Source organism: Leisingera sp. UBA4491 (assembly GCF_002388965.1).
Lineage (GTDB): Bacteria > Pseudomonadota > Alphaproteobacteria > Rhodobacterales > Rhodobacteraceae > Leisingera > Leisingera aquaemixtae.
The window spans coordinates 55,999-167,814 of sequence record NZ_DGNN01000017.1; the positions used below are offsets into that span (position 1 = coordinate 55,999).

The window sequence follows — 111,816 nt, forward strand, 5'->3', positions numbered from 1 at the left end:
GCGATGGCACAGGCGATGGCCAGCGCGGTCAGCGTCACCCGCAGGGAGCGCAGGGTGATTTCCACCAGATCCGCGTCCAGCGTCACCAGCAGCCAAAAGGCCTGGCACAGTCCTGCCCACAGATCCGTCATTCCGCTCGCTCAACTCCGCATCAGCCTGGTCAGACCGGGTCTAACACCCTCTGGCAGATTTCAAAATCACAGGAGGAGGCATCGGAACAGCCAAAAACGTCAGACCTCTGGAAAAAGGCAAGTTTTACCACCATATCACTCCGGACAGTCAAAGGCTTAGCACTGGATCCCGGCTGCAGCGGGTTTATCCGGCACGGGCGCCCCGGCCCATGCCGCCTGTTAGCGCCAAATCACCGCATTTGGCCGCAAATCCCTTCACGCGCGCTTGCGTGCGCGTTTTGAACGTGAAACAACCCCCGCCCAAAGTGTCACCCTGGACGCAACCTTGAGGAAACGCCATGTTCGACCTGCAATCCATGCGGGATCAGCTCGCCGCCCACTATGATCTGGCCCCTAACCCGGCCCTGGCCGAACAGATGGCAGACATCTACGCCCGTATGAACCGCGTGGTGAACCCCATCGAATGGGCCGCCCATGCGCCTTATGTGGCGGCGATTCTGGAGCTGAAGAAGCAGCGCAACGCGGTGATTCTGGCGCATAACTACATGACGCCGGAAATCTATCATGGCATCTCGGACTTTGTCGGCGACAGCCTGCAGCTGGCGATTGAGGCCACCCGGGTCGAGGCTGACGTGATCGTTCAATGCGGCGTTCATTTCATGGCCGAAACCTCCAAGATCCTGAGCCCGGAGAAAACCGTGCTGATCCCCGACATGGAGGCCGGCTGCTCGCTGGCCGAAAGCATCACCGCCGAAGGCGTCGCCGAAATGCGCCGCCGCTACCCGGGCGCGCCGGTGGTCACCTATGTGAACACCACCGCTGAGGTGAAAGCCGCGTCGGACATCTGCTGCACCTCCTCCAACGCCGCGCAGATCGTTGCGGCAATGGAAGAAGACACCATCATCATGACGCCGGACCAGTATCTGGCGCAGAACATTGCCCAGCAGGTTCCGCAAAAGAACATCGTCTGGTGGGAGGGCTCCTGCATCGTGCATGAGCAGTACACCGCCAAGGACCTGCGCGACTTCCGCGAGTGGAACCCGGGCACCCGTCTGATCGCCCATCCGGAATGTCCGCCCGATGTGGTGGCCGAGGCCGACTTCTCCGGCTCGACCAGCGGCATCGTCAAATACGTGACGGAGGAGAAGCCGGAAAAGGCTCTGCTGATCACCGAATGCTCGATGGCCTCGAACATCGCCGACCAGCTGCCCGAGGTGGAGTTCGTCGGCCCCTGCAACATGTGCCCCTACATGAAGAAAATTACGCTGGAGAAAGTCCTGTGGTCGCTGCACACCATGACCGAGCCGGTCGAGGTGGACCCCGAGGTGGCAGCAAAGGCCCGTGTCGCAGTGCAGCGGATGATCGACCTTTCGCAGAAACTGGGCATCTGATCCGTGGTCGAAACCGGCCGCATTGTCATTGCCGGCGCAGGCCTTGGCGCGCTGTACGCTGCGTTGGAACTGGCCCCCAGGCCGGTTCTGGTCATCTCCCCCGAACCCCTGGGTGAAGGCGCAAGCTCGGCCTGGGCGCAGGGCGGCGTCGCGGCGGCCATGGCCAGCCATGACACGCCAGAGGCGCACGCCGCAGATACCCTGCAGGCCGGCGCAGGCACCGTCGACCCGGAGGTCGCCGCCATGGTCACCCGCGTGGCCCGCGAGCATATCGTCGACCTGACCGAGCTTGGCACGCCCTTCGACCGCGACGCGGACGGCAATTACGTGATGAGCCGCGAAGCCGCCCATTCCGCCGCCCGCGTGGTGCGGGTCAAGGGGGATCAGGCCGGCGATCAGATCATGCGGACGCTGATTGCCGCAGTCCGCGCTGCGCCCTCCGTGCAGGTTCTGGAAGACACCCAGGCCGTGCGGCTGGAAACCGAGGGCAGCAGCGTTACCGGCATCTGGATCACCCGCGCCGACGTGCCCTCCGCCCCGGTGCTGATCAAGGCACCCGGCGTGCTGCTGGCGGGCGGCGGCTCCGGCGGGCTTTATGCCCACACCACCAACCCGCCCCGCATCCGCGGCCAGGTGATCGGCTTTGCCGCGCGCGCCGGCGCCCGCATCGCCGATCCGGAATTCGTGCAATTCCATCCCACCGCCTTTGACATCGGCGAGGACCCGGCGCCGCTCGCCACCGAGGCCCTGCGCGGCGAAGGCGCGGTGCTGATCAATGCGAATGGCGAGCGCTTCATGCTGGCCGCGCACCCGGATGCAGAGCTTGCACCGCGCGACATCGTTGCCCGCGCCATCTTTGCCGAAACCCAGGCTGGCCGCCGGCCGATGCTCGACACCCGCGCCGCGCTGGGGCCCGAGGTGCTGACCCGCTTCCCCACCGTGGCGGAAACCTGCGCCCGTGCGGGCATCGACCCGGTGCAGGAGCCGATCCCCGTTGCCGTCGCCGCCCACTACCACATGGGCGGAGTCGAGGCGGACATGAAGGGCCGGACCAGCCTGAAACGCCTCTGGGTCTGCGGCGAGGCCTCCTCCACCGGCCTGCATGGCGCCAACCGGCTCGCCTCCAACGGTTTGCTGGAGGCGCTGGTCTATGCCCGCAACGCGGCCCAGGACATGGCCTCTTTGGACAGCCCGCCAGACGCAGAAGACGTCCGCCTCAGTTTCCCGGAAGGCGGACAGGAAATGGATCAGGCTGCGCTGGAAACCCTGCGGCAGACCATGACCGCCCACGCCGGGGTGCGCCGTACTGGCGCCGGCCTGAAAAAGGCGCTGGCCGCCATTGCCCGGCTTGAGGCCGAACAGGCGGCAGACGAAAACTTCCTCAACATGTGCGCCACCGCCACGCTGATCGCTGCCGCCGCGCTGAGGCGCGAAGAGAGCCGCGGCGGCCATTTCCGCGACGACTTCCCCAAGGCAGACCCCGCGCAGGCCCACCGCACCCGCATCACCCTGGATGAGGCCCTGGCCATCCGCGCCGAGGCCGTGAAGGAACTGACATGAGCACCCACTTCGCCACCCTGCCCGACCTGATCCTGGAACCGATGGTGCGCGCCGCCCTGATGGAAGACCTGGGCCAGAACGGCGACATTACCACCCGCGCGGTGATCCCGGCGTCCGCGACCTACTCCGCCCGGCTGAATGCCCGCGAGGACGGCGTGGTGTCGGGAATGCAAATCGCCCGCATCGCCTTTCATCTGGTCGATGCCGGGCTGAAGGTGGACACCCTCCTGCCCGACGGCAGCCCTTGCAAGAAGGGCGACACCTTGATGACCATCGAAGGCTCCGCCGCCTCGATCCTGTCTGGGGAGCGGGTGGCACTGAACTTTGCCGGCCGGCTGACCGGAATCGCCACCCAGACCGCGGCCTTTGCCGCGCAAACCAAGGGCACCGCCACCCGCATCACCTGCACCCGTAAGACCACCCCGGGCCTGCGCATTGCCGAGAAACAGGCGGTGTTGCACGGCGGCGGCTACAACCACCGCTTCGGCCTGTCGGACGCGATCCTGATCAAGGACAACCACATCGCCGCTGCGGGCGGGATCAAGGCCGTGCTCGACGCTGCCAAGGCCGGCGTCAGCCATATGATGAAGGTGGAGATTGAGGTCGATACCCTGGACCAGCTGGCCGAGGTCATCGCCACCGGCGGCGCCGATGTGGTTCTGCTCGACAACATGGACACCCCCACGCTGGCCAAAGCAGTCGAGATGGCCAGCGGCCATGCGGTGACCGAGGCCTCCGGCAACATGCGGCTGGAGCGCATTGCCGAAGTCGCGGCAACCGGGGTCGACTACATCTCCTCCGGTGCGCTTACCCATTCCGCGCGCACCCTCGATCTGGGCCTCGACTTCTGATTTCCCGGGGCAGGCAAGCTGCGGCTGGCAGGCCCTCACCTGCCTGCCCGATCTGTTTCGCTAATCCGCCTGACGCAGCTGACGGGCCGCTTCAAGCTTGTCCTGCCGCAGCGCCTCGGGCGACAGCATCAGCACTGAACCGCCGTCAATCTGGCGCACCTCGAACCCTGTCCGGCCCTGTAAACCGGCGCGCAGTTCCTCCGGCAGCTGCGCGCAATCCTCGGGACGGCTTTCGCACATCACGATCTCGCGCCCGGTCAGATGGTGCAGGCGGAACGCCACCGAATGGTCCTTTTGCAGATCCGATTTGCGGGCCGCCTCCAGCGACAGATAGGTGCCGGTGACATACACCGGACCCTGCCCTTCAGCCAGCTCCGCTGCCATTGCCCGGCTTACCCTGTGCCATTCAGTCAGAACCCGGTAGGTCAGCCCGCCAAAGATCACATGGACCGCGGTCACGGCAAACAGCAGGTTCCGGCTCAGCCGCGGCCGCCCGCTGTCGCGCAGCGTCAAGACGAACAGCCCGATGAACACAGCCCCGAAAATCCAGAGGAACCCGCCGGAGCGCACTGGCATGTCGATACCGCTGCGGATCACCTGCAGGCAAATCAGCGCCAGCCCCAGAACTGCCCCGGACAGCAGGTAGATCGCCCGCCATTTGTCCTGCCGCAGCACAGCCCAGACCGCGCAGGCCAGCAAGCCCCACTGCAACAGCACCAGAACCGTGTTGTTATAGGCCCCCTTCTGCGCCAGGCTGACCAGGAACTGCCAGGCCAGTTTGGAGTTTTCCAGCGCCGACGCCAGATCCCGGGCCGGACTGGGGTTTCGCCATTCCGCCATCGGCACGCCGAACACCCCATGCACCGCATAGTTCAGCGAGTAGATTGCCAGCATGCCCAGCGCGAAACTGGCAATGAACAGCGCCAGCAGCCCCGCCAGATCCCTGGCAGAGCGCGCGACGCCCGCGCGGGTCAGGCTCAGCCCCAGGATCAGGAACGGATAGGTGGTGTAGGCCATCAGCGAAACCGGCACAAACACCAGCATCAGCCAGCGGCAGGCCCGCTCGCTCAGCCGTGTGGCCAGCCAGGCATAAAGCGCGACAATGGCCAGCCCGGGGATCAGCGTGTTGAACCACAATGAGATCAGCACCCAAGGCAGGCCGAGACCCGCAATCAGCGCCACCATCACCCGCTGCCAGATCTCTGCTTCCCGGCCAAAGGCATTGTGCACCAGGCAGCCAAGGTAGACGGCCCACAGGAATTGATAGGCCAGGAAATTCAGCCAGGCCGGCGTCACAAAACCGCGCAGGTGCCACAGGTAGTTGACCCAGCGCCCCTCCGTCAGGGTCTTTGAGTAGAACAGCGACGGATCTGCCAGCAGCGCAGGGTAGTCATCATGCCGGATCATCGGATCCGGCAGCTGGAACAGCGCGGTCAGCAGCAGCATCGCAAAGACCGCTGCCACCGTGACCGGCAGCTGCGGCAGGGCGCGCCGCGGCGCGACGCCGCTGCCGGCTGAGGCCAGTGTCATCCCGCGGCCTCCTGCAGGCGGCGGGCGCGGCGGGCCAGCACAGCGGCGCGGCCCTGAGCGATTCTGGTTACCATCGGCTGCGGCATCAGCGAGACAATGCCGCGCCGCATCCGCCAGCCCAGACTGCCCGCCAGCGGCACCTTCTGCCCGGCCGGGATTTCCGTTGCCAGCACCTCTTGCGGCAGCCCTTCCCGGCCCGCGGCATTGGTATAAAGCACGGTGTTGTAGCGGTACCACGGCTCGACGCCCTGCATGTGCTTCAACCTGGGGCGGGCGAAGTCAAAGGCGGTGAACCCGCGCGCCGCAAACATCTCCTGCCAGAAGGACAGCGGCTTTTCGTTGATGTGAAATTCGCCGCCCTGCCCCGGCACCGCGGCCGAGAACAGCACCCTGTCGGCATGGCGGGTCAGGCTCTCGACCAGCTTCTCCGAGGCCGCCTCGGGCAGGTGCTCCCCCACCTCCAGGCTCTGCGCCAGGTCGAACTTGCGGCCCAGGTCAAAAGGTTTGGTCAGGTCAGCGGCATGAAACTGCTGGCGCGGGATCGCCAGCCGGTCGCGGTCGACATAATCGCCGTCAACGCCAGCCACATCTGTCACACCGGCCTTGATCCACTCGCTCAGCCACACGCCGCGGCCGCTGCCCAGGTCCAGCACGCTGCCCGCCTGCAGATGCGGCTGCACCACCGAAATCATCGCCTGCGCCGAGGAGCGCGCGCCCTGGTCGATATAGTCGTAAAACTCGTTGGAATAGATATGGGACATGATTGCTCCGAACTTTACTCAGCCAGCCGCGGCATACACCCAGAGGCGGAAGATGATGAAATTCTGAACCGGCAGGATCACCGTGACGGCGGCGGCGGACAGCCAGTCCGCCCAGCCCAGCGCCGGGCCGATGAAACCGGTGATCAGCGCCGAGACAGCAAAACCGGCAGCAATGGTGCAGGCAAACCGCGCCATCTGATCCGGCAGGCCCAGCGGGCGGCGGAAGGTCCACCAGGTTTGCAGCACGTATTGCACCGCAACCGCCCCAGCAAAGGCCAGGGCATTGGCTGCAGCCTGCTCCATCCCCGCGGCCAGCAGCGCGGTATAGGCCAGCACATACAGCCCCGCGACCGTCGCGCCGACGATGGAGAAGCGCAGGATCTGCCCGGTGTCCGCCATGCTCACGACGCTTCCTTGCGCAGCGGTGCGGGTTCGATCTTCACCGGCTCAGCGGGGGCGCCTTCGCCGGTTTCCTCCGACAGGAAGTACATAGGGCGCTGCTTGCTCTCCATATAAAGCCGTCCGATATACTCCCCCATAATCCCCAGCGTCAGCAGCTGGATCCCCGAGAAGAAGGACAGCGCCAGCAGCATCGACGCCCAGCCGGGCGCGGTGTTGTAAAGGATAAGCGACAGGAACACGTAAACCGCCATCAGGAAGGTCACGTAAAGGCTCAGGAACGCCAGCCGTGTCGCCATCTTCAGCGGTTTGGTGGAAAAGCCGGTCAGCGCGTCGGTGGCAAAGCGCAGCATCGCCCGGAACGGATATTTCGTTTCGCCCGCAACCCGTGCATCGCGCACATACTCCAGCCCGATCTGTTTGAACCCCGCCCAGGCAAACATGCCGCGGATGAACCGCGCCCGCTCCGGCATCGCCAGCACCGCATCCAGCGCGCGGCGGCTGACCAGACGGAAATCGCCGGTATCTTTGGGGATGTCCACATCCGACAGCGTGTTCAGGAATCGGTAGAACAAAAAGGCGGTAGCCTTCTTGAACAGGGTTTCCCCCTGCCGTTCGGCCCGGCGCCCATAGACCACGTCATAACCGCGGTCCATCATCATCATCATGTCGGGCAGGATCTCCGGCGGATCCTGCAGGTCGGCGTCCAGCATAAAGATCCGCGCGCCGCGCGCAGACTCCAGCCCCGCGGTCAGCGCTACCTGGTGCCCGCGGTTGGCCGACAGCCGTATGCCCCGCACCACCGGGTGCCTGGCATGGGCCGCCTCGATCGCCGCCCAGGTGCCGTCGCTGGAGCCGTCATCCGCCAGGATGATCTCGGCGTCCTGCGCCCATGGTTCTATTGCCTGCACCAGCCGTTCCACCAGCAGGGGAACCGACTCTTCTTCATTGTAGCAGGGCACAACAACGGAAAGCTGCACCTTTTCGCCCTCAAATCTGTTTGTTAACCGCTCGTTAACCGCGATACTGGCCGATCCGGCGCAGGCAGGGCAACGGCGGGACGCTAAGAGCTGAATTTGCAATTAAATGGTTAAGGGCCTGTGTGCTTTCGGTAACGCACTGTGGCAAAACCGGGGCAAATGCGGACGAATTGCCGAAAATCCGCCCGCATCCCGCCCCGGTTTACAGCACGCCGCGGGGAATCGTTTCCTGCCACTCCTTGGTCACCACCACATCCCGGCCTGCGCCCTCGTAAGCGGTCACCTCGCGCCGGAGATAGAAATTCTCCCGGTCGCAGGTCGCTTTGTTCCTGGTCTCAATCGCGACCTGCCAGCCGCCGCGTTCAAACTCAAAAGTCCAGTCACTGGTAAAACCCGCCGTAGCCGGATCATCCGGATGCACCTCATAATGCATGGCCACATGGCTGCCCGCGCAGATGCCGTGATAGGGGTCCACCGCCTTGCCGTAATCGTCAAATGTATCCAGCACCAGCGCGCCGTCCTCCCGCGTCCAGGTTTTCGAGCTGCCGCCAGGCGCGCGCAGCTGCTCCGCCTGCAGCACCGGATACTCCCGCGGCGCGCCGGGATTTTGCGGCTCGATCTCCTGTTCCGCCTTGCGTTCCGGCAGGATCAGGGCGCACTCCTCCAAATGCAGAGTCACCTCCGCCGCCTCCGGCGCGGGCCAGACAACCGGCCAGTAGGACGCCGACAGCGCCAGCCGCAGCACATGCCCCGGTTTCAGGCGGTGCGCACATTCATTCAGCTCGATCTCCGCCTCATAGCGCTGCCCCGGCACCAGCTTTTGCGGCACCTCGAATCCGTTGCGGCAGGTGAGGTTCAAGGGGCGGTAGGTGATCCGCTGCGACACGCCTTCCGGCGACACATCGCACAGCCGCGCCACCAGCTGCGCCACCGGCTTGTCGGCGCTGAACGCCACCTTGACCCGCGGCCTGCCCAGCAGTTCCAGCGGCTCTGCCAGCGGGGCAGCGTCGAAACAGGCCGACAGCGCATCGTCAACCGCCTGATCGCCCGCCAGTTCATTGTCAAACCGCATCCCCGGGCAGAAATAGCCGGACGCCTGCCCGACCGTCGCGGGATTGCTGACCACGGTGACACCACTGCCCGGCTGATCCGCCAGCACGCCCTGCCCCAGATGCATCACCCGGTCCCGCACATTCGGCGAGGGCCATTCAGCCTCCGCCACCCAGCGGCCCTGGCGCGGCTTGTTCTGCATGGTTGGGTTGAAGTGCTCCTGCATAAAAACGCGGTAGTCCGGCAGGTCTTCGGCGCCTGTCTCCTCGCCCTTCAGCCACCTGCCGAACCAGCGCAGCACCTCGCCGTGAAAATCCGCCGGGTCCAGCTTGGCGATATGGGCATAGCGGTGCTCCCACGGGCCGATCATGGCTTTGGCGGGCACGGTCAGATTGGCTGCCAGCGCCGGCGGCGCATTCACGTAGGCATCGGCCCAGCCGGTGATCGCCAGGACCGGCGCCTGGATCGCCGTCCAGTCCTCGCAAACCGACCCGTGCTTCCAGAAATCCCCCCGTGTCTGGTGCCGCAGCCACTCCGCAGCCATGAACGGCATCCCCTCGATCCGCTTGATCCAGTCTTCGCGCCAGTCCGCCCGAAGCTCAGGATCCGCGGGCCGCGACTGGTAGGCAAACATCTGGCTGCCCCAATTGGCGTTATCGCTCAGCAGGCAACCGCCCATATAATGGATGTCGTCGGCGTAGCGGTCCACGGTCGAGGCCACCGACACCACTGCCTTCAATGCCTCCGGACGGCGGAAGGCCAGCTGCAGACCGTTGAAGCCGCCCCAGCTGATGCCGATCATGCCGATATTGCCGCCGCACCAGTCCTGCGCCGCGATCCAGGCCAGCACCGCCTCGCCGTCGCTCAGCTCCTGTTCGGAATATTCATCGTCAAACACCCCTTCGCTGTCACCGGTGCCTGCAATATCCACCCGGATGCAGGCATATCCTTCGGCGGCAAAAACCGTGTGCGTGGTCTCGTCCCGGGGCGCGGTGCCGTCGCGCTTGCGGTAGGGCAGATACTCCAGAATCGCCGGAAACGGCCCCGCGCCCTCTGGCATCCAGATCCGCGCCGACAGCCTGCGGCCATCCGGCAGAGGGATCCAAGTGTTCTCAATGATGCGGTAAGCGCCGGGCATGGGGATATTCCTGTCGTTGGTTTGGCATCTGCCACTTAAGCAAACTCTCCAGATCAGCCGCCGAAGGAAAGGGAGCATTTGTAAGCGGATGTAAGCGAACTGACGCGGTTTAGACCCGAATCGAGACGGCCAGCCTGGGAACGCCGCTGATTTTTTGCGTTTTCCTGCCCGATCCGGCCGCACCCGAACGGAACAGCCGGGCGGAGCCGGTTTATCCCGGCAAACGGCACCGGCACGGTTACTCCGGCAGTTTCGGCGCCGATTTATCCAGGGCCAGTTCCGCGTCCGAGAATTTCCACGGACCGCGCACCCCCGGCACCCCTTCCGGTGCGATCTGCATCCCCCGGTGCTTGATCTGCGGATCCTCGAACGCCTGGCCAATGGTGTTGATCGGTCCTGCAGGCACCGTCGCCGCCTCCAGCGCCGCCAGCAGATCCGCTTGCGTCCACTTAGCCAGCACCTCCTCCAGAATCGCCGTCAGCGCCTTGCGGTTGGCGACCCGCAGCTGATTGGTCTGGAAACGCGCATCCGCCTTGGCCTCCGCCAGACGCAGCACGCCGCAAAGCCGCTGGAACTGCCCGTCATTGCCCACTGCCAGGATCACATGGCCATCCTGCACCGCCATCACCTGATAAGGCGCGATGTTCGGGTGATCGTTGCCCAGCCGGGTGGGGCTTTCGCCGGTCGCCAGATAATTCATCGCCTGGTTCGCCAGCAGGGCCGTGGCGCAATCCAGCAGCGACATGTCCAGATGCTGGCCGCGCCCTGTCCGGTGGCGCTGCTCCACCGCCGCCAGAATGCCGATCGTGCCATAAAGCCCGGTGACGATATCGGTGATTGCCACACCGACCTTTTGCGGCTGGCCGTCCTGCGCGCCGGTGATCGACATCAGTCCCGACATGCCCTGCAGAAGAAAGTCATACCCCGCCCGCTTGGCATAAGGACCGTCCTGGCCAAAGCCGGTCACGGAGCAATAGATCAGCCGGGGATTGATTTTGCTGAGGCTGTTATAATCCAGCCCGTATTTCTTCAGCCCGCCGACCTTGAAGTTCTCAATCAGGATGTCGGCATCCTGGATCAGTCCAAGAACCGCCTGCTTGCCTTCTTCAGTGCGAAAGTCGGCCGTCACACAATCCTTGCCGCGGTTGGCGGCATAGTAATAAGCAGCTGACGTGTCGCCGTCGCGTTCAATGAAGGGCGGGCCCCATTTGCGGGTATCGTCGCCGTCCGGGCTCTCCACCTTGACCACTTCGGCGCCGAGATCCGCCAGCGCCTGGCCGATCCAGGGCCCGGCCAGAATACGCGCCAGTTCAACCACCTTAAGGCCTGCAAGCGGGGTCATGGGCACTCCTCCCTGTTGGTGCCGTGCTCTTTGCCGCCATGCTTAGCCGCTGCGCCGCCCTGCTGCAAGATTTGATCAAATCCCGGGCCAGCGAGACACCCTGCAGGCCGAAAGCCGGAAATCACGTGTTTTCCGCGCCCCAAGGCTCATAACACATGCAGCAATTCACCCGGCGATACACCTGGGCAAAATTCCCGATGGCCCCGGCCACAACATTATGTTAGCGATAACTCAACTTTAACCGGCCACATGCCAGCTGAGGCGATTGAATTGCCCCGCCTCAGGCGGCACAATGACCCGGCCCCGGGTTCAATTCTTGGCCTCAATGGAACAGCGATGTAAAATCAATGGTTTCCCGCGTCATTCCCGTCCAGCCCTTTGACCTCGTGCTGTTTGGCGCGACCGGGGACCTGGCCCGCCGCAAGATCCTGCCGGCCCTGTTTCACCGCTTTCAGATCGGCCAGTTCGATAGCAACTGCCGGATCATCGGCAGCTCGCGCAGCGACCTCACCGCAGAAGCGTTCCGCAGCCAGACCGCCGATGCGATCCGCGAGTTCGGCCAGGACGTGGAAACCACAGCCGAGGAAATCGCCGGCTTCACCGCGCTTCTGGACTATGTCGCGGTGGATGCCCGCGGCGAGACCGGCTGGGATGCGATTCACGGGAAACTGCGCGAGGATGCGATCCGCGCCTTCTACCTGTCGGTGGGGCCGGCCCTGTTTCCCGATATCGCCCGCCGCCTCAGCGAGACCGGCATCGCCACGCCCGAAAGCCGCATCGTGCTGGAAAAACCGTTCGGCCATGACCTCGCCTCGGCCCGGGGGCTGAACGCGGCGCTGCGGGAGCACTTCGAGGAACAGCAGATCTACCGGATCGACCACTATCTGGGCAAGGAAACAGTGCAGAACCTGATGGCGCTGCGCTTTGCCAATTCGCTGTTCGAACCCCTCTGGAACTCCTCTCATATCGACCACGTGCAGATCACCGTGGCCGAGAGCATCGGCATCGAAGGGCGCGAGGAATATTACGACAAGTCCGGCGCCATGCGGGACATGGTGCAGAACCACCTGATGCAGCTTCTGTGCCTGACCGCGATGGAGCCGCCCGCCCATTTTGCCCCCAACGCGGTGCGCGACGAGAAGGTCAAGGTGATCGAAGCGCTGCGCCCGGTGGCGCAGGCCAGCATCGCCCGCGGCCAGTACCGCGGCAAAAACGGGGACGGCTACCGCGATCACGCGGGCAACCCCGCCAGCCGCACCGAAAGCTATATTGCGCTGAAGGTCGAGGTGGCGAACTGGCGGTGGGCCGGCACCCCCTTCTACCTGCGCACCGGCAAGCGCCTGCGCGAGCGGGTGAGCGAGATTGCGGTCTATTTCCGCGACCCGCCGCACAACATCTTCGAAGGCTCCGGCCCGATCCACGGCAACGTGCTGGTGATCCGGCTGCAGCCGGATGAGGGCATCACGCTGAAGACCACCATAAAGGACCCCGGCCCCGGCGGCATGCGGCTGACCGGCGCCAACCTGGACATGACCTTCGCGGATGAGCTGCCGGAGTCGGGCCGCCCGCAAGACGCCTATGAGCGGCTGATCATGGATGTGATCCGCGGCAACCAGACCCTGTTCATGCGCGGCGACGAGGTCGAAGCCGCCTGGGCCTGGGCCGATCCGATCATCGCCGGGTGGCAAGACACCGGCGAAGCCCCGCAGCCCTATGACAGCGGCAGCGCCGGACCCGATGACTCGCTTTTGCTGATCCACCGCGACGGCCGCCGCTGGCGCAGTATCGGAACCTGAGACAGCCGCCCTCCCCTTTGCCCCCGCAGTTTGCTACAAAGGCCCCACATGAGCTTGAACCCCACACTGGCCGCCGTCACCGACCGCATTATCGCCCGCAGCGAAACCACCCGCGCAGCCTATCTGGAGCGGATGCGCGCGGCCCGTGGCAAGGGGCCCGCGCGGGCACATCTGTCCTGCTCCGGCCAGGCCCATGCCTATGCCGCCACCGGACCGGACCAGCAGACACTGGCAGAGGCCTCCAAGGGGCATCTGGGAATTATCACGGCCTACAACGACATGCTGTCGGCGCATCAGCCGTTTGAGACCTACCCAGCCTTGATCCGCGATACGGTGCGCCAGGCCGGCGGCACCGCGCAGGTGGCGGGCGGGGTGCCCGCGATGTGCGACGGTGTCACCCAGGGCGAGGCCGGGATGGAGCTCAGCCTGTTTTCCCGCGACACCATCGCCATGGCCACCGGCGTCGCGCTCAGCCACAACGTCTTTGACGCCGCGGTGTTTCTCGGCGTCTGCGACAAGATCGTGCCGGGGCTGGTGATCGGCGCCCAGGCGTTCGGCCATGTCCCGGCGGTGTTCCTGCCCGCGGGTCCCATGACCAGCGGCCTGGCCAATGACGAAAAGGCGCATATCCGCCAGAAATTCGCCGCTGGCGAGATCGGCCGCGAGGAGCTGCTGAAGGCCGAGATGGCCGCCTACCACGGCCCCGGCACCTGCACCTTCTACGGCACCGCCAACACCAACCAGATGCTGATGGAGTTCATGGGGCTGCATCTGCCCGGATCGTCCTTCGTGAACCCCGGCACGCCGCTGCGCGAGGCGCTGACGGTGGCAGGCGCCAAGCGCGCCCTGTCGCTCAGCGCCCTTGGCAACACTTACACCCCGGTCTGCGATGTGCTGGACGAGAAAGCCTATGCCAACGGCATTGTCGGGCTGATGGCCACCGGCGGCTCGACCAATCTGCTGATCCACCTGATTGCCATGGCGCGGGCGGGCGGCATCCTGCTCGACTGGCAGGACTTTGCAGAGCTTTCGGACGCGGTGCCTCTCCTGGCCCGGGTCTATCCCAACGGGCTGGCCGACGTGAACCATTTCCACGCGGCCGGCGGGCTTGGCTACATGATCGGCGAGCTGCTGAAAACAGGCCTTCTGCACCCGGACACCAGAACGGTCGCGGGCGACGGGCTGGAACATTACACGCAGGAACCCTTCCTGACGGAGGACGGCCTCACGTTCCGCCCAGGCCCGGGGCAGAGCCTGAACGACGCGGTTCTGCGCCCGGCGGATGCGCCGTTCCAGAAATCCGGCGGGCTGAAGCGGCTGGCCGGCAACCTGGGCACCGCGGTCATCAAGGTCTCGGCGGTGGCAAAGGAGCACCACGTGGTCCAAGCCCCCGCGCGCGTCTTCCACGACCAGGAGGAGGCCAAGGCCGCCTTCAAGGCGGGCGAGCTGACTGGCGACGTGATCGTGGTGGTGCGGTTCCAGGGCCCCAAGGCAAACGGCATGCCGGAACTGCACAGCCTCACCCCCTTCCTCGGCATCATGCAGGGCCGCGGCCAGAAGGTGGCGCTGGTCACGGATGGCCGGATGTCGGGCGCTTCCGGCAAGGTGCCGGCAGCGATCCACGTGGTGCCTGAGGCCCTGGACGGCGGGCCGATTTCCCGGATCCAGGACGGCGACCTGCTGCGGCTGGATGCAGCCAAGGGCACATTGGAAGTCCTCACCGAAGGCGCGCTGGAGCGCGAGCCCGCCACCGCCGACCTCAGCGCCCATCAGAACGGCACCGGGCGTGAGCTGTTTTCCCTGTTCCGCCGCTCGGTCGCTTCGGCCGACGAAGGCGCCAGCGTGTTTGGAGTGTAAACCATGCGGATAACCCCACAGGACGCCAGCCTGCGCACCTGCGAGATTTGCGCCCTGGCGCCGGTGATGCCGGTGCTGGTGGTGGAGGATGCGGCCTGTGCCCGCCCGTTGGCCCAGGCCCTGGTTGCGGGCGGCCTGCCCGCCCTGGAAGTCACCTTGCGCACCGGCGCCGCGCTGGACGCGATCCGGGAGATGGCGCAGGTGAAGGGCGGCGTGGTCGGGGCCGGCACGCTGATCACCCCCAAGGATGCCGAAGCCGCCAAGGCGGCCGGCGCCCAGTTCGGCGTCTCCCCTGGCGCGACCGACGCCCTGCTCGACGCCTGCGAAGCGATCGGCCTGCCGCTCCTGCCCGGCGCGGCCACCGCAACCGAGGCGATGCGGCTCTTGGCCCGCGGCTACGGGATGCTCAAGTTCTTCCCGGCTGAGGCCTCGGGTGGTGCCCCGGCGCTGAAAGCCATCGGCGCGCCGCTGCCGCAGATCTCCTTCTGCCCCACCGGCGGCATTAGCCCGGCCAATGCCGAAAGCTACCTGAGCCTGCCCAATGTGGTCTGCGCCGGCGGCAGCTGGGTGGCCCCCGCCGATCTGGTCAAGGCCGGCGACTGGGGCGCCATCGAGGCTCTGGCACGCGACGCCAGCAGGCTGGGCAAAAGTTAAGCCAGCGCAAAATCACTCTGGCACTTCCGCGCGCCACGGCGGGTTTGCACCGGCGCGCGAAACCGACACAGCCGCCGCCCTCACGGCAAACCGCAAGCAGGCCTTCAAATCCGGTTCGGCAATTTCCCCGGAGGCCGCCGCCTTCAGCACCCCTCGCTCCTGCGCCATCGCCAGGAAGCCCGCGTTGAAGGTGTCGCCCGCCCCGACCGTGTCGGCAACAGTGACAGGCACCGCCGCGGCGGTCACAACCTGCCCGTCCGGCAGATAGGCCTCTGCCCCTTCCCGGCCGCGGGTCAGCAGTATCAGTTTCGGCCCGGCTGCGAACAGGCCGCTCAGTTTGGTGCGCGTGTCCCCGCGGGGACAAAGCCAGGAAAGGTCCTCCTCAGACACCTTCACGATATCCGCCAGAGCCACCATTTTCTCCAGCCGCGCGCGGTAGGCGGCCTCATCCCGTGAAAACCCGGCCCGCACGTTCGGATCCAGCATCACAGGCCGGCGGCCAGCCTCGCGCTGCGCCAGCGCCAGATAGGCATCCGCCGCCGGCGGGTTGCACAGGCTGATGCCGCCAAGCAGCAGTGCGCTCACGCTGTCCGGTAAATCCGGCAGCGCCTGCGGGGTCAGCGACGAGCCGGCGGAACCGGTGTCAAAAAAACTGTAACTGGCGTCCCCATCCGTCAGGTGGACAAAGGCCAGGGTGCAAGGCCTGGGGCTGGTGACCGCCAGCGAGGTATCCACACCAGCCGCCGCCAGCGCCTGCGCCAGCTGCTGCCCGAACACATCCGTGGACAGCCCGGTGAACAGCCCTGCCCGCACGCCGAGGCGGCCAAGCGCCAGCGCGGTATTGAACGAAGCGCCGCCGCCATGCGGGACATATGCCGCCTGCCCCGTTGCGGTCTCGCCGGGGATCATGTCGATCAGCGCTTCGCCGCAGCAGAGGATCATGGCGCGCCTGCGCCGCTGCCGAAGCCGAGCGCGGTCTGATAGGCAAACAGCGCGGGCAGCCCGCCGGTGTGCAGCAGCAGCACTTTCTGCCCCTTGCGGATGATGCCCTGTTCCAGCAGCCCCAGCAGCCCGGCAAAGGTCTTGGCGGAATAAACCGGGTCCAGCAGGATCCCCTCAGCCGCGGCCATGCGCTGGAGCGCGGCGCGCGCCGTGCCGCCTGCGCGGCCGTAACCGGGTGCCAAGGCGCCGTCCCAGGTGAGGATCCCGCCGCCGGAAAACGGCCGCGGAATGTTCATCAGCCTGGCCAGCTCTGCAGTCACCTGCTCCAACCGCGCCTTTTGCTGCCGGGCATCGCGGCGCACGCAGATACCATAGACCGGCGCGGTAATGCCGGCCAGGCGCACTCCGGTCAGGAACCCGCCATGGGTGGCCCCGCTCCCCGAGGGCACCACCGCGGCATCAAAACCGCCAATTTGCGCCGCCAGCTCTGCCCCGCCCCGAACATAGCCCAGCGCGCCCAGCGGCGGATGGCCAAGCCCCAGCGGGATGATGTAAGGAGTGCGGCCTGCCGCGCGCAGCTGCTCTGCCCGCGCTTCCAATGCGGCATCCGCGCCGGCTTCGTCCTCACCTTCCGGATAACTCATGATATCCGCGCCCAGTATATCCGCCAGGAAGACATTGCCCGAACGGTGGTAGAGCGGGTCCATTCCGGGCACCCGCTCCTCCCGCTGCAGCACCGCCTGCATCCCGTATTTCGCGGCCGCCGCGGCGGCGGTGCGGGTAAAGTTCGACTGCACCGCGCCGGTGATCAGGATGGTGTCTGCCCGGGCCGCCCGCGCAGCGCCGATATAGAACTCCAGCTGCCGGGTCTTGTTGCCGCCAAAGCTGAGGCCCGTGAGGTCATCGCGCTTGATCCAGAGGTCGAGGCCCAGCTCCTGCGACAGGCGGTTCAGCCGCTCCAGCGGGGTCGGCTGTGACAGCAGGCTGGCCCGGGGGAAGGGGGAAAGCAGCGTGTCTATGCGGGACATTGCGGTCTCTTTCTTACGGGTCAAGCTGCGGAAGCGGCGCCGCCCGAAGGCAGGCCGCCACCGGGAGTTTTGACCGCATCCTGTCCGGACCGCATCACGTTGGCGCAGATTGCGCAGCCGGGCAAGGCCCCGGGGGCAGCTGTTGCTTTCCAGGCGCTGCGCCCCCATGTCCCTGCGAAGCACTGGAAATCCAAGGACACGCGCCATGACAGAGACCGCCCACAGCCCCGCCCTGCGGGTCGATATCATTTCCGACGTGGTCTGCCCGTGGTGTGCGGTCGGCTACAACCAGCTGGCGTTTGCCGCCCGCCGCGCCGGGGTGGCATTGGACATCCACTGGCAGCCGTTTGAACTGAACCCGGATATGGCCCCCGAAGGCGAGGACCTGCGCGAGCATCTGGCAGCGAAATACGGCAGCACGGCAGAGCAGTCCGCCCAGGTGCGGGCGCAGCTGGCGGAACTGGGCGAGGCCCTGGGCTTCACCTTCCGCTTCTTTGACGGGATGCGGATCTACAACACCTTTCAGGCGCATCAGCTGATCGAATGGGCCGAACAGCGCGGCCAGGGCCACGCCATGAAACAGGCGCTGCTGCAGGCCTATTTCACCGATGGCAAAAATGTCGCCGACCCTGAGGTGCTGGTGGAGACCGCCGCAAGCCTCGGCCTGGACGGCGCCGATGCACGTGCTGCCCTGGACAGCGGCACGCACGCGGACAACGTGCGCCAGCGCGAGGCGTTCTGGGTGCAGCAAGGCATCCGCGGCGTGCCTGCCATGGTGTTCAACGGCCGCCACCTGGTGACCGGCGCGCAAGGGGTTGAGAACTACGCCAGCATTCTGGAGCAACTGGGACAGGCAGAAAAGACGTTTTGACGGCCCCGGATTTCGGGAGACCGCCTAGGCGCAGTTCGGTGCGCTGAGCGTTCGCCCGGGCGGGTGCGGAACGCGCCCGCCGTGGGCCGGACGGACGCGTGCCTGCCGCTGGCGCGGCAGGCGAAAGGACACTGAACCTGTCAGGTTCACCCCTGCGGCAGGCACTGGGCGATCGCGGTTTCCAGCTTGTCCACCACCTCGGTGATCTGCTCCTCGGTGATGATGAAGGGCGGCGCCAGCAGGATGTGGTCGCCGTTCCGGCCGTCGCGGGTGCCCGCCATCGGGTAGCAGATCAGCCCGGCCTGAAAGGCTGCCTTCTTGATCCGCCCGGCCAGTCCTAGCGCGGGATCAAACGGCTGCTTGGTGGCGCGGTCGGCCACCAACTCCACCCCGCGGAACAGGCCGCGGCCGCGGATGTCGCCGACGTTGGGATGCTGGCCGAAACGCTCCTCCAGCGCCGCCTGCAGCTTCTCTCCCATCTCAGCGCAGCGCTGCACTAGGCCGCGCTCCAGCATCGCCTTGACCACGGCGAGGCCCGCAGCGGTCGCTACGGGATGGCCGATATAGGTGTGGCCGTGCTGGAAGAAACCGGAGCCATGCTCGATCGCCTCATAAATCTGCCGGGTGCAGAGCATCGCGCCGATCGGCTGGTAGCCTGCCCCCAGTCCCTTGGCGATACACAGGATATCGGGCGCCACGCCATCCGCCTCGCAGGCGAACAGATGCCCGGTGCGGCCCATGCCGCACATCACCTCATCCAGGATCAGCAGCACGCCGTACTGGTCGCAGATCTCGCGGATGCGCTTGAAATAGCCCTCAACCGCCGGCACCGCACCGGAGGTGGCGCCGACAACCGGCTCCGCCATGAAGGCCATCACCGAATCCGGGCCAAGGCGCAGGATTTCCGCCTCCAGCTCATTTGCCACCCGCTGGCCGTAGTCATAGCTGCTCTCGCCCTCTCCCCGGCCGGTGTATTCGTAACAGGGTGAGATGTGGGAGATGCCGATCAGCAGCGGTGCGAACTGGGTGCGGCGCCATTCATTACCGCCAGCGGCCAGCGCTCCAAGGGTGTTGCCGTGGTAGCTCTGCTTGCGGGCGATGATGTGCCGGCGCTGCGGTTCGCCGCGCTCCAGGTGGTACTGGCGGGCCAGTTTGATGGCCGCCTCGGTCGCCTCCGACCCGCCGGAGACGAAATAGACCCGGTCGATGTCCCCCGGCGCGTTGGCGACCAGCAGGTCCGCCAGTTCCTCCGCCGGTTCCGAAGTGAGGAAGCCGGTATGAGCAAAGGCCAGCTTGCCGACCTGCTCCTGCACCGCCTTGATCACATCGGCGTCGGAATGGCCCAGGCAGGAGACCGCAGCGCCGCCGGAGCCATCGAAATAGCGCTTGCCATCCGCGTCGATCAGATAGCAGCCGTCACCGGCAACGGCGGTGGGCAGGCTGGCTTTGGTGTGGCGGGGAAAGACATGACTCATGATCGGCACTCCTTGAGGGTATGGCCCTGGGCCTTTGCGGCCTGAACGAAGGCGGCAACAGAGGCCGCATTGTCTGCCAGCAGCCCGCCATCCGGTGTTTCGATGTTATTCTCAAATCCGATTCGCGCATCCCCTCCAGCGGCAATCGCCGCCAGCAGGCAGGCGTGCTCATAGCGGCCAAAGGCGCAGGCAGCCCAGCGGAGGCGCAGATCCGCCGCAGCGTCCTGAAAGACAGCAAGCCCCTCGGGCCGGGCCAGAACCGGCGGAGTGTATTTGCCCAAGACAAAGATCGCATCGCGCATGGCAGCCGGGACAATGCCGTCCTGATACCAGACGCGCAGCCGGGCGATGCAGTCCGGACCGTATAGAATATGCTGCACCTGCGTGCCTGCCTCCGCACATAAGGCGTAGGCGCGCGCGGCCAGGTCCGGATCCCGCGCCATTTCCCGCACCGAGACAGAGGCCGCTGCCGGGCGCAGCGCCTCCAGACAGGCGAACTGGGCGGCCACATCATAGATGCCGGCGCTTTCCGTGGTGATTTGCACCGCCATTTCCGGCGCGCTTTCCCGCACCGCATCAAGGGCTTCGCGGTAGCGCCCAGCATCCAGCGAGTGCCGCCCGTCACCATCGCGCACATGCAGATGCAGCGCATGGGCACCTGCAGCGAAGCAGGCCGCTGCGGTTTCCGCCGTCTGCTGCGGCGTCACCGGCAGCTGCGGGTGATCCCCGCGCCCCCGCCGGGCCCCGTTGGGCGCCACCATCAAACTGTATTCCACCGCTCTCCTCCGTTGCCGCCTGACCCGGTGCGACTCGCATCCCGGCTGCCCGCAGCTTGGCCCGTCGGCACATCCGGTCTCAAGGATACAGCGTCAGAACATTTGTTTTATCTGCCCGCACCTGCGGTCCGCCGCCGCCTCGCGCCCGGGTGCCGCCTCTGGACCTAAGCAAGCAAATGCTCTGGCCCTAACGAATTCCGCAAAACTGACGTTTCTGGTACACAATACGCCTGAAAGCCCGTGTAGGGTGCCGGGCAGCCCGATTCACTTCCAACGCCGAAAGGACATGTCATGGACGGCACGTTCAACGAAAACGATCTCTCCCGCGTGGTGGAGGCCGACAAGGCCCACATGTGGCACCACCTGTTCCAGCACAAGGCGCTGGAAAGCGCGGATCCGCGCATCATTGTCGAAGGCAAGGGCATGCGTGTCTGGGATCAGAACGGCAAGGAATTCCTGGACGCGGTCTCCGGCGGGGTCTGGACCGTCAACGTCGGCTATGGCCGCGAAAGCGTCTGCAAGGCCGTTTACGACCAGCTGATGAAGGTCTGCTATTTCGCCAACTCGGCCGGCTCAATCCCTGGCGCGCTGTTTGCTGAAAAGCTGATCTCCAAGATGCCGGGAATGACCCGCGTCTACTACACCAACTCCGGGTCCGAGGCCAACGAGAAGGCCTTCAAGATGATCCGCCAGATCGCCCACAAGAAATACGGCGGCAAGAAGACTAAAATCCTGTACCGCGACCGCGACTATCACGGCTCCACCCTGGCCACCATGTCGGCGGGCGGCCAGGACGAGCGCAACGCGCAGTACGGCCCCTTTGCGCCGGACTTTGTCCGCGTGCCGCACTGCATGGAATACCGCAAGCATGAGCTGGGCCTGGAGCACCTGTCCGGCCGCGAATTTGGTATCGCCGCTGCAGACGCCATCGAGGAAGTGATCCTGCGCGAAGGCCCGGAAACCGTTGGCGCCCTGTGCCTGGAGCCGGTGACCGCAGGCGGCGGTGTCATCGAAGCCCCCGAAGGCTATTGGGAGCGCGTGCAGGAGATCTGCCAGAAGTATGACATCCTGCTGCACATCGACGAAGTGGTCTGCGGTGTCGGCCGCACCGGCAAATGGTTCGGCTACCAGCAGTACGGCATCAAGCCGGACTTTGTGACCATGGCCAAGGGCGTCGCCTCCGGCTATGCCGCAATTGCCTGCATGGTGACCACCGAGGAAGTCTTTGAGATGTTCAAGGACGACGCGGGCGATCCGATGAACTACTTCCGCGACATTTCCACCTTCGGCGGCTGCACCGCAGGCCCCGCGGCGGCGCTGGAAAACATGCGCATTATCGAGGACGAGAACCTGCTGGACAACTGCGTTGCCATGGGTGAGCGGATGCTGAACAACCTGCGCAAGCTGCAGGAAAAGCACGCCGTGATTGGCGACGTGCGCGGCAAGGGGTTGTTCCTGGGTGCCGAGCTGGTTCAGGACCGCGACACCAAGGAGCCGGTGGACGAGAAGCTGGCCCAGCAGGTTGTCGCGGAATGCGGCGCCCAGGGGGTGATCATCGGTGTCACCAACCGCTCGCTGCCGGGGCGCAACAACACCCTGTGCTTCAGCCCGGCGCTGATCGCCACCGCAGACGATATCGACGCAATCTGCGACGCGGTCGACAAGGCCCTGACCAAAGTTTTCGGCTGACACTCTCCCTGTTGGACGAACAACCTGCGCCCCGGATTTTCCGGGGCGTTTTTTGCTTTAAAGCCCGCCAGTCAAGGAGGCCGAAGGCCCCGCCGCCAGGCGGCTTCTCCGTGACGCGGCTGCTCAGCACACAATCGGACAGGGCCTCTGCGCAGACAGCTCTGCCCCTCAAAGCCCTCTCGGCAAAAAGCAGCGCCGCGCGTCAGCGCGGCGCCGGACCCAACGGAAGCGGAGCAATCTCTGATTGCTTCGCGACGGGCGGAAGCCCCCTGCCCGCCGCAGGTGTCTCAGATCAGCTGGAACAGAATGCCCGACAGGATCGCGCCGCTCACCCCAAGTCCCAAGTAAGCGGCAAAAACCTGCGGCCTAACCAGCGACCAGACCGCCGCCATCGCAGGAACCGAGCTGACCGCCCCTGCCACCATGAAGGCCATGGCCGCGCCTGCGCTCATGCCCTGTTCCATTAGCCCCGCCAGCAGCGGCGGTGCGACATAGGAATTGAGGTATGCAGGCATCCCGACCAGCGCCGCAATGGCAATCGGCAGCACGCCTTCACCGCCCACCAGACCGGCGATCACATCAGCCGGCACATAGTGGACCAGAAGCGATTCCAGAACATAGGCCAGCGCCAGCCACTTCAGCAAAAACAGACCGTTGGAGACGAACTCCTCACGGAATGTCACCTTGCGCTCTGCCTCAGTCCAGAACCGCCAGTTCGGCTTGGCGTCCGGTTTTGGCCCGCCGCAGCCGCAGCAGCTCTTGGCCTCCTGCTTACGGAGCGGATTTGCAAAAACGCCCTGCCCCCGCAGCAACTTGATGGCAAAACCGCCGAACAGCCCCAGCGCCACTGCCGCCACCGCCTTGCCAATGGCAAAGGGCCAGCCCAGCGCGCCTGCGGTGATCAGCAGCGTCGGCGGGTCGATCAGCGGCGAGGACAGCCAGAATGCCATCACCGCCGACAGCGGCGCACCCAGCGCCAGCAGGCCCGCAATGAACGGGATCACCTCGCAGGAGCAGAACGGTGCCAGCCCTCCGAACAGCGCCGCCAGCAGGATCATCCGCGTCTCCCGCCCCTCAAAGGCGCGCGCCACCATGGCCTCGGCGCCCGTCGCCTTGAGATAGGCGAGCAGCAGTACGGCAAGCAAGATGTAGCGGGCCGTGCTGCCCAGCGCGGCCAGGGTGAATTCCACAACAGACCGGAAGTTGCCGGGGTCAAGGACAGCAGCGGCTGCCAACAGCGCAAGGCTCAGCGCCCAGGGTGTCTTCAGCCAGCTGCCCAGTGTTTTTGCCTTACCGGGGGTTTGTGTCAGTTCAGCCATCGTTCGCCGCCCCTTTGCCCGCATCCGCACAGCATTCGCTGAGGATGAAACCGGCCAGTGCCTCCAGCCGGGTGAATTCGGCGCGGCTGATCGTCGACCGCCCCACGCGTTCCTGCGCCACCACACCGGCACCGGTAAGAAATTTCAAATGATGCGCCAGGGTTGAGGGCGCAATGCCGGTGCGTTCCTGAATGTCCCCGACCGTCAGCCCGGCCCCGCCCGCCCGGATCAGGCAGCGCAGCACCTGCAGCCGCGCCTCCGATCCCATCGCGGCAAATCCCTGTGCGGCTTCTTCCCATTGCATGATGCTGCTCCATTTGATTCGACAAAACTAGTTTTATAGTTTATTTTGCGTTTTGCAAGAACCGTGCGGGACCGCAGGAACCACCATCTGATCACCGCCGTCTGCTGGCGTGCCGCCGGACCCAGTCCAAGGCGCAGAATTCGCCAAACCGGCCCTAAGTCCAGATTGCACCGCGTTTAAGTCCACCCTAAGGTGGCGCGCATGGCCATTTCCGTCGACACTTTCTTCCTCAACCGGGACGCCCAGGGCACCCTGCAGGCGCAAATCCAGGAAATGATTGCCGAGGGCATTCTGTCCGGGCGGTTCCGCGTCGGGGAGAAGCTGCCGTCCTCGCGCAAGCTGGCGGCGCATCTGGGCATCAGCCGGATCACCGTGACGCTGGCCTATACAGAGCTGCTGGCCAATGACTACCTCACCTCGCGCGGGCGGTCGGGGTATTTCGTGTCAGAAAACGCCCCGGTGCCGCCTTCCTACACGCCGCAGCAGAAGGCCGGCGATGCGATGGACTGGGATAAAGTGCTGGCACGCAGCTTTACCGGCGGCGACACGCCGCGCAAGCCGCAGGACTGGCGCGACTACCGCTATCCGTTCATTTACGGTCAGGCGGATGCGTCGCTGTTCGACCACGCCAACTGGCGGCTGTGCGCGCTCAGGGCGCTGGGGCAGAAAGATTTCTCGGCGCTGGCAAACGACTATTTCGACCAGGACGACCCGCTCTTGATCGAGTACATTGCCCGCCACACGCTGCCGCGGCGCGGCATCACCGCGCGGCCGCAGGAGATCCTGATCACGCTCGGGGCGCAGAACGCGCTGTGGATCACCTGCCAATTGCTGCTGAACCGCAAGCGCCGCGCCACGGTGGAGGACCCGGCCTATTACACCCTGCGCGACCAGGTGGTGCAGACCCGCTGCCAGATGGATTGCATCCCGGTGGACGCAGGCGGGCTGCCGCCGGAACAGATCCCGGAAGGCACCGATGTGATCTTCTGCACCCCCAGCCACCAGAGCCCGACCACCTTCACCATGCCGATGGAACGCCGCAAGGAGCTGTTGCGGCGGGCCAGCAGCATCGACGCGGTGATCGTCGAGGATGACTACGAGTTCGAGATGTCGTTCCTCGGGGCCCCCTCGCCGTCCTTGAAATCGCTCGATACCGAAGGGCGGGTGATCTATGCGGGCAGCTTCTCCAAGTCGCTGTTTCCCGGGCTGCGTCTGGGCTATCTGGTTGGATCGGAACCGTTTATCCGCCAGGCAAGGGCCTTGCGCGCCAGCGTGCTGAGGCATCCGCCAGGCCATGTGCAGCGCACGGTGGCCTATTTCCTGTCGCTGGGGCATTATGATGCTCAGATCCGCCGCACCGCCAAGGTGCTGCACGACCGCCGCGCGGTGATCGAGGACGCCATTCGCAAACATGGCCTTCAGATCGCAGGCGTCGGCGGCTATGGCGGCTCTGCCTTGTGGATGCGCGCGCCGGAAGGGGTGGACACTTCGGCGGTGGCAGAGCGGCTGAAGGAGAAAAGCGTCATCATCGAACCCGGTGCGCCGTTCTTTGCCGCCGGAAACCGCAAGCAGAATTACTACCGGCTGGGGTATTCCTCGATCCCCGCAACCCGGATCGAACCCGGTCTCGCGCTGCTTGCAAGCGCGCTGAAGCAAGGCTGAGCCCCCGCACACATCCGGGCGGCTCCCGCGCCCGCGCCAGCACAGGCTGCGCCGGCGCAGGCTGGCGGCCTTGGGCGGGGCGCCGCGCCTTGCGGCACGGCGCGGTCCCTTCAGCTTGCGCCGGCACTTGAGGAAACGGGGGGGGGCGGATCACAGCAACTGGCGCCGCAGGCGCCGGGCCCAACGGGCACAGCGCATCCTGCGGATGAGCGACGCCGGGCGGGAGGGTGCCTCTGGCCTTACCAGCCGGAAAAACTGGCCCTAACCCGGTCCTGCGCCGCCCCCTAAACCGGAGTCAATTCCCAGCCTCCGCGCCCGGAGGAATTCTGCGTCTCACTCAGGAGAACCCGCCATGAAAATGACCACCGAAGAAGCCTTCGTCAAAACGCTGCAGATGCATGGCATCCAGCACGCGTTTGGCATCATCGGCTCTGCAATGATGCCGATTTCCGACATCTTCCCCGCCGCGGGCATCACCTTCTGGGACTGCGCCCACGAAGGCTCCGGCGGCATGATGGCTGACGGCTACACCCGCGCCACCGGCAAGATGTCGATGATGATCGCCCAGAACGGCCCCGGCATCACCAACTTCGTGACCGCCGTAAAGACCGCCTACTGGAACCACACCCCGCTGCTGCTGGTCACCCCGCAGGCGGCCAACAAGACCATCGGCCAGGGCGGCTTCCAGGAGATGGAGCAGATGCGCATGTTCGCCGACTGCGTTTGCTACCAGGAAGAAGTGCGCGATCCCTCCCGCGTGGCCGAAGTGCTGAACCGGGTGATCATGAACGCCAAGCGCGCCTCCGCCCCGGCCCAGCTGAACATCCCGCGTGACATGTGGACCCAGGTGATCGACATCGAACTGCCCGCCATCGTCGAGTTTGAGCGCCCCTCCGGCGGCGAGACCGCCGTAGCCGAAGCGGCCAAGCTGCTCTCTGAGGCGAAGAACCCGGTGATCCTGAACGGTGCCGGCGTCGTCCTGTCCAAGGGCGGCATCGAAGCGTCCAAGGATCTGGCCGAGCGCCTGGATGCTCCGGTATGCGTTGGCTACCAGCACAACGACGCCTTCCCCGGCTCGCACCCGCTGTTTGCAGGCCCGCTGGGCTACAACGGCTCCAAGGCCGGCATGGAGCTGATCAAGGACGCCGACGTGGTACTGTGCCTTGGCACCCGCCTGAACCCGTTCTCCACCCTGCCGGGTTACGGCATGGAGTACTGGCCGGCCAATGCCAAGATCATCCAGGTCGACATCAACCCGGACCGCATCGGCCTGACCAAGAAAGTTTCTGTCGGCATCATCGGCGACGCCGCCAAGGTGGCGCAGGGCATTCTGGCGCAGCTGTCTGACACCGCCGGCGACGAGGGCCGCGCCGAGCGCAAGGCGCGCATTGCGGAAACCAAATCCCGCTGGGCCCAGCAGCTGACCGAGATGACCCACGAGGAGGACGATCCGGGCACCACCTGGAACGAGCGCGCCCGGGCCGACAAGCCGGACTGGATGAGCCCCCGCATGGCCTGGCGCGCCATTCAGGCCGCGCTGCCGAAAGAGGCGATCATCTCCTCCGACATCGGCAACAACTGCGCCATCGGCAACGCCTACCCGTCCTTCGAGGCCGGCCGCAAGTATCTGGCCCCCGGCCTGTTCGGCCCCTGCGGCTATGGCCTGCCGGCGGTTGTCGGCGCCAAGATCGGCAACCCGGACACTCCGGTTGTGGGCTTCTCCGGCGACGGTGCCTTTGGCATCGCGGTGAACGAGCTGACCGCGATCGGCCGCGGCGAGTGGCCCGCCATCACGCAGGTGGTGTTCCGCAACTACCAGTGGGGCGCGGAGAAGCGGAACTCCACCCTGTGGTTCGACGACAACTTCGTCGGCACCGAGCTGGACCAGCAGGTGTCTTATGCCGGCATCGCCAAAGCCTGCGGGCTGAAAGGCGTGGTTGCCCGCACCATGGACGAGCTGACCTCGGCGCTGGCCCAGGCGATCGAAGACCAGAAGAATGGCACCACCACATTGATCGAAGCGATGATCAACCAGGAGCTGGGCGAGCCGTTCCGCCGTGACGCCATGAAGAAGCCGGTCCGCGTGGCAGGCATCGACAAGGCCGACATGCGCGAACAGCAGGTCTGACGCGCGTGCCCCTGCCCTTTGACCTCTCTCCGGGCCAGGGGGCCTACCTGGCCGCCGCGTTGTTCGCGGCGGCCTTGATCCGGGGCTTTTCCGGCTTCGGGTTCTCCGCGATCTTCATCATCCTGGCGGCGCTGACCACCAACCCGCTGCCGCTGATCCCGGTGGTGTTTTCCTGCGAAATCGCCATGACCGCCTTTCAGGCGCGGGGCATCCGCCCGCATATCGACTGGCCCCGCGCCATTGCCCTGCTGGGCGGGGCCGCAGTCGCCACCGTTCCCGCCATCGCCATCATGGCACGGCTGGGCGAACAGGAGGCGCGGCTGGCGGTTTCCAGCCTGATCCTGGGGCTGAGCCTGGTGCTGCTGAGCGGCTGGCAGCTGGCGCGCCCGGTGGGGCGCAGCGGCAATCTGGGCGTGGGCGCCATCGCAGGCATCGCCAACAGCGCCGGTGTCGGCGGCCTGCCGGTCGCGGCCTTCCTGACCGCGCAGCCGGTGCCGCCCGCGGTGTTCCGCGCTACCATGATCGTGTTCCTGACCGGCATCGACGTGATGGCGCTGCCGGTGATGGCCGCAAACGGGCTGGTGGGGCCGGAAACCCTGACCGGCATCCTGCTGGCCTTTCCCATTCTGGGCCTCGGCATCTGGGCCGGGTCCCGCGGTTTCCAGGCGGTCTCTCAAAGCCTGTTCCGCCGCGCGGTTGTGCTGATGCTGACCGCGCTGTCGCTGATCAATATCGCTAAGCTTGCCGTCTGAACGAGGTGAATAAGATGTCCCGGATACTTATCGTGAACGCAGGTTCCTCCTCGATCAAGCTGGCCGTCTTTGGCGAGAGGCTGAAATCGCTGCTGACGGCCGAAGCAGCGGGCATCGGTGACAGCGGCGAGCTGCGGATCGGCGGCAGCCGCCAGCCTGCCGCTCTTGCAGACCACGCAGAAGCCTTCGAACGGCTTCTTGAGGGGCTCGCCGCCCAGGGCTATCCCGCTGCCGGTTTCGACGCAGCAGGCCACCGCGTTGTCCACGGAGGCGCAAGCCTGACGCGTCCGGAGCGTGTGACAGCGGCGCTGCTGGACCGGATCGACGCCTGCAGCCCGCTGGCACCGCTGCATAACCCGCACAATGCAGCGGCAATACGCACGCTGACGGCCCTGCTGCCGGACCTGCCGCAGGTTGCCTGTTTCGACACCGCGTTCCACGCAACCAACCCGGAGACCGCCGTGCGCTACGCCGTGCCGCCGTCCTGGCAGCAGGCCGGGATCCGCCGCTACGGGTTTCACGGCCTCAGCTACGAGGCTTTGCTGCGCCGGCTGGCGGAAACAACCGGCACAGCGCCGCCGCCCCGGCTGCTGGCATGCCATCTCGGCAACGGCGCCAGCCTGTGCGCCATTGCCGATGGCCAAAGCGTTGCAACCACAATGGGCTATTCCCCGCTGGAGGGGCTGACGATGGGCACACGCTCCGGCAGCATTGACGCCAGCGCCGTGCTGGACCGGGCAGAGCAAACCAGCATTGCCGAGGTGCGCAGGGACCTGCAGCAGCAATCCGGTCTGCTTGGCCTATCCGGCCTCTCCAACGACATGCGTGCGCTGCTGGAGGACGGCGGCGAAGCTGCCAGTTTTGCGGTCGAGCATTTCTGCTATTGGTGCGCGCGCCACGCAGGCTCGATGATTGCTGCGATGGAAGGCATCGACGCCATCGCCTTTACCGGCGGCATTGGCGAAAACTCCGAAGCCATCCGCACCAGGGTCTTGCAGCGGCTGTCGTGGACGGGAGTGCCGGACAGCGCCGTCCATGTCATTCCGGCAGATGAAGAGCGGCAGATCGCCCTGCATACAGGAAAACTGCTCCACCTGGAGTAAACATTTTCCTTCCATTTGCGCCCGATTTGGAAAACTATCCCAGGTGCAGCGCGACAGACTGAACACACCCGCAGCCGTCCGGCCCCCGTCTCCAGCAGCCCATCCTCCACCACATGCCCAAGGTTTCCCTCCATGTCCATCCTGACACCCATCTCTTCGCTGCAATCGGGTGAGTTGCAAGACAAGCTGCGCCTGCTGCTGCCGGGCGTGGCGGTTTCGGTCCTGGTCGCCATCACCGCACAGTTCCTTGCCGAGCATTACGCAACCCCTGCCATGCTGCTTGCGCTGCTGCTGGGGATAGCCGTCAGCTTTCTGGGCGAAGAGGGCAAGACCGTGCCCGGCATCGCCTTTTCCGCCCGCTCCCTGCTGCGGCTGGGGGTGGCCTTGCTGGGGGTGCGGGTGTCGATGGTGCTGATGATGGGGCTTGGCTGGGACTTGATCGCGCTGGTTGTTGGCGGCGTGATCGCCACCATTGCCTTCGGCCTCGCCGTGGCGCGGTTCTTTGGCCACAAGTGGCGCTTTGCGCTTCTGACCGCAGGCTCCGTGGCAATCTGCGGGGCGTCGGCGGCGATGGCCATCAGTGCCATCCTGCCCCGTGACGACCGCTCCGAGGAGCGGCTGATCTTCACGGTGATGGGCGTGACGGTGCTGTCGACGGTGGCGATGATCGCCTATCCGATCCTGGTGAATGTGCTGGAGCTGAACTCCCTTCAGGCCGGGGTGTTCCTGGGCGGCACCATCCACGACGTGGCGCAGGTGGTCGGCGCGGGTTTCTCAATCTCCGAGCAGACCGGCGACACCGCCACCCTGGTCAAGCTGATGCGGGTGGCAATGCTGGCGCCTATCGTGCTGGCGGCCTCGCTGATGATCCGCTCCTTTGCCGAGCTGCCCGGCGACGGCAAGCGGCCGCCCATTCTGCCGGGCTTTGTGATTGCCTTTCTGGTGCTGGCCGGGATCAACTCCTTTGGGCTGATCCCGCCGGCCGTTACCGAATTCCTCAGCCAGGCTTCGCGCTGGCTGCTGCTCACCGCAATCGCTGCGGTGGGAATGAAAACAAATCTGAAACAGGTCCTGGCCGTAGGAGGCGCGGCCATTGCCCTGATCATCGTCGAAACTCTGTTCATTGCCGGGCTGATCCTGGCGGGGATCGAGCTGTTGACCTGATCGGGGAGACCAGAAGGGAGGCCAGATGACATTCCAGCAACCCCGGGTGGACACGTCCCCCCCTGTATCCGACGAGGTGCGGAAAACCACCTGCTACATGTGCGCCTGCCGCTGCGGCATCAACGTGCATATGAAGGACGGTAAGGTCGCCTATATCGAGGGCAACCGCGACCACCCGGTGAACAAGGGTGTTCTGTGCGCCAAGGGTTCGGCTGGGATCATGCAGGTGAACGCCCCGTCGCGGCTGCGCGCCCCGCTCAAGCGGGTGGGGCCGCGCGGATCGGGCGAGTTCCGGGAGATTTCCTGGGACGAGGCGATCAGCACCGCCGTTGGCTGGCTGAACGAGCTGCACGAAACCGCGCCGCAGAAACTGGCCTTCTTCACAGGACGCGACCAGAGCCAAAGCTTCACCAGCTTCTGGGCCCAGAACTTCGGCACGCCGAATTACGCCGCGCACGGCGGCTTCTGCTCGGTCAACATGGCGACCGCCGGCATCTACACCATGGGCGGCGCGTTCTGGGAATTCGGCCAGCCCGACTGGGAGCACACCAAGCTGTTCATGCTGTTCGGGGTGGCCGAGGACCACGACTCCAATCCGATCAAGATGGGCATCGGCAAGATCAAGAAGCGCGGCGCGCGGGTGATCGGCGTCAATCCGATCCGCTCCGGCTATAACGCGGTGGCGGATGATTGGGTCGGCATCACACCCGGCACCGACGGGCTGTTCATCCTGTCGCTGGTCCACGTGCTGATGAAGGCGGGGAAGATCGACCTCGATTATCTCAGCCGCTACACCAACGCGCCGGTGCTGATCAACGCCGCCGAAGGCCCGGACAACGGCCTGTTCCTGCGCGATGATGACGGCAAAATGCTGGTGATCGACCGCAATACCGGCAACCTCACCCCCTTTGACCAGCCCGGCGTGCGCCCGGACCTGACCGCGGTTTACGAACGGGACGGCGTCACCCACCGCCCGGTCTTCCACCTGATGGCGGAGCGCTACCTGTCGCCAGACTACGCGCCGGAGGCGATTGCGGACAAATGCGGCATCCCGGCCAAGCGCATCCGCGCCATCGCCGGAGAGCTGGCCCGCGTCGCCTTTGACGAGGCGTTTGAGCTGGATGTGGAATGGACCGACTTCCGCGGCGAAACCCACAGCAAGATGACCGGCCGCCCGGTGTCGATGCACGCGATGCGCGGGGTGTCGGCGCACGCCAACGGCTTCCAGACTTGCCGCGCGCTGCACGTGCTGCAGATCCTGCTGGGCACCGTGGAGGTGCCCGGCGGCTTCCGCTTCAAGCCGCCCTACCCCAAACCCGTCGAGGCGCACCCTACCCCGCACGGCGACCGCCGTCCCGGCCGTCCGCTGGATGGACCGCACCTCGGCTTCCCGCGCGGCCCCGACGATCTGCTGCTTGACGAAAACGGCAATCCCCAGCGCATCGACAAGGCGTTCACCTGGGAAAACCCGATGTCGGCGCACGGGCTGATGCACATGGTGATCTCCAACGCCCATGCGGGCGATCCGTACAAGATCGACACGCTGTTCATGTACATGGCCAACATGTCGTGGAACTCCTCGATGAACACCAAGGGCGTGATGGAGATGCTGAGCGCCCGCAACGACGACGGCGGCTATATGATCCCGCACATCATCTACTCCGATGCCTATTCATCGGAGATGGTGGCCTATGCGGATCTGATCCTGCCCGACACCACCTATCTGGAACGGCACGATTGCATTTCGCTGCTGGACCGTCCGATCTGCGAGGCGGATGCGGCGGCGGATGCGATCCGCTGGCCGGTGATTGAGCCCGACCGCGATGTGCGCGGCTTCCAGTCGGTGCTGATCGAGCTGGCCAACCGGATGAGCCTGCCGGGATTCACCAACGCCGATGGCAGCCCCAAGTGGAAGGATTACGCCGACTACATCGTCAACCACGAGCGCAAGCCCGGCATCGGCCCGCTGGCAGGCTTCCGCGGCAAGGATGGCGACAAGGAAGGCCGCGGTGAGGTGAACCCGGATCAGCTGAACCGCTATATCGAAAACGGCGGCTTCTATGTCGCTCACATCCCGCAAGGCGCAGATTACTACAAACCCTGGAATGCGGCCTATCAGAACTGGGCAGTAGGCATGGGGCTTTATGACAGCCCGCAACCCTATCTGTTCCAGCTCTACGTGGAGCCGATGCGCAAGTTCCAGCTGGCCGCCGAAGGCCACTGCGAACGGCAGCCGCCGGATCACTTGCGCCAGCGGCTGAAGACGGTGATGGACCCGCTGCCCATCTGGTACGAGACGGATCAGCAGGGCAACGAGGGCTTCACCATAAATGCGCTGACCCAGCGGCCGATGGCGATGTACCACTCCTGGGGCACCCAGAACGCCTGGCTGCGCCAGCTGCACGGCCGCAACCCGCTTTATGTCCCGACGAGGCTGATGCGCGAGCACGGGCTGCAAGACGGCGACTGGGCCAAGGTTTCGTCGCCGCACGGGTCGATCACCGTGCCGGTGATGGAAATGGCGGCGCTGAACGAAAACACTGTCTGGACCTGGAATGCCATCGGCAAGCGCAAGGGCGCCTGGGCGCTGGAACAGGACGCGCCCGAGGCCACCAAGGGTTTTCTTTTGAACCATCTGATCCACGAGTTGCTGCCGCCCAAGGGTGACGGCCTGCGGTGGGCGAACTCCGATCCGATCACCGGCCAGGCGGCCTGGTTCGACCTCAAGGTCAAAATCGAAAAGGCCGCCGCCCCGGACGGTCTGCAGGAAAGCCAGCCAGCCTTCCCGGCGCAGAAGTCGCCAGTTGGCACCGGCCCCAAGGAACTGAAATGGAAGGTCGGCAAATGACGGTGCAAAATTTTTGCGAAAAATTTTGCCAAGACTTTTCTGAAAAGTCTTGGTCCGCAACCCCGCAACGGAGGTGCCCGGAATGACTGAGCTTCCCGCCAAGACAGACCGCAAGATGGGCCTGGTCATCGACCTGGACACCTGCGTCGGCTGCCATGCCTGCGTGATCTCCTGCAAAGGCTGGAACACGGAAAACTACGGCGCTCCGCTGTCGGATCAAGAGCCCTACGGCGGCGATCCGTCGGGGACTTTTCTGAACCGTGTTCATTCCTATGAAGTCCAGCCCGAGCACGGCCACGCGCAGCTGATCCACTTCCCCAAATCCTGTCTGCACTGCGAGGACGCGCCTTGCGTCACCGTCTGCCCGACCGGTGCCAGCTACAAGCGCGTGGAGGACGGCATCGTTCTGGTGAACGAGGACCACTGCATCGGCTGCGGCCTGTGCGCCTGGTCCTGCCCCTATGGCGCGCGCGAGCTGGACCTGGCCGAGGGCGTGATGAAGAAATGCACCCTCTGCGTGGACCGGATCTATAATGAGAACCTGCCGGAGATAGACCGCACCCCGTCCTGCGTGCGGACCTGTCCCGCAGGCGCGCGCCATTTCGGCGATCTGGGCGATCCGGACAGCGATGTCTCCAAACTGGTGGCGGAGCGCGGCGGCATGGACCTGATGCCGGAAATGGGCACCAAGCCGGTGAACAAATACCTGCCGCCCCGGCCCAAGGACCGGATTGAGGAACAGATCGACATCCTCGCCCCGCTGCTGGCACCGGTCGCCGAAGAGCCGCAAGGCTTCCTCGCATGGCTGGACAAGGCACTCGACAAACTTCCGGGCCAGTCTTCAGGGGGAGCGAACTGATGCATCCGGCGCCATCCGTCATCCTGTTCACCACATTCTCCGGCCTGGGCTTTGGACTGCTGGTCTTCCTGGGCCTCGGCCTGCCCGCGGTGACCGGCACCGTGGCCTTTGTATTCTACGCCATCGCCTATGCGCTCGCGGTTAGCGGGCTGCTGGCCTCGACCTTCCACCTCGGCCGCCCGGAGCGGGCCTGGCGGGCCCTCACGCAATGGAAAACCAGCTGGCTGTCGCGCGAGGGTATTTGCGCGGTCGTTGCGCTGATCGTCATGGGCCTCTACGCGTTTGGCGCGGTCTTCCTGAACAGCCACTGGACGCTGCTGGGCTGGACCGGCGCGGGCCTGAGCCTCGCAACCGTTTTCACCACCTCAATGATCTACACCCAGCTCAAGGCGATCCCGCGCTGGAACATGGAACTGACGCCCGCAGTGTTCCTGTCCTTCAGCCTGGCTGGCGGTGCGCTGCTGGCCGGGGCCGAAGATTTGGCACCCTGGCTGCTGGCCATCGCAGGCGCGCTGCAGCTGGCCTATTGGGCCAAAGGGGACCGGGCGCTGGAAACCTCCGGCACCAACCTGGGCACTGCGAGCGGACTGGGGGACCGCGGGTCCGTGCGGGCCTTTGAGCCGCCGCACACTGGCACCAACTACCTGTTGCGGGAGTTTGTGCATGTGGTGGGCCGCAAGCACGCGCAAAAGCTGCGGATCATTGCCTTTGTCCTCGGTTTTGCGCTGCCTCTGCTGCTGATCCTGACACCGGTGCAGGGCTTTGCGGTCAAGCATCTGTTTGCAGCCCTCGCGGTGCTGTCACATCTCGCAGGCGTCGCGGTCTCGCGCTGGCTGTTCTTTGCCCAGGCCGAACATGTGGTCGGCCTATACTACGGCAAGCGCTGACACACGCCGGGGCGCCTGAACGGGGCGCCCCGGATTTTTTTTCAGCATTTTCCTTACGGCATGTCACAAACCGCGCGGCTGCCTCGTCCTGTTCCTGAAGCCATCTGAAAGGAACAGAAAATGACCCAACGCCTTGACCACTTCACCGCCGCGCCTGACCTGTTTCAGCCGATGCTGGAGCAGGAAAAGCTGTTCAAGGACAGCACCCTTGAGCACAGCCTGGTGGAGCTGGTGAAACTGCGCGCCTCGCAAATCAACGGCTGCGCCTTCTGCATCCACATGCACAGCCGCGACCTGCGTGCCCATGGCGAAAGCGAGGACCGGATGCAGCTGCTGAACGCCTGGCACGAGTCCTCGCTGTATTCGGACCGCGAGCGGGCCGCCCTGGCCTGGACCGAGGCGCTGACCCGGGTTGAGGCTAGCGGCGCACCGGATGCAATTTACGAGAACGTTGCGCAGCTGTTTTCCCCGCGCGAGCAGGTGCTGCTGACACTGCTGATCAGCGCCATCAACGCCTGGAACCGGATTGCAATCGGTTTCCGCACCCCGCATCCTGCCGCGCAGGAGGCCAATGCCGCGTGACAGCTCAGCAAGAAAATGACGGAACCGATGCGTTCCTGACCGCGCGGCCGCGATTGTTTGCGGCCGCGTACCGGATGCTGGGCACCGTCAGCGACGCCGAAGACATCCTGCAGGACGCCTATCTGCGCTGGCAGGCGGCACCGCAGGCACAGGTGCAAGACGCGACCGGGTATCTGATGCGGATCACCACAAGGCTGTGCCTGGACCAGCTGAAATCGGCCCGCGCCAGGCGGGAAACCTATCCCGGCGAATGGCTGCCAGAGCCCTTGCTGACCGACGACCCGGCTGAGCATCTGGACCATGACGTCTCCGTTGCGCTGCTGCTGGCGCTGGAGACCCTGTCGCCGCTGGAGCGCGCAGCCTTTCTGCTGCACGACATCTTCGACAGCTCGTATGACGATGTTTCCGCCGCGCTGAACCGGTCTTCCGCAGCCTGCCGCCAGCTGGCCGCACGCGCCCGGCGCAAGGTGCAGCGGCTGCGCCCGCAGGCGCCGGCAAATCCCGATCAGGGGCGGGATCTGGCCGAGGCGTTTTTCCGCGCGTCCAGAACGGGCGACACCGCGGCTCTGACGCAGATGCTGGCGCAGGATGTGCAGCTGATCTCCGATGGCGGCGGCAAGGCAATGGCCACGCTGAACCCGATTTACGGGCTGGAGCGCGTGCTGCGGCTGTGCGAGGGGCTGGCCCGCAAGGCTGGGCGCGGTCTGCCGGAGCACTGGCGGCTGTGCCAGCTGAACGGCCTGCCCGCCATTTTGAGCCGTGAACCGGACGGCATCCTTCAGGCCATCGCGCTGGAAGTCTGGAACGGGCGGATTGCCCGTATCTATGTGACCCGCAACCCGGACAAGATGCGGCATCTGGCGGAGCCGCTGATGCAGTCAGAAGGGGCCGGCCCCTCTTGCCCCTGACGGGGCAATTCACCCGGGGATATTTTCAGCCAGGTGAACAGGGGGCCTGGAATGAAAACGGGCGGCGCTCCGTGAAGGGGCCGCCCGGCATTGCCTGACTGGATCCGGGGTCAGAGCAGGCCCGCGTAAGCCATGGCAGCATCAATGGCCGCCTTGGTGCTGTCTTCCAGCGTGGTCAGCGGCGAGCGCACTTCTTCGCTGCACATGCCCAGCTTGCTGAGACCGTATTTTGCGCCTGCCAGGCCCGGCTCGATGAAGATCGCTTCATGCAGCGGCATCAGCTTGTCCTGATACTCCAGCGCCTTGGCAAAATCGCCCGCCAGGGTTGCCGCCTGGAACTCGGCGCAGAGCTTCGGCGCCACGTTGGCGGTCACCGAGATGCAGCCGACGCCGCCGTGGGCGTTGAACCCCAGCGCGGTGGCATCTTCGCCGGACAGCTGGATGAAGTCCGCACCGCAGGACGCGCGCTGCTGGCTGACGCGGGCCAGATCGCCGGTGGCGTCCTTCACACCCACGATGCGCGGCAGCTTGGCCAGCTCACCCATGGTTGCAGGCGTCATGTCGACAACCGAGCGGCCGGGGATGTTGTAGATGATGATCGGGATGCCGGCGCAATCATGCGCTGCCGTGAAATGCTGCACCATGCCGCGCTGAGTCGGCTTGTTGTAATAGGGCGTCACAACCAGGGCGGCATCGGCGCCGACCTTCTCGGCAAACTCCACGAAGCGAATCATCTCGACGGTGTTGTTGGAGCCTGCACCGGCAATCACCGGCACCCGGCCGGCCGCGGCCTTGACCACCTCGGCAATGACGGTTTCATGCTCTTCGTGGGTCAGCGTCGGGCTTTCGCCGGTCGTGCCGACCGGCACCAGGGCGCTGGAGCCTTCGGCAATCTGCCATTCCACCAAGCGTTTGAGCGCATCCAGATCCAGCTCGCCGTTCGAAAACGGGGTGACGAGTGCTGGCATAGAGCCTTTGAACATGGGCACGCTCCCTTTTGCTGCAGGTGCAGGCGGCAATCCGCCGCCGTCAAGATACGGAATGCCAGTGATTTGAGTTGATACCGGCACGCCAATGAGTAACGTTCAAGCCTCTATCCCCGGACTGCTGGAAAATGCAAGAGATGACACGCATCCTGGCCCTTATTCTGCTGATATCCGCGGCCCTGCCTGGGGCACCGGCGCAGGCGCGCGATCTGGGCACCGCGCTGGAGCTCATGCGGGCGCAAAAATGGGATCAGGCCGCGCGTGAGGCCGGGGCGCAGCAAAGCGCTGCCCGCGACATTATCGAATGGCACCGGCTGCGGGCCGGGCTGGGGTCGGCGGGCGATGTGATGGCGTTCCTGCAGCGGCGCCCGGACTGGCCGGGACTGGACTATCTGCGGCGCGAAAACGAGGATGTGATTGCCGCAACCGGCCGCGAGACCATCCTCGTGTTTTATGCAAACGAGCGGCCCCAAACCGCCGAAGGCGCGCTGAGCCTGGGCAAGGCGCTGATTGACCGCGGACAGCAGGGCGATGGCGAGGCGGAGATCGTGCTGGCCTGGCGCACCATGGCAATGGGCAGCGCTATCCAGGATCTTTACCTGCGCGATTTCGCCAAGCTGCTGAAGCCGCATCACACTGCCAGACTGGACCGGCTGTTGTGGGAGGATCACCTGGTCAGCGCCAAACGGATGCTGCCGCTGGTGCCCGAGGACGAGCGCAAGCTGGCTGAGGCGCGCATTGCCTTGCAGGAGCGCGCGCCCGGTGTGGACGCAAAGATTGAGGCAGTTCCGGACCGGCTGAAGGGAGCCGCAGGCCTCGCCTATGACCGTTTTGCCTGGCGTGACCGCAAGCGGCTGCAGGACGGCGCCATCGCCATGATGATGGACCGCAGCACCAGCGCCGAAAACCTGGGCGAACCCGGAAAATGGCTGCGCCGCCGCCGTGATCTGGCCCGGCAACTGATGCGCGACGGCGATCATGAGCGCGCCTATCAGCTGGCCGCCTATCACTTTTCCACCCCCGCGGACGGCTATGGATACTCCGATTGCGAATGGCTGGCGGGTTACATCGCCCTGCAGAAGCTGCGCGACCCGGAACTGGCCGCCGTGCACTTCCAGCGTTTCCTGGACTCGGTGGCAACCCCGATCTCGATCGGCCGCGGCGGTTATTGGCTGGGCCGCGCCTATGCGGCGATGGGCGAAGCCGACAAGGCGCATGAGGCCTATGCCAAGGGGGCGGAATATCAGACGTCGTTCTATGGGCTGCTGGCGGCGGAAAAACTGGGCCGCCCCTTTGACCCTGCCTTGGTGAAACCCGCGGAACTGCCGGACTGGCGGACGGCGGATTTCATGCAGTCCTCCGTTGCGGAGGCCGGCCTGATGCTGCTGAAAGCGGGCGATCTGGCACTGGCCGAGCGTTTCCTCACCCATCTGGTCGAAGGCCTGCCGCCGGTGCAGGCGCGCCAGTTGGGGCAGATGGCGGTGGAGCTGAACCAGCCGCATCTGGCGGTCATGATCTCCAAACGCGCCGCCCGCGGCGGGGTGGAGCTGGAGGGCGCCTATTATCCGCTGCATCCGGTTGCCAAGCGGCAACTGCCGATGGCTGAGGAAATGACCCTGGCCATTGCCCGGCGCGAAAGCGAATTCGACCCGGCTGTGATCAGCCATGCCGGCGCGCGCGGGCTGATGCAGGTGATGCCGACCACCGCCAAACTGGTGGCGACCGAGCTGGGCATCCTGGCGGGCCATAACACCTCCCGCCTGACGGCGGAGTGGGATTACAACGCCAAGCTGGGAGCCAATTACCTGGCCGGGCTGGCGGGCAAGTTCCGCGGCAACGTGGTGATGATGGCAGCGGGCTATAATGCCGGGCCGCATCGCCCCACGACCTGGATGGAGCGCTATGGCGACCCGCGCGGCGGCAGCCCGGACATCGTCGACTGGATCGAGCACATCCCCTTCAACGAGACCCGAAACTACGTGATGCGGGTCACCGAAAGCTTGCCGGTCTACCGTGCCCGGCTGGGCAAGGCCCCGCTGCCGGTCCCGTTCTCGCAGGAGCTGAGCGGCTCAACCCTTCATGCGTTCGCGCCATAGGGTGAACAGCCCCGCCGCGATGATGACCCCCGCACCGATGGCAACATTGGTGCGGATCACCTCGCCAAACACCGCCACGCCCAGCATCGCCGCCCAGATCAGGTGGAAATAGGCAAAGGGCTGCACGGCGCTGGCCTCGGCCATCTCGTAGCACTTGATCAGCAGCCAGTGGCCCGTGACGCCGGAAACGCACAATAGCGCCATCCAGAACCAGTCACCCTGGCTCATCGGCTCCCAGAACCAGATGCCGATGGCGGTCATGAAGACCATGCCGGCAACCCCGGTCCAGAAGAAGCTGGTTGCGGTGCTGTCCCGGCGCGCGGCATAGCGCGTGACCAGGCCGTAGACCGCAAACATCAGCGCTGAGATGAAGGGGATCACCGCCGCCGGATTGAACACGCCCATGCCTGGCTGCAGGATGATCAGCACGCCAACGAGGCCGACACCGATCGCCGCCCAGCGCCTCCAGCCCACGCTTTCGCCCAGCACCGGGCCGCTCAGCGCCGCCACCAGCAGCGGGTAGCAGATGAACACCGCCTGGCTTTCGATGAGGCCCAGCACGGTAAAACCGTAAACCGCCACGCAGATTTCCCCGACCAGCAGCACACCGCGGAAGATCTGCAGCCATAGCTGATCGGTCCGGGCCGCTGCCCTGATCCCGCCCGGCGTCCGTGCCGCCAGAAACACCACAAAGGCGGCAAAGAACCAGTAGCGGACCATGACGACCATATAGGTGTTGTAAGTGCCCGCCAGATGGCGCGAGATACCGTCCTGCAGCGCAAAGACGACGGTGGCGCCGATCATCAGCAGGATGCCGAGCGGCACGTTGTTTTGCTGCACCCGCGGCGGGGGCAGGCTCTTGGCCTGTGGAACCGTGCTCATGGCAGTACCGCCCTTGTCATATGCCGCTTGCGCCCGTAGCCGGGAATGCGGGTCACTTCAAATCCTGCCGCCTCCAGCCCGCGGCGCACGAAGCCCGCCGCGGTGTAGGTCGCAGCCGTCCCGCACGTCGCGGTATGCGCGGCAACTTCCGCCATCAGGGCCTCCCCCCACAGCTCGGGGTTCTTGGCCGGAGAGAACCCGTCCAGAAACCAGGCATCCGCCTGCCCTGTCCACTCCGGCAGCGACATCCGCGCGTCGCCGGCAATGACCTCCAGTTGCAGGCTGCCCAGATCGCACCGGCCCGTGCCGCTCCATTCCGCCAGAAACCGCTCCGCCCAGGGGGCAATGGCCGGAAAGGCCTCCAGCGCCTTGGCCATGTCAGCGGGCACCATCGGAAAGGCCTCGAAACTGGTGAAGCGCAGCGGCCCCTCCTGCCCCGCCGCTTCCCAGGCGCGCCAGGCCGCCAGCATATTGAGACCGGTGCCAAAGCCCAGCTCGGCAACCCGGAATCCCGGTGCAAACCGCGCGGGCAGATCATTGCCCGCCAGGAACACATGCTCCGTCTCCGCCAGCCCGTCCTGGATCGAGAAATAGGGATCATCGAACTGATCCGACACCGGAACGGTGCCATCGCGCCAGCTGAGGCGGGCCTGCTGGTCTGCCATGCTATAATCCCCTAAGTGAGTGTCTGGAACGGCGCGACACTGGCGAAAGGAATATCAAATGGCAATGGCAGATGTGACGGTGCGCGGGGCGGGCATCTTCGGCCTGTCTACCGCCTGGGTCTGCGCCCGGCGCGGTGCGCGTGTGCAGGTGGTGGACCCCTTCGGCGCCGGGGCAGGCTCCAGCGGCGGCCTCGTTGGTGCCCTTGCCCCGCATGTGCCGGAGAACTGGAACCCCAAGAAGCAGTTCCAGCTGGAAAGCCTGCTGATGGCAGAAACCTTTTGGGCTGAGGTCGAGGCCACCGGCGGTGTGTCCCCCGGTTACGGCCGCACCGGGCGCCTGCAGCCGATCATCGACGAACGCACGCTGGACCTTGCCCGCCAGCGCGAAATCTCCGCACGCACGCTGTGGAAGGACGAGGCCGAATGGCGCGTCTGCAAGGCGGACAGCCTTGGCCCCTGGGTGCCGCCCAGCGCCACCGGATATGTCATCCACGACACCCTCAGCGCCCGCATGCACCCCCGCCGCGCCTGCGCCGCGCTGGTCTCTGCCCTTGCGGTGATGGGAGTGGAGATCCAGGCCGAGGCTCCGGACCAAGGCAAGGTGGTCCACGCCAAGGGCTACGCAGGCCTTCTGGAGCTAAACGAGGCCTTCGGCAAGACCATCGGCGGCGGCGTCAAAGGCCAGGCCGCGCTGCTGAGGTTCCACGAAGGCGAGGTGCCGCAGCTTTATGCCGGCGGCCTGCACATCATCCCGCATGCGGACGGCACCCTGGCGATCGGGTCCACCTCAGAGCGCGATTTCGAGGACGGCACGGCGACAGATGCCCAGCTTGATGACGTGATCGAGCGCGCCCGCTCTGCGGTGCCGGTGCTGCACGGTGCGGAGGTCATTGAACGCTGGGCCGGCGTGCGCCCCCGCGCCAAGTCGCGCGCCCCGATGCTGGGCGCCTGGCCCGGCCGCGCCGGCCACTATATCGCCAACGGCGGCTTCAAGATCGGCTTCGGCATGGCCCCCAAGGCGGCCCATGTGATGGCGGATCTGCTTCTCGAAGGCAGGGACAGCATCCCCGCGGGCTTCCGGGTCGAAGACAACCTCTGACACCACCACCCTGCGCCGCGCAGCGGCGCCAGGCCCAAGCCCCTAATCTGCCCGCCAGGGCAGCTTGGGGCGCGGGAGCACGCCGCCGCCCGCCCCCGGCCTCAGCGGGTCAGTTCCGAACGCAGCTTCTGCATAAGCTTGGTCAGCGTGGCCTCATACTGCTCGCTTGTCAGCCGCCCGGCTTCATCGAATTCCTTGCTGGAGCCTGCCAGATGCACCGCTGGACCCGACAGCACCCGCGGCTGGAACGGCACCAGGAAGCTGCGCAGCAGCGCCTGCGCCTGCTCGCCGCCGGCCCGTCCGGCTGCGGCCGACATCACTGCAACAGGCTTATCCGCCCAAGGATTGCCCTCGGTGCGGCTCACCCAGTCCAGCGCGTTCTTCAGCACGCCGGACGGCCCCTTGTTGTATTCCGGGGTGGAGATCACCACCGCATCCGACGCCGCGATCTGATCGGCCAGCTTTTGCACTGCGGGGGGAATGCCGTCTGCCGCCTCGGCGTCGCCATCATAGAGCGGCAGGTTCAGGTCCGCCTCTACCACCGACGCGGGTCCGAACACCCGGACTGCCTCTGCCAGCAGCTTGCGGTTGGTGGCCTCGCGGCGCAGCGATCCGGAAATGGTGAGCAGTACAGGGTCAGCCATGGGGAAATCCTTCTGTTCGCGTCTGTGTTTCATCCATCATGTATGCGGCGGCCCGCAGCATGAAACAGCAATGGCCGCGCAGGCAATGTGCAGCGTTACGCGAACCGGCGCTGCCGCAGACACAAAAACAGCCCGCCCCGCTGGGGGACGGGCTGCGCATTTTGCCGCCGGCAACCGGATCAGGCCGCCTGCGGGATAACCACAACTTCGACGCGGCGGTTGCGGGCCTTGCCCTCCGGCGTCAGGTTGGAGGCCACCGGCTGCGACTCGCCGCGGCCGATGATCCGCATCCGGTGATAGGGCACGCCGCCTGCTTGGATATGGCTGGCCACTGCGTTGGCGCGGCGCTCCGACAGGCCCTGGTTGTAACCGGCGTCGCCATCGCTGTCGGTGTGGCCGATCACCTGGATGGCGCTGTTGGGGTAGCGCACCAGGCTGTCGGCGACCCGGCGCAGGTCGGCCTGCACCGCCGGCGCAACCGCGGCGCTGTCGGTGGCAAAGGTCAGATCGTTCGGGAAGGACAGGATCAGCCGGTCGCCGGTGTTGACGATGGTGATCGAGTCATTGGCCAGCGTCTGGCGCAGCTCGCGCTCCTGCGCGTCGAGCTGGTTGCCGATCACGCTGCCGGCCGCGGCACCGACCAGCGCCCCGGTTGCAGCCCCAAGGCCGCGGTCGGAATCATTGGCAATCGCACCGACGCCCGCGCCGATGATGCCGCCCAGGACTGCGCCCTTCTGGGTGTTGCTGCCCGGCGTGCCGACGGTTGCGGGATCGGTACAGGCGCTCAGGCCCAGTGCTGCGGCGACAATACCAGCCGTGGTGAGTTTCATCTGCATCATCAAATTGCCTTCTGCTTTCTAAGGTCCGGGCGATGCCCGGCGGTCCGCACGAATATCGTGCCGGTGCCGCGGCTACTCAAGACACGGTCTTGCAGTTTCGGCGAAATACCGCGCAAAATCCGCGTTAACACCGCATTTTACGGCGCAAAGGCGAAGTTCCAGCCTTCCTGTTCCATCCACAGTTTGCGCAAGGCCCCGGCCTCAGGCGCAAACCCGTCTTCCAGCACGTCCGCTGCCAGCATCCGGTCGGTGCGGAAGTGGCGGAAACCGCCGCGCAGCTCGCACCAGGCCGCGAGCATGGTGCAGTCGATATGGTAGATCAGCGCCAGCGGCCGCAGGGTGCGGCAGCTCTCGCCGCTGTCCGGGCTGAGGTAGGTGAGCTGCAGCTTGCGGCTTTCCCGCACCGCCTGGCGCAGCAGCGCCTTGGAGACACAGCCCTGCTCCGGGTCATCCAGCGGTGCGCCCCAGGGGGCCACCTGCAGCCAGTCGGCGGTGGCATGCACATCCTTGATCTTGTGGCTCACCCGCGCGGCCGCCTTCTGCAAGGCGCCGTCACCGGTGCGCATCAGCATCGCCAGGCCAACGTGAAGCGCCTCCAGCTCCTCCTCGTCGAAATTGAGCGGCGGCAGGTCGTACCCCTTGCGCAGCATGTAGCCGATCCCCGCCTCGCCCTCCACCGGCGTGCGCATCGCCTGCAGCGCTGCGATGTCGCGGTAGATCGTCCGCTTGCTGACCTCCAGCGTCCCGGCAAGATCCTCCGCCCGCACCGGGGCCGTGGCGGTGCGCAGGATCTGGATGATTTCAAACAGGCGGCCGGTGCGCGGCATGGGCAAGCTCCAATGACAGTCTGCTGACACTCTAGCACATGCCACTGACAACAGCCTGTCAGCAGTGCTCTGGTTTTCTGGCCTCCGCAAGAAGGAGAAACCCGTTGCTGAGTTATGACTGGATCGTGCTGATCACCCTGGGCCTGGACCGCTGGGAACACCAGCGCCGCCCCCTCGCCCCGCATGAAATCGAGCTTGAGGCAGCGCGCAGGCGTCACACGGCGCAACAGGCGGCAAAACCCGCCCGTTCCGGACTGCTGAAGCGCCTGTTCAGCCGGCGGCGCGCGCGTCCTGCGCCGGGTTGTCCTCGTCCCGGGCGGCCTCATAAGCGAGCATCGCGCGCTTGACCGGCAGCCCCCAATGGTAGCCGCCCAGCGCGCCGGACTTGCGCAGCGCACGGTGGCAAGGGATCAGCCAGCTGACCGGGTTGCGCCCCACTGCAGTGCCGACAGCCCGGACCGCCCGCGGAGAGCCGATCGCCAGGGCCAGTTCGGAATAGGTGGAGACATGGCCCGAGGGGATCCGCAGCAGCGCTTCCCAGACCTTGATCTGCAACGGCGCGCCGATCATGTGCAGGGCGGTCTCGCCCTTCTGGGCAAAGGCCGCCTCTGCCAGCGGGCGCAGGGCCGCGGGGTCCTCGGTAAATTCCGCCTGCGGCCAGCGGGCGCGCATGTCGGCCATGGCGGGCTCCGCCCCGGTCTCGGCGGCAAAGGCCAGCCCGCAGATGCCCTTTTCCGTGCCCATCACCAGCGCCAGACCAAAGGGGCTGTCGAACCAGCCCCAGAAGATCCGCAACCCGTCCCCCTTGCGGGCATATTCGCCCGGGCTCATCGCCTCCCAGCGCAGGAACAGGTCGTGCAGCCGCCCGGACCCGGACAGCCCCACCGCGTGCGAGGCCTGCAGCGTGGTGAACCGGTCGCGCAGCAGCGCCTTGGCATGGCCCAGGCGCAGATACTGCTGATAGCGCTTGGGCGAGACGCCGACCCAGGCCGAAAACAGGCGCTGGAAGTGCGCCGCGCTCATGTCCATGCGGGCGGCCAGCTGTTCCAGCGTCAGATCCTCTCCGCCATCGTCGATCAGCTCAATCGCCCGCCGCATGACGCCGTAGTGATAGGTGCTTTCCCGTGCTTCAATATTCATCGCTCTGTCCTTCGGCAGTCATGCAAGCCAGGTTACCGCGCGCAGGCCCGCCATTCGACCCGGAACATGCGAAATCCATCGCCCGGCGCAACCGCGTTGTGCAGGCTGGCCGGAGTGCCGCCGTGAAACGCCCGTCTAGCGGGTTCCGGGGCGCAAAATAAATTGCGCTTTAAGGTCTGACCTGTACATATGGCGCGCGATGGCCAAGCAACTCGATTATCATACCCTCCGCGAGATCTTTACCCGGTTTCAGGCGGCGGAGCCCGAACCCAAGGGCGAGCTGGATCACGTCAACGCCTACACGCTGGTGGTGGCGGTGGCGCTGTCCGCGCAGGCAACCGATGCCGGCGTGAACAAGGCAACCCATGAATTGTTTAAAATCGCGGACACCCCGCAAAAGATGCTGGACCTGGGCGAGGAACGCCTGATCGAGCACATCAAGACCATCGGCCTTTACCGCAACAAGGCCAAGAACGTGATCAAGCTGTCGCGGATCCTGGTGGCGGATTACGGCGGCGAGGTCCCGAATTCCCGTGCCGCGCTGCAGTCGCTGCCCGGCGTCGGCCGCAAGACCGCCAACGTGGTCCTGAACATGTGGTGGCGTTACCCGGCCCAGGCGGTCGATACCCATATCTTCCGGGTCGGCAACCGCTCCGGCATCTGCCCGGGCAAGGATGTCGATGCGGTGGAACGCGCCATCGAAGACAACATCCCGGTGGATTTCCAGCAGCACGCCCATCACTGGCTGATCCTGCACGGCCGCTACCACTGCAAGGCGCGCAAACCGTTGTGCGGCAGCTGCCTGATCCGCGACCTCTGCATGTATGAGGACAAGAACCTTTGAGGCGCGGGCGCTGTGACGCAGCCCATGCGCGGGCGGCGCGCCGCCTGGCCGGCCCCGGCCATTGCAACTATCGAAAGAGACACGCCGGTCCCGGACCCGGCACGAACATCCCCGAGGAGGGCAGTTTATGACCAAAACCTATCATCTCGTCGGTATCGGCAACGCTGTCGTTGACGTGATTGCACAGTGCGAGGACAGCTTTCTGGCCGAGCAGGGCATCGAAAAAGGCATCATGCAGCTTATCGAACGCGACCGCTGCGAGGATCTTTATGCGGCGATGGGCAACCGGGTGCTGACCCCCGGCGGCTCAGTGGCCAACACCATCGCGGGCGCCGGCGCGCTGGGGCTGGAGGCCGCGTTCATCGGCCGGGTCCGCGACGACGCGCTGGGAAAATTCTACGCCGATGCGATGAACAATGAAGGCGTGGCTTTCGTGAACCCGCCGGTTGCCGACGGCGAGCTGCCGACCTCGCGGTCGATGATCTTTGTCTCGCCCGATGGTGAGCGGTCGATGAACACATATCTGGGCATTTCTTCCGAGCTGAGTTCGGCGGACGTGCCGCAAGAGGTGGCCGGCAACGCGCAGATCATGTTCCTGGAGGGCTACCTGTTTGATAAGGACAAGGGCAAGAGCGCCTTTCTGGAGGCGGCCCGCGACTGCCGCGAGGGCGGCGGCAAGGTTGGCATCTCGATCTCCGATCCGTTCTGCGTCGAACGCCACCGGGCCGATTTCCTCAATCTGATCGGCAACGAGCTGGATTTCGTGATCGGCAACCAGGACGAAATCTGCGCCCTGTTCGAAACCAGCGACCTGGAAGACGCAATTGCCAAGACCGCTGCGATCTGCCCGCTGGTGGTCTGCACCCGCTCCGGCGACGGGGTTACGGTGCTGAACAACGGTGAGCGCATCGACGTGCCGGTCGAGACGATTGTGCCGGTGGATGCCACCGGTGCGGGCGACCAGTTTGCTGCCGGTTTCCTGTTCGGCATGGCCAACGGCCGCAGCATGGAAATCTGCGCCCGGATGGGCTGCATCTGCGCCGGCGAGGTGATCCGCCACATCGGCCCGCGCCCGGAAACCCACGTGCTGCACCTGCTGGAAGAGGCCGGTCTGGTCTAAGGGCGTCGCGGCACTCCCGCCCGTCGAAACCGCACCTGACGGTGCAATCTCTCCAGTTGGGCGTGGCGCGGAGCGGCAAAGCCGCTCCGCGCCACGCCCCGCCCGCCGTCCGCAGGACGCAAGGGCGCCAGCCCGCGCAGCTTCACCGGTTCAGCCGGGGGCTTTTGTATCAGATTGGTCGGCTGCCGCCTGAGCCTTGCTCAGAAGGGTGGTCAAAGCCTCCGCCTCCGCCGCGTTCAGCCCTGCCAGCAGCCGGGTCTGGGTCTGCACATGCGCCGTCACCGCCCGGTCGATCAGGGCAAACCCCTCCTCTGTCAGACCGACCAGGAAACTGCGGCTGTCCTGCGGGTTCACCTCCCGCTTAACCAGCCCGTCCGCCTCCAGCCGGTCGATCCGGTTGGTCATGGTGCCGGAGGCCACCATCGTTGCCTTCAGCAGCTCGCCCGGTGACAGCGTGTAGGGCGCCCCAGACCGGCGCAAGGTGGCCAGCACGTCGAACTTGGCCGCATTCAGCCCGAATTCCGCAAAGGTCTTATGCATCTCGCGCTGATAGGCCAGGTACAGCCGCGCCACCCGGCCGATCACCCCCATGGCCGTGACATCCAAGTCCGGCCGCTCTTTCCCCCATTGCTGGGTAATAAAATCCACATGATCCATGGCAACTGGTTTAGGGCCTTACGTCTTGACGTCAAGATAAAATGTGTTATCTCGATATCAAGATAAGGAGAAACAGATGCCCATCCGGACCCTTTTGCTGACGGCGCTGGCCCCTGCCATCTGGGGCAGCAGCTATATCGTGACGACAACTCTGCTGCCCGGCCATTCGCCGATTGTGGTGGCCCTGCTGCGGGCATTGCCTGCGGGTTTGCTGCTGTTGCTTCTGGTGCGCCAGCTGCCGCCGCTGGACTGGCTGCCGCGGCTTATGGTGCTGGGCGCGCTGAACTTCTCGCTGTTCTGGGTGCTTCTGTTCCTGTCCGCCTACCGCCTGCCGGGAGGGGTCGCCGCCACCCTGGGCGCGGTGCAGCCGCTGATCGTGGTGTTTCTGTCGGCCGTGCTGCTCAAGACGCAGATCCGCGCCGCTGCCGTCGCTGCCGCCCTGCTGAGCATCGCGGGCGTTGCCCTGCTGGTGCTGACCCCTGCCGCCAAGCTTGACACGCTGGGCGTGCTGGCGGGCCTCGGCGGGGCGGTGTCGATGGCGGCTGGCGTGGTGCTGACGCGCAAATGGCAGCCGCCGGTGCCACCCCTCACCTTTACCGCCTGGCAGCTGACCGCGGGCGGGCTGCTGCTGATTCCAGCCGCGCTCTGGTCGGTGCCGGAGCTGCCCGCCTTCACCGCGGCAAATGTCCTGGGCCTGGCCTATATGAGCCTGATCGGCGGCGCGCTGACCTATATCCTGTGGTTCCGCGGCCTCGCCCGGATCGACCCCTCGCAGGTTTCGCTGCTGGGCGTGCTCAGCCCGCTGTCGGCGGTAATCCTGGGCTGGCTGCTGCTGGGCGAGACGCTGACGGCCAATCAAATGCTGGGGGCGCTGCTGGCCCTGTTCAGCCTGTGGCTCGGCCAGTCCCGGCTGCGGCTGCGCACGGCCCGATCCTCAGCCCCGGCAGAATGACGCCTGTCACCGCGGCATGGCCGGCTCGCACGCTGCGCCGCGGTGGCAATCCAGCACCTGCCGCCGCACCTCTGGCGTATCGTCAAAGGCGAAGCCGCCGCAGGCACCCGCCCGGATCACCAGATCCTGCCCCCGCTGCTCCGCAAAGAACACATAATCCGCACCGGACTTCATCCCGCCGCACCAGGGGCCAAGGCATTCCACCTCCAGCACCGCGGGCACATTGACACGCCCTGAGAAATACTTGCCCTCCAGCATCTTGCCGGAAAGCTGTGCCGGGATTTGGGTCAGCGGCGGGATGTCATTGGGATTGTCCGCATGCGATTGCGGCAGCAGGCTTTCGTCGAACCGCAGTTCGCCCGCGATGACGTTATAGGCGCTCTCTGATGCAGCAGCGTGCAAATAGGCGTCCGCAGGGCCCCAAGGCAGGCAGCTGAGGGCGGCGGCGGGGCTGGCTGATATTGCAGCCCAGACCATAGCGAGCAGGGCAGCACCCGTCCCGGCGCGGCGGGCGGGGACATTCGGCAAGACTTTCGGAAACGGCATCTCACAAATACTCCCGGAACTCTGCCACCACCCGCGCATAGACCTCGCGCTTGAAGGGCACGATCTTCTCCACCAGGGTCTCCACCGGCTGCCAGCACCAGGCGGAGAATTCCGGGTGGTCAGTCTCGATATTCACTTGGTCATCTGTCCCCAGGAACCGCATCAAATACCACTTTTGCTCCTGGCCGCGGTATTTACCGCCCCAGAAACCGGGCACCACGTCATGCGGCAGGTCATAAAGCAGCCAGCCATCGCTCTCTGCGATGATCTCGACCAGTTCCGGCCCCACGCCGGTTTCTTCCTCCAGCTCGCGCAGGGCTGCGATCCGCGGGTCCTCGCCCTTGTCGATCCCGCCCTGCGGCATCTGCCAGGCGTCCTTGTACCGGTCCTTGCGCTGGCCGACGAACACCGCGCCCTCGGCGTTGATCAGCATCACGCCCACGTTGGGGCGGTAAGGCAGCTTGGCAATGTCTTCCGGTGTCATCCGGCTCTCCTCGAAATGCGTTTCCAGAACCTTAGACCGCTTGCCGCCGGGGCATGCAAGGGCATGACGCGGCGTTTGCACGTGACAAGGCGGCCTGCGCGCCCGATCCTGTAGGCAACTGCCAGGGAGAGTTTCAAGATGACTGCGTACCCCAATCTGCTTGCCCCGCTGGATCTGGGCTTTGCCACGCTGAAGAACCGGGTGCTGATGGGCTCCATGCACACCGGGCTGGAGGAGACCGGCGACTGGAACCGGGTGGCCGAGTTCTATGCCGCCCGTGCCCGCGGCGGCGTCGCGCTGATGGTGACCGGGGGAATCGGCCCGAACCTGGAAGGCTCGGTGCTGCCCGGCGCGTCGATGATGACCTCGGCCAAGGACGTCGAAAACCACCGCGTGATCACCAGCCGCGTGCATGAGGCAGGCGGCAGGATCGCCATGCAGATCCTGCACGCCGGCCGCTATGCCTATGGCCCGAAATGCGTCGCCCCCAGCCCGGTGAAATCGCCGATCTCCCCCTTCCCGCCGCATGAGCTGGACGAGGATGGCATCGAAAAGCAGATCGCCGACATCGTGAACGCCGCCCGGCTGGCGCAGGAGGCCGGCTACGACGGGGTCGAGATCATGGGGAGCGAAGGCTACTTCCTCAACCAGTTCCTGGTCACCCACACCAACAAGCGCACCGACCGCTGGGGCGGTTCCTATGAGAACCGGATGCGGCTGCCGATCGAAGTCGTGCGCCGCACGCGTGAGGCAGTGGGCCGCGAGTTCATCATCATCTACCGCCTGTCGATGATCGACCTGGTGCCCAACGGCTCCACCCATGAGGAAGTCGTGCAGCTGGCGCAGGAAATCGAAAAGGCCGGCGCCACCATCCTCAACACCGGCATCGGCTGGCACGAGGCACGCATTCCGACCATCGCCACCAGCGTTCCGCGCGCGGCCTTTGCCTGGGTCACCAAGAAGCTGATGGGTAAGGTTGGCATCCCGGTGATCACCTCCAACCGCATCAACACGCCCGAAGTGGCGGAGCAAGTGCTGGCGGAGGGGTGCGCCGACATGGTGTCGATGGCGCGGCCGATGCTGGCGGATGCGGATTTTGTCGCCAAGGCCGAAGCAGGCCAGCCGGACCAGATCGCGCCCTGTATCGCCTGCAACCAGGCCTGCCTCGACCATACGTTCAGCGGCAAGCTGACCTCCTGCCTGGTCAACCCGCGCGCCTGCCACGAGACCGAGCTGCTGATCGAACCGGCCGCAGCGGCCAAGACAGTGGCCATCGTTGGCGCTGGTCCTGCGGGCCTGTCCACCGCGCTGACGGCCGCCCAGCGCGGCCACAAAGTCACCCTGTTCGACAAGGCCGATGAGATCGGAGGCCAGCTCAACATGGCCAAACAGGTGCCGGGCAAGGAGGAATTCTGGGGCCTGGTGGACTGGTACCGGGTGATGGTGGCCGAGGCCGGCGTCACGCTGGAACTGGGCCGCGAGGTTTCGGCGGATGATCTGACCGGCTTCGACGAGGTGGTGATCGCCACCGGCGTCCTGCCGCGCGATCCGGCCATCCCCGGTCAGGACCGCGACAATGTGCTGAGCTATCTTGACGTGCTGCGCCACAAGAAACCGGCGGGCCAGCGCGTCGCGGTGATCGGCGCCGGCGGCATTGGCTTTGACGTGTCTGAGTTCTTGCTGGAAGAGGGCCACAGCCCGGCCACCGACCTGCCCGCCTGGATGAAGGAATGGGGCGTGGCCGACCCGGCAGAGCACCGCGCTGGCCTTGCCCCCGAAGGCCCGCAGCCCGCCGCCCCCGCCCGGCAGGTGACGCTTTTGCAGCGCAAGGCCGAACGCCACGGCAAACGGCTTGGCAAGACCACCGGCTGGATCCACCGCGCCACGCTCAAGATGAAGGACGTAGAGTTCGTCGGTGGCGTCAACTACGAGCGGATCGACGAAGAGGGCCTGCATGTAAGCTTTGGCGAGGCCCGCGAGAACCCGACGGTGATCGCAGCCGACACCATCGTGCTGTGCGCAGGCCAAGTGTCCGAGCGGTCGCTGGCGGATCAGCTGGCCGAACGCGGCATCACCGCCCATGTGATCGGCGGTGCCGACGTCGCTGCGGAACTGGACGCCAAACGCGCCATCAACCAGGGCACGCGGCTGGCAGCCAGCCTCTGACCTGCGGCCAAACGCCGCGATACTCCAGCCCCTGCGCCCCCGTCCGGAACAGCTCCGGGCGGGGGCGCGTTTGTTCTGCAGCACCGCCCGGACGGGCGGTTTGGCATTTCAGAACAGGAAAGGAGCCCGTAATGCCCAAAATCGCAGATGCAAAAATCCTGATCATTGCCACCCATGGGTTCGAACAGTCGGAACTGGAATTCCCGCGCGACCAGCTGCGGGTGAAGGGTGCCGAGGTCCATGTCGCCACACTCGACGGCAAGCCGGCCAAGGGCTGGGAAGGCAGCGACTGGGGCCGCGAGGCCGAGGCCGATCTGAAAATCGCTGATGCCAAGGCCGATGGATACGACGCGCTGGTGATCCCCGGCGGACAGATCAATCCCGATCTGCTGCGGGTCGAGGAGGATGTTATCAATCTGGTCAAGGCCTTCCATGACAGCGGCAAGGTGATCGCCGCCGTTTGCCACGCGCCTTGGGTGCTGGCTGAGGCCGGTGTTGCCAAGGGCCGCGACATGACATCCTATCACTCGATCAAGACCGACATCGCCAATGCCGGCGCCAACTGGAAAGACGCCGAGGTCGTTACGGATCAGGGCATCGTGACCAGCCGCCAGCCCGAAGACCTGAAGGCGTTCGTGTCGAAAATCGCCGAGGAGATCGAGGAAGGCACGCACCCGCGCGCTGCAGCCTGACCGGTTTCAGCCCCGCCCCGCGCCCGCGGCGCGGGGTGCTTTCACCACGCCGCCGGCGTGCTCAGCCGTGAACGGCGCGGCTGTCCGCGGGCGCCGCGTCCCGCGCGGTCATCCCGTAGTCCCGGATCACACCCGCCACCCGCAGCCGGTAGTCCGCAAAGACCCCGGCCCGCCCCTTTGCCTGTGCGGCCCGGTGCTCCGCCAGCTGCCGCCAGCGCTGAACCGCTGCTTCATCGCGCCAGAAAGACAGCGACAAGAGCTTGCCCGGTGCGCTCAGGCTCTGAAACCGTTCCACCGATAGAAATCCGTCCACCTGCTCCAGCAAGGGCCGCAGCGCCGCGGCGGTTTCCAGATAGGCCTCTTTCTGCCCCGCGGCGGTCTCCACCTCGAAAATCACGGCAATCATCTGCGTCTCCCCTATCCGGCCCGCCCCTGCGGCGCCGAGGCCAGCGTCAGCCAGGTCCGGTTCTCGCGCAGCAGGAACCGCTCGCGCTGCGCAAACTCATAGTTCTCGCGCCCCAGCGGATCCTGCGCCAGCCGCGCGCGGTAGGCCTCATACTCCGCCAGGCTCTCCACATTGTAGATCCCGTAGGCCAGCGTCGAGGACCCCTCGTGCGGCGCGTAATAGCCCACCAGATCCGCCCCGCAGCGCGGAATCGCCTGGCCCCAGTTGCGGGCGTATTGTTCAAACTGCGCCTTCTTGGCGGGGTCGATGCGGTAACGGATGATGCAGGTCAGCATGACATGTCCTTTGGGTGTTCAGGACCACATCCCTAACCTGCCCCAACAGCCGGATGCTTCGGCGCAGGCCGAACCGTCACTCCACCGTGATGGTGATCTGGTCCGAAACAATCGGCGTGGCATGCGGCACATGGCCTGCATCGCCCAGCACCAGCTGCAGGGTGTGACGGCCCGGGGACAGCTCCAGCGTCACTTCGGTCTGACCGCCGCCGAAATGCAGGTGGTTGTCATCCGACGGCAGGCCAAAGGCCAGCTCATCTGCGCCATCCTCGCCCTGACCCAGCGGCGGGCGGTCGATCAGCAGGTGATGGTGGCCGGTGTTCTCCTTCTCGATCCCCGACGGCGCCACGCCCATCCCCGACAGGCCAAAGACCAGCGTTACCGGCGACGCGACCGTGTCCCCGTCCTGGACATTGGCGAAATAAACCTTGGCCTCAGGGTTCGAGACCGTTTCGCCGCCAGCCCACAGCGGGGCCGCCAGGCAGGCAGACAAGGCAGCCGCAATCAGCAGTTTCATATCAGGTCCTCCAGAAAATTGCTTAACCAGCATGACAAAGCTAGCGGCTGCCCCGGTCCTGGCAATCCTGCCGCCCACAACGAATCCACAAAAATGCGGCAGCCGCCGGTAAGCGGCGGGCGCCGCAGGTCTGGCAGGCGCCCGGCAAGCCGAACTGCAAGGTGCCGTTTCCACTGCGCAAACGATCCCTGCAAAACCCTGCAATTATCCCACCCCCGCCCCGATCTTGCCCGATTTCCCCGGCAAACCTGACGGCAACACAGCTTAACGAGGATAGGTGAACATGGACCGACTGACCGAGATGGAGGCCTTTGCCAATGTGGTGGACCAGGGCGGCTTCACCGATGCGGCGCGCAAGATGGGGATTTCCAAGTCGGCGGTCTCCAAACATGTCTCCAGCCTGGAAGCCCGCCTGGGCGCGCGGCTTTTGAACCGCACCACCCGCCGGGTGTCGCCGACCGAAATCGGGCTGGCCTATTACGACCGCGCCCGCCGGGTGCTGAACGACGCAGGCGAAGCGGATGCGCTGGTCACCTCGATGCAATCGGCGCCCTCAGGCCTTCTGCGGATTTCTGTCGCCACCGATTTCGGCGTCAATCATCTGTCGCCGGTGCTGTCCGACTTCCTGCGCGACTTCCCGGACATCACCGTCAACATGGTTCTGAACAACCGTTATGTGGAGCTGATCTCCGAAGGGTTCGACATGGCGGTGCGGATCGGCGAGCTGGAGGACAGCTCCTTGCGCGCCCGCAAGCTGACCGAAACCACCAAGCGGATGATCGCCTCCCCCGCCTATCTGGAGAAATTCGGCCGCCCGCAGAAGATCGACGAGCTGAACAATCACAAGCTGCTGCATTACTCCAGCCAGTCCAGCGGCAATGTCTGGAAAATCACCGCGCCCTCCGGCGAAAAGCGCCAGGTGCGGACCTCCGGCTGGCTGTCGGTGAATGACGGCCAGTCACTGCTGACCGCGGCCATATCCGGCCTCGGCATCGCCTATCTGCCCAGCTACCTCTACGCTGCAGCCATGGAAGAAGGGCTGGTCGAGGATGTGATGCCCAGTCTTCCGGTCGAGACCCAGGGCATCTACGCGGTCTACCCGCCGGGCAAGTTCACCCAGCCCAAGGTGCGGGCGTTCATCGACTTCCTGGTCGCAGCCTTTGCCGACCGCGACCCGTCCGAATGGAAAACCTGAACCGGTTTGACGGAAAACCGGGCCAAAACCTCCCTCGAAGACCTGCCCCGCGCCCGCGCGGGGGCTTTTTTCTGGCCGCTTCTATTTCCCCCCGGGGGGGGCCGTATAGCCGCAGCAGGCCGCCATTTTGGCACCGTGGCGCTCATCCGGATGGGCCTGCAGGCATGGCGGCGCCGGCCGGAGAATGTAGGCTTTTCCCAGCGTCTCCCGCCCGCCGCAAGAGCATGTTCCATGCTCCCGCGTCCGTTGGGCCAGGCTCGGCGCTTTGCGCCGAGCCTGGCCCAACCCCGCCAAGGGGTCTTGGCGGCGCCAAGGCGCCTGCGGGGGCGGGAGGCCCTCGCCATCTCCCGTCCGCAGAAAGTCACTCAGCGAGCAGCACCGCCTCGACCCGTCTGTTGGCCTCGCGGCCCTCCGGGTTGAGGTTGCTGGCAATCGGCGCCAGGAAACCGGCACCGGCCACGCTGATACGCGCCTCTTCAGCGCCGTAAGCCTCAATCAGCCGCTCCTTCACCGATTGCGCCCGGCGCTCTGAGATGCCGGCGTTCTGCTCCTGCGAGCCGATCGTGTCGGTATGGCCCACCAGCAGCAGCCTGTATTCCGGGTTGGCGGCCAGGTATTCCGCCAGTTGCATCAGGCTGTCATAGCGCCCCTCGCGCAGCCGGGTGGAGCCGCTCTCGAACACCAGATCGGTCAGCACCGCATGGCCGCGCACGTCCAGCACCTTGGCCAGCTCCACCGGGCGCACCGGGCGCTCCGGGGCCTTCCCCTCTGCGGCGGGCTTCACCACCGGCGCCGCGGCCTCGGGCGGCTGCACAGTGATCATCTGCACATAGGCCGTGCCGCCCGCCCGCGACACCAGGATCGAGACCGCCCGGCCGTCCTTGGCCGCCGACAGGAAGTGATAGCGGGAGATATCCACCATCATGTCCGGCGCCGGCACCACCTCGGTTCCGAAGCGGAAGCCGAAGCCGCCGCAATCGCGGGCCGCGCAATCAAGCAGCACCTCATAGCCCTGCGCCATGAGCTGCCCGCGCAGCGGCGCCAGGATCTCCAGCACCGTGCCGCTGCCCTCCAGCCGCCAGGTGCGGCGCGAAATCCGGCCCTCGAACCGCTTCGACGGCACCTTGTCCGAAACCTCAGGTCCCACCGGCAGCTGGTAGACGCCCAGCGCCGTGACCCGTTCGGACACAGCTTCCGCGCCGGGCGGCAGGGTCATCTCCACCGCCCCGGCCCGCCCGGCCAGCAGTGCCGCCGCGGCCAGGACAGCAAGGGCCGTCAGCCGCCCTAGCGGCACTGGCTGTGATATTCCGGATTGGGCACCATGGCGGTTGCGCTGGCCACCCGGTTGGACATGTTGAAGAAGCCGGTGACATTGGCGATGTCCCAGATGTCGCGGTCACTGAACCCCGCCTTGCGCAAGCCCTGGCGGTCCGCCTCCTCGATTTCCGCACTCGCCGTTGTCATCTTGGCGGCAAAATCCAGCATCGCCCGCTGGCGCGCGTCCAGCGGTGCCACCCGGTAATTCATCACCAGCATCTCGCCCAGCTGCGGGTCGCCCGACAGCTGCCGCACCGCCGCGCCATGCGCCACCAGGCAATAGAAACAGCGGTTGATCGAAGAGACCACGACCGCGATCATCTCCCGCTCCAGCTTGCTGAGGCCGCTGTCGGCCAGCATCAGATCGTTGTACATCCCCGTGAAGGCATTCAGCTTATCAATGTCGAACGCATTGGCCTTCAGCACATTCGGCACCATCCCCAGCTTTTCCTGGCAGATGTCGAAATACTTCTGCGTCTCGGGCGGCAGCGGGTCCGCCATCGGCAGGTCAAGGGCTGTGGGCTGGGTCTGATCAGTCATCGCGGTCAATCGCCTTCCTTCAAAATCCGGTAGTGGTACTGTCCAGTGCAATCCATGCCGAGGGAAGCATAAAGCCCGTTTGCGCCCTCGTTACGTTTCGTACAGAGCACCGCAATTTCGCTGGCACCGTTCTCCAGCGCCCAGAACGCGGCTTGGCGCATCATCCAGGCGCCCATGCCGGCCCGGCGCTGGTGCGGAAGGATCTCCAGTGCATGCACCATCGCCACACCGTCATGGATGGCCACAAAGCCCGCGCCTGCGGGCTTGTCTCTGTGACGCCCAAGCAGCCCGGTCTTGGGCCCCTGTACCCGCTCCATCACCGCCAGGCGCTCCGGCCCGATGCCTGCCTGCTCCCAGATTTCGCGCTGGATCGCCAGCGGCTCCCACACGCAAAAGGCGGTGACACGCGGCACCGGAATATCCGTCAGCCGCTCCGCCGGACAGGTCCAAAGGTTGACCGGATCCTTCACCGCATAGCCGCGGGCTTCCAGCTGTGCGTCCAGATCCGCCTCGCCGTCGCGGATCATGAACAGACAGTCCTGCCCCATCGCGCGCATCGCCGCTTCCGCCGCAGCGATCTGCGCGTCTGACGCAGGGCCGTTCACCGTTGCCGCCGACACCCGGCTGCCGCCGCCCTGCCCCTCGCGCAGGGTCACGGGGCCAAGCGTGCGCACCGATGCGGGCGGCCAGGTCGCTTCTGTCACGGCGTAATACCGGGGGTCGGTGGTCACTGCTCCAGCTCCTTTGCCAGCTCGGTCATCGCCGCGTCGATCCGGGCGCCATCGGTGCCGCGGATCACCACGTTGGCGCCAAACACGCCGTCCTTTTGAAACGGGTAGCAACCCACCGACAAATCCTCATAAGCCTCAGCCAGCAGGCGCAGCGGACCGGCAATCTCGCCCTCGCCGCGCAGCACCCGCAAGGTTTGCGACAGCATCGGCTGGCCGCCGGTGAGCGTTGGGATCACACTGGCCACCATCGCCTGAAAGATCATCGGCACGCCCGCCATCACATGCACGTTGCCAAGGGTGAACCCCGGCGCCGCAGAGACCGGATTGTCGATCAGCGCCGCACCATCCGGGATCCGCGCCATCCGCAGCCGGGCCTCGTTCATTTCCAGCCCTTGCGTGTCGTAATGCGCCTGCAAGATAGCCCGCGCGTCGCCGCGCACGTCCAGATCGGCGTCGAATGCCTTGGCGATGCAATCGGCGGTGATGTCGTCATGGGTCGGACCGATGCCGCCGCTGGTGAATACATGGCCGTAGGACCCGGACAGCGCCTGCACGGCAGTGATAATCGCCGCCTCGTCGTCGCTGACGATGCGGACTTCCTTCAGGTCGATGCCGTGCTTGGCCAGCTCGCCCGCCAGGTAATGCATGTTGGCATCCCGGGTGCGGCCGGACAGGATCTCGTCGCCGATGACCAGCATTGCGGCGGTGGGGTTGGCCATGTTCATCCTCCCTTGATACCTCGTCATCGCAGGTATAGGCCCGTTGCCATGCGCTTTGAAACCCCTCTGATCCCCGCCGTGCTGATCCGCCGCTACAAACGCTTCCTCGCCGATTGCCGGCTGGAGGACGGGCGGGAAGTCACAGCCCATTGCGCCAACCCCGGCAGCATGATGGGGCTGGCGGAGCCCGGCATGAAAATCTGGCTGGAGCCTAACGACGATCCGAAGAAAAAGCTGAAATACGGCTGGCGGCTGGTCGAGCATGAGGGTGGCCATTTCACCGGCGTCGACACCTCGGTGCCGAACCGCGCCCTGCGCGCCGCGCTCGAAAACGGGGAGGTCGCGGAGCTTGCGGCCTACAAAACCGTGCGGGCGGAGGTGAAATACGGCGGGAACAGCCGCATCGACTTTCTGCTGCAGCAGGACGGCCTGCCCGATTGCTATGTCGAGGTGAAAAGCGTGACGCTCTCACGCCAGCCGGGCCTTGCGGAGTTCCCCGACAGCGTCACCGCACGCGGCACCAAGCATCTGGGGGAACTGGCAAACATGGTTGCGCAGGGCCACCGGGCGGTGATGCTGTATCTGGTGCAGCGCACCGATTGCGACCGGTTCCAGCTGGCGGCGGATATCGACCCCGCCTATGCGGACGCCTTTGCCAGCGCCCATGCCGCGGGGGTGGAGCGGCTGGTACTGGGCACAAAGATCTCACCCCAAGGCGTCGAGGCCGGCGCCCCCATCGCCGCGCAGTAGCGGCGCAGGCGCCGGCGCGTCCGCTCAGGCGGCCTGGCTGGCCTCGTTCTCCTGCGCGCCGGGTTCGGCCTGCACGATAGTGCGGGTCGGGAACGGAATATCGACCCCGGCCGCGTCCAGCGCCTCTTTCACCTTGCGCTTCATGTCGGCCTGATACTGGAAGTACTCCGCCGCATCGACCCAGACACGCACCAGGAAATCGACCGAGCTGCTGTTCAGCTCATTGACCTGGATGAACGGCTCCGGGTCGCTGTGCGAGCGGCTGTCGCTCATGATGGTCTCGCGGATCACCCGCTCAGCCACTGCCAGATTAGCGCCGTAGCCGACGCCAAAGGTCCATTCGGCCCGGCGGGTATCGAATGACGAGTAGTTGGTGATGGTGTTGCCCCAGACCTCGGAGTTGGGGATGATGACCTTCAGGTTGCTGAGGCTGGCAATGACGGTGTTGTTCAGGTTGATGTCCTTCACCGTGCCCATCTCGCCATCCACCTCGATGAAATCGCCCAGCTTGAAGGGGCGGAACAGGATGATCATCACCCCTGCCGCAACATTGGACAGCGCCCCCTGCATCGCCAGGCCGATGGCCAGGCCCGCAGCACCGATAGCGGCGATAATCGAGGTGGTCTTGACCCCGAAGGTGTTCAGCACGAACAGAACCGCAAAGGCGAGGATGACATAGCGGGCAAGGTTGCCCAGGAAGTGGAACAGGGTCACGTCGAGGCTGGCATGGGTGTCCCCCAGCGCCACGATCCGCCGCTTGACCCAGCTTGCCACGATAAAGCCCGCCAGCAGGATGACCACTGCGGCCACAACGCTGCCCAGCACCTCGGCCAGGAATTCCAGGGTCACCAGATCGGAGAGTGACTTGCCGCCATAAATTTCAGTCTGCATCAGGTTGTTGAAGCTTTCCATGCCGCTGCCTCTCTCCGTTTCGCCGCAGTTTCCCTCACCACCGGTAACGCGGCGCAGCGGAAAAAGTTCCCGGATGCCGCCCCTGCCCCCTCTGGCCCTTTTGCCGGGAACCCCTTACATAGCTACGCAAAGACACCCGATGGAGCTCCGCCTGATGAGATCGAAAGACGGCCGCACGACCAAGGACGGCATCCGCATTCATGAGCCCGGCGATTTCGCGGGCATGCACAAGGCGGGGGCGCTTGCCGCGCGCATTCTGGACGATATCGCAGGCCACGTGTTCCCAGGCCAGACCACTGGCGAGATTGACCGGCTGATCACCAAAATGGTCGACGACGCGGGCGCCACCTCGGCGACCATCGGCTACAAGGGCTATCAGCACGCCAGCTGCATCTCGGTGAACCACGTGGTCTGCCACGGCATCCCCGGCGACAAGAAGCTGAAGGACGGCGATATCCTCAACATCGACGTGACCGTGATTGTCGACGGCTGGTTCGGCGATACCTCGCGGATGTTCGTGGCGGGCAAGCTCAGCCGCAAGGCGGAGCGGCTGATCCAGGTCACCCACGATTCCCTGATGAAGGGGATTGAAGCGGTGAAGCCCGGCAATACCTTCGGCGACATCGGCCACGCGATCCAAACCTATGCCGAAAGCCAGCGGATGAGCGTGGTGCGCGATTTCTGCGGCCATGGCCTCGGCACCGTGTTCCACGCGCCGCCCAACGTGCTGCACTACGGCCGCCCCGGCACCGGCCCGGTGCTGGAAGAAGGCATGTTCTTCACCATCGAGCCGATGATCAACCTGGGCCGCCCGGAGACCAAGATCCTGGCCGATGAGTGGACAGCCGTGACCCGCGACAAGTCGCTGTCGGCGCAGTTCGAGCATTCGATCGGGGTAACTGCTGGCGGGGCCGAGATTTTCACCCTGTCGCCGGCCGGGAAGTTCCACCCGACTTACGGCTAAGCTGTTAAGGCGCAGGCGGGGGCCGGCCCCCGCACCCCCGGGATATTTTCAGCCAGATGAAGGACGGATCCGGTCAGGTGCCGGTACCGTCCTGCCCCTTTGCTTCCTGCATCCGCCACAAGGCCAGCAGCAGGGTGCCATCGGCCCAGGGTGTCACCGCATCCTGAATGAACAGCGGAGCCCGCGCCGGTTCGGGTTCAGGCCGGGCACGGGTTTCAGCATCCTTGGCTGTCTGCAAGAGAGGGGCGCGCAGTGTCTGTTCCATGCCCGGAACAATAGCACATCCGCCTTAGACCGACAAAAGCGCGGGCACCTCAGCCATATCGCGGAACACCTCCGCCCCCAGTGCTGCAAGCTTTTGTCCGCCGCCCTGCGGCGCATAGCCGAGGCAGCGCATGCCGGCGCGCACCGCGGCGGTGACGCCGCTGCCGCTGTCCTCAATCACCAGGCAGTCGCGCGCCTGCACCGCGAAATGGCTGGCTGCCGCCAGGAACAGCCCAGGCTCCGGCTTGGCCACGCCTAGGGACTGGGCCGAGAACATCGCCTGCGGATGGAACCGTTCCCAAAGGCCGTGCCGGCCCAGGGTGATGCGCATCTTCTCCTCGCTGCCGTTGGAGGCGACGCAGACCGGAATGCCCTTGGCATCAAGCCGCGCCAGCAGTTGCGGAATGCCCGGTGTCAGAGGAACCCCCTGCTTCAGCCGCGCATAGGTCTCGGCGTAGACCTCGCGGGTCCAGTCCTCCGGCAGCGCGGCCCCCAGGCTGCGGGCCTTTTCCATCACCCCGGCCATGGTGCAGCCGACGAAATACGCCATCGACTGCTCCATGGTCAGCTCCAGCCCGTGCCGGGCCAAGTTTTCGATCAGCGCCTGGTTGGAGGCCGGCTCGCTGTCGACCAGCACGCCGTCGCAATCGAAGATCACCAGTTTCGGAGTTGGAAATGTCTTGGGCATGGAAACGCGCCTTTGCAGAAAAACTTGTTTTGAACCACAGGTCTATTCTGCAATCAGGACCCCGGCAAACTCGGCGCTGCGGGTTTCCGCCAAAGCCTTCACATTCAGGCCCTTTCCTGAAACAGCTCGAAACAAAAAATGCAGGGGAGGCCCCTGCATTTCCTATCGTGCATCGGTCTGGCGAAGCTCAGAACTTGCAGCGCTTTTTCTTGGCCAGATCAACCAGCACTTCATGGCGCTTGTTTGCCGCGTTCATGGCCTCGTTTGCGTTGGAGTAATTGCCGATCACCGCCGGCCAGAACAGGATCGCCGCCGCCACATTGGCGCCCGATGCGGTCTTGCCTTTCTTGGCCTCGGCGCGGATCTCGTCCAGCTGACCCATCTGGGTCTTGATCTCGTCGCAGGTCAGCGAGGCGTCGTCGATATTGTTGGTGGTGACAACCTCAGGAGACACGCAGCCGGCCAGGAACAGCGAACCAGCGGCCAGCAGGCCAAGGAATTTTGCAGTTTTCATATGAAACCCTCTGAAACCGCCAGAATTGACGGATATTTGATTGAAATCACGGGGTCGTTACATCCAGAGGAGTGTTTTTGCAAATAGAAAATCAATTATTCGGAGAAACCGCCCGTCCGGGTCCGCACCTGTTTTACGGCCGCCACATCAGCGAGATATGGGTATCGCCGTACTTGCGGCAGTCCTCCAGCTCAAACCCTTCGGGGGCGGCCATCGGTGCGCTTTCCTCCCAGACCGCCAAGGCTCCCTCCGCCACCCAGCCGCCAGTTACGGCAGCGGCCAGGGCCTTTTCTCCCAGCCCCTTGCCGTAGGGTGGATCGAGGAAGACCAGGTCAAACGGTGCCTCCGGGTTCTGCCCCAGCTTCAGCGCATCGCGGCGCATCAGGGTGCAGCGGTCCTCCGCCCGGCAGATGGCGATATTCTTACGGATCAAACCGGTGGAGACGCGGCCGTCGTCCACGAACACCACCTCTGCCGCGCCGCGTGACAGCGCCTCAAGCCCCAGCGCGCCGGTGCCTGCAAACAGGTCCAGCACCCGGGCACCGGGGATGGCGCCAGTGTGCATCAGCACGTTGAACAGGCTTTCGCGCACGCGGTCGGTGGTGGGGCGCAGGTGCGCGCCTGCATCCCCCTTGCCCACCGCGGCCAGCGCGCGGCCGCGGAATTCTCCTGCGATGATCCTCACGCCTTCAGCAGCGGCTTCAGATCGGCGGAGGGATCGGCAACCACGGTTTTGTCCGCGGTCTTGCCCATGTCGATCAGCCGCTTGGCCACCATATAGGCGCGCGGATCGTTCATCGCGTCAACCGCCACCAGCCGGTCGCCGGCATAGTACCAGAATGAGACCTGCCGGCCGTCGCCCTGACGGGTGACGACATTGTCATAGCCGGTGTTGAGACCCGCGATCTGCAGCTTGACGTCATACTGGTCTGACCAGAACCAGGGCTGCGCCACATAGTCTTTGTCCGCGCCCAGCATGTTCTGCGCCACCGTCTCAGCCTGGTCGATGGCGTTCGGCACGCTTTCCAGACGGATGCGGTTGCCCTGGAACGGAAAGGAGGCGCAATCGCCCGCCGCCCAGATGGACGCATCCGAGGTGCGCCCCTTGGCGTCCGCCTTGATGCCGTTGTCCAGTTCCAGCCCGGCCATCTCCGCCAGCTGCGAAGACGGGGTGATGCCGACGCCAACAACAACAAAATCCACATCCAGAACCTCGCCGCCGCTCAGCACCGCGCGGGTGACCTGGCCGCCCTCGCCTTCGAGCCGCTCCAAGCCGACGCCTTCGCGGATATCGACACCGTGGGAGGTATGCAGGTTGCGGAAGAAATCCGACGTCTCCGGCGCTGCGACGCGCTGCAGGATGCGGTCAGCCATCTCGACCAGCGTGACCTTGACGCCGCGCTTGGCGCAGACCGCGGCCGCCTCCAGCCCGATATAGCCGCCGCCGACGATCAGCGCGCGCTTGCCCTCGGTCACATGCGGCGCCATCGCGTCGGCGTCGGTCAGGCCGCGCACCACAAAGACACCGTCCAGATCGCCGCCGATTGCGGCTGGCAGGCGGCGCGGGTCTGAGCCGGTGGTCAGCGCCAGCTGGTCATAGGAGATCACTTCATCCCCCAGCGAAACGGTCTTCGCCGCCGGATCAATGCCGGTGACACGCTGCCCCAGTTTCAAGGTGATGTTGTTTTCGGCGTAAAAGCTTTCAGGGCGCAGGAACAGCCGCTCGACCTCCATCTCGCCCAGCAGGTAGGCCTTGGACAGGGGCGGCCGCTGATAGGGCAGCGCAGCTTCCGCGCCGATCAGGGTAATCTCCCCCTCAAACCCGTCTTTGCGCAGCTTTGCCACCAGCGAGGACCCCGCCTGCCCCGCTCCAATCACGACGATGTGGGACATCTCCGCTTGCCTCCCGCAATAGTTCCCGTCACGCTTCCAACGGACCCTATATACCGGGGGCCCCAAAACGCAATCACGAGAAAGAGGAACGTGCAATGATTTCTGTTGGAGACCAGCTGCCCGACGCCGTGCTGACGCGGATCGGAGACGACGGGCCGGAGCAAGTTCAGCTGTCAAGCAAGCTGAAGGGGCGGAAAGTGGTGATATTTGCGGTTCCCGGCGCGTTTACCAGCACCTGCCATTCAGCCCATGTGCCCAGCTTCATCCGCACCAAAGACCAGTTTGCCGCCAAGGGCGTTGATGAAATCATCTGCCTGGCCGGCAACGACCCGTTTGTCATGTCGATCTGGGGCGACAACACCGGCGCCACCGAGGCCGGGATCACCATGCTGTCGGACGCCGAATGCACCTTTACCGAGGCGCTCGGCATGCGGTTCGACGCGCCTCCGGCCGGTTTGATCGGCCGCTCGCTGCGCTATGCGATGCTGGTGGAAGATGGCGAAGTGAAAATCCTCAACAAGGAAGACAACCCCGGCAAGTGCGAACTGTCGGCCGGCGAAGGCCTGCTCGAGTCGATGGGCTAAGGCCTGGATTTCTGCGGCTGCCAGTGCTGGCGGCCGCAGGCGCAAACCCTTAACAAACTTTAAAAAATCAGGTCAGCAGCTCTGCCGCAATGTTTCGCGCGCGAAACATTTGGACAGGGCTGCTGACCTTTTCTGTCAAGCCCTGCGGCTCAAGTCTGCGGCTCGCCGTACAGGCCGTCCATCTTGCGCGCCAGCTTGGCATCCTGGGAGCTGATGCCATCCACGTCATGCGTGGTCAGCACCACTGTCACTTTGTTGTAGACATTGCTCCATTCGGGATGGTGGTTCCATTTCTCCGCCCAGATCGCGGCACGGGTCATCCAGCCGAAGGCATCGGCGAAATTGCTGAACTTGAAGGTCTTGGTGATGGCATCGCGGCCTTCCACCATTTCCCAGCCGGTGGCGAACAGCGGCTCCAGCAGCGGGCCGCGGGTGGCGTCGGACAGTTTTTCCGTCATTCTTGCTCCTCCACATGCGCTTTGCGGAACGGGCCGTAATCGGTCAGGATTTCGATTTCTTCCTCGGTGGCGGCCCGCTCAGCTTCTAGGTAGCGTCCGACGGCCCCGGCAAACCCGGGATCGCCGATCCAGTGCAAGCTATAGGTCTGGCACGGTAAATAGCCGCGCGCCAGCTTGTGCTCACCCTGCGCGCCGGCTTCGATCCGGTCAAGCCCCAGGGCGATGGCCAATTCTATGGCCTGATAATAACACAGTTCGAAATGCAGGCACGGGTGGTGCTCCACGCAGCCCCAGTAGCGCCCGTAAAGCGTATCCCGGCCTATGAAATTCAGCGCTCCGGCCACATAGCGCCCGTTGCGCCACGCCAGAATCAGCGCCATGTCCTGCGCCAGCGTGCGGTGGGCGATATCGAAGAACTGCCGGGTCAGATACGGCGAGCCCCACTTGCGCGCGCCGGTATCCTGATAGAACTCCCAGAAGGCGTCCCAATGCTCAGGGCGCAGGCTGCTGCCCTGAAAGATCTGGATTTCGCCGCCAAAGCACTGCGCCTGCATCCGCTCCTTGCGGATGTTCTTGCGCTTGCGCGACGACAGCGCCCGCATGAAGTCCTCGAAATCGCCATAGCCCTGGTTCTGCCAATGGAACTGCTGGGTGGTGCGCAGCATCAGCCCCATTTCCTCGCCCAGCCGCGCCTCGTCCGCGGTGCAGAAGGTCACATGCAGCGACGACAGGCTGTTGTCCGCCGCCAGCTGCACCGCGCCCTGCAGCAGCGCCGAATGGCCGATGCCGTCAAACCCGGGGCGCACCAGGAACCGCCGCCCGGTTACCGGCGTGAAAGGCACCGCAATCTGCAGCTTGGGGTAATAATGCCCGCCCGCCTGCTCATAGGCGTGGGCCCAATTGTGGTCAAAGATGTACTCGCCCTGGCTGTGCCCCTTGGCATAAAGCGGCGCGCAGGCGATCAGGCGGCCGTTTTGATAGGCGGTCAGATACTGCGGCTGCCAGCCTGTGCCCGGCCCGACAGAGCCGCTGTCCTCCAGCGCGCTCAGAAACCTATGGGTGGTAAAAGGGTCGTATGGACGGCCCCCGTCCGCTGCTTCGGGACAGGCGCAGGCATCCCACTCCGCCGCCGCGATCTGCGACAGCGACGCCAGCACCCGGATTTCGATTTGCGCCTGGGACATGCCTTTCCTCCGCACCACTTCTCAGATGTGGGGTGCGGTCCAGCCTGATCAAGATGTTAGCGGCGGCAGGTACTGTTCAAAGGTCACATTGACGGCAAAGGCGCGGGCCGCGGCCTCCTCCGCCGGGGAGGTGACGGTCCAGCACAGCACCGGCACCCCTTCGTTGCGCAGCGCCTGCACCCGCGGCCGGGCCAGATCGCCGGCCTCATGGCTGATAAAGCTCGATCCGGTGCGTTCAAAATCCGGGATCGCGCGCAGGTCATCGCAGACCGCCCGGGACAGTTCCGGCCAGTCCGCCGGATCATAGGCGCTGGTGGTCAGGCCGCGCGGACGCTCCGGCGCCAGGCGGGCCAGTTCGGCGACCATATGCGGGTTGAACGACATCAGCGCCACCGGCCCGCTATAGCCGTCCAGCGCCTTGGCCGCGGCCCGCTCCAACGCGCCATCGGTGATGCCCATTCCGCCGTGCTGGTCTTTCAGCTCGATCAGCAGCGGCACCCGGCCGCCCACCAGCTCCAGAATTTCATCCAGATCCGGGATGCCCTCGCCATCGCCGCCCTTCAGCGGGATGGCGCGCAGCTCCGCACGGGTGCGCGCCCGGACCGGGCCGCTGGCCTCGGCCAGCCGGTCCAGGACGTAGTCGTGAAAGACCATGGCGCAGCCGTCGCTGGACAGTTGCAGGTCGATCTCGATGCCATAGCCCGCGGCCACCGCCGCGCGGACTGCCGCGCGGCTGTTTTCCGGCCGCCCGTCCGCGACATCATGCAGCGCCCGGTGGGCCAGCGGCACGCTCAGGAAGGCTGCAGGCAGGTCAGGTCTCATTTGATCTGGAAGACGCCGTCGATTTCGACTGCAACGCCCAGCGGCAGCGACGGTGCGCTGACGGCGGAGCGCGCGTGGCGGCCAATCTCGCCCAGCGCTTCGACCAGGAAATCGGAGGCGCCGTTCACCACCTGCGGCTGCTGGGTGAAGTCCGCGGTCGAACTGACAAAGGCCCCCAGCTTGACGACGCGGACCAGCCGGTCCAGATCGCCGCCGCAAGCCGCCTTCAGCTGTGCCAGCAGCGCAATGGCGCAGCGCCTGGCCGCGGCCTGGCCGGCCTCCACATCCATGTCTTTGCCCAGGATGCCGGTAATCAGCCCGTTTTCATCGGACGGGATCTGGCCAGAGATATAGACCATATCGCCCGCGACCACATACGGCACATAGTTGGCGGCCGGAGCCGGCGCATCCGGCAGGGTCACCCCCAGCTCTTTCAGTTTCGCTTCGATGCTCATGGCCGTGTTCCTCCGAGTCTTTGCTTGCCGGGACGCTACCCGGCGCGGCGGCTTTCGGAAAGAGCAAATGCGAAGCCCCCGCGCCGCTTTCCGCCCTTCGGGGGCAGCAGGCGGAGGGCGCCGGCTTCATGCAATGAAACCGGCCCGTTTCCGGCCGCTGTCAGCTTTCGCGGAAGGCTTTCACGAAATAATCGGACAGCGGCTTGACCAGATAGGCCAAGGGCGAGCGGTCGGCGGTGCGGATGTAGCTTTCCACCGGCATCCCCGGAATCAGTACCGTGCCGGCCGGCAGGCGTTCGCGCTCGCCCGGATTGAGCTCGATCTCGGCGCGGTAGTACGACACCCCGCTGCCCTGATCCTCAAACGAATCCGCCGAAACCTGGGTGACATGGCCGAACAGCTCCGGCGTGCTGCGCTGGTCCAGCGCGGAGAAGCGCAGGGTCACTTCCTGGCCCATATGCAGCTGGTCGATGTCGGTCGGCGCCACCTGCGCCGCAATCACCAGCGGCCGGTCCTGCGGCACCAGGTAAAGCACCGGATCCGCCGGGCGGATCACCGAACGCGGCGTCTGCACCTGCATCCCGTAGACGATCCCGGACACCGGCGCAGTGATATCCAGCCGCTCCAGCCGCTGCCGCAGCGAGCGGCGTTTTTCGGCCAGCTCCACCTCCTGCGTGCGCAGGTCGCGCAGGCGGGTAATCGCCTCCTCGCGCTGGCCGGTGGCCAGTTTCAAAATCTCGATGTCGATCTCGGTGATCCGCCCCTCAGCCTGCGCCTCCGCCGCCACCAGCTCGCCCAGCTGGCCTTCGAGGTTGGCCTGGGTGCGGCGCAGGTTCAGCACCGTCGCCGCCTGCGCCAGCCCGCGGTCGAGCAGCGACTGCTGGTTGCTCAGTTCCTCGTTGATCAGCTCCAGCTGAACTTTCATCGACTGCTGCTGCGCCTGGACGCCGCGGATCTGCTCTTCGATCTGCACCCGGCGCTTCTCCAGCTGCTCGATCTCGCGGCCGGTGGTGGCCCTGCGGGCCTGGAACAGGCGCTCCTGTCCCTCCACCAGATCCTGAACGTCCGGCTGGGTTTCAGACGCTTTCAGCAGCTCCGCGTCAAAGGTGATGTCCGCCGCCTCGTCCCGCTCTGCCTCCAGCCGGCCGCGGCGCGCCATCAGCTCAAACAGCTGGCCTTCGGTGATCACCAGCTGCGAGGTCAGTTCATTGGCGTCGAGCCGGATCAGCGTGTCGCCCTCCTGCACGGTGTCGCCTTCATCCACCAGGATTTCCGCGACGATGCCGCCATCCAGATGCTGCACCACCTGACGGTTGCGGTCGACCTCGATGCGGCCCGTTGCCACCACCGCGCCGGAAATCGACGACAGCACCGACCAGGAGCCAAAGCCGCCCACCAGCACCACGAGCGTGATCAGCCCGATAATCAGCGGCCGCCGCGCGGACCAGTTGCCATCGCTGCTCATCGCACGCCTCCTGCACCGGTGGCCTGGCGGATGTTCTGATGGTTCGCAACCATTTCCTGCAGCACCTTGTCCTTGGGCCCGAAGGCCGTCTGGGTTCCCTTGTCGATCACCAGCAGCATGTCGCACTCCTGAATCGCCGCCGGGCGGTGCGCCATGATCAGCACCGAGCGCCCCTCCGCCTTGATCTGCTTGATCGCCTGGTTCAGCGCGATGGAGCCTTCGTTGTCGAGGTTCGAGTTCGGCTCATCCAGGATCACGATCACCGGATCGTCAAACAGCGCCCGCGCCAGCCCGACCCGCTGCATCTGGCCGCCCGACAGCCGCCCGCCGGAGGCCGTCACCCGCGTGTCATAGCCTTCGGGCAGCTTCAGGATCATTTCATGCGCAGCCGCCTTGCGGGCGGCCTCCACCACCTTTTCGGCATCGGGCTGCTGCTCCAGACGGGCGATGTTCTGCGCGATAGTGCCGTCAAACACCTGCACCCGCTGCGGCAGATACCCGATGTGCCCGCCCAGCACGTCCGGCGCGTATTGATCCAGCGAGGCGCCATCCAGCCGCACCGATCCGGCCGCAGGCCGCCACACACCGGTCAGCGACCGCGCCAGGGTGGACTTGCCGGAGCCGGAGGGGCCGATCACCCCGATTGCCTGGCCCGGCTGCACCCGGAAGTTCACATTGCGCAGCAGCGGCGCGGTGCTGCCCGGCGGCACCACCGCCAGCCCCTGCACCTCCAAAAGCGCCTTGGGCTTGGGCAGCGCGGTGCGCGCGGCCTCCTCGGGCACCTTGTCCAGCAGCTCCGCCAGGCTGTGCCAGCCCTTCAGCGCCCGCTGCACCATCGGCCACTGCCCCAGGCCCAGTTCGATGGGCGCCAGCGCCCGGCCCATCAGGATCGAGCCCGCAATCATCGCACCCGGCGTCACCTCGCCCTGCAGCACCAGATAGGCGCCCAGGCCCAGCATCGCCGACTGCAGGAACAGCCGCAGCGTCTTGGTCAGCGTGGTGAAGCCGCCGCCGGTGTCATTGGCCGTGACGCTGTCGGCCAGCGCCGCATCACGGGCCTGCTTCCAGCGCTCGAAGGAGGCGCCGCGCATGCCCATCGACTGGATCATCTCCGCCTCGTTGCGGATCTCCTCGGACATCAGATTGGCCTTGTGGCCGGTCATGTTGGCCTTTTGCATCGGCAGCCGGGTGAACAGCTGGTTGAAGACAGCAATAACCACCAGCACCGCCCCGCCAGCCAGCGCCAGCAGGCCGAGCCAGGGATGGAACAGGGCAATGCCCGCCAGGAACACCGGCGTCCAGGGCAGGTCGAAGGCGGCGGTCAGCACCGGCGAGGAAATCAGCCGCTGCACCGACTCCAGATCGCTGAGGCCGGTTTGCGCGGCCGGGTCCTGCGCCACGGCGGAGCGGCGGATCATCGCGTCGAACACCCGCTTGTCCAGCGCCGCCTGGAACCGCGCCCCCACCCGTGCCATGATCCGGCCGCGGGCGTAATCCAAGAGCCCCATCATGCCGTAAAGGAACACCACCAGCAACGACAGCGCCAGCAGCGTCGCCTCGGAGCGGCTGCCCAGCACCCGGTCATAGACCTGCATCATGTAAAGGGGGCCGGTCAGCATCAGCAGGTTCACGAAGAAACTGAAGATCCCGGTGAACCAGTACAGGCCCCGGCTCTGCTGCCGCACGGCGCGCAGTTCCTCATAACCATTCTTATAAACGCTTTTACTCATGGGCAGACTGCACTAGTGGTTCCTTGGCTTCGGGTCAGGGCTGGAATGCATCATGGCCTGGGTTGTATCACTTGTGACACAAGCAGGTAAAAAAATGCAATCAGACTGGAAAACGGCGGGAGAACCCTTATGTGCCCTCCACACGCGCCGGCGCCAGTTTCAATTGGACACTTAACCGAATGGCCTACATGTTGCGACCGCATAAATTTCTATTTGCGCTGATTTTTGCCGCCTTTGCCGCGGGCTGCGCCAGCCAGGATCCGGTCGCGCGGGCCGCCGGCGAAGTGTTCGACCCTTACGAGAAAACCAACCGCACCGTGCACGCCTTCAACCGCGGCGTGGACCGTCTGGCGTTCCGGCCTGCGTCCAAGGGCTATGTGGCGATCGTGCCCGCGCCGATGGTGACCAGCTTCTCCCACTTTGCCGAGAACCTGTCGATGCCGGGGCAAATGATCAACGCGCTGCTGCAGGGCGACCTGAAGATGGCCGGCAATGCGTTTTCGCGCTTCGTGATCAACTCGACGGTGGGTTTTGCGGGTCTGGCCGACCCGGCCAGCGAATTTAACGTGCCGCCGGTCGATACCGATTTCGGCGAGACGCTGCATGTTTGGGGCGTTGGCGAAGGCGCCTATGTCGAGCTGCCGTTCTTTGGCCCCTCCACCTCCCGCGATGCAGCAGGGATCGCAGTGGATTTCTTCACCAACCCGCTGGGTTATGTCGAGCAGAATACTGCCGACAACATCAGCATCTATGCGGAAATCGTGCGACGCATGGGTGATCGTGGCAACTATTCCGATACGATCGATTCGATTCTCTACGAGAGCGCCGACAGCTATGCGCAATCGCGGCTGATCTACCTGCAGAACCGCCGGTTCGAGCTGGGCGAAGGCGAAGAGATCACCGAAATCGACCCGTTCGAACTGAACACCGAAGGATTCTGAAGATGGACCGCCGCAAATTTATCATTGGTGCCGGCGCCGTGCTGGCCACCGCGCCGCAAGCCCTGTGGGCGCTGAACGAAAGCCGCGCCAGCTCGCTGATCAACAGCCTGGTGACCGACATCAACCGGGTGATCGCCTCCGGCAAGGGCGAGAGCGCGATGTACCGCGACTTTGAGCGGATCTTCCAGCGCTACAGCGACACCTCCTATATCGCCGCCTACGCTCTGGGCGCGGACGGGCGCCGGGCGTCCGCCGCCCAGAAACGGGCGTTCTCCCAGGCCTTCCAGGGCTACATCTCGCGCAAATACGGCAAGCGCTTCCGCGAATTCATCGGCGGCAAGCTGGAAGTGACCGGCGTCAAGAAGGTGAAGAAATGGTATGAGGTGAGCACCATTGCCTACCTCAAGGGCCAGTCGCCGTTTGAGGTGACGTTCCTGGTGTCGGACCGCTCCGGCCGCGACCTGTTCTTCAACATGTTCATCGAAGGCGTAAACCTGCTCCTGACCGAACGCACCGAGATCGGCTCGATCCTGGACAGCAAGCGGGGCGACATCGACGCGCTGATTGCCGAGCTGCACCGGCTGAGCTAAGGCCGCGCAGTATCCGGTATCCGGATTTAAGAAAGGCTCCCTTCGGGGGGCCTTTTTCTTTGGCCCGCGCGCGGTGGTGCCGGTCCGTGTCCGGCTGCGCCTTCAGCGCGGCCCTCCCGCCCGCCGCGGCAGCATCAAAGATGCCTTGCACCCGTTGGGCCGGGCGCCCTGCCCCGCGGGCAGGGCGTGCGCCGCGCCCCCGGGGCGCGGCGCCGGGCCCGACTGGCGATGGCCCCCGCAAGGGGGCCTGAGCCAGGCGGGAGCGCCCGCGTCAGTTGCCCAGAATGTCACGCAGGATATTGTCGACCGCGCGGCCCAGTTCCTTGCCAAGATTCGGCCCCTGGCGGCGGCGGCGCTCGCGCCGGACCTGTTGCGGCGGCGGGGCGATCGGGGCGGGTTCCAGCATCGGCAGCGGCTTGGGCTCCAGCCCCTCATGCACGCGCACCATGGTTTCCCTCCAGATCTCGGCCGGCAGGCCGCCGCCGGTCACGCCGGACAGCGGCGTGTTGTCGTCATAGCCCATCCAGACACCAGCCACGTAATCCGCGGTAAAGCCGATAAACCAGGCGTCCTTGGCGGCGGAGGTGGTGCCGGACTTGCCCGCCGCCTGCCAGCCCGGGATCTGCGCCCGCGTGCCGGTGCCGCCGGCAATCACCTTCTCCATCATCCAGACCAGCTGCTGCGCCGCCTCGGTGCGGATCACCCGCTCGCCGATGCCGCCGCTGGCGCCCATCAAGGGCGCGTTGTCCTCGACCAGCTTCAGCTCGGTCACGCCGTAGGGCGTCACCGAGGAGCCGCCGTTGAGGATGCCGGCATAGGCTCCGGTCATCTCCAGCAGGCTGGCTTCGGAGGCGCCGAGCGCCAGCGCGGGCCCAGCCGCCAGGTCGCTGTCGATACCGAAATCCCGGGCCACCCGGCTCACCTTGTCCCGCCCCACCGCCTCGGAAATCTTGACCGCCGGAACGTTCAGCGAATCCCGCAGCGCGCGGGCCAGCGTCACCTCGCCATAGAACTTGCGGGTATAGTTTTCCGGGCACCACTGGCCGGAGCCGGGAATGCTCATGCAGTATTTTGCGTCCAGCACCCGGTCATAAGGGGAGTAACCCAGCTCAAGTGCTGTGGCATAGACAAAGGGCTTGAAGGCTGAGCCGGTCTGCCGCTTGGCCTGGGTCGCGCGGTTGAACACGCCGGAGACCCGGGTCTTGCGGCCGCCCACCATGGCGCGCACGGCGCCGTCGGCGCTCATCACCACAATCGCCGCCTGCGCCTTGGAGCCTTCGCGGACCTTGTTCTCAAAGATGTATTTCAGCGCGTCCTCTGCCGCCGCCTGCAGACGCTGGTCCAGGGTAGAGCGGATCACCACGTCCTCGGTGGTCTGATCGCCCAGGAAATCCGGGATAGTGTCCATGACCCAGTCGGCAAAATACCCGCCAGCCCGTGCCGCAGCGGCCTCGCTCAGCGCTGCCGGGTTGTCCTGGTTGCGCTTCATCTCCGCCGTGGTCAGATACCCCTGCTCCTGCATCAGCCGCAGCACGGTCGCGGCCCGGTCCTGCGAGCGCTGCAGGCTGTTGGTCGGCGCCAGCGTCGAGGGCGCCGTCAGCAGCCCGGCCAGCATCGCGCCCTCAGCCGGGTTCAGCTGATTGGCGGATTTTCCGAAATAGCGCTGCGCCGCGGCCTCAGCCCCATAGGCGCCGCCGCCCATATAGGCGCGGTTCATGTAGATCGAGAGGATCTCATCCTTGGTGTACTTGGCCTCCAGCGCCAGCGCAAAGACCGCCTCGGTCGCCTTGCGCCACAGCGAGCTTTTGCGGCAGTCGGCCTCATAGGCGCTTTCGCTTTTCCACTCCGCCGGATCGTACTGGCGGCCCAGGCACAAAAGCTTGGCGGTCTGCTGGGTGATGGTAGAGCCGCCATGGCCGGACAGCGGCCCGCGTCCCTCGCTCAGGTTGATGCGCACGGCGCTGGCAACGCCCCGGGGCGAGATGCCGAAATGGCGGTAAAACCGCTTGTCCTCGGTCGCGACAATCGCATTCTTCAGATGCGGCGAGACAGTGTCCGCCGTCACCACGCCGCCGAACTGGTCGCCGCGCCAGGCAAACACCTCGCCCTCGCGGTCCAGCAGCGTGACCGAGCCGCGCGCGCGCCCGTCCAGATAGGCGGACACATCCGGCAGCTTCAGGTACTGAAAGGCCACCGCCAGGCCGACCAGCAGGCAGACCACCATACCGATGCGCCAGGTGAACCCCCAGGCCAGCCGGAACGCCCAGGCAAAGGGCGCCAGCAGCAGACCGATGACGCCCTTCTTCTTGGGCGCGGGCCTGGCGCGCGTCTTCTTGCGGAAGAACAGGCCAAACAGCCCGGACTTCTTTGCCTTGCGCGCGGGTGTCTTGCGCGCAGACGTCTTTGCGGCAGAGGGCTTCCCCTTGCCGCCTGCGGTATAACGTTTTTCTGCCACCAGAGGCTTGCGCCCGGATCCTTGAGCCATCGTCGTTTCCTGCCCGGTTTGCCCGTTTGCCGCGACAATACTCTGCCTGACGCGGTTTGTAGAGGGGCAGAATCCGGACCTTTCCCGCTTTGCCAGATGGCCGGTTTTTAAGCGAAGCGGGCAAAAGGCGCAAAATTATTGTGCGCTCGCAGAAAGACGCGCGGAAACTTGCTGGCCGTTTCTTTGCACGACTCGCATCGCCGGTTTTGCTGCAAGTGCGAAATGCATCGGCATGGGGCCGGCGTGAAGCAAATGCAGGGGATGCTGAGATGAAACTGATCATAGCTGCCATCAAGCCCTTCAAGCTGGACGAGGTCCGCGAAGCGCTGACCTCGCTGGGTGTGAGCGGGCTGATGGTCACCGAAATCAAGGGCTTTGGCGCGCAGGCCGGGCACACGGAAATTTATCGCGGCGCGGAATACGAAGTGAATTTCGTGCCGAAGCTGAAGCTGGAGCTGGTGGTGCCCGCGGATCAGGCCGAGCAGGCCGTCAGCGCCATCGCCGAGACCGCCCGCACCGGCAAGATCGGTGACGGCAAGATTTTTGTTCTGGATGTGGAACAGGCGGTGCGGGTGCGCACCGGCGAAACCAACCTCGAGGCGCTGTAGGCGCGCCCGGCACGGAGGAAAGACATATGAAGCAACTGAAACTCCCCTTGGCAGCCTTGGCGCTGACCGCGCTGCCGGGCCTGGCGATGGCCCAGGACGGCCCCGCCCCGGGCGTGAACCCCGCAACCGATACCGTTTTCATCCTGAACTCGCTCCTGTTCCTGATCGGCGGCTGCCTGGTGTTTTGGATGGCCGCAGGCTTTGCCATGCTGGAAGCGGGGCTGGTGCGCTCCAAGAACGTCACGATGCAGCTGACCAAGAACATGGCGCTGTTTTCGCTGGCCGCCGTCTTCTACTGGCTGATCGGCTATAACCTAATGTATCCGCTGGGCAATTGGGCGGTTGACGGCGTCCTGTCCGGTGTCTTCGGCCCCGGCGTGCTTGAAGCCGTGGGGATCACCGCAGAAGGGGCGGATGATTATTCCTACGCGTCCACCGGCTCGGATTTCTTCTTTCAGCTGATGTTCTGCGCCGCCACCGCCTCGATCGTGTCGGGCACCCTGGCCGAGCGCATCAAGCTGTGGCCGTTCCTGATCTTCACCATCGTGCTGACCTCGGTGATCTACCCGTTCCAGGCCAGCTGGAAGTGGGGCGGCGGCTTCCTGGAGCAGATGGGCTTCCTGGACTTTGCTGGCTCCACCGTGGTGCATTCGGTGGGCGGCTGGGCCGCGCTGACCGGCGCGCTGATCCTTGGTCCGCGCATCGGCAAGTACAAGGACGGCAAGACCATCCCGATGCCCGGCTCCAACCTGGCGCTGGCGACGCTCGGCTGCTTTATCCTGTGGATGGGATGGTTCGGCTTCAACGGCGGCTCGCAGCTGGCCATGGGGTCGATCGGTGACGTCGCCGATATCTCGCGCATCTTTGCCAACACCAACGCCGCAGCGGCTGGCGGTGCGGTGGCGGCGCTGGTGCTGACACAGGTGCTGTTCAAGAAGCCGGATCTGACGATGATCCTGAACGGCGCGCTGGCGGGCCTGGTCGCAATCACCGCCGAGCCGCTGACCCCGGGTCTGGGCCTTGCCACCCTGATCGGTGCCATCGGCGGCGTGATCGTGGTGTTTGCGGTGCCGATGCTGGACAAGCTGCGGATCGACGACGTGGTTGGCGCCATCCCGGTGCATCTGATCTGCGGCATCTGGGGCACCGTCGCCGTGGTGCTCTCGAACCCCGACGCCACGCTGCTGAAGCAGCTGACAGGCATTGCCGTGGTGGGCGTGTTCACCGTCGCAGCCTCCGCCGTGGTCTGGATCATCCTGCGCGCCACCATGGGCATCAGGGTCGAGGAAGAGGACGAGGTCAACGGCCTCGACATGGCAGAGCTGGGCATGGAGGCCTATCCGGAGTTCTCCCCGAGCTGACTTTTCAGCCCTTGAATCAAAAGCGCGGCGCCTGCTTCAGGCGCCGCGTTTCTGTTTGGAAGGAGACACCTATTTAGCAGCCCAAGCCCAAGACAGATCATCCGCCAAGGATTGGCAGCACGTTTCCGGTGTATAAGGGCGGACTTAGAAGCCAGCGGCCGGTTTCTTGCCACGGAATCGCTCCGCATTATATCTTTGGCCCAGAGGCGCGATGACCTTGGTTTACAAGTTAGCTACAGCCGTTCCTTCGACTGCCCGAAGGCACGGCAGTTTTTTGAGGAACGGATCATCCGGCCTTGCTGCGGGCTGCTGACAGGCAATTCCGAAGAGGGCAGATCCCGCGGCGGGTCAAGGAGGCTCGGATATGAAACCCAATTTTATTATTGCCGGCGCTCCAAAGTCCGCGACTTCCTGGCTGGTGAATGCACTCAAGCGCCACCCCGATACCTACCTGCCCCGGAGCGAGCTGCACTTTTTCAATATCAAGGAAAACTACGCTCGCGGCTTTGACTGGTACTGCGGGAAATTCGATCCTGGGAAAGGGCGGCGTGCGATTGGCGAAAAAACTCCCAACTACATGTGGATTACACCGGCCCCCCACAAAAGCCGCTTTGGCACCCATCTTCCGGATATCCACAAGGCCATTCATCGCCTGCTACCGGACGTCAAGCTGATCTTTGTGCTGCGCGACCCGGTAGACCGCTTGGTTTCGGCTTTCAACCATTACCGCAGAAGCGGGCAGTTTTCACCGTATTGGGACTTGGAAGATGTTGTCTTTGGCCGCAAGGCGCATCTGGGTGACAAGTACGGCCTGATCGACATGGGGCTATATGCGAAACACCTCGAGGCCTATTACCAGCTGTTTGACCGCAGCCGCTTGAAAGTGATCATTACCGAAACCGACATCAAAGGCGCTGCGGATAAGACTTTAATGGAAATCTGCCGGTTTCTGGATATTGATCCCGGACATCCCGAGATGAACCCTGGGAAGGAAGTTAATTCCTTTGCCCCCATCCGGGTCTCGCAGGCCTATCTGAACTACCTCAACCCGTTTCCGAATGTGAAATCGCTCAAGCGGGGCGCGCGGTTCGCCTCAAAGATCCTGAGGGGGCCACCGCTGAAAAAATACGTTCCGGACGAGAATGTCTTGAAGCAAATCGCCGGAATCTATGCCAAGCCCAACCAAAAACTATTCACCTTGATTGGCCGGCAGGATGTGGACTGGAAGTATTCCGCCCCGCCGGAGAGTGCAGCCAGCACGCGGGCTGCGCCACAAGGCGCAACCCGTGGTTAGCGACCTGAGGCTTAAACGCCGGCGTCGACAATCGCCTTGGCCAGCACCGGCACGGTCTGCGCGTTGAGGCCTGCAATGTTCAGGCGGCTGTCGCCCACCATGTAGATGCCGTTGTCCACCCGCATCTTCTCGACCAGCTCCGGCGTGGTGCCCAACAGCGAGAACATGCCGCGGTGCTGGGCGATGAAGCTGAACCGGTCGGACCCGGTCAGCCGCTGCAGCTCGTTCGCCAGTTGCTGGCGCAGGCCCAGCATGCCCAGGCGCACCTCTTCCAGCTCTGCTGCCCAGTCGGCGCGCAGGGCGTCGTCGTTCAGGATCATGGTCACCAGACGCGCGCCGTGGTCCGGCGGGAAGGAGTAGTTCTGCCGGTTCAGGAACGCCAGCGTGCCCTGGTTCAGCGCCTGCGCGGATGCGTCGTTGGAGACAGCCATCAACAGGCCAGTGCGCTCGCGGTAGATACCGAAGTTCTTGGAGCAGCTCGCCGCAATCAGCACCTCGGGGCAGCTGGAGGCAACCAGGCGCACGCCCACCGCGTCTTCTTCCAGACCGTCGCCAAAACCTTGATAGGCGATGTCGATCATCGGGATCAGGCCGCGCGCATTCAAGAGCGCGATGACCTCTTTCCACTGCGCCTCGTTCAGGTTGGCGCCGGTCGGGTTGTGGCAGCAGCCGTGCAGCAGCACCACGTCGCCCTTCTCAGCGCCCTTCAGGTCTTCCATCATGCCGTCGAAGTTCACGCCGCGGGTGTCGCGGTCGAAGTAGCGGTAGACCACGGTTTCGATGCCGACGTAGTTCAGGATCGACACATGGTTCGGCCAGGTCGGATCCGAGACAAAGACACGTGCCTTGGGGTTGGCCATCTTGATCAGCTCGAACGCCTGGCGCACCGCACCGGTACCGCCTGGGGTTGCCGCGGCCGCGATGTTTTCGCGCGCCACCGCATCGCCCAGGATCAGCTTGATCATCGCGTCCGAGTAGGCCGGATCGCCCGCCAGGCCGACATAGGACTTGGTGGTCTGCTCTTCCCACAGCTTATGCTCGGCCGCCTTGATGGCGCGCATCACCGGGGTGACGCCCTCGGCGTTCTTGTAGACGCCGACACCCAGGTCGATCTTGTCCGCGCGCGGGTCGTCGCGATACATCTGCATCAGCATCAGGATCTTGTCGGCGGGCTGGGGTTTCAAGGTTTCGAACATTGCTCAGTTCTCTCCGGTAGCAACGGGAAGGGTCGGGAAGGCACCCCATTCCACCCAGGACCCGTCATAAAGCGCATGATCGGTCTTTCCGATGCGCTCCAGGGCGAGGCTGAGGATGGCGGCGGTAACGCCCGATCCGCAGGAAGTAATTGCAGGTTTGCTCAGATCGACGCCGGCAGCTTCAAAGGCGGCGCGCAGCCCATCGGCATCCTTCATGGTGCCGTCTTCATTCAGCACTTGGCCAAAGGGCACATTCTTGGAACCCGGAATGTGGCCTGCGCGCAGCCCCTCGCGCGGCTCCGGCGCGTCGCCGCGGAAGCGTTCAGCGGAGCGGGCGTCGATGATCTCATGGTCGCCCAGCTTGGCCGCGGCAGAGACCTGGGTCACGTCGCGCACCATGTGGTTCTGCACCCGCACGGTCATATGGCGGTCGCGGATCACCGGCGGCAGGTCCTCGACCGGATGGCCCTCGGCCTGCCATTTCGGGAAACCGCCGTCCAGCACTGCAACATTGGCCTGGCCCATCAGCCGGAACAGCCACCAGACGCGGGCGGCGGAAAACAGGCCGGCGCCGTCATAAATCACCACCTGGTGGCCGTCGCCCACGCCCATGGCGCGCAGCTTGGACATGAACTTCTCCACCGGCGGCACCATATGCGGCAGGTCGGAGCGGTTGTCGGAAATCTCGTCAATGTCGAAGAACCGCGCGCCGGGGATATGGGCAGCCTCATACTCCGCCCGGGCGTCGCGGCCCTGCTGCGGCAGATACCAGGACGCGTCCAGCACCCGCAAATCCGGGTCTTTCAGATGGGCGGCAAGCCAGTCCGTGGAAACCAGCGTCTTCGGATCGTCCTGCATCAAAGCGTCTCCCTGTCTGCACACAGCGCCATGGGTACATCCGGCAGCACAGCGGTGCAAGCTATCCCCGCTCTCTACCTGCGGTTACAAAATTCTTGCGGGCCTTTAACGCGCCGGCAATAAACAGGGACCACTGTTTGAGCTTGTTATTGCAGAGGCGTATTGCCATGCCCGGTTTTCGACGCATTCTTTCAGCCCTCCTTGTTTTCCTTTCCCTGGCCAGCCCCCAGGCGCTGCGTGCAAGCTGCGTAGAGATGGGAAAAACTTGTATTAATGACAATGACTTGAAGGCACAGATCAGGATCGGGCGCCATACGCCGGACTTGCAGGGGCTGGAACGGTTCACGCATCTGAGGGAGCTGACAGTGATGGCCGACCTGCGGTTTGACGCGCCGGTCGACCTGTCGCCGCTGGCGGCACTGCCCGGGCTGGAGCGGCTGGCGCTGGTCAGCATCACCGCGCCGGACCTCGCACCGCTCACCCGGCTGCCGGGGCTTAAGCGGCTGAGCCTTGATTCTGTGCACGCGCCGGATTTCACCCCGCTGGCCAGCATGACCGGGCTGGAACACCTGTCGGTCTGGGGAATCAAAGAGGTCACCGACCTGTCCTTTGCGCGCGGCCTGACGCGGCTGCAAAGCCTGAACATCGCCGATTCCGGCGTCACCGACCTGAGCCCGCTGCAGGGCTTGCAAGACCTGGAGGTCTTTCTGGCCTTCAACACGCAGGTTTCCGACCTGAGCCCGCTGGCGGCCGCGAATCTGCGGGTGGCCTGGATCTCCAACTGCCCGGTCGAAAGCGTGGCCGCGCTGGCCGCCTCGGACCGGCTGGAGATGCTGCGGGCCGATGGCACCCGGCTGCAAAGCCTGGAAGGGCTGCAAAACAAGCCGGCGCTGCAAACCTTGATCCTGTCGGACACGCCGGTCGCGGAGCTGGCGCCGATCGCGGATGCGGCCAGCCTGAATGAACTGGCGCTGGACGGCACCCAAGTCAGCGACATCGCCCCGCTGGCGGATCTGAGCGCACTGCGCAAGCTGACCCTGAAAGGCACCGCAGTCGCCAGCCTGGAACCGCTGGCGGGCAAGAACCTGCGCGAGCTTTCGCTGACCAACACCGCGGTCGCGGAGCTGGACGGGGTCCAGGGCATGGACGACCTGTGGGAGCTCAGCATATCCGGGACCGGCATCCGCGACCTGACGCCGCTGACCGGCTTGAGGAAGCTGGCGATTCTGCGGGTGATCGGCCTGCCCGCTGCGGCGCTGCCGCCGCTGCTGGAGATCGACAGCCTGCGGATCGTCTTTGCCGGCCCCTCGCTGGCGTCGCGCAAGCGCCTGCTGGGCCGGGAGAAGATCACGGAATACATCACCAGCCATCAGTAATCCGGCAGGTCCTGCCTGCCGCGTCCCAAAGCCTCAGGCCACCACCCGCAAGCGCGGCGCTTCCGGCCGGGCCGCCGCCTGCCCGGCAGAAAACCGCTGCGCAAATGCCAGGCCCGCCCGGATCACATGCGGGTCCATTTTTCCGCCGGTGACCTCAGCAACGGCTTCACGCGCGCCCGGCGTCTGGTCCCGGCGCATGTGGTGCAGCATCTGCAACAGCGCCGCCTCATCCGGCGTTAGGGTCCCGCGCAGCTCGATGTCAAAAGGATCGATGAAAGTAAACCGCCCGTCCCGGCAGTCCAGCACCGCCCGCAGCAGTTTCATCAGCGCCTGCGCCGCCGGCAGGCCGATGGCCTCGCCCCAGCGCTCCGCCGCCACCATATAGGCCCGCTGCCACGCCTGGCTCTCCGGTGTCTCATGGCTCAGCAGAAATTGCCGCAGGACCGCCAGCAGCCCGGTCTCGAAGGCGTCAAACCCATGCGCCGCCAGCGCGGCCTCATGCGAAGGTTCTTTCATTCGCTTTCCCCTGGTGAAGTTTGGGCAGCAGGCGGGCTGCCGTCTCCGACCGGGCGTGACTCAATAGCGAATCTGCTGGGCAGGGTTTATCTGACTCATTTAGTCAGATACTGCAATAGCCAGCAGCCACGGATCAGCGCCTTGCGGCGCTGGCCTGCGGCGCGAGTATTTTAGGAAAGATGAAAGGGATCTGCGCGCGTTCGTCCCGGGGGTTACCGGGCGTCCTTCAGCAGCCGCTGCTTTTGGCGGCCCCAGTCGCGCTTGGCTTGGGTTTCGCGCTTGTCGTGCAGCTTCTTGCCCTTGGCGATGCCCAGTTTGATCTTGGCCCGGCCCTTGTGGTTGAAATAGATCACCAGCGGCACCAGGGTCATCCCCTTGCGCTGGGTCAGGTTCCACAGGTCGGCCAGTTCCTTGCGCGACACCAGGAGCTTGCGGCGGCGGCGTTCTTCATGCTTGAACACCTTGGCCTGCTCATACGGCGGGATGTAGGAGTTCACCAGCCACAGCTCGCCATTCTCCACCGCCGCGTAGCTATCGGCGATATTGGTGCCGTTGCCGCGCAGCGCCTTGACCTCGGACCCTTCCAGCATGATGCCGCACTCGATGTCGTCCTCGATCGCGTAATCGAAGCGCGCCCGCCGGTTCTCGGCGATCACCTTGTAGTTCGGGTCTGATGTCTGCTTCTTGGCCATGGGCGGCAGATGTAAGGCCGCAGGGCGGCGGGCGCAAGATGGCGCTCACACCTTGCGGCTGCGCAGCAGCGTGAAAACACCACTGGCCACGATCACCGCGCTGCCGATCAGGGTCAGCGCATCCGGGCGTTCGCCGAACACCAGCACCCCCAGCACCATGGCAAAGATCAGCCGTGTATACCGGAACGGCGCGATGACAGAGATCTCACCGGCCCGCATCGCGCCGGACAAGGCGTTATAGGCGATCACGCCGATTACCGTTGCCGCCGCGATATCCAGCCAGTTGCGCGGTGCCGGCCAGACCGCGCCGCCCGTCCAGCCCAGCGCAATCGCACCGGCAACCACCAGCATGGCAAAGCCGAGAAACCCCAGCTGGTTGTTGCTCATGTCCCTGGGCGCGGCGCGGGTGGCCAGATCGCGGCCCGCAAACCCCAGCGTGCCGGCCACCGCAAACAGCGAGGCGGGCTCAAAACCGCTGAGCCCCGGGCGCAAGATCAGCAGCACCCCGGCAAAGCCCAGCCCGATCGCCAGCCAGCGCCGCCAGCCGACGGTTTCGCCAAAAAACACCACCGCCCCGGCGGCCACTACCAGCGGTGTTGCCTGCAAAATGGCCGAGGCCGAGGACAAGGGCGTCAGCGCAATCGCCAGGGTGTAACACAGGCGTCCCGCGACCTCAGACAGGGAGCGCAGCAGCATCGGGCGCGTGCCAAAGCCCGGGTGCCAGGGGGCGTGCCCTTGCGCACGCGCCATCGCAGCAAAAAGGACCATGCCGCCAAGGCCGAACAGGATCAGGATCTGCCCCACCGGCAGGCTGGCGGCTGCGGATTTGACGAACATGTCCTCCAGCGCAAAGGCCGCCATGGCCAGCACCATCAGGAGGCTTCCGCGCAGCGTATCCATTCCCGGCTCCAAATCCCGCAAACTCAGTCACTTGCGCAAGTGGTAGGGCTGCTGGAGAAATTGCACAAGTGAAGCAGATCAGTCCCGCTGCGTCAGAACCGCCTGCCGGTAATGGTGCATGTTCAGGAAGGCCGCGCCGGTCTCGCGGCTGCGGTAGCCGTGCGGCTGGTCGGCGGCAAAGCGCAGGCCCTGCCCGGCCTCCAGCGCTACCCACGCGCCGTCCTTCAGCACCTCCATCGAGCCATGCAGCACAAAAACCTCCTCGGTCACCCCGGTGTCATGCGGCTGCGACTGGTGGCTTTGGCCGGGTTTCAGCGTGACCTGAAAGGTCTCGGCGCCCAGGAGCGGGTCGAAGGGAAAGACGATCTTGACTCCGATGCTGCCGGGAAACTGCACGGTTTCATAGACCCCGGCAGCCTCCCCGACGGGCCGGGTTGCCTCGCCGATCAGGGCGGTCAGCGGCAGGTGGAACCCCTTGGCGATTTTCCACAGCGTGGCAATTGTCGGGCTCGATTCGCCGCGCTCGATCTGCCCCAGCATCGCCTTGCTGACACCGGTAATCTCCGCTGCCTTGCTGAGGCTAAGCCCCGCCGCCGACCGGATTTCCCGCAGGTTCAGGGTGATGCCGTCATCGCTCATTGTCTCTGCCTGTTAAAAAGCCTTGTGCGTTATAACGCACAATGTGTAATGTGCGCTATAACGCACGAAACCCCTACCCGATCCGGCGCCAGAGGAAAACCCGCATGCTCAAGGATCTGAAGCTTTCGCATATCGTCTCCGGCGCGGTGGCCGTGCTGGTCGGCTATACCGGGTCGGTCGCCATCATCTTTCAGGCGATTGAGGCCGTGGGCGCGACCCAAGCCCAGGCCAACAGCTGGATGCTGGTGCTTGGCCTGGGGATGGGACTCACCAGCCTGATCCTGTCGCTGGTCTGCCGGATGCCGATCCTGACCGCCTGGTCGACGCCGGGCGCGGCACTGCTGGCGGTCAGCCTCAATGGCGTGCCGCTGGCGGAGGCGGTGGGCGCCTTCCTGCTCTGCGCGGTCCTGCTGACCCTCACCGGCCTCACCGGCTGGTTCGCCGCCCTCTCCCGGCTGATCCCAGACAGCCTGGCCAGCGCCATGCTGGCGGGCATCCTGTTCCAGTTCGGGCTTTCGGCCTTTACCTCGCTGCAGACCGACACCGCGCTGGTGGCGGTGATGGGCTTCACCTTCCTGGCCGGACGCAAGCTGTTTCCCCGCTACTGTATCCCCGCGGTGCTGGCGGCGGGTGTCGCTTGGTGCGCAGGCACCGGAGCATTCGGCAGCCTTGAGGCCCTGGACCTGACACTCGCCCGGCCTGAGTTCGTGATGCCTGCCTTTTCGGTTCCGGTGCTGATCGGCATCGGCCTGCCGCTCTACATCGTCACAATGTCTTCGCAGAACATGCCCGGCGTGGTGACGCTGAAGGCTTGCGGCTATGAACCGCCGGTGTCCGCCAGCCTGACTGTCACCGGCCTGGCCTCGCTGATCCTGGCCCCCTTCGGCGGCTTCGCCTTCAACCTCGCCGCCATCACCGCCGCCATCGGCGCAGGCCCGGAGGCGGACGAGAACCCCAAGACCCGCTATCTGGCAGGCGTGATGACCGGCTTATTCTACATCCTGGTGGGCCTGGGCGGCGCCACTGTGATCAGCCTGTTCCTGATCGCCCCCAAGGCGCTGGTCGCCACCGTTGCGGGCCTGGCGCTGCTGGCGACCATCGGCAACAGCCTGTCTGCCGCGCTGGCAGAGCCGCAGGGGCGCGAGGCGGCATTGATCACCTTCATGACAACGGTCTCCGGCATCAGCTTCCTGGGAATCGGCGCGCCGTTCTGGGCGCTGGTGCTGGGGCTTGCGGTGAATCACTGGCTGAAGCCCCCCGAACCCGTCCCGGTCCGCGCCTGAGGACAGACCGCCAGAGACATTTCGCCACTGAAATCCGGCGCAATCTGCGCCATTATTACCGAAGAGAGCCCCGCCCGGTTGCCTTTATTGCGCAAATCGTGTCCCTGAGGGCAAAGACTAAGGGAACCAGCCTGATGCCAAAGTACCGATCCAGAACCTCCACCCATGGCCGCAACATGGCGGGCGCGCGCGGATTGTGGCGCGCCACCGGCATGAAGGACGATGATTTCGGCAAGCCGATCATCGCCATCGCCAACTCCTTCACCCAGTTCGTGCCCGGCCACGTCCACCTCAAGGACCTAGGCCAGATGGTCGCCCGCGAGGTCGAGGCGGCCGGCGGCGTCGCCAAGGAGTTCAACACCATCGCGGTGGATGACGGCATCGCCATGGGCCATGACGGGATGCTCTACTCGCTGCCCTCGCGCGAGGTGATCGCCGACAGCGTCGAATACATGGTCAACGCCCATTGCGCCGACGCCATGGTCTGCATCTCCAACTGCGACAAGATCACTCCGGGGATGCTGATGGCCGCGATGCGGCTGAACATCCCGGCGATCTTCGTTTCCGGCGGCCCGATGGAAGCCGGCAAGATCGACATCGCCGATCTGGACATGAAAAAGATCGACCTGGTGGACGCCATGGTCGCGGCGGCGGATGACAAGTTCACCGACGAGCAGGTGAAGCATATCGAGGAAAATGCCTGCCCGACCTGCGGGTCGTGCTCCGGCATGTTCACAGCCAACTCGATGAACTGCCTGGCCGAGGCCCTGGGGCTGGCGCTGCCGGGCAACGGCTCGACACTGGCGACCCACGCCGACCGCAAGGGGCTGTTCCTGGAGGCCGGCCGCAAGATCGTCGAGATCACCAAGCGCCACTACCAGGACGAGGAAAAAGGCCTGCTGCCGCGCGAGATCGCCACGTTTGAGGCGTTTGAAAACGCGATGAGCCTGGATATCGCCATGGGCGGCTCCACCAACACCGTGCTGCACCTGCTGGCGATTGCCAACGAGGGCGAAGTCGATTTCAACATGTCACACATGGACCAGTTGAGCCGCAAAGTGCCCTGCCTCTGCAAGGTGGCGCCCAACATTCACAACGTCCATATGGAGGACGTGCACCGGGCGGGCGGCATCTTCTCGATCCTGGGCGAACTGAGCCGTGCAGGCCTGTTGCACAATGACTGCCACACCGTGCATACCGCCACCATGGGCGAGGCGATTGCCAAGTGGGACATCAAGGTCGCTAACAACCCGGAGGCCGAGGAGCTTTTCAAGGCTGCCCCCGGCGGCGTCCGCACCACCCAGGCGTTTTCGCAGGCCAACCGCTACAAGGAGTTGGACACCGACCGTCAAAACGGCGTGATCCGCGCCAAGGAGCACGCCTTCAGCCAGGACGGCGGGCTGGCAGTGCTGTTCGGCAATATCGCGCAGGACGGCTGCATCGTGAAAACCGCAGGTGTCGATGAAAGCATCCTCAAGTTCACCGGCACCGCCCATGTCTGCGAAAGCCAGGACGCGGCGGTGAATGATATCCTGACCGGCAAGGTCAAGGAAGGCGACGTGGTGGTGATCCGTTATGAAGGCCCGCGCGGCGGTCCGGGGATGCAGGAGATGCTCTACCCGACCTCCTACCTGAAATCGAAGGGCCTGGGCAAAGCCTGCGCACTGCTGACCGACGGGCGCTTCTCCGGCGGCACTTCGGGCCTGTCGATCGGCCATGTCTCCCCCGAGGCGGCTGAAGGCGGCACCATCGGTCTGGTGCGCCAGGGCGACAAGATCGAGATCGACATTCCCAACCGCTCGATCCACCTCGCGGTCGCGGATGAGGAACTGGCCGCACGCCGCGAGGAGCAGGACGCCAAGGGCTGGAAACCGGCCGAGCCGCGCAAGCGCAAGGTTTCCAAGGCGCTGAAGGCCTATGCGCTGCTGGCAACTTCGGCGGCCAAGGGCGCCGTGCGCGCGCTGCCTGACGAAGACTGAGGCAGCACCCCAGCACGACTCTTTAAACCCGCCGCCCAAAACGCGGCGGGTTTTCTTTTGCCGCACGCGCCTGAGGCCGGATCAAGGGCCGCGCAAGGCGCGGCGGCGCAGCCGCTTGCCCTTGAGGCGGCCTCAGGGGCAATACCATCGAACAGGCGCGTTCAGGGCAAACCTGCCCCTGAACCGCTTCTCAGCATAAGCCCTTCTTCCACAAAGCTCTCCCGCCGCCGCTATGGCCCGCTGGCGGACGCCAGCCCGCCGCGCTGCGTTGGGCCAAGCGCCGTGCTGAAGCACGGCGCGCCTCCGGCGGGAGTATTTGGGCAAAGGTGAAGCAGAATGGTCAATTGCAGCTGCCCGCCCGCGCCGCGCCAGCGGCGCCGGGCCCAAGGCTTGGCGCGGCATCTTTGATGCTGCGTCACAGGCGCGGGAGCCCCTGCCCCTATTACGCTACTCCCCCAGCTTGGCGTGCACCTCATCGAGGTCGATCTCCCCCACCGGCATCTTGTTACCCGGGTTTTCGAAATCGTATTTGAACAGCTCGAAATCGCGCTTGTAGATTTCATAGACCAGATGCATCGACAGATCGTCGAAGTAGTCCCCGACCGGATGCGCGCGCTTGGGGCCGTGGCCCTCGCTTTCGTTGAAGCGCGGGATTGCCTTCAGGTCCACGGGATGCGGCGTTTCGATCGCGTCCAGCACCTGCTGCATCCCGTCGTTGAACGCCTCAGTCCAGAAGATCTGGTTATAGCGCCCGCCGTTCAGGATGAAGGTCGACACATGCCCCGACATCGCCGACCAGTGGATGTCCGGGTCCATCGGGCGGCGCCAGCGGATGGTGTCGCGGACGAACAGCAGGAACCGGCGGAAGCTGGCGATCTGGTCGAACTCCTGCTTGCCGTCGTCGCCGCCAACCTCGATCCCGTATTCGTAGACCAGCTTCGGCACCAGATTGCCGCGGTAGCGACGGCCATTGCGCTGGATGCCGCAGATCTTGTCGAAGAAGGAGCTGAGGATGCGGGTATAGGGGTTGCGCACACAGGTGAAGGCATAGGCCCGCTGCCCCTGCACATTGCGGGTGATCGGCCCCTGACTGTGCTCCAGCGCCCATTTGTGCAGCCCGTCCTTGGCATCGTGGATGTCGCCGTCGAAGAACCGCCCGTGATCGGAGTAATAGAGGATCTGCCCGATCGTCGAGCAGGCGCATTTGGGCACCACCCGGTAGACCGCACTTTCACTTTCCGTCATCCAGGTGCCGGGGAACCCCATCCGCTGCCCTCATTTTTCTTGCGCGTTGTCCCCAGCTTCTTCGCATAAGTTTAGCGAAACGGGAACTATCTGGTTTATTCGTGCTGTCAGCCCGCTTATCAAGAGAAACAATCAGGCAAGACAAGGCGCTCCGTCCACCCCATGGCGAAAATCGCATATATCCTGCTCTGCCACAAAGACCCCGAAGCGGTTGTCCAGCAGGCTGAACAGCTGACCGCGGTCGGCGACTACATGGCGATTCACTTTGACGGGCGGGCGGCGGAGGAGGACTACCAGCTGATCCGGACGGAGCTGGACGGCAACCCCAATGTCACCTTCGCCCGGAAGCGGATCAAATGCGGCTGGGGGGAATGGTCGCTGGTGCAGGCAACGCTGCACGCACTGCAAAGCGCGTTGGAGGATTTCCCGCGCGCCACTCATTTCTACATGCTGTCGGGCGATTGCATGGCGGTGAAAACCGCCGAATACGCCCACCGGTTTCTGGATGAGCATGACAGGGATTTCATCGAAAGCTTCGATTTCTTTGAAAGCGACTGGATCAAGACCGGCATGAAGGAGGACCGTCTGATCTACCGGCATTTCTTCAACGAGCGAAAGCACAAGCAGCTGTTCTACTGGAGCCACGGCCTGCAGAAACGGCTGGGGCTGCAACGGGACATCCCTGCCGATATCCAGGTGCAGATCGGCAGCCAGTGGTGGTGCCTGCGGCGGCGCACGGTGGAGTGGATCCTGGGCTTCATCCGCAAGCGCCGCGATGTGATGCGGTTCTTCCGCACCACATGGATCCCGGATGAGACTTTTTTTCAGACCCTGGTGCGCCATCTGATACCGGAATCTGAAATCGACCCCCGCACGCTCACCTTCCTGATGTTCACCGACTATGGGATGCCGGTGAATTTCTACAATGACCACTATGATTTGCTGCTCAGCCAGGACTTCCTGTTTGCCCGCAAGATCAGCCCGGAGGCGAAGGAGCTGAAACTGCGCCTGGGGCGGCTTTACGCGGCGCAAGGCGTCAGTTTTCAGATCTCCAACGAGGGGCGCAGCCTTTACAGGTTCCTGGCCCAGCGCGGCCGCACCGGGCGCCGCTTTGCGCCGCGGTTCTGGGAGACCGAGAGCAGCTTGGGGCGCCAGCGCGAGCTGCTGGTCGTGGTCTGCAAGAAGTGGCATGTGGCCAAACGGCTGCTGGAGCAGATCCGCCAGGCCACCAGCATTCCCGCCGTCGAGTATCTGTTCGATGAGGAAGACACCGCCCTGCCCGACCTTGGCGGCATCCAGGCCGCGCTGATGAAGCGCACCCGCCACCGCCGGGCACTGCTGCGGATGCTGTTCGAATACTACGAGACGGACCAGCTGATTATCTGTCTGGATCCCGCCGCCATCGACCTGATGAATGACTTCCACTCGGACCGCTCCTCGACCCGGTTCCTGCACATCGACTGCGCGTTCAGCGATGACTACCTGGCCGGCCATGCCCAGCGGACCGGCCTGGCGGGCGCGCGCACGCCGCAGCTGACGCTGGAGCGGCTGCTGCCGACGATCCGCAACGATATCCTGCATGAAGGCGACCGCATCCGCGATGCCGGCTACAGTCGGCTGTACAACCTGCGCGAGGGCGCCAGCACGGAGGAAAACGCAGGCCAGCTGAGCGGTTTCCTGAACCTGCCCCGGGACAAGGCGATGGAGATTGCCGCAAGCAAGTCTCTGTTTGCCGACTGAGCCGGGCGCCGCGCCTGCAGCGGCACAGGTTGACAAGCCGGCCCCGGTGGCCTCGGCATGGGCGGATGAAGCGGCCCCGCCCGGGGCCTGCGTGCGCCCGCCTGCCGCCGGAGCGGAACCGGACCAGCAAGAGGGGTAAGGGATGGCAGACCCGGCAGAACGCAAGGCCGTCTTCTTGACCGGCAGCCTGATGCGGCATGTCACCCGCATGTCGCTGACGGCAAGCATCGGCCTGATGGCGATGTTCGCGGTGGATTTTGTCGATATGGCGTTCATCGCCATGCTGGGCAATGACGCGCTGGCAGCTGCGGTGGGCTATGCGGGCACCCTGCTGTTCTTCACCAACTCGATCAATATCGGCCTGTCGATTGCCGCAGGCTCGCTAACCGCGCGGGAACTGGGCGCGGGCCGACCGGATCTGGCCCGGCATTACGCCACCAGCGTCGCCGCCATCGGCGTGCTGACCGGGCTGGTGATGCCGATCCTTGTGCTGGCCTGGCTGGAGCAGATCCTGACCCTGCTTGGCGCCCAGGGCGAGGTGCTGCGCCTGGCGATGCGCTATGTCTGGATCATCCTGCCGACGATGTGGGTGATGGCGCTGGCGATGACCGGCATGGCGGTGCTGCGTGCCCATGGCGATGCGCGCCGCTCGATGGTGGCGACGCTTTACGGCGGCGGGCTGAATGCGGTGCTGGATCCACTGCTGATCTTTGGCCTGGGGCTGGGGCTGGACGGGGCGGCCATTGCCTCGGTGCTGGCCCGGGCCTGTATGCTGGCGGCGGCTTTCTGGCCAGCGATCCGGGTGCACCGGGGGTTCATGCGGCCTGGCTTCGGGCAGATTGCCGGCGACCTGCGCACGATCCGCTCGATTGCGGTGCCGGCGGTGCTGACCAATATCGCCACCCCGGTCGGCAACGCCATCGTGCTGCGCGAAATTGCCCAGTTCGGCACCGAGGCCGTCGCCGGCATGGCGGTGATCGGCCGCCTGATGCCGGTGGCGTTTTCGGTGATCTTTGCGCTGTCGGGCGCCATCGGCCCCATCATCGGCCAGAACTTCGGCGCAGGCCAATTTGCCCGCGTCCGCCAGGCCTTTGCGGCCGGCATCACCTTTACCGCAGTCTATGTGCTGCTGATGGCGGCGGTGCTGTTTGCGCTCAGGGCGCCGATTGCCGACCTGTTCTCGGCCACCGGAGAGACCCGCAGGCTGATATACCTGTTCTGCGGGCCGCTGGCGCTGGCCTATTTCTTCAACGGGGCGATCTTTGTCGAGAATGCCAGTTTCAACAACCTGGGACGCCCGGTCTACTCCACCTGGATCAACTGGGGCCGCCACACCCTGGGCACCTGGCCGCTGGCGGTGCTGGGCGGCTACCTGGCCGGTGCGCCGGGAGTATTGGCAGGCCAGGCCGCCGGCGGGATGATCTTTGCCGGGCTTGGCGCGCTGCTGGTGCACCGGGTGCTGCGGGGCCTCACCCGGCCTGCCCAGGTCGATGCCTTTGCGCCGCAAAACCGGCTGCATGCCCTGCTGGGCCGCCGCGGCTGGTGACGCCCTGCGGCACTGGACGCTTGATCCGGGGCCGAGCCACGGAAAAGGGCGCCCACCGGATCCGGCGCGCGCCCCTGGGCCTTCAGATCTCGACCTCAACCCGGCCGATCGGGTTGGAGCAGCAAGCCAGGATATACCCTGCCTCCACATCCTCCTCCGAGATGCCGCCGTTGTGGACCATATGCACGTCGCCCGCGGTCTTCTTGACTTTGCAGGTGCCGCAGATGCCGAAGGTGCAGCCCGACGGGATATTCAGGCCCGACGCCTTGGCCACCGCCAGCACCGTATCGGTCTCGGTGCAGGTGGCGGTGACGCCCGACGCGGCAAAGGTGATCTCTGCCGCCGCGGTCTCTTCCGGCACCACATCGTCCAGCTCCGGCACATCGGCTTCGGTCTCCACCGGCGCGCCAAAGCTTTCCTGATTGTAGTTCTCCATGTCGAAGCCCAGGCCGTTCAGCATGTCGCGCACCGCCTGCATGAACGGATCCGGCCCGCAGCAGTAGACCTCGCGCTCCAGGTAGTCGCCGGCAATCAGGCCCAGCATGATTTGATTCAGCTGCCCGCGGTAGCCGGTCCAGACCTGATAGGGGTCGTCCTCCTCGACCACGAAATGCAGCTTGATCCCCGGCACCCGCGCCGCCATGCCCTCCAGCTGGCGCCGCGCGATGATCTCGCTGGGGCGCTTGGCGCAGTTGATGAAGCTGACATCGGGCGACTGGCCGCGGTCAAACAGGTACTGGGTCATCGACAGGCTGGGCGTGATGCCGGAACCCGCCGAGATGAACAGGAACTTGCCGTTCGGGCGCTTCGGCAGAGTGAACAGGCCCGCCGGACCGGAGGCCTTGAGGAACATGCCCGGGCTCAGGTTGTCCAGCATCCAGCGGGTGCCGATGCTGTCGGCCTGCGCCTTTACCGTGACCGAGATCGACAGCGGCCTCGAGGGCGAGGAGCTGATGGTGTAGGTGCGCCAGACGGTGCCGCCCGGCACCGGAAGCTCCAGCGTCAGGAACTGGCCCGGCTGATACTTGAACCACGCGCCGGACGGCGCGCGGAAGCTGAAGGTGGCGGTGTTCGGCGCTTCCGGCACGACAGAGACGCATTCCAGCATCTCGTCGTCCTTCCACGCCAGGGTTTCGTCCAGCGTCTCGAAATTGGCCTGCAGTCCCATGCCGTTACTCCGCCGCGATCAAGTTGCGGCCGGTCAGCGCACGGGTCAGGTGCTCGGCATACCAGTTGGAGAACTGGATCACACCGCTTTCCTGCACCTCCGAATAGGGGCCGGGCTCATAAGCGGGCGAGTTGATGCCGCGCTGGTTGTCCTCCACCACGATGCGGTCCTCGTCGTTGGTGGCAACCCACACTTCGGTCAGCCGCTTCAGGTCATAGTCCTGGCCTTCGACGGCATCCTTGTGCACCAGCCATTTGGTGGTGACTTCGGTCTCGGTCGGGCTGATCGGGGTGACGCGGAACACGATGGAATGATCCGGCAGGAAGTGGTTCCAGGTGGTAGGATAGTGGAATTCCAGGAGCGTCCCCGCATCGGCAAACGGCACCCGGCCCAGCTTCTTGGCCACAGCCGCCTTGCCGTCCATGGTATAGCTCTCGGCGCCCTCGTTCAGCGGCATCCGCGCTACCCGGTATTGGCCGCGCGCGTCGATCTGGAACTGGGCCGGAATACCCGCCGCCTCGATCCGGTCGAAATGCTTCTGAAGGTGCGGCGGGGTCTCGCCGCCCTCAACACCGGTCACCGAGGGATCTTCGGGGAAGGTCCGGCACAGCGACGGGTGGTTGCCGCCGCAGTGATAGCACTCGCGGTTGTTCTCCCAGACCAGCTTCCAGTTGCCGTTCTCGATGATCGAGCTTTCATAGGCAACCTTGGCGTTGGCCAGGTCATGCGGCTCCAGATAGGGACGCGCTACAGCGGCGAAAGCATCGAAGTCCGGCGCCTCATCCGCCAGGCAGATGTAGATCAGGCCCGCCAGGTCGCGGCAATGCACCGGCTTCAGCCCGTGCTTGGACGCGTCGAAATCCGGCCCCATGTCGCGCGCCCACAAGAGCGAACCGTCCAGTTCATAGGTCCACTGGTGGTAGGGGCAGACCAGCTTGGGCGAATTGCCCTTCTTGGCCTTGCACACAACCGAGCCGCGGTGGCGGCAGGCGTTGTGGAAGGCCCGCACCTCGCCATCGGTGCCGCGCACGATGATGACATTGTAGGCGCCGACTTGATGGGTCACGAAATTGCCGGCCTTGGGGATCTCGCAGGCGGGAATGGCAAACAGCCACTCGCGGTAGAAGATCTGGCGCATGTCCAGATCCAGCACGCCCGGATCGGTATAGAATGCCTGCTCCAGGGAATAGTTTTTCTGACGGGCCACCAGTCTGGCCAGGATCTCGCTGTCGTGAAGCATCTGCTTCTCTCCTTTGCCGCATCCCCGCGGCAGGTTGGCTTGGCTGCAGGCATGAGGAGAGAGATCACAGGCCACGCGCCCGCAACCGCCCCGCCGCCGCCCGCGGTTGACGTTTTCGTGGCAAGGCTGGTTTCCGGACTGTCCCGGGGCCATTCGGCGGCGGGGCCTGGCACCTTCCCGAAGCGCATGCTTCAGTGGTCTTTGCCATGCCTTGCCCGGGGTCACCGTTGCGGGGGCAGTGCCGGAGTTTCACCAGCTTCCCAATTCTCCGCCCCAGGGGGCGGCACCTTGCTGAGGCGCAAATTGCCCTAAACGCGGCCGTTGCGCGGAGACAAATCCGACCCGCCGAAACCGGAAAAAGACATGCATGTTTGCCGTGCCCGGCGGGACAGGAATGTATAGAAACTCAAACCGGCACTCGCCAGCCCGTTTGCGGCAAGCGCTTATCTTTCATGCGGTTAGGCGCTGCCTGCCGCACCGAGCCGATTCGCAGCCAGCATTCCCGGTACCGGCCTCTTGGAAAGCGGGATGCATTAAACTATATATCGTATAGTTTAATGAAACACAGGAGCAGCCGATGACCACCGGCCACGTCTTTATCGCCACCAGCCTCGACGGTTTCGTGGCCCGCAAGGACCATTCTCTGGACTGGCTGTCCAAGCAGCCCGCCGCCGAAGACTGCGATGGCGGATTTGCCGCGTTCATGGACGGCGTCGACGGGCTGGTCATGGGAACAGGATCCTTCCGCACCCTCCTCGGCTTCGGCCAATGGCCCTACAGCAAACCGGTTGTGGTCCTCAGCAGCAGCCTGACCGGGCAGGACATTCCCGAGGAGCTGAAGGACAAGGTGCGTCTCAGCACCGCCGCGCCCGCAGACCTCATGCAGGACCTGCAAGAAGAAGGCTGGACCCGCGCCTATATCGACGGCGGCCGGCTGGTGCAGTCCTTCCTGCGCCAGGGGCTGATCGCCGATCTGACCATCACAACGATCCCGATCCTGATCGGCAGCGGCATCCCCCTGTTTGGCAGCTTGGACCGCGACATCGACCTCAAGGTGGCAAGCTCCCGGATCCTGCCCGCCGGCATGGTGCAGACCACGTTCCGGGTGATCTGACCGATGCCCCCGCGGATGGGACGCCCGCCCAAGGGCAGCCGGACCCTCAGCAAGGACGATGTGCTGAGGCAGGCCCTGCAGCTGCTCGACACGGGCGGCAGCAAGGCCCTGACCTTCAAGGCGCTGGCCGAGGCGCTTGGCGTCACCCCGATGGCCGTTGCCCATCACGCCGGCACAAGGGACGAGATGATCGCCAGCCTCGTCGCAACTGCGTTTGAAGGGTCAGACACCCCGTCAATGGCAGCAACGCCCAAGCTGCGGTTGCGGGACCTGATGACCCGCTATTGCGCCCAGGTGACCCGGCACCCGGAACTCGCGAAATGCATCCTGGAAAACCCGTCCCTGATCGGCCCCTCCCTGACCGGATTGACGCAGCTTATCGAGGCAGAAATCGCCGCCGCAGGCGTGACCGGAGCGGACGCCCGCACCCTGCTTTGCCTCATCGTGGATTACACGCACGGTTTCGCCTTTGCAGCCGCCGCGGCACCGGGAGCGGCGCTGAAGATTGACGATTTCACCCCCGCACTGGACTGGGTGCTCGACCGTATCGAATGAAAATACGCGGGCCAATCATGGCCCGCGCATCCGCTTTCGCCTTGCAGAGCCGCCCGAACGGCGGCCCGTCTTCACTTCGATTTCCAGCTGTCCAGCCAGCGGCGGAAGCGGCCCTGCCGTTCCGCAATCGCATCGCCCGCGGCATAGAGGCTGTCCTCTGCGCTTTCAATCATCGGGTCGATCCGCGCCCGGCGGAACCGGCGCCAGCGCACATAGATGGCCCACAGGATGGCGGCCAGCAGCACCAGGAAGATGATGCTGAACCAATTGGTCGGCTTGTCCTCCGGCCCTGCCACCGGTTTGATCGACACCGCATTCGGGAAGATCGACAGGAACTCGTTGCGCCAGCCGTAATGCATCACCGCCACCCACTCCGGGTTGGCCTTGGTCGAGATGCTGTCATTGGCGTCGGTGTACAGATTGGCTGTGTCGAACTTGAAATAGGGTGGCCAGCTCCAGCCGGTGTCCTCATTGCGGTAGACGATGGCGCGGCCGCTGGGGCGCACGCCCTGGATGAATTGCACATCGCGGTTGATCAGCTGCGCCGACTGGTCGTCGGGCTTGGACCAGAACAGGCGGGTCCAGTCGTTCAGCTCCTGCCGCTCCTCGTAAGTGTTGACGATGCGCACCACGTCGTACTGCGGCAGCGTGTAATGCAGGAAGGCACCGAACAGCACCCAGAAGGTGATCAGGAAGGCCCATTTGATGAAACGCATCGGGCAGCTCCTCACATGAAGTTAATGACATAGACCAGAAGCGCGATGGCCCCCAGCGGGATGATATAGACCAGGAGGATCAGCTTGCGCCGGAACGAGCGGTCATACTGCCTCAGCCCCCGTTGGATGAAGGCCGCACGGTCGCCGGTCAACCCCTTGTCTTTCCAGCGCCGTTTCAGCTTCGCCCGCCGCACCTCGCGCGAGTAGAGCGACACCGCGCCATAGGCCAAGGTCAGCACCACCAACAGGATCAGGATCAGGCGGATAAAGCCGAACATCTCTAGCGCCCCCTCACCCGGTTCACCGCGCCCCAGGGGCCGACCCGCTCCACCAGCCCCTGGCGCTGGCTGCGCGGCAGCTTAGGCATCCGCCCCTCCATATCCGGCTCATGCCCGAACAGCGCCTGCCGCGCGCCGGCCTTGTCCACCGCATACTCCCGCGCCAGGAACTCCGCCGCATAGGCCTTCTTGGTCTCCGGCCAGCCGCGGTACTGGCGGTAGAATTCCTCCTTGTGGCAGATGAACATCTGCCGGAAATCATGCGGGCACAGCTCCGCCAGCAGCATATTCACCAAGTCGCGGCAGGGCGTGTCCGACGCCCGCAGACTATAGAAATAGGCCGGATGATCCGAGGTGATCCGCGGCCAACTGCCGCCCCCTTCGGCCCAGCGCACCAGCGCCGCCAGCCCGTCAAACTCCGCCGGCAGCTCATCAGCGTGCCGCGCCGCCATCCGCCTGAGGTCCGAGCGTGACAGGCCGGTCAGGTCCCGCCCCTTCTCGGTCAGCACGGACACCGCAAGAAACCCCATCTTCTGCCGCAGGATCGCGGCCCCATCAACGCCGCGCGCCCGGATCACCGGCTCCGCCAGCCGGTTCAGCTCCAGGAACCGGGCAATCGCATTGCGCTCACTCAGATCGAACACATGTTTCAGCGGCACGCCTTCGGGCTTTGCCCCGCTTGCAATCACCGCCCGGTGCTCCACGTCCTGAAACAGGTAAAGCCCGCCGAAATGCGCGGTCCAGAAATTGCCCTGCTCAAAGACCTCATGTTCCAAATGCACCGGATTGCGGGTCACATCGCCGGTCTGCTCCGCCGTCGCAATCATCTCCCCGATTAGATCATCATCAAACCAGGCGTCCTCACCTGATTTGAACCGCTCCACCAGCTCCGCCAGACGGTCCGCATGGCGCAGCGTACCCTTGGTGGTATCCGCCTCGATCCGCACCTGGCGGATGTCGAACAGCTTCGCGGGCGAGGTGACCTCAAACACCGAATTCACCAGCTCGCCGGCAACGGCATCGGTCGCGGTCAGCGCAAACAGCTGGCGTTCATTCACTTCGATGAACCGGCGCAGGATGTCCCGGCTGGTGGAGAATTTCACATGAAGCAGCGGGCAGCGTTTCTGCTCGGTCGACAGCAGAATGAACTGCCGGTTGACGCCCGCATGGTTCAGATAATGATCATCCCCCAGCTCATCCCCGATCTCCGGCGAAAAGCCCGAAATATCGACGTGGAAATCCGTTAGAGCCGTGGTCTTGCCGGTCAGATGCTTCAGCGCGCGGTTATAGCGCTCCACCAGCGCGGGCGAGGCCACATGGAAGAGATTGCCGAACATCAGGCCATGCTGGATGAGGCGTTTCATGGCCTGCTCCTCACACTTGTCTCAAGTGCCAAAATGTGCGCACGTTCGAGTTTCCGGTTTTCATTAGGTGTCAGCTTCGGATTGTCTCCGAAGGCCTCAGAACCCAAAAGCCCAATATGAGAGTGGTTGAGCAACTTCAAAGTAGGCAAGTTGTCAAACAGCTCAAACTTGCTCGCATAGGTTTGAAACGGCTCACCTTTCAAAGACACGCAATTATAAAACAATAAAAGCAATTCCGCATCAGATAGCTGCGCCCTTAGCAGTTTGGCATGCCTAGGCTTAGAGAACTCTTTCTCATCTTCAAGAACTCGGAAGCAGTTATACAGAAACCTAAAGTAGTGCCCTAAATCATTGCCCCTTCTGTTCCAAAAATCTTTATAGGCATAAAACAGGGCAATGCCTTCATCGTGTTTCTTTAGCTTTTCACGATAAACCTTATTCAATTCCCTGTAATAGAAAACAAAGCAGTCTCGCCCCTCCGCTAGTTTATCCTTGCTATCTTTTTTTACCACATCCAAGCCGCCAACGATCTCCGAGTGGGTTCTCAGAAGTTCGAAAAATGTCGTTTCGAACTGCTGCGATCTCAGGTTGGTGTTCATTGCATTGAACTCATCAGCTTGGCGCTTAAGCTCTTTCCGTTGTTCGGCAAGTTCTTCGCTTTGCAGCCAGACAGTCACGATGATCCAGAGAAAGGCCAATACTCCCGCTACTCCAGCAAAGGTATCGCCGATTTCATTCGAAGGCGAAAAAAGCAACGCAAAAACCCTAAACTGCCAATCTCCCTCACTGTCAACTTGAGGAAGTATCGCGAGAATAGCCACTACTGTTAGAAAGGCCTTCGTCAGAGCCTTACCAACATCCATTGGTCGATCGCTTTTGATGCCTGCCTTTATAGAGCGCCAGTGATTTTCAATCCTTTCGATCACCCCTTCCCCTCCAGATACCGCCGCTTGGCCTCTTCCTGCCGCCCGAAATCGCGCACCATGGCCTCAATCGCCACCTCATCCGACTTGTCGGCATAGCGGAACTCGCTGTCGGCGTAGCGGTTGATCTCCTGCACCACCATGGCGACCGTGATCGGCACCCGCAGCTCCGCAATCATCGCGGATTTGGTCTCGTAATCCTTGAACAGGAACAGCTCCGGGTTCTCCATCCATTCATCCGGCAGCTCGAAATCCATCGCACGGACCTTGACCGCATCGGTGATGTTCTTGATGGCGCGGCCGGTAAACCGGTCATCCGCCTGCTGGATCGCCTTCAGATAGGTGCCGAGCTTGGACAGATCATCCAGCTCCCCGATCTGGTCCTGCACCCGGCCGAATACCTCCATCAGCCCCGGCTCCTGCGGCCGGTTGTGCGCCTCGAACGAGCGCGCGACGGCCTTCTTGATCTCCTGTGCACCGTAAAGATCATGCTCGCCCAGCGGGATCGCATGGTTCTTGCCCATCAACAGCGTCAGGATGTCGATATAATCCTCCCGCGTCTGCGGCCCGTCGACCAGGAACCGCGCGCCGGCCCGCTGGCGCAGGGCGTCGTCCACATTCTCCGGGTAGTTGGAGAACATGCCGAAGGTGCAATTTCCGCGCACCACGGTATTTGCGCCGGCAAAGGCCTCCATGAACACCGCGGTCACCTCCTGCTGGCCCGCGCTGGACTGCCGGTCGCCGCGCTTGCCCGCGATCTGGTCGATGTCGTCGATGGTGCCAAAGCCGATGACGCCCGGGTCGATCACATTCTGGATGAACGACTTGGCGTTCTGGCCCGACTTGCCCTGGTAGCTGTCGATATTGTCGATGCCGAAATTCTGGTAGCGGAAGGGGTAGCCCGCGTTCTGGCAATAGTCATGGATCAGCCCCGCCATCATTTGGATCAGGGTGGTCTTGCCGGTCCCCGGCTTGCCGTCGCCCATGAAGGTGAAGATGAACCCGCCCATCTCGGCAAAGGGGTTCAGACGGCGAGTGAAATCATAGGCCATCAGCATCTTCGCCAGCCGCATCGCCTGGTACTTGGCGATATGGTTGCCGACCACCTCATGCGGTTTCTTGAACGCCATCGTCAGGGTGGTGGATTTCGCCTTGGCCGCCGGTTCAAAGCCGCTGATGGTCAGATCATCCGCATCCACCCGCCAAGAAGCCGCGGTGAACGCCTCCAGCCGCGGCGCGTTCTGCGCCCGCAGGGCGGCCTTCTCCATCAGCTGCTCGGCATAGGCAGCCGCCGCCGCAATCAGATGCGTATCATCGGGCGCGTGCAGCGCCAGCTTCTGGTCCAGCTCCCACAGCGCCCCGTGCAAAGCCAGCGGCGCATTATCGGTCAGCAGCTCCTCCGCCTCGCCCACCTCGGCCTGCGTCTCGGACCCGTGCGGTGCCAGCAGATAGGCGGTGGCGTTGGCAAACACATGCACCGCAATCAGCGCCTCGGCGGCCAGCAGTTCGGTAAACTCCCCCTTGCGCGCCGCGTCCAGAGAGCCTGCCAGATTGGCCCGCTTCAGATCCGCAAGGCCCGAAACATCCGCATAAGCCTCCGCCATCGCCAGCGAGACCGCCAGCGCCCGGCGCAGCGCGTGCTGCAAGGTCGCCTGCAAGGGCGAAGTCAGCGGATCGTCCCCGTCCGCCGCCTCGATCCGGGCAATCAGATGCACGCCTTCGGGCCGCGCGGTGGAGCGCGTCACCAGCCCCGGCGTGGTGGAACGGAAGCGGCGGCTGCGGGCAATCCCCGGCGAGTGCTCCTGCACCGGCGCGCTCGCCCGCGGCTTGGCAATACGCGGGGTGTGGTCGAACCCCTCCAGCATCGCGGCCGCGGCGGCGTAATGCTTGCGGATGTCCTCCTCCCGCAGCTCCATCTGAGTGCCTGAAATGCTCATCTCTTCCTCTCAATCCGCAACTCGCCGGCCGAAAACAGGCACAGCTCTTTCATCTTTCCCAAAATACTCCCGACCCGCTGCCCGGCAGGCGGCTTTGCCGCCGAGAGGCGGGCTCCCGTCCTCGCACCACGCGCGCGCTCAATACCGCAGCACCTGCCCCGCATCGCTCACCACGAATTTCTGCACATCCGCAAACCCCGGCGGGTCCAGCTCTGCCAGCACCTGGAACGGGCGCTGCGGCAGGATGATGGCGCGCTGGGTGCGGGTCGCGCCGGTATCCGCACCGCGCCCGCCAAAGGGGTCGAGTGCAAAGATCTCCCGCTCAACGGTGCCGAACCAGCCGGCGCGCTCCTCCCGCACCTCCTCGCTTTCCAGCTCCTCCAGCGTCCAGGCCAAGGCCCAGTCCTGGCCCTCGGGCGCCTCCGCCTCTTCCAGCACCCGGTGCAGCGGGCCGGACTGCTCGGTATAGGCGGAGGAATACATCGGCCCCACATGATAGCGGCGCAGACGCTTGGGGTGGAGGTTATCGAAATCCTCGTCAAACCCCTTGGCAATTGTCACCAGCTTCAGCCCCGCCAGCGCCTGCGCCATCAGATGCGCCTGGCATTCCGGCCAGCGCCGTTCATCCTTCGGCAGCGCCACCTTGCCGCTGTCTTCCAGCTCCATCAGGTAGATCACCGGCAGGTTCACCTGGCTGTCATAGGCGGCCCAATGCAGCAGGAAGCGCCGCCGCCGCTCGCCGATGTTTTCCAGCCATTCGCAGACCGGATCGTTCTGCACCCAGAACAGCTGCCCCTTCAGCAGTTCCTGATAATAAAGCCGCTGCGACAGCGCGAATTGCAGTTTCGCAGGCACCGTGCGGTCCGAGATGATGGTGCGCACCATATCGTCCTTCAGCTGCGCCTCACTGGCCATATTGGCCAGATGCCGCTCCGCCTGCTGGGCGTCATTGGCCATGGTCATCAGCTCCGCCGCCACCGGAAAGCCGCTGTCGCGCTTGTCCATCGCCAGGCTGCCAAAGAACCGCCCGGTGTCGCGTCCCGCCATCAGGTACTTCATGGAGAGCGCGCGGAAGGTGAAGTTCAGCCGCATCAGATAGCTGGTCAGCACCTTCACATCGGATTTCGACAGCCGCCCCTCCGCCTGCATCGCTGCCGCCACCCGGGTCAGATGCCGGATGATGGTCTCGAACTTCCGGAAATACCGGCGCGAGGCGAAGGTATCGGTAAGGCCTGCGTGGTCCTTGGCGGGATCGGTCATGTGAAACCTCCGGGGTGCGCAGCAGCCCGGATCGCGCCCGACCCGCCCCCCAGGGCGGGCGCGAACGCCCCCCCTCGGGCCGGGCGCGATCCTCTGTTTCGTACAGCCCGTTTCTGGCCTGTGGCAAAATCACCTGTGAGGTCGTGCGAAAGCTCGGTCATTGTTTTGGCCTGTAATCAGTTATTGCAATGAGATCACGAACAGGTTTGGGCCAGCCCGCGGCGGCCTTGGAAAGCCCGGTTTCGGCCGTTCTGTAAAACCAGCCGACAGCCAAAATGATCTGCACAAACAGGTAGCCGAAACCAACTGCCCACAGGGCCAGTGGCAAGTACCACAGGTACTCAACCAAGCCTTCCCCTCCGAGCGCAGGCTGCTCTCTAGCCCACAATACCAAGTACCCAAGCAGTGCCAGAGCACCCGATACAACGAGGAATCTCAGGAAGGGGTTGCGAAACATCACCCACCATAAAGGTTCTTGTCGTGCTTCTCGACAATCGCGGCGAACCGGCGGGCAAAGCGTTCATCCGCCTTGGCCTTCTTCTCCAGCACGTCGCGGGCAAACACCATGTTGCCCTCATGGCTTTCCAGCATGTCGGCCATCTTCTGGTTGGTCGCGGTGCCGATTGCGGCCATTGCGGTCTGGGCTTCCTTGTCGGTCTGCACGCCGATCTCGTTGATCCTATGCGCCACATCCTGCTGCTGCGCGGTCTTCAGCGATTTGGTCAGCGCATCATACAGCACCACCCGCTGCTGGGTGTCCGTCTGCAGCTTGTTGATCAGAACCATCTGCGTCGCCGCCTGGTTCTGCAGGGAGTCGACCCAGGTCTTGCCCTTCTCGATATAGCGCTCCAGCGTCTGGGATTTCGCAAGCTTCACCTGCTCCTCCTGCACCAGCGCGTTGTACTTGGTGTTCAGCTCCGCCAGCTCGGTCTCCAGCTTGGTGCGCGCGGCCGCGTCCTGCTCGACCGAGATCTTGTTTTCCAGCTCGATGATCTGCGGGTCCAGCGCCACGATCCGGGCGCGCACGCCTTCCAGCTCCTGCACGGTGAACTCGCGGTCGTCCAGCGTCGCGGTGAGGTTGGTCTGCACCTTCTCGCGCTGCTCTTCCAGGGTGGCCAGCTGGCCCTCCAAGAGCTTCACGATCACGTCGGACTTGGCGATCAGGTCCTGCAGCTTGTCATCGATATTGGCGGTGCGCATCCGCTCCTGGCGCATCGAGTCCGATTTGCCCTTGGAGAAGAAGCCGACAAAGCTCTCCCACCCGGTTTTCGAACGCATCTCGTTGAAATCCTTGGAGAACGCCGCCGTCACATCGTCCAGCCCCATGATCAGCTCGGCGATATTGGCGTTCATCACCTCGGTGTGCGCATGCACATCCTCAAGTGTCGCGTTCTCAATGTCGATGCTGGCATCCTCGCCCGCTTCGATCTTGCCGCGCGCAGTCTCGATACGCGAGGTCAGCGCCTCGATCCTGGCCTGAGAGTCCCGGACCTTCTCCTCGCTCTCCGCTACCATCCTGTCAAATTGGGAAACACTCATCGTGTCCGTTCCTCCCGCTCAAATAACTGATCCGGATATGGGTATGTAAAAAGATTTTACATCCCCCGGGCGGCGCAATTCCGCCCGTTTCCAAATCACTGTTGCAGAGAGGCTGCACAAAGAAAACCCCCGGACGCGCCTGAGCGGATCCGGGGGCGGTTTCGCGCGAACGGGGCAGCGTCACATGGTCTGCTGCTTGCCCAGAACCAGAAAGGTCATCATGCCGAACGGCGGGATGTTCTCCTGCTGCTCGACACTCAGCCCGTCTTCCTGCAGCACCGTTTCCAGCGCAAAGTCGGAGTGCCAGCCGATCACATTGGCCAGCGGCGCAGACAGCTTCTCCAGCGAGGCCCTGACCCCTTTGCCGCTTTTGAAATGGTTGGTGATCACCACCTTGCCGCCGGGCTTCAGCACCCGGGCGATCTCGTGCATCACCCGCTCCGGCTCGGGCACGACGGACAGCACATGCATGGCCGCGACGGTGTCAAAGGAATTGTCCGGGAAATCCAGCTGCCGGGCATCCATCTGCCGCAGCGCCTCGACCTGGGTCAGCCCCATCTCCCGCACTTTGGCTTGCGCCTTCTTCAGCATGTCATGGCTGAAATCAATGCCGGTCACCTGCAGATGCGGCGCATAATGCTGCAGCGACAGCCCGGTGCCGACGCCGACCTCCAGCACGCTGCCCTGCCGGGAATTGATATAGCGGGTTGCGCGGCGGCGGCCTGAGCGCGTTACCGCGCCAAAGGTCCTGTCGTATACCGGCGCCCAGCGCGCGTAAGATTCCTCAACTGCCTTGATATCCAATTCGTCCCTCCCATTGGACGTCTTGGGCTAGTCCTTTGGCTTGGAAACCAGCCCCCAAATCACCATTGCAACGTAGCCAACGCATAGCACAACCAGCACCGTCCATGCATAGGTCAACAGTGCCGCAGCCATGAAGGCAAATCCCACCAGCAGGTATTTAACATGCTCGCGGGAGATTTTCATCGCCTTGGGCGACCAGGTCTGGATGTGGCTGATCATCAGCAGGCCGACCACCACCATATGCAGGCAGATCAGCAGCTCCGGCAGCACCATCGCTCCGTCAAAGGCAAAGGAGACAAACATCGGCAGCATCGCCAGAAACGCCCCGGCGGGCGACGGGATGCCTTCGAAATAGCCGCTGCGCCCCTTCGGCTCCTCCTCCGACTTGCTGCCGACATTGAACCGCGCCAGCCGCACCACGCAGCAGACCGAAAACACCAGCACCGAAATCCACCCCACGCCGCGCACATCCTGTAAGGCCCAGAGGTAGATCACCATCGGCGTCGCCACCCCGAAGTTCAGGAAGTCGGCCAGCGAATCCAGCTCCGCACCCATCTTGCTTTCGCTGTGCAGCGCCCGCGCCAGCCGCCCGTCCAGCCCGTCCAGCACTGCGGCCAGCAGGATCAGCATCACCGCCAGCGTGTAATTGCCGTAAACCGCAGCGCGGATCGCCGACAGGCCCGCACAGATGGCACCGATGGTCATCATGTTCGGCATCAGCTGGATCAGCGCAAATTCGGATTTCTTCTTTTCCGGGACGTCATACATGGCGGTGGCTCTTTCTTCCTCGCGGTGGCGGTGGAGTGGCCGCGGCGCAGAGGCAAACCTTGGGGCAAACTTGGGGGCTATTGTAACCGTTGCGCACCTATGCCCCAAGCGCCGCCGCAGCGCAATATTCACGGACCCGGCAGCCGCCTCTGCGCAAAGGGGGTGCACAGGGGGTGCACGGGAAGTGTACAGGCGGTGCCCCCTGAAAAGAAAGGGCACCGTGCATCGCACGGTGCCACGCCCAACTGCGAAGGCCTCCCGCCGGGAGGCCATGAGCAGGCGGGAGCGCCCCGCCTGCGCCGCGGCTCAGCCGACCACGTTGAACTCCGGCCCGTAGGGGTACTTGGTGATGTTCTCGTTGCCGTCTTCATGGATCACCAGGATGTCATGCTCGCGGTAGCCGCCCGCGCCGGGATTGCCCTCGGCGATGGTCAGCATCGGCTCCATCGAGATCACCATACCCGGCTCCAGAACCGTATCAATGTCCTCACGCAGCTCCAGCCCGGCCTCGCGGCCATAATAGTGCGACAGCACGCCGAACGAATGCCCATAGCCGAAGGTGCGGTACTGCAGCAGATCCCGCCCCTCAAAGAAGGCGTTGATTTTATGGGTGATTTCCGCACAGCTCGCCCCCGGCTGCAGCAGCGAGATGCCGTATTCATGGGCCGCCACATTGGCCTCCCAGATCTTCAGGCTGTCGGCGTCCACTTCTTTCACGAACATGGTCCGCTCCAGCGCGGTGTAATAGCCGGAGATCATCGGGAAGGTGTTCAGCGACAGGATATCGCCGCGCTGAAGCCTGCGTCCCGTCACCGGGTTGTGGGCACCGTCGGTGTTGATGCCGGACTGAAACCAGACCCAGGTGTCGCGGTATTCGGCATCCGGGAACCGCTTGGCAATCTCCAGCTCCATCGCGTCACGCCCGGCCATCGCCACATCAATCTCGCGCACGCCTTCCTTGACCGCATCGCGGATCGCAAAGCCGCCCACGTCGGCCACCGCAGCACCGGCCCGGATCATCTCGATCTCGGCCGCCGATTTGCGCATCCGCTGCTCCATCGTCGGCAGGTAGAGGTCGACCAGTTGCGACGGCGCCAGGAACGCCTCCAGCTTGCCCTTTTGCAGCAGGGTCAGGTGGTCGCTCTCATAGCCGACAACCGCGCCCTCGCCGCTTACCGACTTGATTGCACGCCAGAAATTGTCGCGCTGCCAGTCGGTGTAGGTGATGTTGTCGCAGAAAGAGCGGCGCCAGGGCTGGCCCGCGTCGATGCCGGCCGAGATGGTAACCGCCTCGGTCCCGGTCACCACCAGGCCGTAGGGGCGGCCAAAGGCGCAGTAGGTGAAGCCAGAGTAATAGGAGATGTTGTGCATCGAGGTGAAGACGGCGGCGCTCACCCCGGTTTCGGCCATGATCTTGCGCAGGCCGGCGATCCGCGCCTCGTATTCGGAGACGGCAAATTGCAGCGGCGCCTTCTCACCATTGTGAAAACGGTACATTTCAGGACGTGCAGTCATATCAGACCCTTCCTTCTTACAAGAAAGGTCCCGGCGTTCAGGACAGTTTTGGAATGCGGGGGCACCATGTATTCCATGCGGCGACGCCATCGCCTGGCCCTTGCGCGAAAGATGCGGCGGAAACCGGATTCTGGCAAGACGTTTTTGCGGCCGGGGAGCCTGCAAGGTGGGCGATTCCGCCCACCGCGCCGCGATCAATTCACGATCAGAGCCACCAGGTCGCTTTCGGGGTCCGCCAGCGGGTCGATCACATTGAAATGGTGCTTGCCAAAGGCGATCACGTGGTCGGTCTCCCAGGCCTCCACCAGCCAGATGGCCTGATCCAGAAACGCCGGGCGCTCCTCGCCGCCGACCCAGACGGTGACCTCCGCGGGATAGCGGTCGTTCATCTCCACCGGGCTTTCGGCAATGGCGGCAGCCGAGTCCATCCGGAACTTCTGGTTCATCGAGGTGCGCAGCAGCGGCCGCAAATCCGCCAGAGGTGAGATCGGGATCACCGTCTTGATCCGCTCCCCCACCTCTGCCGGCAGCAGTGCCTTGTCCAGCATCCGCGCCACCAGATGGCCGCCCGCCGAATGGCCGGCCAGCGCGATCGGGCCGTCCACCTCCGCCGCGATCCGGGTCACCGCCGCGGTGATCTGCCGGGTGATATCGGCGATCCGCACCTCCGGGCACAGGTCGTAAGACGGCATTGCCACCGCCCAGCCATGCGAAATCGCGCCGCGGGCCAGATGCGACCAGGAGCTTTTGTCGAAGGCCAGCCAGTAGCCGCCGTGCACAAAGACAAAGACTCCCTTAGGCTCGCCTTCAGGCAGGAACAGGTCAAAGCGCTGCCGCGCCCCCTCGCCATAGGGGATGTCCAGCCGGGCGCGCTGATGCAGGCTGTTGCGGAAGTCCTCGGCTGAGGCGGCCCAGCGCGGCGGGTACTTGTCTGCGTTCTCGATGTATGCCCCGTTGGCATAGGCATCATCCAATTCCATGCCCAGTCTCCCCGTTGAAATTTTGTTTTGCGGCTACCTGACAGTCTCGCACAGGACATGTCAAATTGCCCGGCGGAAATTTCCGCCCCCCGGCACTCTTGGCTAAATAATTTGATCAAATTCTGGACTTATCGTTCTGTCTGGACATATCAAGGCACAGCTGATTTGCATTTCAGTGACAGAACCCCCGGGAGGCCCGCAATGCTTGATGCAACCACTGACCTGAAATCCCTGCTCAAAGACCCCAGCCTGCTGGAGACGCGCGCCTATATTGGCGGCCAGTTTGTCGAGGGCGAGGGCACCTTTGACGTGACCAACCCCGCGCGCGGCGACGTGATTGCCAAGGTGGCGGATGTCAGCCGCGCCCAGGTGGCGGGCGCCATTGCCCAGGCCGAGACCGCACAGAAGGACTGGGCCAAGTGGACCGGCAAGGAGCGCGCCAATGTGCTGCGCAAATGGTTCGACCTGATGATGGAAAACCAGGAGGATCTGGCGGTGATCCTGACCGCCGAAATGGGCAAGCCGGTCAGCGAGTCGCGCGGTGAGGTCGCCTATGGCGCCTCCTTTGTGGAGTTCTTCGCCGAAGAGGCCAAGCGGATCTATGGCGAGACCATCCCCGGCCATCAGCGCGACAAGCGCATCACCGTGATCAAGCAGCCGATCGGGGTGGCCGCCTCGATCACGCCCTGGAACTTTCCCAATGCGATGATCACCCGCAAGGCCGGTCCGGCGCTGGCGGCGGGCTGCTCCTTCGTTGCGCGCCCGGCGGCAGAGACGCCGCTGTCGGCCATCGTGCTGGCGGTTCTGGCAGAGCGCGCAGGGATCCCTGCGGGCGTGTTCAACGTGGTGCCGTCGTCGCGGTCCTCCGATGTAGGCAAGGAGTTCTGCGAAAACCCCGCGGTGCGCAAGCTGACCTTTACCGGCTCCACCGAAGTGGGCCGCATCCTGCTGAAGCAGGCCTCAGAGCAGGTGATGAAATGCTCGATGGAGCTGGGCGGCAACGCGCCCTTCATCGTGTTCGACGACGCCGATCTGGATGCCGCCGTCGAAGGTGCCATCATGTGCAAGTTCCGCAACAACGGCCAGACCTGCGTTTGTGCCAACCGGATCTATGTGCAGGCCGGCGTTTACGATGCCTTTGCGGAGAAGCTGAAAGCGGCCCTGCAGAAAATGACGGTCGGCGACGGGCTGAAAGAGGGCACGGACTTCGGCCCCCTGATCACCAGGGACGCGGTGGAGAAGGTCGAGGAGCACATTGCCGACGCCAAATCCAAGGGCGGCAGCGTGATCCTGGGCGGCAACCCGTCGGAACTGGGCGGCACCTTCTTCCAGCCGACCGTCGTGACCGGCGCGACCCAGGACATGGCCTTTGCCACCGAAGAAACCTTTGGCCCGCTTGCGCCGCTGTTCAAGTTCGAGAACGAGGACGAAGTGATCGCGATGGCCAATGACACCATCTTCGGCCTGGCGTCCTATTTCTATGCCAAGGACCTCAGCCGCGTGTACAAGGTGGCCGAAGCGCTGGAATACGGGATTGTCGGGGTGAACACCGGCATCATTTCCACCGAAGTGGCCCCGTTCGGCGGCGTCAAACAGTCGGGCCTGGGCCGCGAAGGCAGCCACCACGGCATCGAGGACTATCTGGAGATGAAGTACATCTGCATGTCGGTCTGATCCCGAAACGCAGGCAGCACGTGCAGGTCACTGCCGGGTCATTATCCCGGCCACCCTGCTGATGGCGCCGGCCCAGGCGGTTTCCGTCTCCGGGTCCAGCGCCGGCCCCAGAACATCGCGCAAAGCGGCAATCAGCGCCCGCTTTGCCGCGTCGCTCTCCCGCGCGCCAAGATCCAGATGCGCGTGGTCCTGAACCAGCCGCGCGCTAAGCTCTGCCAGCGTCGCCGGGTTGTCCAGATTGCGCACACAGGCGGCAATCATCTCCGTCAGCATCGCCTTCTGCTTCACGAAGTTGCCCCGGAACATGCCGCGCGCCTGCGGCAGGCGGGTGAACAGATGCACGTAAAACCGTTCCGCCAGATCCGCCTTGCGGGCAAAAACCCCGGCAAAGCTTTGCTGAACATGCTGAACTTCCTGAGGGGTCATCAAACCGCCAATTCACCGCAACCAAACCAAGGCACCGAACCGCCGCGCCGCGCATCCTGCGGCATGCGGAAACAGCGCCGGTGCACATGACCTCTTCCCCAACAGTGCGGCCAAAAGGCTAAGAATTGTTTGAAGCCCCGGACACAAAAAAGCCCCCCGGCAGAACCGGGGGGCATATACGCTCGGACCGGAGTCCGCGGGATCAGTTGACCGCTTTGGCCTCAATCTCCGGACGGGCCGGGCGGGAGGAGGAGATTTCGATCCGGCGCGGCTTCAGCGCCTCCGGCACCTCGCGGTGCAGATCGATATGCAGCATGCCGTTTTCCAGGCTGGCGCCGGTCACGCGGACATGGTCGGCAAGGGTAAACCGGCGTTCAAAGGCGCGGGTTGCGATGCCGCGGTGCAGGAAGGTGCGCTCCTCGCCGTCCTCAGCCTTTTTGGCGGCGACAACCAGGGCGTCTTCCTTCACTTCAACGTTCAGGTCTTC

At 64.7% G+C, this 111,816-nt stretch carries 108 protein-coding genes and 1 riboswitch (2 of these 109 cut by a window edge); of the genes, 42 read left to right on the forward strand and 66 right to left on the reverse strand.

Annotated elements, in window-relative coordinates; translation table 11 throughout:
- On the reverse strand, window positions 1–131 hold the 5' portion of the coding sequence (locus B2P87_RS09500; protein ID WP_027244766.1) for an ABC transporter permease. Its footprint begins 574 nt before the window's first position; the window shows 131 of its 705 coding nt (coding positions 1–131); the start codon lies at window positions 129–131; its stop codon lies off the left edge, out of view.
- Between the two features lie 338 nt (window positions 132–469).
- On the opposite strand from B2P87_RS09500, the gene nadA reads away from it, so the two are divergent.
- The 3 genes from nadA to nadC are packed head-to-tail and all read left to right on the forward strand — an operon-like array spanning window position 470 to window position 3,933.
- Window positions 470–1,522 carry a quinolinate synthase NadA gene (gene nadA, locus B2P87_RS09505; protein WP_058284974.1) on the forward strand — a complete coding sequence of 351 codons (1,053 nt, stop codon included), beginning with the start codon at window positions 470–472 and terminating at the stop codon, window positions 1,520–1,522.
- 3 nt (window positions 1,523–1,525) lie between these two features.
- Window positions 1,526–3,082: an L-aspartate oxidase gene (locus B2P87_RS09510; protein WP_141891247.1), complete on the forward strand. Its 1,557-nt coding sequence runs from the start codon at window positions 1,526–1,528 to the stop codon at window positions 3,080–3,082.
- Window positions 3,079–3,933, forward strand: a complete 855-nt coding sequence (nadC, locus tag B2P87_RS09515; protein WP_141891248.1) for a carboxylating nicotinate-nucleotide diphosphorylase — start codon at window positions 3,079–3,081, stop codon at window positions 3,931–3,933. Before B2P87_RS09510 ends, nadC begins: the two co-directional genes overlap by 4 nt.
- Window positions 3,934–3,993: 60 nt before the next feature.
- Here the strand turns inward: nadC and B2P87_RS09520 are convergent, their stop codons facing one another.
- The 6 genes from B2P87_RS09520 to B2P87_RS09545 form a co-directional block, all read right to left on the reverse strand.
- Entirely contained in the window at window positions 3,994–5,463 is a 1,470-nt protein-coding gene (locus B2P87_RS09520) for a hypothetical protein (protein WP_141891249.1), read from the reverse strand.
- Window positions 5,460–6,224, reverse strand: coding sequence for a class I SAM-dependent methyltransferase (locus B2P87_RS09525; protein WP_141891250.1), 765 nt, complete (start codon window positions 6,222–6,224; stop codon window positions 5,460–5,462). Before B2P87_RS09525 ends, B2P87_RS09520 begins: the two co-directional genes overlap by 4 nt.
- Window positions 6,225–6,242: 18 nt before the next feature.
- On the reverse strand, window positions 6,243–6,623 hold the full coding sequence (locus tag B2P87_RS09530) for a GtrA family protein (protein WP_008556408.1): 381 nt from the start codon (window positions 6,621–6,623) through the stop codon (window positions 6,243–6,245).
- 2 nt (window positions 6,624–6,625) lie between these two features.
- Window positions 6,626–7,603 (reverse strand): glycosyltransferase family 2 protein, encoded by a 978-nt coding sequence (locus B2P87_RS09535; protein ID WP_141891251.1) that lies wholly within the window; start codon window positions 7,601–7,603, stop codon window positions 6,626–6,628.
- 202 nt (window positions 7,604–7,805) lie between these two features.
- On the reverse strand, window positions 7,806–9,791 hold the full coding sequence (locus B2P87_RS09540) for a CocE/NonD family hydrolase (RefSeq protein WP_141891252.1): 1,986 nt from the start codon (window positions 9,789–9,791) through the stop codon (window positions 7,806–7,808).
- 238 nt (window positions 9,792–10,029) lie between these two features.
- Complete coding sequence (locus B2P87_RS09545; protein WP_141891253.1) at window positions 10,030–11,133, reverse strand: CaiB/BaiF CoA transferase family protein; 1,104 nt, start codon at window positions 11,131–11,133, stop codon at window positions 10,030–10,032.
- A 347-nt stretch (window positions 11,134–11,480) separates the two neighbouring features.
- On the opposite strand from B2P87_RS09545, the gene zwf reads away from it, so the two are divergent.
- From zwf to eda, 3 genes are read left to right on the forward strand one after another with little or no spacing between them, the layout of a single operon-like run.
- Entirely contained in the window at window positions 11,481–12,929 is a 1,449-nt protein-coding gene (gene zwf / locus B2P87_RS09550; protein ID WP_141891254.1) for a glucose-6-phosphate dehydrogenase, read from the forward strand.
- Between the two features lie 48 nt (window positions 12,930–12,977).
- Entirely contained in the window at window positions 12,978–14,786 is a 1,809-nt protein-coding gene (edd, locus tag B2P87_RS09555; RefSeq protein WP_141891255.1) for a phosphogluconate dehydratase, read from the forward strand.
- A gap of 3 nt (window positions 14,787–14,789) precedes the next feature.
- Window positions 14,790–15,440 (forward strand): bifunctional 4-hydroxy-2-oxoglutarate aldolase/2-dehydro-3-deoxy-phosphogluconate aldolase, encoded by a 651-nt coding sequence (gene eda / locus B2P87_RS09560; protein ID WP_141891256.1) that lies wholly within the window; start codon window positions 14,790–14,792, stop codon window positions 15,438–15,440.
- A 12-nt stretch (window positions 15,441–15,452) separates the two neighbouring features.
- On the opposite strand, the gene B2P87_RS09565 is transcribed toward eda, so the two are convergent.
- Entirely contained in the window at window positions 15,453–16,382 is a 930-nt protein-coding gene (locus B2P87_RS09565; RefSeq protein WP_141891257.1) for a carbohydrate kinase family protein, read from the reverse strand.
- Entirely contained in the window at window positions 16,379–17,410 is a 1,032-nt protein-coding gene (locus B2P87_RS09570; protein WP_141891258.1) for a D-cysteine desulfhydrase family protein, read from the reverse strand. The genes B2P87_RS09565 and B2P87_RS09570 overlap by 4 nt, the downstream gene beginning before the upstream one ends.
- Before the next feature lie 205 nt (window positions 17,411–17,615).
- On the opposite strand from B2P87_RS09570, the gene B2P87_RS09575 reads away from it, so the two are divergent.
- A complete protein-coding gene (locus tag B2P87_RS09575) occupies window positions 17,616–18,281 on the forward strand; it encodes a DsbA family oxidoreductase (RefSeq protein ID WP_141891259.1) in 666 nt (221 codons plus the stop codon).
- A gap of 146 nt (window positions 18,282–18,427) precedes the next feature.
- Here B2P87_RS09575 and B2P87_RS09580 read toward each other — a convergent pair whose 3' ends face one another.
- Both B2P87_RS09580 and B2P87_RS09585 read right to left on the reverse strand, forming a co-directional pair.
- The gene (locus B2P87_RS09580) at window positions 18,428–19,756 is read right to left on the reverse strand and encodes an aspartate aminotransferase family protein (protein ID WP_058284960.1); all 1,329 of its coding nucleotides are present in this window, start codon (window positions 19,754–19,756) and stop codon (window positions 18,428–18,430) included.
- Entirely contained in the window at window positions 19,753–20,517 is a 765-nt protein-coding gene (locus tag B2P87_RS09585; RefSeq protein WP_141892110.1) for a 3-keto-5-aminohexanoate cleavage protein, read from the reverse strand. Before B2P87_RS09585 ends, B2P87_RS09580 begins: the two co-directional genes overlap by 4 nt.
- Window positions 20,518–20,823: 306 nt before the next feature.
- On the opposite strand from B2P87_RS09585, the gene B2P87_RS09590 reads away from it, so the two are divergent.
- Window positions 20,824–22,221: an aspartate aminotransferase family protein gene (locus tag B2P87_RS09590; protein ID WP_058284958.1), complete on the forward strand. Its 1,398-nt coding sequence runs from the start codon at window positions 20,824–20,826 to the stop codon at window positions 22,219–22,221.
- Between the two features lie 287 nt (window positions 22,222–22,508).
- Here B2P87_RS09590 and B2P87_RS09595 read toward each other — a convergent pair whose 3' ends face one another.
- Complete coding sequence (locus tag B2P87_RS09595) at window positions 22,509–23,540, reverse strand: permease (protein WP_141891260.1); 1,032 nt, start codon at window positions 23,538–23,540, stop codon at window positions 22,509–22,511.
- The gene (locus B2P87_RS09600; RefSeq protein WP_058284956.1) at window positions 23,533–23,844 is read right to left on the reverse strand and encodes an ArsR/SmtB family transcription factor; all 312 of its coding nucleotides are present in this window, start codon (window positions 23,842–23,844) and stop codon (window positions 23,533–23,535) included. Before B2P87_RS09600 ends, B2P87_RS09595 begins: the two co-directional genes overlap by 8 nt.
- Before the next feature lie 201 nt (window positions 23,845–24,045).
- Between B2P87_RS09600 and B2P87_RS09605 the strand changes: the two genes are divergently transcribed.
- The 10 genes from B2P87_RS09605 (at window position 24,046) to B2P87_RS09650 (ending at window position 36,737) form a co-directional block, all read left to right on the forward strand.
- Window positions 24,046–25,506 (forward strand): PLP-dependent aminotransferase family protein, encoded by a 1,461-nt coding sequence (locus B2P87_RS09605; RefSeq protein WP_141891261.1) that lies wholly within the window; start codon window positions 24,046–24,048, stop codon window positions 25,504–25,506.
- A 352-nt stretch (window positions 25,507–25,858) separates the two neighbouring features.
- Window positions 25,859–27,634 carry a sulfoacetaldehyde acetyltransferase gene (gene xsc, locus B2P87_RS09610; protein WP_141891262.1) on the forward strand — a complete coding sequence of 592 codons (1,776 nt, stop codon included), beginning with the start codon at window positions 25,859–25,861 and terminating at the stop codon, window positions 27,632–27,634.
- Between the two features lie 5 nt (window positions 27,635–27,639).
- A complete protein-coding gene (locus B2P87_RS09615; protein ID WP_141891263.1) occupies window positions 27,640–28,386 on the forward strand; it encodes a sulfite exporter TauE/SafE family protein in 747 nt (248 codons plus the stop codon).
- 14 nt (window positions 28,387–28,400) lie between these two features.
- The gene (locus B2P87_RS09620) at window positions 28,401–29,489 is read left to right on the forward strand and encodes an acetate/propionate family kinase (protein WP_141891264.1); all 1,089 of its coding nucleotides are present in this window, start codon (window positions 28,401–28,403) and stop codon (window positions 29,487–29,489) included.
- Window positions 29,490–29,621: 132 nt separating this feature from the next.
- Window positions 29,622–30,653 carry a YeiH family protein gene (locus B2P87_RS09625; RefSeq protein ID WP_141891265.1) on the forward strand — a complete coding sequence of 344 codons (1,032 nt, stop codon included), beginning with the start codon at window positions 29,622–29,624 and terminating at the stop codon, window positions 30,651–30,653.
- Window positions 30,654–30,678: 25 nt separating this feature from the next.
- Window positions 30,679–33,501: a molybdopterin oxidoreductase family protein gene (locus B2P87_RS09630; RefSeq protein WP_141891266.1), complete on the forward strand. Its 2,823-nt coding sequence runs from the start codon at window positions 30,679–30,681 to the stop codon at window positions 33,499–33,501.
- 82 nt (window positions 33,502–33,583) lie between these two features.
- Complete coding sequence (locus B2P87_RS09635) at window positions 33,584–34,360, forward strand: 4Fe-4S dicluster domain-containing protein (RefSeq protein WP_141891267.1); 777 nt, start codon at window positions 33,584–33,586, stop codon at window positions 34,358–34,360.
- Window positions 34,360–35,247: a dimethyl sulfoxide reductase anchor subunit family protein gene (locus B2P87_RS09640; RefSeq protein WP_141891268.1), complete on the forward strand. Its 888-nt coding sequence runs from the start codon at window positions 34,360–34,362 to the stop codon at window positions 35,245–35,247. The genes B2P87_RS09635 and B2P87_RS09640 overlap by 1 nt, the downstream gene beginning before the upstream one ends.
- 120 nt (window positions 35,248–35,367) lie before the next feature.
- A complete protein-coding gene (locus B2P87_RS09645) occupies window positions 35,368–35,829 on the forward strand; it encodes a carboxymuconolactone decarboxylase family protein (RefSeq protein ID WP_141891269.1) in 462 nt (153 codons plus the stop codon).
- Window positions 35,826–36,737, forward strand: a complete 912-nt coding sequence (locus B2P87_RS09650; protein ID WP_141891270.1) for a sigma-70 family RNA polymerase sigma factor — start codon at window positions 35,826–35,828, stop codon at window positions 36,735–36,737. The genes B2P87_RS09645 and B2P87_RS09650 overlap by 4 nt, the downstream gene beginning before the upstream one ends.
- 110 nt (window positions 36,738–36,847) lie before the next feature.
- On the opposite strand, the gene dapA is transcribed toward B2P87_RS09650, so the two are convergent.
- Complete coding sequence (gene dapA / locus B2P87_RS09655; RefSeq protein ID WP_141891271.1) at window positions 36,848–37,720, reverse strand: 4-hydroxy-tetrahydrodipicolinate synthase; 873 nt, start codon at window positions 37,718–37,720, stop codon at window positions 36,848–36,850.
- Between the two features lie 140 nt (window positions 37,721–37,860).
- Here dapA and B2P87_RS09660 point away from each other — a divergent pair, with 140 nt between their 5' ends.
- Entirely contained in the window at window positions 37,861–39,819 is a 1,959-nt protein-coding gene (locus tag B2P87_RS09660; RefSeq protein ID WP_141891272.1) for a lytic transglycosylase domain-containing protein, read from the forward strand.
- Here the strand turns inward: B2P87_RS09660 and B2P87_RS09665 are convergent.
- Window positions 39,793–40,701 (reverse strand): DMT family transporter, encoded by a 909-nt coding sequence (locus tag B2P87_RS09665; RefSeq protein WP_141891273.1) that lies wholly within the window; start codon window positions 40,699–40,701, stop codon window positions 39,793–39,795. The two genes, B2P87_RS09660 and B2P87_RS09665, sit on opposite strands and share 27 nt — an antisense overlap.
- Entirely contained in the window at window positions 40,698–41,366 is a 669-nt protein-coding gene (gene mnmD, locus B2P87_RS09670; RefSeq protein WP_141891274.1) for a tRNA (5-methylaminomethyl-2-thiouridine)(34)-methyltransferase MnmD, read from the reverse strand. Before mnmD ends, B2P87_RS09665 begins: the two co-directional genes overlap by 4 nt.
- A 58-nt stretch (window positions 41,367–41,424) precedes the next feature.
- Here mnmD and B2P87_RS09675 point away from each other — a divergent pair, with 58 nt between their 5' ends.
- Window positions 41,425–42,465, forward strand: coding sequence for an NAD(P)/FAD-dependent oxidoreductase (locus B2P87_RS09675; protein ID WP_141891275.1), 1,041 nt, complete (start codon window positions 41,425–41,427; stop codon window positions 42,463–42,465).
- 101 nt (window positions 42,466–42,566) lie between these two features.
- Here the strand turns inward: B2P87_RS09675 and B2P87_RS09680 are convergent, their stop codons facing one another.
- From B2P87_RS09680 to B2P87_RS09695, 4 genes are all read right to left on the reverse strand, one after another.
- Window positions 42,567–43,109 carry an NADPH-dependent FMN reductase gene (locus tag B2P87_RS09680; RefSeq protein ID WP_141891276.1) on the reverse strand — a complete coding sequence of 181 codons (543 nt, stop codon included), beginning with the start codon at window positions 43,107–43,109 and terminating at the stop codon, window positions 42,567–42,569.
- Between the two features lie 179 nt (window positions 43,110–43,288).
- Entirely contained in the window at window positions 43,289–43,948 is a 660-nt protein-coding gene (locus tag B2P87_RS09685; RefSeq protein WP_008555334.1) for an OmpA family protein, read from the reverse strand.
- A gap of 137 nt (window positions 43,949–44,085) precedes the next feature.
- The gene (locus B2P87_RS09690; protein WP_058284939.1) at window positions 44,086–44,775 is read right to left on the reverse strand and encodes a helix-turn-helix transcriptional regulator; all 690 of its coding nucleotides are present in this window, start codon (window positions 44,773–44,775) and stop codon (window positions 44,086–44,088) included.
- A 270-nt stretch (window positions 44,776–45,045) separates the two neighbouring features.
- Window positions 45,046–45,915: a methylated-DNA--[protein]-cysteine S-methyltransferase gene (locus B2P87_RS09695; protein WP_141891277.1), complete on the reverse strand. Its 870-nt coding sequence runs from the start codon at window positions 45,913–45,915 to the stop codon at window positions 45,046–45,048.
- A gap of 199 nt (window positions 45,916–46,114) precedes the next feature.
- Here B2P87_RS09695 and nth point away from each other — a divergent pair, with 199 nt between their 5' ends.
- A complete protein-coding gene (nth, locus tag B2P87_RS09700; protein WP_141891278.1) occupies window positions 46,115–46,759 on the forward strand; it encodes an endonuclease III in 645 nt (214 codons plus the stop codon).
- A 127-nt stretch (window positions 46,760–46,886) separates the two neighbouring features.
- Window positions 46,887–47,879 (forward strand): adenosine kinase, encoded by a 993-nt coding sequence (locus B2P87_RS09705; RefSeq protein WP_141891279.1) that lies wholly within the window; start codon window positions 46,887–46,889, stop codon window positions 47,877–47,879.
- A gap of 150 nt (window positions 47,880–48,029) precedes the next feature.
- Here B2P87_RS09705 and B2P87_RS09710 read toward each other — a convergent pair whose 3' ends face one another.
- On the reverse strand, window positions 48,030–48,536 hold the full coding sequence (locus B2P87_RS09710; RefSeq protein WP_058284935.1) for a MarR family winged helix-turn-helix transcriptional regulator: 507 nt from the start codon (window positions 48,534–48,536) through the stop codon (window positions 48,030–48,032).
- A 76-nt stretch (window positions 48,537–48,612) separates the two neighbouring features.
- Here B2P87_RS09710 and B2P87_RS09715 point away from each other — a divergent pair, with 76 nt between their 5' ends.
- The gene (locus B2P87_RS09715) at window positions 48,613–49,488 is read left to right on the forward strand and encodes an EamA family transporter (RefSeq protein ID WP_141891280.1); all 876 of its coding nucleotides are present in this window, start codon (window positions 48,613–48,615) and stop codon (window positions 49,486–49,488) included.
- Window positions 49,489–49,494: 6 nt separating this feature from the next.
- Here B2P87_RS09715 and B2P87_RS09720 read toward each other — a convergent pair whose 3' ends face one another.
- Window positions 49,495–49,890 carry a hypothetical protein gene (locus B2P87_RS09720; protein WP_141891281.1) on the reverse strand — a complete coding sequence of 132 codons (396 nt, stop codon included), beginning with the start codon at window positions 49,888–49,890 and terminating at the stop codon, window positions 49,495–49,497.
- 145 nt (window positions 49,891–50,035) lie between these two features.
- Window positions 50,036–50,518: an RNA pyrophosphohydrolase gene (locus tag B2P87_RS09725; RefSeq protein WP_058284932.1), complete on the reverse strand. Its 483-nt coding sequence runs from the start codon at window positions 50,516–50,518 to the stop codon at window positions 50,036–50,038.
- 138 nt (window positions 50,519–50,656) lie between these two features.
- Here B2P87_RS09725 and B2P87_RS09730 point away from each other — a divergent pair, with 138 nt between their 5' ends.
- Both B2P87_RS09730 and B2P87_RS09735 read left to right on the forward strand, forming a co-directional pair.
- Entirely contained in the window at window positions 50,657–52,684 is a 2,028-nt protein-coding gene (locus B2P87_RS09730) for an NADPH-dependent 2,4-dienoyl-CoA reductase (protein ID WP_141891282.1), read from the forward strand.
- Window positions 52,685–52,815: 131 nt separating this feature from the next.
- Window positions 52,816–53,376: a type 1 glutamine amidotransferase domain-containing protein gene (locus tag B2P87_RS09735; RefSeq protein WP_141891283.1), complete on the forward strand. Its 561-nt coding sequence runs from the start codon at window positions 52,816–52,818 to the stop codon at window positions 53,374–53,376.
- 61 nt (window positions 53,377–53,437) lie between these two features.
- Here the strand turns inward: B2P87_RS09735 and B2P87_RS09740 are convergent, their stop codons facing one another.
- The 3 genes from B2P87_RS09740 to B2P87_RS09750 form a co-directional block, all read right to left on the reverse strand.
- Window positions 53,438–53,782: an antibiotic biosynthesis monooxygenase family protein gene (locus tag B2P87_RS09740; protein ID WP_141891284.1), complete on the reverse strand. Its 345-nt coding sequence runs from the start codon at window positions 53,780–53,782 to the stop codon at window positions 53,438–53,440.
- A gap of 11 nt (window positions 53,783–53,793) precedes the next feature.
- Complete coding sequence (locus B2P87_RS09745) at window positions 53,794–54,117, reverse strand: NIPSNAP family protein (RefSeq protein WP_141891285.1); 324 nt, start codon at window positions 54,115–54,117, stop codon at window positions 53,794–53,796.
- Window positions 54,118–54,193: 76 nt separating this feature from the next.
- On the reverse strand, window positions 54,194–54,634 hold the full coding sequence (locus B2P87_RS09750; protein WP_141891286.1) for a DUF4399 domain-containing protein: 441 nt from the start codon (window positions 54,632–54,634) through the stop codon (window positions 54,194–54,196).
- Between the two features lie 283 nt (window positions 54,635–54,917).
- Between B2P87_RS09750 and B2P87_RS09755 the strand changes: the two genes are divergently transcribed.
- Window positions 54,918–55,829: a LysR family transcriptional regulator gene (locus B2P87_RS09755; RefSeq protein WP_058284926.1), complete on the forward strand. Its 912-nt coding sequence runs from the start codon at window positions 54,918–54,920 to the stop codon at window positions 55,827–55,829.
- A gap of 361 nt (window positions 55,830–56,190) precedes the next feature.
- Here the strand turns inward: B2P87_RS09755 and B2P87_RS09760 are convergent, their stop codons facing one another.
- From B2P87_RS09760 to B2P87_RS09775, 4 genes are read right to left on the reverse strand one after another with little or no spacing between them, the layout of a single operon-like run.
- Window positions 56,191–57,123: an OmpA family protein gene (locus B2P87_RS09760; protein WP_141891287.1), complete on the reverse strand. Its 933-nt coding sequence runs from the start codon at window positions 57,121–57,123 to the stop codon at window positions 56,191–56,193.
- Window positions 57,114–57,686 (reverse strand): peroxidase-related enzyme, encoded by a 573-nt coding sequence (locus B2P87_RS09765; protein ID WP_039949469.1) that lies wholly within the window; start codon window positions 57,684–57,686, stop codon window positions 57,114–57,116. Before B2P87_RS09765 ends, B2P87_RS09760 begins: the two co-directional genes overlap by 10 nt.
- Window positions 57,687–57,691: 5 nt before the next feature.
- Entirely contained in the window at window positions 57,692–58,417 is a 726-nt protein-coding gene (locus B2P87_RS09770) for a GNAT family N-acetyltransferase (protein WP_141891288.1), read from the reverse strand.
- Window positions 58,414–59,136, reverse strand: a complete 723-nt coding sequence (locus B2P87_RS09775) for a competence/damage-inducible protein A (protein ID WP_141891289.1) — start codon at window positions 59,134–59,136, stop codon at window positions 58,414–58,416. The genes B2P87_RS09770 and B2P87_RS09775 overlap by 4 nt, the downstream gene beginning before the upstream one ends.
- A gap of 48 nt (window positions 59,137–59,184) precedes the next feature.
- Here B2P87_RS09775 and sfsA point away from each other — a divergent pair, with 48 nt between their 5' ends.
- A complete protein-coding gene (sfsA, locus tag B2P87_RS09780; protein ID WP_141891290.1) occupies window positions 59,185–59,886 on the forward strand; it encodes a DNA/RNA nuclease SfsA in 702 nt (233 codons plus the stop codon).
- A gap of 24 nt (window positions 59,887–59,910) precedes the next feature.
- Here sfsA and B2P87_RS09785 read toward each other — a convergent pair whose 3' ends face one another.
- Window positions 59,911–60,798 (reverse strand): mechanosensitive ion channel family protein, encoded by an 888-nt coding sequence (locus B2P87_RS09785; RefSeq protein ID WP_141891291.1) that lies wholly within the window; start codon window positions 60,796–60,798, stop codon window positions 59,911–59,913.
- Between the two features lie 154 nt (window positions 60,799–60,952).
- Here B2P87_RS09785 and map point away from each other — a divergent pair, with 154 nt between their 5' ends.
- Entirely contained in the window at window positions 60,953–61,762 is an 810-nt protein-coding gene (gene map / locus B2P87_RS09790; RefSeq protein ID WP_141891292.1) for a type I methionyl aminopeptidase, read from the forward strand.
- A gap of 73 nt (window positions 61,763–61,835) precedes the next feature.
- On the opposite strand, the gene B2P87_RS09795 is transcribed toward map, so the two are convergent.
- From B2P87_RS09795 to B2P87_RS09815, 5 genes are all read right to left on the reverse strand, one after another.
- Window positions 61,836–62,027 carry a hypothetical protein gene (locus B2P87_RS09795; protein ID WP_141891293.1) on the reverse strand — a complete coding sequence of 64 codons (192 nt, stop codon included), beginning with the start codon at window positions 62,025–62,027 and terminating at the stop codon, window positions 61,836–61,838.
- 24 nt (window positions 62,028–62,051) lie between these two features.
- A complete protein-coding gene (locus B2P87_RS09800; RefSeq protein WP_141891294.1) occupies window positions 62,052–62,714 on the reverse strand; it encodes an HAD family hydrolase in 663 nt (220 codons plus the stop codon).
- A 187-nt stretch (window positions 62,715–62,901) separates the two neighbouring features.
- A complete protein-coding gene (locus B2P87_RS09805) occupies window positions 62,902–63,228 on the reverse strand; it encodes a hypothetical protein (RefSeq protein WP_141891295.1) in 327 nt (108 codons plus the stop codon).
- Window positions 63,229–63,361: 133 nt separating this feature from the next.
- Window positions 63,362–63,913, reverse strand: a complete 552-nt coding sequence (rsmD, locus tag B2P87_RS09810) for a 16S rRNA (guanine(966)-N(2))-methyltransferase RsmD (protein WP_141891296.1) — start codon at window positions 63,911–63,913, stop codon at window positions 63,362–63,364.
- Window positions 63,910–65,121, reverse strand: coding sequence for an NAD(P)/FAD-dependent oxidoreductase (locus B2P87_RS09815; RefSeq protein ID WP_141891297.1), 1,212 nt, complete (start codon window positions 65,119–65,121; stop codon window positions 63,910–63,912). Before B2P87_RS09815 ends, rsmD begins: the two co-directional genes overlap by 4 nt.
- Window positions 65,122–65,216: 95 nt before the next feature.
- On the opposite strand from B2P87_RS09815, the gene B2P87_RS09820 reads away from it, so the two are divergent.
- The gene (locus tag B2P87_RS09820) at window positions 65,217–65,705 is read left to right on the forward strand and encodes a peroxiredoxin (RefSeq protein ID WP_141891298.1); all 489 of its coding nucleotides are present in this window, start codon (window positions 65,217–65,219) and stop codon (window positions 65,703–65,705) included.
- Between the two features lie 149 nt (window positions 65,706–65,854).
- Here B2P87_RS09820 and B2P87_RS09825 read toward each other — a convergent pair whose 3' ends face one another.
- The 6 genes from B2P87_RS09825 to B2P87_RS09850 form a co-directional block, all read right to left on the reverse strand.
- Window positions 65,855–66,163, reverse strand: a complete 309-nt coding sequence (locus B2P87_RS09825) for a 4a-hydroxytetrahydrobiopterin dehydratase (protein ID WP_058284916.1) — start codon at window positions 66,161–66,163, stop codon at window positions 65,855–65,857.
- A complete protein-coding gene (locus B2P87_RS09830) occupies window positions 66,160–67,347 on the reverse strand; it encodes a GNAT family N-acetyltransferase (protein WP_141891299.1) in 1,188 nt (395 codons plus the stop codon). Before B2P87_RS09830 ends, B2P87_RS09825 begins: the two co-directional genes overlap by 4 nt.
- 48 nt (window positions 67,348–67,395) lie before the next feature.
- Window positions 67,396–68,169 (reverse strand): glycerophosphodiester phosphodiesterase family protein, encoded by a 774-nt coding sequence (locus B2P87_RS09835; protein ID WP_141891300.1) that lies wholly within the window; start codon window positions 68,167–68,169, stop codon window positions 67,396–67,398.
- Window positions 68,166–68,624 (reverse strand): RidA family protein, encoded by a 459-nt coding sequence (locus tag B2P87_RS09840; protein WP_141891301.1) that lies wholly within the window; start codon window positions 68,622–68,624, stop codon window positions 68,166–68,168. The genes B2P87_RS09835 and B2P87_RS09840 overlap by 4 nt, the downstream gene beginning before the upstream one ends.
- 160 nt (window positions 68,625–68,784) lie before the next feature.
- On the reverse strand, window positions 68,785–70,089 hold the full coding sequence (locus B2P87_RS09845; protein ID WP_141891302.1) for an HlyD family type I secretion periplasmic adaptor subunit: 1,305 nt from the start codon (window positions 70,087–70,089) through the stop codon (window positions 68,785–68,787).
- Window positions 70,086–71,819 carry a type I secretion system permease/ATPase gene (locus tag B2P87_RS09850; RefSeq protein ID WP_058284911.1) on the reverse strand — a complete coding sequence of 578 codons (1,734 nt, stop codon included), beginning with the start codon at window positions 71,817–71,819 and terminating at the stop codon, window positions 70,086–70,088. Before B2P87_RS09850 ends, B2P87_RS09845 begins: the two co-directional genes overlap by 4 nt.
- Before the next feature lie 179 nt (window positions 71,820–71,998).
- On the opposite strand from B2P87_RS09850, the gene B2P87_RS09855 reads away from it, so the two are divergent.
- Both B2P87_RS09855 and B2P87_RS09860 read left to right on the forward strand, forming a co-directional pair.
- A complete protein-coding gene (locus B2P87_RS09855) occupies window positions 71,999–72,760 on the forward strand; it encodes an MlaA family lipoprotein (RefSeq protein ID WP_141891303.1) in 762 nt (253 codons plus the stop codon).
- Between the two features lie 2 nt (window positions 72,761–72,762).
- Window positions 72,763–73,350: an MlaC/ttg2D family ABC transporter substrate-binding protein gene (locus tag B2P87_RS09860; protein ID WP_141891304.1), complete on the forward strand. Its 588-nt coding sequence runs from the start codon at window positions 72,763–72,765 to the stop codon at window positions 73,348–73,350.
- Window positions 73,351–73,621: 271 nt separating this feature from the next.
- Here the strand turns inward: B2P87_RS09860 and B2P87_RS09865 are convergent, their stop codons facing one another.
- Complete coding sequence (locus tag B2P87_RS09865; RefSeq protein WP_141891305.1) at window positions 73,622–75,835, reverse strand: transglycosylase domain-containing protein; 2,214 nt, start codon at window positions 75,833–75,835, stop codon at window positions 73,622–73,624.
- A gap of 269 nt (window positions 75,836–76,104) precedes the next feature.
- On the opposite strand from B2P87_RS09865, the gene B2P87_RS09870 reads away from it, so the two are divergent.
- The 3 genes from B2P87_RS09870 (at window position 76,105) to B2P87_RS09880 (ending at window position 79,098) form a co-directional block, all read left to right on the forward strand.
- A complete protein-coding gene (locus tag B2P87_RS09870; RefSeq protein WP_058284907.1) occupies window positions 76,105–76,443 on the forward strand; it encodes a P-II family nitrogen regulator in 339 nt (112 codons plus the stop codon).
- Window positions 76,444–76,469: 26 nt separating this feature from the next.
- Entirely contained in the window at window positions 76,470–77,804 is a 1,335-nt protein-coding gene (locus B2P87_RS09875) for an ammonium transporter (RefSeq protein WP_141891306.1), read from the forward strand.
- A gap of 364 nt (window positions 77,805–78,168) precedes the next feature.
- Complete coding sequence (locus B2P87_RS09880; RefSeq protein ID WP_141891307.1) at window positions 78,169–79,098, forward strand: sulfotransferase domain-containing protein; 930 nt, start codon at window positions 78,169–78,171, stop codon at window positions 79,096–79,098.
- A gap of 11 nt (window positions 79,099–79,109) precedes the next feature.
- Here B2P87_RS09880 and B2P87_RS09885 read toward each other — a convergent pair whose 3' ends face one another.
- Together B2P87_RS09885 and sseA are read right to left on the reverse strand one after the other, a co-directional pair.
- Complete coding sequence (locus B2P87_RS09885; protein ID WP_141891308.1) at window positions 79,110–80,294, reverse strand: aromatic amino acid transaminase; 1,185 nt, start codon at window positions 80,292–80,294, stop codon at window positions 79,110–79,112.
- Window positions 80,295–80,297: 3 nt separating this feature from the next.
- Window positions 80,298–81,152: a 3-mercaptopyruvate sulfurtransferase gene (sseA, locus tag B2P87_RS09890; RefSeq protein WP_141891309.1), complete on the reverse strand. Its 855-nt coding sequence runs from the start codon at window positions 81,150–81,152 to the stop codon at window positions 80,298–80,300.
- 284 nt (window positions 81,153–81,436) lie between these two features.
- Here sseA and B2P87_RS09895 point away from each other — a divergent pair, with 284 nt between their 5' ends.
- Window positions 81,437–82,528 carry a leucine-rich repeat domain-containing protein gene (locus B2P87_RS09895; RefSeq protein WP_244940735.1) on the forward strand — a complete coding sequence of 364 codons (1,092 nt, stop codon included), beginning with the start codon at window positions 81,437–81,439 and terminating at the stop codon, window positions 82,526–82,528.
- A gap of 33 nt (window positions 82,529–82,561) precedes the next feature.
- Here B2P87_RS09895 and B2P87_RS09900 read toward each other — a convergent pair whose 3' ends face one another.
- From B2P87_RS09900 to B2P87_RS09915, 4 genes are all read right to left on the reverse strand, one after another.
- Complete coding sequence (locus B2P87_RS09900) at window positions 82,562–83,044, reverse strand: hypothetical protein (RefSeq protein WP_141891310.1); 483 nt, start codon at window positions 83,042–83,044, stop codon at window positions 82,562–82,564.
- Window positions 83,045–83,256: 212 nt separating this feature from the next.
- The gene (gene smpB / locus B2P87_RS09905; protein WP_058284901.1) at window positions 83,257–83,736 is read right to left on the reverse strand and encodes an SsrA-binding protein SmpB; all 480 of its coding nucleotides are present in this window, start codon (window positions 83,734–83,736) and stop codon (window positions 83,257–83,259) included.
- Between the two features lie 45 nt (window positions 83,737–83,781).
- The gene (locus tag B2P87_RS09910; protein ID WP_141891311.1) at window positions 83,782–84,636 is read right to left on the reverse strand and encodes a DMT family transporter; all 855 of its coding nucleotides are present in this window, start codon (window positions 84,634–84,636) and stop codon (window positions 83,782–83,784) included.
- Between the two features lie 78 nt (window positions 84,637–84,714).
- On the reverse strand, window positions 84,715–85,275 hold the full coding sequence (locus tag B2P87_RS09915; RefSeq protein WP_141891312.1) for a helix-turn-helix domain-containing protein: 561 nt from the start codon (window positions 85,273–85,275) through the stop codon (window positions 84,715–84,717).
- Window positions 85,276–85,379: 104 nt separating this feature from the next.
- On the opposite strand from B2P87_RS09915, the gene B2P87_RS09920 reads away from it, so the two are divergent.
- Entirely contained in the window at window positions 85,380–86,558 is a 1,179-nt protein-coding gene (locus tag B2P87_RS09920; RefSeq protein WP_141891313.1) for a benzoate/H(+) symporter BenE family transporter, read from the forward strand.
- A 134-nt stretch (window positions 86,559–86,692) separates the two neighbouring features.
- Window positions 86,693–88,537 (forward strand): dihydroxy-acid dehydratase, encoded by a 1,845-nt coding sequence (gene ilvD / locus B2P87_RS09925; protein WP_286852454.1) that lies wholly within the window; start codon window positions 86,693–86,695, stop codon window positions 88,535–88,537.
- Between the two features lie 447 nt (window positions 88,538–88,984).
- On the opposite strand, the gene B2P87_RS09930 is transcribed toward ilvD, so the two are convergent.
- Window positions 88,985–89,803: a sulfotransferase family protein gene (locus B2P87_RS09930; RefSeq protein WP_141891315.1), complete on the reverse strand. Its 819-nt coding sequence runs from the start codon at window positions 89,801–89,803 to the stop codon at window positions 88,985–88,987.
- Between the two features lie 141 nt (window positions 89,804–89,944).
- Between B2P87_RS09930 and B2P87_RS09935 the strand changes: the two genes are divergently transcribed.
- Both B2P87_RS09935 and B2P87_RS09940 read left to right on the forward strand, forming a co-directional pair.
- Window positions 89,945–91,522, forward strand: a complete 1,578-nt coding sequence (locus B2P87_RS09935) for a DUF5928 domain-containing protein (protein WP_141891316.1) — start codon at window positions 89,945–89,947, stop codon at window positions 91,520–91,522.
- Window positions 91,523–91,664: 142 nt separating this feature from the next.
- The gene (locus B2P87_RS09940) at window positions 91,665–93,068 is read left to right on the forward strand and encodes an MATE family efflux transporter (RefSeq protein WP_244940736.1); all 1,404 of its coding nucleotides are present in this window, start codon (window positions 91,665–91,667) and stop codon (window positions 93,066–93,068) included.
- An 82-nt stretch (window positions 93,069–93,150) separates the two neighbouring features.
- On the opposite strand, the gene B2P87_RS09945 is transcribed toward B2P87_RS09940, so the two are convergent.
- Both B2P87_RS09945 and B2P87_RS09950 read right to left on the reverse strand, forming a co-directional pair.
- A complete protein-coding gene (locus B2P87_RS09945) occupies window positions 93,151–94,236 on the reverse strand; it encodes a hybrid-cluster NAD(P)-dependent oxidoreductase (RefSeq protein WP_141891317.1) in 1,086 nt (361 codons plus the stop codon).
- Window positions 94,237–94,240: 4 nt separating this feature from the next.
- Window positions 94,241–95,476, reverse strand: coding sequence for an aromatic ring-hydroxylating oxygenase subunit alpha (locus B2P87_RS09950; protein WP_141891318.1), 1,236 nt, complete (start codon window positions 95,474–95,476; stop codon window positions 94,241–94,243).
- 107 nt (window positions 95,477–95,583) lie between these two features.
- Window positions 95,584–95,782: riboswitch (cobalamin riboswitch) on the reverse strand.
- Between the two features lie 271 nt (window positions 95,783–96,053).
- Between B2P87_RS09950 and B2P87_RS09955 the strand changes: the two genes are divergently transcribed.
- Together B2P87_RS09955 and B2P87_RS09960 are read left to right on the forward strand one after the other, a co-directional pair.
- Window positions 96,054–96,590 carry a dihydrofolate reductase family protein gene (locus tag B2P87_RS09955; RefSeq protein WP_141891319.1) on the forward strand — a complete coding sequence of 179 codons (537 nt, stop codon included), beginning with the start codon at window positions 96,054–96,056 and terminating at the stop codon, window positions 96,588–96,590.
- A gap of 15 nt (window positions 96,591–96,605) precedes the next feature.
- Window positions 96,606–97,145: a TetR/AcrR family transcriptional regulator gene (locus tag B2P87_RS09960; RefSeq protein ID WP_286852455.1), complete on the forward strand. Its 540-nt coding sequence runs from the start codon at window positions 96,606–96,608 to the stop codon at window positions 97,143–97,145.
- 71 nt (window positions 97,146–97,216) lie between these two features.
- On the opposite strand, the gene B2P87_RS09965 is transcribed toward B2P87_RS09960, so the two are convergent.
- The 12 genes from B2P87_RS09965 to B2P87_RS10020 all read right to left on the reverse strand — a co-directional run bounded on the left by B2P87_RS09965 (window position 97,217) and on the right by B2P87_RS10020 (window position 109,229).
- Window positions 97,217–97,861 carry a DUF1523 family protein gene (locus tag B2P87_RS09965; RefSeq protein ID WP_141891321.1) on the reverse strand — a complete coding sequence of 215 codons (645 nt, stop codon included), beginning with the start codon at window positions 97,859–97,861 and terminating at the stop codon, window positions 97,217–97,219.
- An 11-nt stretch (window positions 97,862–97,872) separates the two neighbouring features.
- Window positions 97,873–98,139, reverse strand: a complete 267-nt coding sequence (locus B2P87_RS09970) for a hypothetical protein (RefSeq protein ID WP_141891322.1) — start codon at window positions 98,137–98,139, stop codon at window positions 97,873–97,875.
- 2 nt (window positions 98,140–98,141) lie between these two features.
- The gene (locus B2P87_RS09975) at window positions 98,142–99,503 is read right to left on the reverse strand and encodes a DUF6638 family protein (RefSeq protein WP_141891323.1); all 1,362 of its coding nucleotides are present in this window, start codon (window positions 99,501–99,503) and stop codon (window positions 98,142–98,144) included.
- The gene (locus tag B2P87_RS09980) at window positions 99,500–100,429 is read right to left on the reverse strand and encodes a putative phage abortive infection protein (protein WP_141891324.1); all 930 of its coding nucleotides are present in this window, start codon (window positions 100,427–100,429) and stop codon (window positions 99,500–99,502) included. Before B2P87_RS09980 ends, B2P87_RS09975 begins: the two co-directional genes overlap by 4 nt.
- Window positions 100,426–102,363 carry an AAA family ATPase gene (locus tag B2P87_RS09985; RefSeq protein WP_141891325.1) on the reverse strand — a complete coding sequence of 646 codons (1,938 nt, stop codon included), beginning with the start codon at window positions 102,361–102,363 and terminating at the stop codon, window positions 100,426–100,428. The genes B2P87_RS09980 and B2P87_RS09985 overlap by 4 nt, the downstream gene beginning before the upstream one ends.
- 138 nt (window positions 102,364–102,501) lie before the next feature.
- Window positions 102,502–103,623 carry a hypothetical protein gene (locus tag B2P87_RS09990; RefSeq protein WP_141891326.1) on the reverse strand — a complete coding sequence of 374 codons (1,122 nt, stop codon included), beginning with the start codon at window positions 103,621–103,623 and terminating at the stop codon, window positions 102,502–102,504.
- Between the two features lie 157 nt (window positions 103,624–103,780).
- Window positions 103,781–103,972: a hypothetical protein gene (locus B2P87_RS09995; protein WP_141891327.1), complete on the reverse strand. Its 192-nt coding sequence runs from the start codon at window positions 103,970–103,972 to the stop codon at window positions 103,781–103,783.
- Between the two features lie 107 nt (window positions 103,973–104,079).
- Window positions 104,080–105,162: a hypothetical protein gene (locus B2P87_RS10000; protein WP_141891328.1), complete on the reverse strand. Its 1,083-nt coding sequence runs from the start codon at window positions 105,160–105,162 to the stop codon at window positions 104,080–104,082.
- Between the two features lie 180 nt (window positions 105,163–105,342).
- A complete protein-coding gene (locus tag B2P87_RS10005; RefSeq protein ID WP_141891329.1) occupies window positions 105,343–105,966 on the reverse strand; it encodes a class I SAM-dependent methyltransferase in 624 nt (207 codons plus the stop codon).
- A gap of 27 nt (window positions 105,967–105,993) precedes the next feature.
- On the reverse strand, window positions 105,994–106,734 hold the full coding sequence (pssA, locus tag B2P87_RS10010; RefSeq protein ID WP_058284881.1) for a CDP-diacylglycerol--serine O-phosphatidyltransferase: 741 nt from the start codon (window positions 106,732–106,734) through the stop codon (window positions 105,994–105,996).
- A 306-nt stretch (window positions 106,735–107,040) separates the two neighbouring features.
- Window positions 107,041–108,249, reverse strand: coding sequence for an aminopeptidase P family protein (locus B2P87_RS10015; RefSeq protein ID WP_141891330.1), 1,209 nt, complete (start codon window positions 108,247–108,249; stop codon window positions 107,041–107,043).
- Window positions 108,250–108,443: 194 nt separating this feature from the next.
- Complete coding sequence (locus tag B2P87_RS10020) at window positions 108,444–109,229, reverse strand: alpha/beta hydrolase (RefSeq protein ID WP_141891331.1); 786 nt, start codon at window positions 109,227–109,229, stop codon at window positions 108,444–108,446.
- Window positions 109,230–109,430: 201 nt separating this feature from the next.
- On the opposite strand from B2P87_RS10020, the gene B2P87_RS10025 reads away from it, so the two are divergent.
- Window positions 109,431–110,903, forward strand: coding sequence for an NAD-dependent succinate-semialdehyde dehydrogenase (locus B2P87_RS10025; RefSeq protein WP_141891332.1), 1,473 nt, complete (start codon window positions 109,431–109,433; stop codon window positions 110,901–110,903).
- Window positions 110,904–110,930: 27 nt separating this feature from the next.
- Here B2P87_RS10025 and B2P87_RS10030 read toward each other — a convergent pair whose 3' ends face one another.
- Window positions 110,931–111,329, reverse strand: coding sequence for a globin domain-containing protein (locus B2P87_RS10030; protein ID WP_141891333.1), 399 nt, complete (start codon window positions 111,327–111,329; stop codon window positions 110,931–110,933).
- 202 nt (window positions 111,330–111,531) lie between these two features.
- Window positions 111,532–111,816: the 3' portion of an Hsp20 family protein gene (locus B2P87_RS10035; protein ID WP_058284876.1), read on the reverse strand. It continues 180 nt past the right edge of the window; the window shows 285 of its 465 coding nt (coding positions 181–465); the start codon falls outside the window, past its right edge; it ends in the stop codon at window positions 111,532–111,534.

Coding starts and splice junctions, on each gene's coding strand:
- B2P87_RS09580 (WP_058284960.1), bottom strand. CDS start 19,756: ATGAGTCATGTCTTTCCCCGCCACACCAAAGCCAGCCTGCCCACCGCC.
- B2P87_RS09805 (WP_141891295.1), bottom strand. CDS start 63,228: ATGAAAACTGCAAAATTCCTTGGCCTGCTGGCCGCTGGTTCGCTGTTC.
- B2P87_RS09765 (WP_039949469.1), bottom strand. CDS start 57,686: ATGACTGATCAGACCCAGCCCACAGCCCTTGACCTGCCGATGGCGGAC.
- B2P87_RS09585 (WP_141892110.1), bottom strand. CDS start 20,517: ATGGTGGCGCCCAACGGGGCCCGGCGGGGGCGCGGGGATCACCCGCAG.
- B2P87_RS09730 (WP_141891282.1), top strand. CDS start 50,657: ATGACTGCGTACCCCAATCTGCTTGCCCCGCTGGATCTGGGCTTTGCC.
- nth (WP_141891278.1), top strand. CDS start 46,115: ATGGCCAAGCAACTCGATTATCATACCCTCCGCGAGATCTTTACCCGG.
- map (WP_141891292.1), top strand. CDS start 60,953: ATGAGATCGAAAGACGGCCGCACGACCAAGGACGGCATCCGCATTCAT.
- B2P87_RS09910 (WP_141891311.1), bottom strand. CDS start 84,636: ATGGATACGCTGCGCGGAAGCCTCCTGATGGTGCTGGCCATGGCGGCC.
- dapA (WP_141891271.1), bottom strand. CDS start 37,720: ATGTTCAAAGGCTCTATGCCAGCACTCGTCACCCCGTTTTCGAACGGC.
- B2P87_RS09985 (WP_141891325.1), bottom strand. CDS start 102,363: ATGAGCATTTCAGGCACTCAGATGGAGCTGCGGGAGGAGGACATCCGC.
- nadC (WP_141891248.1), top strand. CDS start 3,079: ATGAGCACCCACTTCGCCACCCTGCCCGACCTGATCCTGGAACCGATG.
- B2P87_RS09625 (WP_141891265.1), top strand. CDS start 29,622: ATGTCCATCCTGACACCCATCTCTTCGCTGCAATCGGGTGAGTTGCAA.
- B2P87_RS09640 (WP_141891268.1), top strand. CDS start 34,360: ATGCATCCGGCGCCATCCGTCATCCTGTTCACCACATTCTCCGGCCTG.
- B2P87_RS09880 (WP_141891307.1), top strand. CDS start 78,169: ATGAAACCCAATTTTATTATTGCCGGCGCTCCAAAGTCCGCGACTTCC.
- B2P87_RS09665 (WP_141891273.1), bottom strand. CDS start 40,701: ATGAGCACGGTTCCACAGGCCAAGAGCCTGCCCCCGCCGCGGGTGCAG.
- B2P87_RS09775 (WP_141891289.1), bottom strand. CDS start 59,136: ATGGCCAACCCCACCGCCGCAATGCTGGTCATCGGCGACGAGATCCTG.
- B2P87_RS09855 (WP_141891303.1), top strand. CDS start 71,999: ATGGCCTACATGTTGCGACCGCATAAATTTCTATTTGCGCTGATTTTT.
- B2P87_RS09920 (WP_141891313.1), top strand. CDS start 85,380: ATGCTCAAGGATCTGAAGCTTTCGCATATCGTCTCCGGCGCGGTGGCC.
- B2P87_RS09685 (WP_008555334.1), bottom strand. CDS start 43,948: ATGATGCAGATGAAACTCACCACGGCTGGTATTGTCGCCGCAGCACTG.
- B2P87_RS10020 (WP_141891331.1), bottom strand. CDS start 109,229: ATGGAATTGGATGATGCCTATGCCAACGGGGCATACATCGAGAACGCA.
- B2P87_RS09590 (WP_058284958.1), top strand. CDS start 20,824: ATGGACGGCACGTTCAACGAAAACGATCTCTCCCGCGTGGTGGAGGCC.
- B2P87_RS09520 (WP_141891249.1), bottom strand. CDS start 5,463: ATGACACTGGCCTCAGCCGGCAGCGGCGTCGCGCCGCGGCGCGCCCTG.
- B2P87_RS09940 (WP_244940736.1), top strand. CDS start 91,665: ATGGCAGACCCGGCAGAACGCAAGGCCGTCTTCTTGACCGGCAGCCTG.
- B2P87_RS09865 (WP_141891305.1), bottom strand. CDS start 75,835: ATGGCTCAAGGATCCGGGCGCAAGCCTCTGGTGGCAGAAAAACGTTAT.
- B2P87_RS09885 (WP_141891308.1), bottom strand. CDS start 80,294: ATGTTCGAAACCTTGAAACCCCAGCCCGCCGACAAGATCCTGATGCTG.
- nadA (WP_058284974.1), top strand. CDS start 470: ATGTTCGACCTGCAATCCATGCGGGATCAGCTCGCCGCCCACTATGAT.
- B2P87_RS09990 (WP_141891326.1), bottom strand. CDS start 103,623: ATGACCGATCCCGCCAAGGACCACGCAGGCCTTACCGATACCTTCGCC.
- B2P87_RS09875 (WP_141891306.1), top strand. CDS start 76,470: ATGAAGCAACTGAAACTCCCCTTGGCAGCCTTGGCGCTGACCGCGCTG.
- B2P87_RS09680 (WP_141891276.1), bottom strand. CDS start 43,109: ATGGCTGACCCTGTACTGCTCACCATTTCCGGATCGCTGCGCCGCGAG.
- B2P87_RS09695 (WP_141891277.1), bottom strand. CDS start 45,915: ATGAATATTGAAGCACGGGAAAGCACCTATCACTACGGCGTCATGCGG.
- smpB (WP_058284901.1), bottom strand. CDS start 83,736: ATGGCCAAGAAGCAGACATCAGACCCGAACTACAAGGTGATCGCCGAG.
- B2P87_RS09565 (WP_141891257.1), bottom strand. CDS start 16,382: ATGATCCTCTGCTGCGGCGAAGCGCTGATCGACATGATCCCCGGCGAG.
- B2P87_RS09530 (WP_008556408.1), bottom strand. CDS start 6,623: ATGGCGGACACCGGGCAGATCCTGCGCTTCTCCATCGTCGGCGCGACG.
- B2P87_RS09710 (WP_058284935.1), bottom strand. CDS start 48,536: ATGGATCATGTGGATTTTATTACCCAGCAATGGGGGAAAGAGCGGCCG.
- B2P87_RS09845 (WP_141891302.1), bottom strand. CDS start 70,089: ATGAGCAGCGATGGCAACTGGTCCGCGCGGCGGCCGCTGATTATCGGG.
- B2P87_RS09950 (WP_141891318.1), bottom strand. CDS start 95,476: ATGCTTCACGACAGCGAGATCCTGGCCAGACTGGTGGCCCGTCAGAAA.
- B2P87_RS09945 (WP_141891317.1), bottom strand. CDS start 94,236: ATGGGACTGCAGGCCAATTTCGAGACGCTGGACGAAACCCTGGCGTGG.
- B2P87_RS09840 (WP_141891301.1), bottom strand. CDS start 68,624: ATGAGCATCGAAGCGAAACTGAAAGAGCTGGGGGTGACCCTGCCGGAT.
- B2P87_RS09635 (WP_141891267.1), top strand. CDS start 33,584: ATGACTGAGCTTCCCGCCAAGACAGACCGCAAGATGGGCCTGGTCATC.
- B2P87_RS10000 (WP_141891328.1), bottom strand. CDS start 105,162: ATGAGTGTTTCCCAATTTGACAGGATGGTAGCGGAGAGCGAGGAGAAG.
- B2P87_RS09545 (WP_141891253.1), bottom strand. CDS start 11,133: ATGACCCCGCTTGCAGGCCTTAAGGTGGTTGAACTGGCGCGTATTCTG.
- eda (WP_141891256.1), top strand. CDS start 14,790: ATGCGGATAACCCCACAGGACGCCAGCCTGCGCACCTGCGAGATTTGC.
- B2P87_RS09960 (WP_286852455.1), top strand. CDS start 96,606: ATGGGACGCCCGCCCAAGGGCAGCCGGACCCTCAGCAAGGACGATGTG.
- B2P87_RS09705 (WP_141891279.1), top strand. CDS start 46,887: ATGACCAAAACCTATCATCTCGTCGGTATCGGCAACGCTGTCGTTGAC.
- B2P87_RS09645 (WP_141891269.1), top strand. CDS start 35,368: ATGACCCAACGCCTTGACCACTTCACCGCCGCGCCTGACCTGTTTCAG.
- B2P87_RS09830 (WP_141891299.1), bottom strand. CDS start 67,347: ATGTCCCAGGCGCAAATCGAAATCCGGGTGCTGGCGTCGCTGTCGCAG.
- B2P87_RS09970 (WP_141891322.1), bottom strand. CDS start 98,139: ATGTTCGGCTTTATCCGCCTGATCCTGATCCTGTTGGTGGTGCTGACC.
- B2P87_RS09745 (WP_141891285.1), bottom strand. CDS start 54,117: ATGCTGACCTGCATCATCCGTTACCGCATCGACCCCGCCAAGAAGGCG.
- B2P87_RS09900 (WP_141891310.1), bottom strand. CDS start 83,044: ATGAAAGAACCTTCGCATGAGGCCGCGCTGGCGGCGCATGGGTTTGAC.
- B2P87_RS09600 (WP_058284956.1), bottom strand. CDS start 23,844: ATGCAATGGGAAGAAGCCGCACAGGGATTTGCCGCGATGGGATCGGAG.
- B2P87_RS09930 (WP_141891315.1), bottom strand. CDS start 89,803: ATGGGGTTCCCCGGCACCTGGATGACGGAAAGTGAAAGTGCGGTCTAC.
- B2P87_RS10025 (WP_141891332.1), top strand. CDS start 109,431: ATGCTTGATGCAACCACTGACCTGAAATCCCTGCTCAAAGACCCCAGC.
- B2P87_RS09740 (WP_141891284.1), bottom strand. CDS start 53,782: ATGATTGCCGTGATTTTCGAGGTGGAGACCGCCGCGGGGCAGAAAGAG.
- B2P87_RS09540 (WP_141891252.1), bottom strand. CDS start 9,791: ATGCCCGGCGCTTACCGCATCATTGAGAACACTTGGATCCCTCTGCCG.
- B2P87_RS09955 (WP_141891319.1), top strand. CDS start 96,054: ATGACCACCGGCCACGTCTTTATCGCCACCAGCCTCGACGGTTTCGTG.
- B2P87_RS09850 (WP_058284911.1), bottom strand. CDS start 71,819: ATGAGTAAAAGCGTTTATAAGAATGGTTATGAGGAACTGCGCGCCGTG.
- B2P87_RS09755 (WP_058284926.1), top strand. CDS start 54,918: ATGGACCGACTGACCGAGATGGAGGCCTTTGCCAATGTGGTGGACCAG.
- B2P87_RS09915 (WP_141891312.1), bottom strand. CDS start 85,275: ATGAGCGATGACGGCATCACCCTGAACCTGCGGGAAATCCGGTCGGCG.
- B2P87_RS09575 (WP_141891259.1), top strand. CDS start 17,616: ATGACAGAGACCGCCCACAGCCCCGCCCTGCGGGTCGATATCATTTCC.
- B2P87_RS09715 (WP_141891280.1), top strand. CDS start 48,613: ATGCCCATCCGGACCCTTTTGCTGACGGCGCTGGCCCCTGCCATCTGG.
- B2P87_RS09660 (WP_141891272.1), top strand. CDS start 37,861: ATGACACGCATCCTGGCCCTTATTCTGCTGATATCCGCGGCCCTGCCT.
- B2P87_RS09815 (WP_141891297.1), bottom strand. CDS start 65,121: ATGTCCCACATCGTCGTGATTGGAGCGGGGCAGGCGGGGTCCTCGCTG.
- B2P87_RS09675 (WP_141891275.1), top strand. CDS start 41,425: ATGGCAATGGCAGATGTGACGGTGCGCGGGGCGGGCATCTTCGGCCTG.
- B2P87_RS09835 (WP_141891300.1), bottom strand. CDS start 68,169: ATGAGACCTGACCTGCCTGCAGCCTTCCTGAGCGTGCCGCTGGCCCAC.
- B2P87_RS09825 (WP_058284916.1), bottom strand. CDS start 66,163: ATGACGGAAAAACTGTCCGACGCCACCCGCGGCCCGCTGCTGGAGCCG.
- B2P87_RS09725 (WP_058284932.1), bottom strand. CDS start 50,518: ATGACACCGGAAGACATTGCCAAGCTGCCTTACCGCCCCAACGTGGGC.
- B2P87_RS09935 (WP_141891316.1), top strand. CDS start 89,945: ATGGCGAAAATCGCATATATCCTGCTCTGCCACAAAGACCCCGAAGCG.
- B2P87_RS09975 (WP_141891323.1), bottom strand. CDS start 99,503: ATGAAACGCCTCATCCAGCATGGCCTGATGTTCGGCAATCTCTTCCAT.
- B2P87_RS09570 (WP_141891258.1), bottom strand. CDS start 17,410: ATGTCCCGCATAGACACGCTGCTTTCCCCCTTCCCCCGGGCCAGCCTG.
- B2P87_RS09750 (WP_141891286.1), bottom strand. CDS start 54,634: ATGAAACTGCTGATTGCGGCTGCCTTGTCTGCCTGCCTGGCGGCCCCG.
- B2P87_RS09860 (WP_141891304.1), top strand. CDS start 72,763: ATGGACCGCCGCAAATTTATCATTGGTGCCGGCGCCGTGCTGGCCACC.
- B2P87_RS09595 (WP_141891260.1), bottom strand. CDS start 23,540: ATGGCTGAACTGACACAAACCCCCGGTAAGGCAAAAACACTGGGCAGC.
- sseA (WP_141891309.1), bottom strand. CDS start 81,152: ATGCAGGACGATCCGAAGACGCTGGTTTCCACGGACTGGCTTGCCGCC.
- B2P87_RS09800 (WP_141891294.1), bottom strand. CDS start 62,714: ATGCCCAAGACATTTCCAACTCCGAAACTGGTGATCTTCGATTGCGAC.
- B2P87_RS09630 (WP_141891266.1), top strand. CDS start 30,679: ATGACATTCCAGCAACCCCGGGTGGACACGTCCCCCCCTGTATCCGAC.
- B2P87_RS09620 (WP_141891264.1), top strand. CDS start 28,401: ATGTCCCGGATACTTATCGTGAACGCAGGTTCCTCCTCGATCAAGCTG.
- edd (WP_141891255.1), top strand. CDS start 12,978: ATGAGCTTGAACCCCACACTGGCCGCCGTCACCGACCGCATTATCGCC.
- B2P87_RS09735 (WP_141891283.1), top strand. CDS start 52,816: ATGCCCAAAATCGCAGATGCAAAAATCCTGATCATTGCCACCCATGGG.
- B2P87_RS10030 (WP_141891333.1), bottom strand. CDS start 111,329: ATGACCCCTCAGGAAGTTCAGCATGTTCAGCAAAGCTTTGCCGGGGTT.
- B2P87_RS09795 (WP_141891293.1), bottom strand. CDS start 62,027: ATGGAACAGACACTGCGCGCCCCTCTCTTGCAGACAGCCAAGGATGCT.
- B2P87_RS09605 (WP_141891261.1), top strand. CDS start 24,046: ATGGCCATTTCCGTCGACACTTTCTTCCTCAACCGGGACGCCCAGGGC.
- pssA (WP_058284881.1), bottom strand. CDS start 106,734: ATGTATGACGTCCCGGAAAAGAAGAAATCCGAATTTGCGCTGATCCAG.
- ilvD (WP_286852454.1), top strand. CDS start 86,693: ATGCCAAAGTACCGATCCAGAACCTCCACCCATGGCCGCAACATGGCG.
- B2P87_RS09820 (WP_141891298.1), top strand. CDS start 65,217: ATGATTTCTGTTGGAGACCAGCTGCCCGACGCCGTGCTGACGCGGATC.
- sfsA (WP_141891290.1), top strand. CDS start 59,185: ATGCGCTTTGAAACCCCTCTGATCCCCGCCGTGCTGATCCGCCGCTAC.
- B2P87_RS09690 (WP_058284939.1), bottom strand. CDS start 44,775: ATGCCGCGCACCGGCCGCCTGTTTGAAATCATCCAGATCCTGCGCACC.
- mnmD (WP_141891274.1), bottom strand. CDS start 41,366: ATGGCAGACCAGCAGGCCCGCCTCAGCTGGCGCGATGGCACCGTTCCG.
- B2P87_RS10015 (WP_141891330.1), bottom strand. CDS start 108,249: ATGACTGCACGTCCTGAAATGTACCGTTTTCACAATGGTGAGAAGGCG.
- zwf (WP_141891254.1), top strand. CDS start 11,481: ATGGTTTCCCGCGTCATTCCCGTCCAGCCCTTTGACCTCGTGCTGTTT.
- B2P87_RS09525 (WP_141891250.1), bottom strand. CDS start 6,224: ATGTCCCATATCTATTCCAACGAGTTTTACGACTATATCGACCAGGGC.
- B2P87_RS09965 (WP_141891321.1), bottom strand. CDS start 97,861: ATGCGTTTCATCAAATGGGCCTTCCTGATCACCTTCTGGGTGCTGTTC.
- xsc (WP_141891262.1), top strand. CDS start 25,859: ATGAAAATGACCACCGAAGAAGCCTTCGTCAAAACGCTGCAGATGCAT.
- B2P87_RS09785 (WP_141891291.1), bottom strand. CDS start 60,798: ATGGAAAGCTTCAACAACCTGATGCAGACTGAAATTTATGGCGGCAAG.
- B2P87_RS09870 (WP_058284907.1), top strand. CDS start 76,105: ATGAAACTGATCATAGCTGCCATCAAGCCCTTCAAGCTGGACGAGGTC.